Source organism: Micromonospora sp. NPDC047740 (genome assembly GCF_043204735.1).
Lineage (GTDB): Bacteria > Actinomycetota > Actinomycetes > Mycobacteriales > Micromonosporaceae > Micromonospora.
The window spans coordinates 1-114914 of the sequence record NZ_JBIDCT010000004.1; the positions used below are offsets into that span (position 1 = coordinate 1).

Genomic DNA, 114914 nt, shown 5'->3' on the forward strand with positions numbered 1-114914 from the left:
ACCGGCCCTCACCGCCAACCCACGCCACCGGCATCCTCCCCGAGCCAACCCAAACGTGATGCGCCACAGGGTGAACACCGAAACGCTTCCCGGCCCTGGAAAGCCGAAAACGTTCCACACAGGCCAACCTATGATCACTGATCATCGATATCAAAACGGTTAGCCTGTGAGGCCGGCCACGGCCGGGACCCTCCACTACCGGAGCCCTTGTGCGGGGGCCCCGTCCTGCCTCACAGCCGGACCAGCATCTTGCCCAGGTTCTCGCCGCGCAGCATGCCGAGGAACGCCGCCGGGGCGTGCTCGATGCCGTCGACCACCGTCTCGTCGTACGCGATCTTCCCGGCGCGCAGCCAGCCGGCCGTCTCCTGGACGAACTGCTCGCGCAGGTGACCGTGGTCGCCGACCAGGAAGCCGCGCAGGGTGAGCCGCTTGCCGATCAACAGCGCCAGGTTGCGCGGCGCGGCGGGCGGCTCGGTGGCGTTGTACTGGGCGATCATGCCACAGATCGCGGCCCGGCCGTGCAGGTTCATCGCCCCGATCGCGGCCTCCAGGTGCTCGCCGCCGACGTTGTCGAAGTACACGTCGACACCGTCGGGCGCGGCGGCCCGCAGGGCGTCCCGGACCGGGCCGTCGTGGTAGTCGAAGGCGGCGTCGAAGCCGAGCGACCTGAGCCGCTCGACCTTGGCTGGCGAGCCGGCGCTGCCGACCACCCGGGCCGCGCCGCGCAGCTTGGCGATCTGGCCGACCATGCTGCCCACCGCACCGGCCGCGCCGGAGACGAAGACGGTCTCGCCGGGCTTCATGGCGGCCACGTCGAGCAGGCCGGCGTACGCGGTCAGCCCGGTCATGCCGAGCACGCCCAGGTAGGCGCTCAGCGGGGCGAGGTTCGGGTCGACCTGGCGGGCGGCCTTCGCGTCGACCAGCGCGTACTCGCGCCAACCGAGGCCGTGCAGCACGGTGTCGCCGGGGGCGAACCCGTCGGCCTCGCTGGCCACCACCTCGCCGACGGCGCCGCCGTCGAGCGGGGCGTCGAGGGCGAACGGCGGCACGTACGACTTGACGTCGTTCATCCGGCCGCGCATGTACGGGTCGACCGAGATGAACCGGTTGCGGACCACCAGCTGCCCAGGGCCCGGGGTGGGCACCTCGGTCTCCACGAGGCGGAAGTTGTCGGCGGTCGGCCAGCCCTGCGGGCGGGAGGCCAGGTGGATCTCGCGGTTGGTGCTCATGAGGAGAGGTACGCCTCCAGCTCCACCTCGACCAGCTGCTCCGGGTCGATCAGCCCGGCCACCACGACCATCGTCGCCACCGGGCGGACCGCCCCGAACACCGCGTTGTGGGCCCGGCCGACCTCGTCGGCGTGGCGTCGGTCGGTCACGTACATCCGGGTCCGGATCACGTCGGCCGGCTCGGCGCCCACCTCGGCGAGTGCGTCCAGGCCGATCCGCAGCGCCTGCGCGGTCTGGGCCGCGGCGTCCCCCACGTGCGCCACCTGCCCGTCGACCGTCGACGTGCAGCCGGCGGTGATGGCCAGGTTCCCGACCCGGACCACCCGCGAATAGCCGAACCGGGCCTCCCACGGCCCACCCGAGCCGAGGCGGGTGACGACCGGGGAGGTCACGCCGCGGCCCGCAGCGTGGTCAGCGCCTCGGCGACGGTGAACGCCCCGGCGTAGAGCGCCTTGCCGGCGATCACGCCCTCCACGCCCACCGGCTCCAGGGCGGCCAGGGCGCGCAGGTCGTCCAGGGTGGAGACGCCGCCGGAGGCGATCACCGGCGCGTCGGTGCGGGAGCAGACCTCGCGCAGTAGGTCCAGGTTCGGCCCGCGCATGGTGCCGTCCTTGGTGATGTCGGTGACCACGTACCGGGAGGCGCCGGCCTTGTCCAGCCGCTCCAGCACCTCCCACAGGTCACCGCCGTCGCGGGTCCAGCCCCGCGCGGAGAGCGTACGGCCGCGCACGTCCAGCCCGATCGCCACCCGGTCGCCGTACTCGCCGCAGATCCGGTCGCACCACTGCGGGTCCTCCAGCGCGGCGGTGCCGATGTTGACCCGGGCCGCCCCGGTGCCCAGCGCCGCCTGCAGCGACTCGTCCTCCCGGATCCCGCCGGAGAGCTCGACCTTCACATCGAGCTGCCGGACCACCTCGGCGAGCAGGTGCGCGTTGGTGCCCCGGCCGAAGGCGGCGTCCAGGTCGACCAGGTGGATCCACTCCGCACCGTCGGACTGCCAGGCGAGGGCCGCCTCCAGCGGGTCGCCGTACGCGGTCTCGCTGCCGGCGGCGCCCTGCACGAGCCGGACGGCCCGACCGTCGGCGACGTCCACAGCGGGCAACAGGGTGAGGCTCACAGCACTTCTCCTCGCATCAGGTACGACGGTCCAGGGCGATCACCACGATCGCCGGCAGCACCAGCAGCAACAACACGACCAACGCCAGCCGCAGCGCCAGGTCGTCCACGAAAGTCCAGATGCCGGCCAGCGCAACCCCGGTGAGCAGCACGATCGCCGCCCGCTCGCCCCGGGTGTGCCGCCTCAGCCGGCCGGTCCGGCCGCGCCGCAGCTGCGGCGTCAACCGGCGTACCAGGGCGCGCCGCCGCTCCCGGCGGGCCACCCGGCGGCGGCGGACGGCACGCTCGGCCTCCAGTTGCGCCTCGCGGGCTTCCCGGCGGCGGGCCCGCTCCTTGCTCACCGGTCCACCGCCGCTCGCGGCCGCGGGGCTCGCAAACCCGGCCCACTCCTCGCGCTCACAGGGTCGTGAGCCAGTTGCGCAGCAGGGTGGCGCCGGTGTCGGCCGACTTCTCCGGGTGGAACTGGGCCGCCGCCAGCGGACCCCGCTCCACAGCCGCGACGAACTCGGTCCCGTGCTCGGCGATGGTCACCGTCGCCCCGGCCGCGGCCAGCCCGGCGGTGTCCGTCACCCCGTACGAGTGGACGAAGTAGAACCGGGCGTCGGCCGGCAGGCCGGCGAAGAGCACCGACCCCGCCGGCGGGCGGACGGTGTTCCAGCCCATGTGCGGCAACCGCTCGGCAGACAGCCGGGTCACCCCGCCGGGCAGCAGCCCGAGCCCCTTGGTCACCACGCCGTGCTCGTCGCCGTGCTCGAAGAGCACCTGCATCCCTACGCAGATGCCCAGCACCGGGCGGCCGGCTGCCACCCGCTCGGCGATGACCGGGCCGGCGCCGAGCGCCTCGATCCCGGCCATACAGGCGGCGTACGCGCCGACACCCGGCACCACCAGGCCGTCCGCCTCGGCGGCGGCGGTCAGGTCGTCGGTCACGGTGACGTCCGCACCGGCCCGCTCCAGGGCGCGCTCGGCCGACCGCAGGTTGCCCGAGCCGTAGTCGAGCACCACGATCCGCTTCGCTCGCTGTCGCTCGCTCATGCGCCGTCCCCGGGTAGCAGCCAGAGCAGCCCGCCGGCGGTGGCGAGGGCGGCGAGCAGCCCGGTGATCACCACGGCGCCGCGCGGCGCGCCCTGACGGTAGAGCGACCACGTCCCGCCGACCAGCACCCCGGCCAGGATCAGCAGCAGCGTCGGCAGCGCCGCCCCCATCAGAGTGCGCCCTTCGTGCTCGGGATCGCCCCGGCGTTGCGCGGGTCGATCGCGGTGGCCTCGCGCAACGCCCGGGACACCGCCTTGAACTGGGCCTCGACCACGTGGTGGGCGTCCGGGTGGCCGCCGGGACGGGCCGCCCGCAGCACGTCCACGTGCAGGGTGATCCGGGCCGCCTGGCCGAACGACTCCCAGATGTGCCGGGTCATGCTGGTCGGGTAGACCGGGCCGATATACGGGGCGAGCGGCGGCTCGTCGTGCACCACGTACGGCCGGCCGGAGAGGTCGACCGCGGCCCGGACCAGGACCTCGTCCATCGGCACGGTGGCCGAGCCGTACCGCCGGATGCCGGCCTTGTCCCCCAACGCCTGGTCGACCGCGGCGCCCAGGGCGAGCGCGGTGTCCTCCATGGTGTGGTGGGCGTCGATCTCCAGGTCGCCGACGGTGTGCACGGTCAGGTCGAAGCCGCCGTGCCGGGCGATCTGGTGGAGCATGTGGTCGTAGAAGCCGACACCCGTCTCGATGTCGGCCTTGCCGGTGCCGTCGAGGTCGATCTCGACGAGGACCTTCGTCTCCTTGGTGATCCGCTCCACCCGGGCGGTGCGCCTCATTGCCTGCCTCTCGGTCGCGACTGCGGGGCTCTTGCGCCGCACTTCCCGCGCGCTCACGAGAGCTTCTCCATCGCGGCGAGGAAGGCGTCGGTCTCGGCGGGGGTGCCGGCGGTGACCCGCAGCCAGCCGGGCAGGCCGACGTCGCGGACCAGCACACCGGCGTCGAGCAGGGTGCGCCAGGCGGCCGCCTGGTCACCGCCCACCTCGAAGAGCACAAAGTTGGCGTCGCTGTCCGCGACCCGGTGGTCGCGGGCCCGCAGCTCGGCGACGATCCGGTCGCGCTGCTCCATGATCGCGGCGACCGTGCCGAGCAGGGCGTCGCGATGCGCCAGGGCCGCGCGGGCGGCGGCCTGGGTGAGCGCGGAGAGGTGGTACGGCAGCCGGACGAGCTGCACCGCCTGCACCACGGCCGGGTCGGCGGCCAGGTAGCCGAGCCGCCCGCCGGCGAACCCGAACGCCTTGCTCATGGTCCGGGTGACCACCAGCCGCGGGTGGTCGGGCAGCACGGCCAGCGCGCTCACCGTGCCGGGCCGGGCGAACTCGGCGTACGCCTCGTCCACGATCACCATGCCGGGCGCCGCGTCGAGCACCGCGGCGACCACGGCCGGGTCCAGCGCGGTGCCGGTCGGGTTGTTCGGCGAGCAGAGGAAGACCACGTCGGGCCGGTGCGCCCGGACCTGGGCGACCGCCTCGTCGGCGGTGAGGCCGAAGTCGACGCCGCGGGCGGCCGGGATCCAACCGGTGCCGGTGCCGAGCGCGAGCAGCGGATGCATCGAGTACGCCGGGGTGAAGCCGAGCGCGCTGCGCCCCGGGCCGCCGAACGCCTGGAGCAGCTGCTGCTGGATCTCGTTGGAGCCGTTGGCCGCCCACACCTGGTCGACGGTGAGCCCGTGGCCCAGGTACGCCGCCAGGTCGGCGCGGACCGCGACCGCGTCCCGATCCGGGTAGCGGTTGAGGTCGCGCAGCTCGGCCGCGAGGGCCTTGGCGATGGCGTCCGCCACCGGCTCGGGCACCGGGTAGGAGTTCTCGTTGGTGTTCAGCCGGACCGGTACGTCGAGCTGCGGCGCGCCGTACGGCCGCAGGCCCCGCAGGTCGTCACGGATCGGCAGATCGTCAAGCCCACTCATGCCGCTGCCTCGCTTCGCTCGGGGCCGGCCGGCGGCCGGTGCGGGCTGAGCTCGCTGCGCTCGCTCACGAGTCGTCCCCCGGGAAGCGCGCGCTGACCGCCTGGCCGTGGGCCGGCAGGTCCTCGACGGTGGCCAGGGTGACCACGTGCGGAGCCACCTCGCGCAGCGCCTCCTGGCTGTATTCCACGAGGTGGATGCCGCGCAGGAAGGACTGCACGGACAGGCCGGACGAGTGCCGGGCGCAGCCACCGGTGGGCAGCACGTGGTTGGAACCGGCGCAGTAGTCGCCGAGCGACACCGGCGACCAGGCGCCGACAAAGATCGCCCCGGCGTTGCGCACCCGCATCGCCCACTCGCGGGCCTGCGCGGTCTGGATCTCCAGGTGCTCGGCCGCGTACGCGTCGACCACCCGCAGCCCTGCCTCGAGGTCGTCGACCAGGACCACCCCGCTCTGCTCCCCGCGCAGCGCGGTGCCGATCCGCTCGGCGTGCTTGGCCGCCGGCACCTGCCGGGCCAGCTCCGCGTCGACCGCGTCGGCGAGCGCCACCGACGGCGTGACCAGCACGCTCGCCGCCAGGGGGTCGTGCTCGGCCTGGCTGATCAGGTCGGCGGCGACGTGCACCGGGTCGGCGGTGTCGTCGGCCAGGATGGCGATCTCGGTCGGGCCGGCCTCGGCGTCGATGCCGACCACGCCGCGCAGCAGCCGCTTCGCGGCGGTGACCCAGATGTTGCCCGGGCCGGTGATCATGTCAACCGGCGCGCAGCGCTCGGCGCCGTCCGGGTCGACGGTCGCGCCGTACGCGAGCATGGCCACCGCCTGGGCGCCACCGACCGCGTAGACCTCGTCGACGCCGAGCAGCGCGCAGGCCGCGAGGACCCGCTGGTCGGGCAGGCCGCCGTTGTCCTTCTGCGGCGGGCTCACCACCACCAGCGAGCGGACCCCGGCCGCCTGGGCGGGGACGACGTTCATCACCACGGTCGACGGATACATGGCCAGGCCGCCCGGGACGTACAGGCCGACCCGGTCGACCGGCACCCAGCGCTCGGTCACCGTGCCGCCCGGCACCACCTGGGTGGTGTGGTCGGCGCGGCGCTGGTCGGCGTGGACCTTGCGGGCCCGGGTGATGGACTCCAGCAGGGCGGCGCGCACCTGGGGGTCGAGTCCGGCCTCCGCCGCGCGGATCGTCTCCACCGGCACCCGCAGGCGCTCCGGGGAGATGCCGTCGAACCGAACGCTCGCCTCCCGGATCGCCGGGTACCCATGCTCCCGGACCGCCTCCACCAGGGGGCGGATCCTCTCGACGGCCACCGAGACGTCGAGCTGGGCACGGGGCAGCAGCCGGCGCGGGTCGCGCACGACGCCACGCAGGTCGATCCGGTTCAGCACCCTTGCGAGTCTAGGCCGCCGCCCCGGAGCCGACCCGCGCCGCCCGCAGGCCGGGACGGTGAGCCGGGACACGCGGGATGGTGCCCGGTCCGACTACCCTCGGACGCGTGACCGCACGGCTGCCGGTGTTCCCGCTCGGGACGGTCCTGTTCCCTGGGCTGGTCCTGCCGCTGCACATCTTCGAGGAGCGCTACCGGGCGCTGGTGCGCCACCTGGTCGGGCTGCCGGAGGGCGCGCCCCGGGAGTTCGGGGTGGTGGCGATCCAGGCCGGCTGGGAGGTCGCCGCCGGGCCGCCGGGCCGGCCGACCCTCGGCGGCGGGCAGGTCACGCTGCACGAGGTGGGCTGCACCGCGGAGCTGCGGCAGGTCACCGAGCTGGCCGACGGCGGATTCGACATCGTCACCGTGGGCCGGCGGCGGTTCCGCATCGCCGGCGTCGAGGCGGGCGCCACGCCGTACCTGACCGCCGAGGTGGAGTGGCTGCCCGAGCCGGCCGGCACCGACGAGGTAGCCGACCTGCTGGCCGCCCGGGTGATCTCGGTCTTCCGGCAGTATCTCGGGCTGATCCGGCCGGACCCGCAGGAGATCTCCGAGCAACTGCCGGAGGATCCCACCGTGCTGTCGCACCTGGTCGCCGCGACCGCCGCGCTGACCGTCGCCGACCGGCAGCGGCTGCTCGCCATCGACGACACCGCCGCCCGGCTCCGGGCCGAGCTTCAACTGCTCCACCGGGAGACGGCGCTGCTGCGCGAGGTCCGGGCGGTGCCGGTGCCGCTCAGCGAGCTGGCGGGTCCCCCGGTGCCGAACTGAGCTCCGGGCCGCCCGGCGGCCAGTCGCCGTCCAGCTCCGGCTCCGGGCGCAGCGACGGCCAGCGCGACCAGCCGGCCAGCAGGGTGTACGTCACGGCCGCGCCGAACGCGGGCAGCAGCAGGTTGCCGTACGGCACGGGCAGCAGCCCGAGCAACCAGTCGATCCCGCCGGCCCGCAGGTCGGCGGGCTTGGTGAAGACCGTCCCGTCCGGCGCGGTGGCCAGCAGCCGGTGGTAGGTGCCGAGCCCGATCCGGCGGCCGACCTGCCAGGCCACCAGTGCGGCGCCGAGGCCGCCGAGGGTCCCGGCGAGCAGGCCGACCGGGCCGCGCCGGCCGCGCAGCAGGAGCCACAGCGCGATCGCGGCGAGCACCCCGAACCCGAGCCCGAGCAGGCTGAACCAGCCGTCGGCGGCGATCGGCTGCTCCGGCTGCGGGGTGGCGTAGATGGCGCCGCCGGCGGTCTTCTGCACCGGGGTGCCGGGCGCCACCCCTGCCCAGAGCAGCCCGAGGGGCGCGCCCAGCACGGCCAGCAGGACCGCGGCGGCGAGGGTGGTCCGGACCACGTTGAGCCGGCCACCGCCGCCGGCGGCCACCGGGGTCTCCCGGGGCTCGGCACCGACCACGCCCGGATGCCCGGCGAGCGGGTCCGCGCCGGGCGCGGTCACGTCGTCGGCCGGCCGGGCCCCGTCGGACGTGTCCGCCGGCTGGTCGGTGGCCGGCTCGGGTCGGGAGGAAGGCTCCGGTCCGCCGGACGGACGTGCGGCGGCGTCGGGCGCGCCGGCATGGTCGGCGGCCCGCTCGGGATCAGGGGTGTCCGGACTCACCCGGTGATCCTCTCAGGCGGCGGGCCGGCGCGGGGCGGCGGTGGCGGTCAGCGGGCGAACGGCTCCAGCATCACCGCGACGGCCTTGAGCCACGCCTGCCGGGTCTCCGTCTGGAGCTGGTGGTAGTCGATCGAGGAGCCGGTCTCCAGCGCCGGGTCGTAGGGCACCACGGTGACCGCCCGGGTCCGGGTGGCGAAGTGCCGTTCCAGGTCGTCCTGGATCGAGGTACGCCGCGGCGTCGGGCAGGAGATCAGGGTCACCGCGTTGTCGGCCAGCTCGCCCATCCCCACCTCGTGCAGCAGGTCGAGCATCCAGTCCGCGCTGAACGCGGCGTCCTCGCGGGGGACGGTGGTCACCACGAGCTGGTCGGCGGCCTGCATGACGGTACGCCAGTTCGGGCTCTCCACGTTGTTGCCGGTGTCCACGCAGACCACCTCGTGGGTACGGCGCAGCAGCTCCAACACCCGCTTGACGGTGAACTGGTCCAGCCGCTGGGCGAACCGGGGGCTCTCCTCCCCGGCCAGCACGTCGTACGAGCCGTCGGAGGCGTGCCGCAGGTAGTCGTCGAGGTGCTCCAGCAGGGTGGCGCCCTCCAGGATCTCGATCTGGGCGAGATCGTGGATCAGGTGTCGGATGGTGCGGGCGTGTCGGGCGCTGCCGGCCCGCAGGCCGAGCGTGCCGCGCAGCTCGTTGTCGTCCCAGGCGAGGACGCCGCGGCCACGGACGCTGCCCACGGTGGCCGCGGCGAGCACGGTCGCGGTGGTCTTGTGCACCCCGCCCTTGGGGTTGGCGAAGGCGAGCACCCGGGGGCGGCCCAGCTCGCGGCGGAGCACACCGACGGCCCGCTCCACCTCGTCCTCCGGCTTCGGGGCCCGCCACTCGACCCGGGCCGGCTCGACCCGGGCCGGGTAGCCCTCGACGGGCGGCTGCGGCGCGGGAACCGGCGGGAGCGGCGCCGGCGGCTGGTGGCTCTCCGGCCGGTAGCGGCCCCGGTCCAGCAACGCGTACCGGGACTCCACCGGCGGCGGGTCGGGCCGGTAGCCGGGCTCCGGCAACCCGTACCGGGGCTCGACGGAGGCGGTGCCCCGGCCGCGCGGCTCCGGGTCTGGGTGGCCCGGCTCCGGCTCGGCGCGGTACGCCGGCTCGGCCCGCCAGGACGGCTCGGGACCGTCCGGGCGGCCCGGCTCCGGCTCGGCGCGGTACGCCGGCTCGGCCCGCCAGGACGGCTCGGGACCGTCCGGGCGGCCCGGCTCCGGCTCGGCGCGGTACGCCGGCTCGGCCCGCCAGGACGGCCCGGGACGGTGGTCGGGCTCGGCGCGGTAGGGCGGCTCGCCGCCGTACCCCGGTTCGACGCGGTGGGCCGGCTCCACCCGGTAGGTCGCCTCCACCCGGTAGGGCGGCTGCTCGGCGCCGTACGGCGGCTCGGCGGGACGACCGACGGCCGGCGCCCGGCCGGTCCAGCCGGCGCCGGCGCTGCGGCGCGGCAGCGGTTCGGCGGCGGGTGGGGGCTCCGCGGGGCGGTGGTCGGCGTCGATCTGCTCCGCGCCACGGCCGCCGTGTCGGGCCCGGTCGAGCAGCGCCCGCCACCGCGGTGCCGGCTCAGCCTGCCGACCCCAGCCGGTTTCGCTGCCGTCCAAGGCTTCGTCCTCCCCAGCCGTCGATCTCCGCCTGACAGGCTACGAACGAAACCCTATTCAAACCACACCCCCGCGCGCACATCCCCCCGGTGGCCCTCCTCACCGTCGTGCCGCGCGACGGCCGCCGGCGATCACGTCTCAGGAGGTGGGAGCGGGGTTCGGGGATCCCGGACCGGCGGCCGGGCCGCCGGAGGACGGTGCGGACCCGCGGACCGTCGGTGCGGCTTCCGACGAATCGCCCACCGCGCCGGCGCCGGGGGTCGGCTCGGCCAGCCCGGTGTCGACCGGCGGCCGGGCCACGTCCCGCTGCTCGGGCAGCGGTGGGGTGAACACCGTGCGGTCCAGCCGGCGCACCTCGGGCGCCGGGTCGACCACCCGTACGCCGGGGCGGGTGGCCAGGGCCCGCAGCGCCGCCGGGGCGTCCCGCACCACCGCGGCGTACACGCAGGCGCAGCCCGACCGGTAGCCGGCCGCCTCCTCGGCCGAGACCGCCGCCCCCGTGTCGTACACCCGACGCAGCTCGGGATCGGCGGAGGCGGCCGGGGCGGCGGCGCGCGCCCGGTAGTCGGCGGCCTCCCGGTCCTTGCGGGCGGCCACCTCGGCCATCCCGGCGACCACGTCGTCCGGTACTCGCAGCGCGGCGATCCGGACGATCTCGGTCTGCCGCCCGGGCAACGGCACCCGGGCGACCACCGCCGAGACCGGCGTCGCGCCGAGCGCGGTGGCCAGCTGCGCCGGCGTCAGGTACGCCGCGAACGAGACCAAGGCGTAGTCGCCCGGCCCGGGGTCGGCCGGCCCGAGCGCGGCCAGTTCGGCGGAGGCGGCGCGCAGATAGGCCGGGATGGCGTCGCCCTCCGCCACCCCGACCCGGGTGACCTCGCCGACCGTGCGGTCGCCCACCGGCTCGCGGCGACGGTCCCAGACGGCGGCGACCAGCACCGCCAGCGCGCAGGCCAGCGCGATCCAGGTGAGCAGGCCGGACCGCGCCGGACCGCGCCGGGGCGGATGCGGCGGCGGTACGTCGGCGGGCGGGCTGCTCGTCGGGCGGTCCATGGCGGCGGGTCAGTCGCGGAGGGTCTCCAGCGCCCGGGCCAGGTCGTCCGGGTAGTCACTGACGAAGGTGACCTCCTCGGCCGTCCGTGGGTGCAGGAAGCTCAGCGAGCGGGCGTGCAGCCACTGCCGGGTCAGCCCGAGGCGGGCCGCCAGGGTGGGGTCGGCGCCGTAGGTGAGGTCGCCCACGCAGGGGTGCCGGAGGGTGGAGAAGTGCACCCGGATCTGGTGGGTGCGCCCGGTCTCCAGCTTGACGTCGAGCAGGCTGGCGGCCGGAAACGCCTCCAGGGTGTCGTAGTGGGTGACGCTCGGCTTGCCGCCGGAGACCACCGCCCAGCGGTAGTCGTGGTGCGGGTGCCGGTCGATCGGGGCGTCGATGGTGCCGCGCAGCGGGTCCGGGTGGCCCTGCACCACGGCGTGGTAGCGCTTCTCCACCTCGCGGTACTTGAAGGCCCGCTTCAACGCGGTGTACGCCGGCTCGCTCTTGGCCACCACCATGACCCCGGTGGTGCCCACGTCGAGCCGGTGCACCACGCCCTGCCGCTCGGCGGCACCGCTGGTGGAGATCCGGTGGCCGATCGCGGCCAGCGCGCCGATGACCGTCGGCCCGGTCCAGCCGGGGCTCGGGTGGGCGGCCACGCCGACCGGCTTGTCCACCACCACGATGTCGTCGTCGGCGTGGACCACGGTCAGGCCCGGCACGGCCTGCGGCACGACGGTGGGCGGGGCGGCCGGCGCGGGCAGGGTCACCTCCAGCCAGGAGCCCGCCTTGACCTTGTGCGAGTTGGGCCGTACGGCGCCGTCGACCAGCGCGTCCCCGGCGTCGACCAGGGCCGCGGCGGCGGTCCGGGAGAGCCCGAACAGCCGGGACACGGCCTGGTCCAGCCGCAGGCCCTCGAGACCGTCCGGGACGGGCAGCGACCGGTGGTCGCCACCGGTGGCGAAGACGGAGGTCACGCCCGCTCCCGCTGCTCGCCGCCGGTGGCCGTCCCGGCGGCGTCCGCCGGCTGCGCCGACCGGGCGCCGGCCCGGCTGCCGTCCCGCTGCCGGCCGGTCAGCTCCAGCAGCACGGCCAGGATCACCCCGCAGACCAGGGAACTGTCGGCCAGGTTGAACACCGGCCAGACCTGCCCGTACGGGTCGAACAGGCTGATCATGTCGACCACGTGGCCGACGAAGTGGCCGGGGGCCCGGAAGATCCGGTCGGTCAGGTTGCCGAGCGCCCCACCGAGCACCAGCCCGAGCGAGACGGCCCAGGGCAGCGAGCGCAGTCGCAGCGCCATCCAGCCGATCCAGGCGATCACGCCGATGGTGATCAGCGGGAAGACCCAGGTGTGGTCGGAGCCGATGCTCCAGGCCGCGCCGCTGTTGCGGGTGAGGGTGAGGTAGACGGCACCGCCGAGCAGGGACACCGGCCCCCGGCCGGTCAGCTCCGAGAGGGCGAGCTGCTTGGTGGCCAGGTCGGCGAGCAGCGCGAACAGGGCGACGCCGAGGAGGATCCCGATCGCCCTGCGGCGGGACACCCCGGCGCGTGACTCAGCGGTGCCGGACCCGGCGGGCGGTGCTGCGGTCATCTGCTCCCCATCGACGCTTTCGACGGTGACCCTCACCGTCTCCGTTCCGCCGGGGAGCGGACCTCAGCGCCGCTCCTCCAGCTGCTTGCAGGTCACGCAGAGGGTGGCCGACGGGAACGCGGCGAGCCGCTCCACCGGGATCGGGTTGCCGCACCGCTCGCACCAGCCGTACCCACCCTCGTCGAGACGCTCCAGGGCGCGCTCGACCTGCGTGATCCGCTCCTTGATGCTGTTGGCGAGGGAGATCTCCTGCTCCCGCTCGAACGTCTTGGTGCCGGTGTCGGCCTGGTCGTCCCCGGCCGAGTCGGTCAGCCGATCGCGCTGCAGCTCGGTGATCTCGCTCAGCGTCTGATCGTACTCGGCGTTGAGCTCGTCCCGCCGCGCCGCCAGCGCGGCCCGGATCTTCTCGGTCTCCGCCGCGCTGCGGGTGGCCTTCGCCACCGGCTTGCGGCCGGCGGTCCTGGTGTCGGCTGGCTTCGCCATCGTCAGCTCCCTTGGCCGCGTGCCGCGGCGGTCGGCGGTGCCTGGGCAGGGGAGACCGGCGTGGGTGTCCCCCATGTGCAAAACGGGCGCACGGCGACGCGCGCTGTGCACTCCGGAGGGTGGCAAGAATACGGAACGTACAGGCGTCCGACAACGTGCCGCACCGTCGCACCGCGATTCAGCCCCGAACAGCCACCAATCGGGGCAAAAGGAACGCTAGCAGATCATCCGTCCCGGTCCTCGCCGTACTCGCCAAACCAGCGGGCCAGTCTCCCGCGACGGCTCACCGCACGCAGCCGTCGCTCCACCTCGTCGCGGACCTCGGCCGTGGCGACGATCAGCAGGCTGTCCCCGACCTTCAGCCGGGTGTCCAGGCCGGGCACGAAGCCCGCCCCGTCGCGCAGCACCAGGGTCACCGAGGCGCCCACCGGCAGCCGCAGCTCGTCCACGTGCACCCCGCCCAGCCGGGACCCCGGGGGCACCTCGACCTGGAGCAGGTCGGCTCGCATCCGTTCCAGCGGCGCGGTCTCCACGCGGATCTCGGCCGCCTCGGCCGGCGCGGTCACCCCGAGCCGGCGGGCCGCCGGGGCGAGGGTCCCGGCCTGGAGCAAGGTGAAGATCACCACCAGCACGAAGACCGCGTCGAAGAGCCTTTCCGCCCCCGGCACCCGGGCCGACAGCGGGATGGTGGCCAGCACGATGGGCACCGCGCCGCGCAGCCCGGCCCAGGACAGGAAGAGCTGCTCGCGCGGGCGGAGCCGGAACGGCAGCGCGGAGACCGCCACCGACAGCGGGCGGGCCAGGAGCAGCAGGGCCAGCCCGGTGACCACGGCCGGCAGCACCGCCGCGTCCAGCCGGCTCGGCGAGACCAGCAGGCCCAGCAGGACGAACAGGCCGATCTGCGCCAGCCAGGCCAGCCCGTCGGCGAAGCCGAGGATGGCCTGCCGGTGCGGCAGCCGGGCGTTGCCGAGCAGCACGCCGGCCACGTAGACGGCGAGGAAACCGGAGGCGTGCAGCACCGCGCCGGCCGCGTAGGCCAGCACCGTGAAGCCGACCACCGCGATCGGGTAGAGGCCGGCCGACGGGAGCGCCGCCCGGCGCAGCGCGTACCGGCCGGCGATCCCGGCGGCCACCCCGACCGCGGCGCCGACGCCCAGCTCGTACCCGACCAGGAGCACCTCGTACCACCACGGGTGGGCGGCCGTCGCCCCCCGGGAGAGCAGCAGCACCACGATCACCACGGGGGCGTCGTTCATGCCCGATTCGGCCTCCAGCGTGGCCACCAGGCGGGGCGGCAGGCGCAACCGGCGCAGGGTGGCGAAGACCGCCGCCGCGTCGGTCGAGGAGAGCACCGCCCCGTAGAGCAGGGCCAGCCGCCAGTCCAGCCCCAGCAGGAGGTGCACCACGAGCCCGACCACCAGGATGCTGACCAGCACGCCGACCGTGGAGAGCGCGGCGGCCATCCCGAGCACCGGACGCAGTGTGCTCCACCGGGCGCTCAACCCGCCCTCGGCGATGATCACGATGAGGGCACTGAACCCGAGCACCCGGGTCAGCTCGACGTCGTGGAACCGGATGCCCAGCCCGGCCTCGCCGATCGCCACGCCCAGCGCGAGGTAGACCAGCAGACTCGGCACGCCGAGCCGGGTGGAGACGCGCACCGCGCCCACGGCCACCAGCAGGACGGCCGCGCCGAGCAGCAGCGCGAGATCGAGCCCGGGGGTCATCCGCGGCCGGCCCGGACGGTCCTCACTCGGCCGATCCGTCGCGCAGCCGACGCAGCACGTCGGGCAGCCCGGCAGCCGGGCGCTCGACCAGGAAGAGCTTGTCCCGGCTGGCCGCGCCGGCGCGCAGGGAGACCGCCGCCGGCCGGACGCCGAGGGCGTCGGCCAGGGCTCGGCGGGCGGCCTCGGTCGCGCGCCCGTCCACGGCGGGGGCGTGCACGGCGATGACCAGGGCCGGCCCGTGCGGGCCGTCGAAGCGTCCGCCGACCCGGGCCCGGGCAGCGCCAGGCTTCACCCGGACGGCGACGGTGAGCGGGGCCTGCATGGTCATCCCGGCCGGGCGTCGGCGAGCAGGACGGTGGCCGGCGTGCAGCGGGCGCACGGGGTGAAGCCGAGCCCGACCGCCTCGGCGACGGGCAGCGGTTCGTCGTCCCGGCCGACCAGATGGGGGCAGCCGGGCAGGTGGAAGCGGGGGTGGGCGTCGACCACCCGAACCTCGGCGTCGAGCCGGGCCAGCCGGGCCACGTCCGCCGCCGGCAGGTCCTGCGCGGGCGGGTCACCGTCGGCGGCCGGCGAGGTGGGCACCGGGGCGTCCGGCACGACACCGGCCTCGTCGGCCGACGGCTCGCGGGGGACGGGCGGGGCGTAGGGGTCGCGCGGCGAGTATGCCGTCGGCGGCACCTCGTCCGGATCGGTCACCGGCGACTCGGGTGGTTGCCGCCACCCGGGTCCACCGGTGCCGACCGTCGACGGGATGTGCTGGACCGGAATCTCCGGCTCCCCGACCCGGGCGCCGAACGGCGGGCCGGTCCGGGTGCGGTTGCGCGGCCCGGCCACCCGGTCCGCCGTGGCCCGGGTGGCGACCGCCTGGCGGGCGCCCGCGACGAGGGCGACGGCGGCCAGCAGGCTGACCGCGATGGAGGTGATCAGCAGCGGGCTGGACCCGTTGGCCAGCCCGGCCACCAGGAGCACGACCGCGACGAGGATGAGCAGGATGCTGGCGACTATCACGGCTCACCCCCGCCGCGTCGTGTCGGTCTGCGCGGCCGGCGGCCGTCGTACGGACGGCCGCCGGCGACGGGATCAGCGGCCGGACTCGATGGAGCCCGCGCGGCTGCCGCCGTAGGAGCCGGCGAGGCCGGCGGCGGCGAGGCCGTTGCTACCCCCGCCGGAGCGGACGCTCTCGGTGCGGTTCATCTCGGCCTCCAGGCCCTGGCCGCGGCCGTCGAGGTCGCGGAGCTGGCTCTCCAGGTACGCCTTGAGGCGGGTGCGGTACTCGCGCTCGAACTGCTTGAGCTCCTCGATGTGCTTCTGCAGCGCGGTGCGCTTGGCGTCCAGGCCGCCCATGGCCTCCTGGTGCCGCTGGCGGGCGTCCCGCTCGAGGGCGTCGGCCTTGGCGCGGGCCTCGCGGGTGACCTCCTCGGCCTTGGTGCGGGCCTCGGTGAGCAGCTGGTCCGCCTCGCGCCGGGCGTCCGAGACGTGGTCGTCGGCGGTCCGCTGGGCCATCATCAGCACCCGCAGCGCCTGCTGCTCGCCGTCACCGCCGGCGGCCGGGCCACCCTGGGCACGGACCTGCTCCAGCTCGGCCTGCATGGCGCGCGCGGCCTGCTCGGCGGCCGCCTTGTCGCGCTGCACCCGGTCGAGCTGTGCCTTGACGTCGTTGAGCTCGGCTGCGAGCCGGGCGTCACCGCCGGGGCCGGCGGGGGCGCCACCGCGACCGCCGCGCTCCACCTGGGCGCGCAGCTCGTTGTTCTCCTCGATCAGACGGGCGAGCTCGCGCTCGACCTCGTCCAGGAAGGCGTCGACCTCCTCCTCGTCATAGCCCCGCTTGCCGATCGGCGGCTTTTTGAAGGCGACGTTATGGACGTCGGCCGGGGTCAGCGGCATCGAAACTCCTCGGGTCAGTTGCGGCCGCGAAAGCGCGCTGGTCAGGCGAAAGACCTGATCAGCGGATCTAACACGAACTCCATCAGCACGAACAGGATAACCAGGAGCACAAGGGAGGCCAGGTCGATGCTCACGGTACCAATTCGCAGCGGAGGGATCACACGCCTCAACGCCCGCAGAGGCGGATCAGTGACGCTCCACACCGATTCGAGTCCCGCCGACGCTCCCCGGCCTGGTTGCCAGCGGCGACCGTACGCCAGAACGGCGCCAAGGACAAATCGGGCCAACAGTACAAGCAGGAACAGAAAAAGGAGCAGATACAGCACCTGGAACAGAATCGACAACACGGCAGGCGACGTCCCTCGGTCGGGCTAGCTCAGGCTGAAAAAGCCGCCCTCAGCGATCTTGGCCTTGTCCTCCGCGGTGACCTGGACATTGGCCGGTGAGAGCAGGAACACCCGGTTGGTCACGCGCTCGATCGTACCCCGGAGCCCGAACGCGAGCCCGGCGGCGAAGTCGACCAGCCGGCGCGCGTCCGCCTCGTCCATCTCGGTGAGGTTGATGATCACCGGCACCCCGTCGCGGAAATGCTCGCCGATGGTCCGCGCCTCACGGTAGGTGGTCGGGTGCAGGGTGGTGATCTGGTAGCGCTGCTCCTCCTCGGCCGCCACCGCCCGCTCGCGGGGCTGCACCTGCGGGGCCAGGGCCAGGTTGTCCCGGGTGTGGTAGGTCAGCGCGCCGGAGCTCTCCCCGGCGCCCGAGCGGGTGATCGACCGGACGCTGGACCGGTCGGTGCGCTCCGGGCGCTCGACGTCGGCCCGGTCGGCGTCGCCGGCCCGGCTCGAGGCGCGCTCGGTCAGCCTCCCGCGGTCGCCCAGCCGGGTACGGGCCGCCGGCGGCTCCTCGGGCTCCTCGTCGTCCTCGTCGGCGAACTCCTCGGAGTACCGGCTCGACCGGTAGCGCGAGTCCCGGTAGCCACCCTTGTCGTAGCCACCGTCCTCGTAGGCCCGGTCATCGTCCTCCTCGACGAGCCCGAGCCAGACCCCCGCCTTGCGCAGTGCACCCATCCCCGCGCCCTTCCGTCTGCCGTGCGGCACGCACCCCCGTGCCGTGTCGCTTGATCACGAGTGGGACACCACAGTGCCCACCGGACCGGATCGGCAATCCCCGGACGAGCGGTTCGCGGTCCGCCCGTCACGGCCCCCGGCTACGGGAACGCCGTTCCTGAACAACACTGATGTAATTTGCTTCTTTCGCGGTCAGGCTACCGCAGCGTGGGGCGCATTCCGAGTAACGCGCTGCCGACGCGGACATGTGTCGCGCCGTACCCGATCGCGGTTTCCAGATCGCCGCTCATGCCCGCCGACAGTGCGGTCGCCTCCGGATGCCGGACGCGGAACCGCTGCGCCACCTCGGCCAGCCGGGCGAACGCCCGGTCCGGCTCCCAGCCCAGCGGGGCCACCGCCATCAGCCCGCTCAGCCGCAGCGCCCCGGCGCCGGCCACCGCCTCGGCCACCGGGCCGAGCCCCCGGTCGGGGTCCGCCGAGTCGGGCAGCGCCCCGCCCCGGGCCGGGTCGCCGTCGATGCTCACCTGCACCAGCACGTCCAGCGGCCGGTCCCGGCCGGCCGCCGCGGCGGCGTCGAGGGCGGCGGCCAGCCGCACGCTGTCGACCGACTGGACGACGTCGGCGTACCGGGCCACCGAACGGCACTTGTTGCGCTGCAGCTGGCCGATGAAGTGCCACCGCGGGGTCACCCCGGCCGCGGCCACCTCGGCGGCCTTCGGGGCCGCCTCCTGGTCGCGGTTCTCCCCCACGTCGGTCACGCCGAGCCCGGCCAGCGCCACCACGTCGCCGGCCGGGTAGGTCTTGGTCACCGCGACCAGGGTGACCTCGCCGCGGTCCCGGCCGGCGGCCGCGCAGGCGTCGGCGATACGGGCCCGGACCCGGGCGAGCCCGGCCGCGAGCTCGGCGCGCCGCTCGGGTCGCACCGTGGCTGGTGTGTCGGTCATCGGCGCCGCTCAGGACCCGTTCTTGAGGAAGTCCGGCACGTCGACGTCGTCGAACAGCACCCGGCGGGGCGACTGCTGCGGGGCCGGCATGGTGGCCGGCGGGGTCACCGGCGCGGTGGGCTGGGTCGGCTGGTTCTGGTTGGTCTTGCGGCCCTGATCGACCGCCTTGTACGCGGGCGCACCGCCGTCGAAGCCCGCCGCGATCACGGTCACCCGCACCTCGTCGCCGAGCGCGTCGTCGATGACCGCACCGAAGATGATGTTGGCGTCCGGGTGGGCCGCGTCGGTGACCAGCTGGGCAGCGTCGTTGATCTCGAACAGGCCCAGGTCGGAACCGCCGGCGATGGAGAGCAGCACGCCCCGCGCGCCGTCCATGCTCTGCTCCAGCAGCGGGCTGGAGATGGCCGCCTCGGCCGCCTCGACCGCGCGGTTCTCGCCGCGGGCGCTGCCGATGCCCATCAACGCGCTGCCGGCGCCGCTCATCACGCTCTTCACGTCGGCGAAGTCCAGGTTGATCAGACCCGGCGTGGTGATCAGGTCGGTGATGCCCTGGACACCGGAGAGCAGCACCTGGTCGGCGGTGCGGAAGGCGTCCATCATGGAAATGTTGCGGTCGCCGAGCGCGAGCAGCCGGTCGTTCGGGATGACGATGAGCGTGTCGCACTGGTTGCGCAGCTCCTCGATGCCGGCCTCGGCCTGCACCTGGCGGCGCTTGCCCTCGAACGAGAACGGCCGGGTCACCACACCGATGGTGAGCGCACCGAGCTTGCGGGCGATGTTCGCCACCACCGGCGCACCGCCGGTGCCCGTGCCACCGCCCTCGCCGCAGGTCACGAAGACCATGTCGGCGCCCTTGAGCACCTCCTCGATCTCGTCGCGGTGGTCCTCGGCGGCGTTCTTGCCGACGTCGGGGTTGGCGCCGGCGCCCAGCCCTCGGGTCAGTTCCCGGCCGACGTCGAGCTTGACGTCGGCGTCGCTCATCAGCAGCGCCTGCGCGTCGGTGTTGATCGCGATGAACTCGACGCCCTTGAGCCCAACCTCGATCATCCGGTTGACGGCGTTGACGCCGCCGCCCCCGATGCCGACGACCTTGATGACCGCCAGGTAGTTGTGCGGAGGTGTCATCTCCGGTCCTTTCCCTTCGAGATTGGCATGGGCCGACCCCACACGGCTTGGCCAGATCAGCGGCGGAGCAATGCCCGGCGCGGCGGAGGGCCGAAACCCTCACCCTCTACTAGAGGCTTAGAGCTATGTCAACCACTGATCTCTTCGGGGCAACGTAAGCGCCGCCGCGCGATGAGCCAAGGACCTTTCCGGCGTGTCGCCACCGGAGCGGGCGGCGACACACTCGCCGACGGGGCGATCAGCGCGCGGCGACCCGTTCGCTGACCGGCGGATCACCGGAAGGTGACCACGTCCGGGGCGCTGACGTCGATCGTGTCGGCCTTCCGACCGAGCAGCGCGGTGGCCACCTTGGACTTGTCCGCGCCGCGGGTCGCGTCCCCCCAGACCACCGTCCGGCCCTCATGCAGCCGCAGGGTGATCCGGGCCAGCCCGGCCACGTCCACCGAGACCAGCTCGGCGCGCAGCCGCGGGCTGAGCGCGGCCAGCACGTCCAGCCCGGCCCGGGTGCCCGGGTCGTCCGCCGCCGGCCGGCCGACCCGGATCACCGGCAGCCCGTCCGGGGCCTGGGGCAGGTCCTGGAACGGCACCCCGGCCCCGTCGATCACCGCGTACCGGTCCCCCTGCGGCACCACCGCCACCGGGGTCCGCTCCACCACCCGGACCACCAGGGTGCCCGGCCAGTCCCGTTCCACCGTGGCGCGCTCCACCGGGGCGAGGGTGCCCACCCGCCGGGCCGCCGCCGCCAGGTCCACCCGGGCCAGCGGCGTGTCGTCCGGGATCGCCACGACGTCGCGCACCTCGACCGGGGTGACCAGCTTCGCGCCGATCACCCGGACCTGCCGGACCCCAAAAAGGCCGGTGCCCAGCACGGCCCAGGCCACCAGCCCGGCGACCGCGAGCACGCCCACGGCGACCGCCCAGGGCAGCGCCGCGCGCATCCGCCGCCGCCGGGCCCGGGCCATGAACCGCCGGGTCGACGGCGGGACGGCGTCGGCACCGGCCCGGACCAACTGCCATCGGCGCACCGGGCTGCGCCGCCCGGCCCCGCCGTCCTGGCCCGGGGTCCGGCCGCGCGCCGGGCCGGGGCTCATCCGGCCGCGGCCGCCGCGCCGTCCGGACCGACGCCGGTGCCGATCGCCGCCGCGTCGCTCGCCACGCCGGTGCGGGCCAGCAGGGCGTCGAGCAGTTGGTCGCCCATCAGCGAGATCGGCGGCGCGCCCATGGTCACCACGACGTCGCCGGGGCGGGCCCGCCGGGCCACCTCGGCCGGCACGTCGTCCCAGGCCTCGACGAAGACCTTCCGGTCGGCCGGCAGCGGCACCGCCGCGAGCAGCGCGACCGAGCCCTCACCCGGCTGGCGCAGTTCGCCCGGGCCGAACACCTCCAGCAGCACCAGCTCGTCGGCGATGCCGAGGGCGGCGGCGATCTCCGCCTGGAGGTCACGCGTGCGGTAGAGCCGGTACGGCTGGAAGACCACGAGCAGTCGGCCCTCGCCGGCCACCTCGCGCAGCGTCTGCAGGGCCAGGGTCATCGATGTCGGGTGGTACGCGTACTCGTCGTAGACCAGCACGTCGTCCGCCACGCCCTTGCGCTCGAAGCGCCGCCGGACGCCGGGGAACGCGCCCAGCGCCGCCTCGGCCGCCTCGATCGGCAGCTCGAGCAGGTAGGCGGCGAGCACCGCCGAGGCGCTGTTCAGCCCCATGTGCCGCCCCGGCACCGGCAGCCGGATCTCGCCCAGCGACCGGCCGTCGATCTCGGCCAGGTAGCGCACCCCCTGAGCGGAGGACGCCATCCCGCTCAGCCGCAGGTCGGCGTCGGGCGACTCGCCGTACGTCCACACCCGACGTCCCTCGGCGCGCAGCGTCTCGGCCAGCCGCCGCCCGCCCGGGTCGTCGGCGCAGGTGATGATGAACCCCGCGGGGTCGGTGAGCCGGGCGAAGTCGGCGAACGTCGCCTCCAGGTTGGCCAGGTCGCCATACGTGTTGAGGTGGTCCGCCTCGATGTTCGTGATGATCGAGACGTACGGGCGGTAGATGAGGAACGAGCGGTCGCTCTCGTCCGCCTCGACCACGAAGTATTCACCCGTGCCGTGGTGCGCGCCGGAGCCCACCTCGGAGATCTCCCCGCCGATCACGAAGGACGGGTCGGTGCCGGCCTGCTGGAGCACCATGGTGACCATCGAGGTGGTGGTGGTCTTGCCGTGGGTGCCGGCGACCGCCACCGTCCGGCGGCCGGTCATCGCGGCCGCGAGGGCCTCGGAGCGGTGCAGCACCCGCAGCCCCCGCCGGCGCGCCTCGACCATCTCCAGGTGGTCCTGCGGGATGGCCGAGGAGTAGACCACGGTGTCCACCCCGTCGAGGTTCGCCGCCTCGTGGCTCATGTGGATGGTGCCGCCGAGCGCCCGCAGGCCGGCCAGGGACGGCCACTCCCGCAGCTCGCTGCCGGAGACCGGCAGGCCCCGGGTGAGGAACAGCCGGGCCAGGCCGCTCATGCCGACCCCGCCGACCCCGATCAGGTGGATCCGGCCCAGGTCCTCCGCGGTCATCGTGCCGGCGGGCGTGAACTGCGCGGTGTTCATGAGAGGTACCTTCCCGTCGCGGGGACGACCGTCACAATGCCGTCGTTGTTCGCGGCTGCGGGGCTCGCAAGCTCACTCCTCGCGCTCACCGAGCCACCGCCTCGTAGACGAAGTTCAGCAGGGCGACGTCGCCGTCGCGCCGGCCGTACGCGGCCGCGGCGGCACCCATCGCGGCGAGCCGCTGCGGGTCCCGGACCAGCGGGATGACCGTCCGCTCCAGCCAGCCCGGGGTCAGCTCGGCGTCGTCGACGAGCAGCCCGCCACCGGCCTCCACCACGGGCAGCGCGTTGCGCTTCTGCTCCTGGTTGCTGTGCGGGTACGGCACGTAGATGGTGGGCAGCCCGATGGCGGCCACCTCGGCACAGGTCATCGCGCCGCCCCGGGCCAGCATCAGGTCGGCGGCGGCGTAGCCCAGCTCCATCTCGGACAGGTAGGGCAGGGTCACGTACGACACCGGCAGGTCGGTCGGGACGGAGACCGGCTCGTTGCGGGCGCCGATCACGTGCAGCACCTGCACGCCGTTGCGGGCCAGCTCCTTGGCCGCGCCGGAGACCGCCAGGTTGATCGAGCGGGCGCCCTGCGAGCCGCCGGCGACGAAGAGCACCGGCAGGTCGGGACGGAGTCCGAAGTGGGCGCGGGCGGCGTTGCGCATGGCGGCCCGGTCCAGGCCGGCGATGCCGCGGCGCAGCGGCACCCCGACCACCCGGGCGTTGCGCAGCGACTCGGCCTGCGCCGGCTGGTGCGGGAAGCCCGCCGCGACGTGCTTGGTGAACTTCATCCCGAGCCGGTTGGCCACACCCGGCGGCACGTTCACCTCGTGGATGACGATCGGCAGTTCCCGGCGCCACGCGGCCAGGTAGCCGGGCACCGAGACGTACCCCCCGAAGCCGACCACGACGTCGGCCCGCACCTCGTCGATCACCTTGCCCGCCGCGCGGGCCGCCTTCCACATCCGGTCCGGGGTGCGGACCAGGCTCATGTTGACCGAGCGGGGCAACTGGTAGGCGGGGATCTGCCGCAGGTCGTAGCCGGCCGGCGGGATCAGCTCGTTCTCCAGTCCCTTGGGTGTGCCGAGGCAGGTGATCCGGACACTGGGGTCGTGTCGGCGCAGGCAGTCGGCGAAGGCGAGCAACGGGTAGATATGCCCGCCGGTGCCTCCTCCGCAGAGCACCACCGAACGCAGCGGACCCATCAGCGTCTCCTCTCGCTCGCCGTCCCGGCGCGCGTCCGGCCCCGCCGGGCGGCGCGGGCTGCGGCCTGGTCGTCCTCCCGCCGCGACCGGGACCGGGGTACGGACCCACGGTCCGCCGATGGCGTCGCCGGGCGGCGGCGCCGGCCGGGAAGCGGCGGCAACGGGGCCCAGAGTAGTCGGACCCACCGGGCCGGCGGACGGGCATGCAGGGCTCGGGCCGCGTCCGGCTCGGCCCGGGCGAAGGACGCGAGCATGCCGACCGCCGCCAGGGTGACCACCAGGGCGCTGCCGCCGTCGGAGATGAACGGCAGCGGCACGCCGGTCAGCGGCAGCAGTCCGGTGACCCCGCCGATGTTGATCACCGCCTGGCCGACCAGCCAGGCGGTGACGCCGGCCGCGGCGAGCCGACGGAACGGGTCCTCCACCCGCCGGGCGATCCGCAGCCCGGTGTACGCCAGCACGGCGAACAGCACCAGCACCACGGTGCAGCCGACCACGCCCAACTCCTCGGCGATGATCGCGAAGATGAAGTCGTTGTGCGCCTCGGGCAGCCAGGCCCACTTGAAGGTGCTCTTGCCCAGCCCGACACCGAACCAGCCGCCGTGGCCGAGCGCGTAGCGGGCCTGGACGAGCTGGTAGCAGCCCTCCAACTGCTCCTCGAAGCAGGTCTTCGGGTCGGGCGGGTCGAGAAACGAGGTGAGCCGGGTCAGCCGGTAGTTGTCGGCATCGCGCGAACCCGAGCCGGCCCCCAGGGACGCGGCGGCGACCAGCAGGCCAACGCCGAGCAGGCCGACCGCGGAGAGGGCGGCGAAGACCCGCCTCCGTACGCCGGCCGCCCAGAGCATGCCGACCACCAGGGCCAACAGGCAGAGCATGCTGCCCAGGTCGTTGTAGCCGACCAGCACGGAGAGCAGCCCGACCACCGGGAACAGCGGGGTGGCCAGCTCCTTCCACCAGCCCAGCGCGGCGCCCTTGCGGGCCAGCACGTGCGCGCCCCAGAGCACCAGCGCGAACTTGGCCACCTCGACCGGTTGCACCGAGACCGGGCCGAACCAGAGCCAGAGCAGGTTGGCCTCGAGCGGGCCGACCGACTTCACCCGGAACAGCGCCTCCAGCGCCACCAGCAGGTTGAGGATCAGCAACAGCACCACGGCCACGCCGAGGAAGGGCCGGGCGATCGCCCGGAAGGTGCGGGCGGGCAGCCGCTGGCAGGCCCAGAACGCCACGATGCCGATCACCGCGAAGACGGTCTGCCGGACCAGCGAGGCCGAGGCGTCGCCGTCCTCGGCGTAGTCCTTCACGCTGGTCGCCGAGAAGACCATGGTGAGGCCGATCAGCAGCAGCAGGCCGGCGCTGGAGAGCAGCAGATAATAGGAGGCCAACGGCCGGGCCAGCAGGCCGCGCAGCGCGGCCAGCCCGCCGGCGGCGTCCAGCCCGAGCGACGGGGCCGGCGGCTCGGCCGGCCGGGTCGCGGCCGGTGCCCGTCTGCTCTGCGTGTCGGTGGTGCCCTCGGTGTCTCGTCCCTCCCCCACCCGCCCATCATCGCGGCTCGACCCGCCCGCCCGTGGCGCAACCGCCCGGTCGGCGTGTCGGGGCGGGAGACGGCCTGCCACCGGACCGGTGGTCACCAGCGGGGACCTGCCGAAGCGGAAAGGGCCCCGGCCGTCGGCCGGGGCCCGGCACGGCTGCGCTCAGCTGACCGCGGCGAGGAACTCGCTGTAGAACAGGCCCAGCGCGATGGCCACGCCGATGCCGGCGATGATCCAGAACCGGACCACGATGTTGACCTCGCTCCAGCCGGCCAGCTCGAAGTGGTGCTGCAGCGGCGACATCCGGAACACCCGCTTGCCGGTGGTCCGGAACGAGATGATCTGGATCACCACGGACATCGTGATGATCACGAAGAGCGCGCCGATGATCGGCAGCAGCAGGATGGTCCGGGTGGACATCGCCATGCCGGCGATCAGGCCGCCCAGGCCGAGCGCCCCGGTGTCGCCCATGAAGATCCGGGCCGGCGAGGTGTTCCACCACAGGAAGCCCACACAGGCGCCGGCCGCCGCCCCGGCGATCAGGGCGATCTCCAGCGGGTCCCGGACGGTGTAGCAGTACGCCTCGGTGTAGTTCGGGTCGGCGCACCAGTGCCGGTACTGCCAGAACGCGATCAGCCCGTACGCGGCGAGCACCATCACCGAGGCGCCGGTGGCCAGGCCGTCGAGGCCGTCGGTGAGGTTCACCCCATTGGTCGCGGCCATCACCACCAGGATGATGACGATCACCGAGGCGATCTTGCCGATCTCCAGCGCCGGGATGTCCCGGATGAAGCTCAGCGTGGTGCTGCCCACCGTCTCGGCGTTGGTCCGGTTGCCGCTGACGTCGTACATGGTGCTCGGGAAGTAGAGCGCGACGACGCCGAAGATCGCCCCGACCAGGATCTGGCCGGCCAGCTTGCCGCGCTTGTTGAGGCCGCCGCTGTGCCGCTTGCGCACCTTCAGGAAGTCGTCGATGAAGCCGACCGCGCCGGAGAACACCATCAGCCCCAGCAGCACCAGCGCGGTGATGGTCGGCTCGACCTGGGCGATCTGGGCGTCCGGCAGGGTGGTCAGGGCGAGGTGGCCGGCGACGTACGCGATCACCGTGGCCAGGATGAAGACCACGCCGCCCATCGTCGGCGTGCCCTTCTTGCCCTGGTGCATTGCCGGGCCCTCGGCCCGGATCGGCTGGCCGGCCTTGAGCCGGGTGAACACCTTGATCGCGATCGGGGTGCAGAACAGCGAGATGAGGAAGGCGACCCCGATGGCGACGATGACCGCCCTCATGAGGCGGCCCCCTCGGTGGCGTCCGCGCGCAGCGCGTCGGCCACCTCCCACGTGCGGTACCGGGAGCCCTTCACCAGGACCACGTCACCCGGACGTAGCTCGCTCCGCAGCACCTCGACGGCCGCCGCCTGATCGGTGAGCAGCACCGACTCTCCTCCCCAGTTGCCTACCGCTGTCGCCCCGTGGTGGATCGGCGCCGCCGGCTCGCCCACCACGAGCAGCCGGTCGACGCCCAACTCGGCCGCGAGCCGGCCGACCTGCTGGTGTCCCTCCCGTTCGAAGTCCCCCAGCTCGGCCATGTAGCCGAGCACCGCGACAGTACGCCCCCGCCCGCCCAGGCTGGCGAGCGCCCGGAGCGCCACGCCCATCGAGGCCGGGTTGGCGTTGTACGAATCGTCGATCACCGTGACCCCGTCGGCGCGTTCGAAGACGTCCATCCGGCGGGTGGAGACCAGGCCCAGCTCACCCAGGGCGGCGGCCAGCTCGGCCAGCGGCATCCCCAGCTCGCGGGCGACCGCCGCGGCGGCCAGCGAGTTGGAGACCTGGTGCCGCCCGGTCAGCCCGAGCCGCACCGGCACGCTCCCCTCCGGGGTCACCAGCGTGTACGACGGCCGGCCCCGCCCGTCCAGCGTCACGTCCACCGCCCGCACGTCGGCCCGCTCCGACTCGCCGTACCGGACCACCCGGGCCTCGGTGCGGGCCGCCATCGCGTCGACCAGCGGGTCGTCGGCGTTCAGCACGGCCAGCCCGTCGGCGGGCAGCGCCTCGACCAGCTCTCCCTTGGCGAGGGCGATGGTCTCCACCGAGCCGAACTCGCCGATGTGCGCGACCCCGACGTTGAGCACCACGGAGATCCGCGGCGGCACCACCTCGCACAGGTAGCGCACGTGCCCCACCCCGCGGGCGCCCTTCTCCATGACCAGGTATCGGGTCTCCGGGCCGGCCTGCAGCGCCGTGTACGGGTGCCCCAGCTCGTTGTTGAACGAGCCGGGCGGCGCCACGGTCGGGCCGAGCCGGACCGCGAGCTGGGCGATCAGGTCCTTGGTGGTGGTCTTGCCGGACGACCCGGTGAGCCCGATCACGGTCAGTCCGGGCAGCCGGTCGACCACTGTGCGGGCCAACCGCCCCATCGCGTCGAGCGCGTCGGCCACCAGCACCATCGGCACGCCCGGCACCTCGCGGGTGCCGAGCACGGCCACCGCCCCGGCGTCGACCGCGGCGGCCGCGTAGTCGTGCCCGTCCACCTGCTCGCCGGGGAAGGCGACGAAGAGGCCGCCCGGGCCGACCTTGCGGGAGTCGAACTCGACCGACCCGGTGACCCGGGCGTCCGGGTCGGCGGCGACCAGCCGCCCGTCGACGGCCGCGGCCACCTCGGCCAGGGTCAGCGGGATCATGGCCGCCCCACCAGGTCGCCGAACCGGACCCGCAGCGCCTCGGCGAGCTCCACCCGGTCGTCGAACGGCAGCACCTCGCCGTTGATCTCCTGGCCGCGTTCCTGCCCCTTGCCGAGCAGGGCCACGATGTCACCCGGTTCGGCCAACCGGACCGCCTCCTCGATCGCGGCCCGCCGGCCGGGCGCCTCGATGATCCGCGCGGCGGTGTTCGCCGCGTACGCCCCGGCCAGCACCTCGGCCCGGATCGCGGCCGGCTCCTCGGTGCGCGGGTTGTCGTCGGTCACCAGCACCACGTCGGCTCCGGTCGCCGCGACCGCCCCCATCACCGGCCGCTTGCCCCGGTCCCGGTCGCCGCCGGCGCCCAGCACGCAGATCAGCCGGCCGGTGGTCAGGTCCCGCAGGGCGGTCAGCACCGCCTCGATGGCGTTGGCCTTGTGCGCGTAGTCGACCACCCCGAGCACCGGGGCGTCGCCGCTGACCAGTTCCAGCCGCCCGGGCACCCCGCCGCAGGCGGCCACCCCGCGGGCCGCCGTGGCCGGGTCGACCCCGGCGGCCACCAGGGTGGCGATGGCGAGCAGGGCGTTGGCCACGTTGTGCCGCCCGGGCAGCGAGACGCCGGTGGGCAGGGTCAGCCCGTCCGGGCCGTGCACGGTGAAGCGCTGGGCGTACCCCTCGCCGTCCACGCCGTCGGCCCACCAGGTGGCGGTCGGGTCGCCGGCCGCCGAGTAGGTCACGGTCGCCGGCTTGAGCAGCGGGCGCAGCGCCGGGTCGTCGTGGTTGAGCACCTCGACCTGGCAGCGCCCGTCGAAGAGCTTCGCCTTGGCGGCGAAGTAGTCCGCCTCGTCGGCGTGGAAGTCCAGGTGGTCGGAGCCGAAGTTGGTGTAGCCGCCGACGGTGAACCGGACCCCGCCGACCCGCCCCATGGCCAGCGCGTGGCTGGACACCTCCATGACCACCGCGTCGACCCCCCGCTCCCGGGCCACGGCGAGCATGGCGTGCAGGTCGGTCGCCTCCGGGGTGGTCCGGACGCTGTCGATCACCAGGTCGCCGAGCCTGGTCTCCACGGTGCCGACCAGGCCCGTGGTGTGCCCGGCGGCGCGCAGCCCGGACTCGATCAGGTAGCTCGTGGAGGTCTTGCCGGCGGTGCCGGTGACGCCGATCACGGTCAGGCCGGCGGTCGGATCGCCGTACACCGTGGCGGCGACCTCGCCGAGCACCGCCCGGGGATCGTCCACCACCAGCGTGGGCAGGCCCGTGTCGGCGGCCAGCGCCACCCCGGCCGGGTTGGTCAGCACGGCCACCGCGCCGGCCTCGGCCGCGGCTGCGGCGAACTCCGCGCCGTGCCGGCGGGCGCCGGGCAGGGCCGCGTACAGGTCGCCGGGGTGGACCTCCTGGCTGGCGTGGGTCACCCCGGTGACGGCCACGTCGGCGGCCTCCGGAGGCAGCTGACCCTGTCGTTCGCTCGCGGCTGCGGGGCTCGGAAGCTCGCTCCGCGCGCTCGCCCGCAACCGGGCGGCGAGGTCGCCGAGCCGGACGGGATGCACGGTACGGGGACGTGGATTGCCGGGCACGGCGTCAGACCCTACCCGGTCGTCCGGTCCCGAGCGCACAGCCGCCCCGGTGGTTCGTCGCCACTCACCGATGATGTCTCCCGGTGCCCGCTCAGCGCGGAAAGACCTCGAACTTGGGGGACTTGTTGGTCGGCGAGGCCGGCACCCGGTAGTGCGCGAGAGTGAAGCCCATCATGTCCCGGAAGGCCGGTGCGGCCACCCCGCCGACCTCCCCGCCCGGGCTCCAGACGAAGACCGCCACCACGTACCGCGGCTTCTCCGCGGGGGCCATCCCGATGAACGAGTGGACCTCGCCCGGCTGCCGTTTTCCGTCGACATACCGCAGGCCGGTGCCGGTCTTGCCGGCCACCCGATAGCCGGGGACCGCGGCGGCCAGGCCGGTGGCCGAGCCCTCCGGGCCGTCGACCGTGGTGACCGCCTCCAGCATGGTGCGCAGCGCGGCGGCGTTCTGCGGGCTGAGCACCGAGCGGGTGACCGGTTTCGGTCCCGGCGTCCGCTTCCCGTCCGGGCCGATCACGTCCTTGATCAGGTGCGGCTGGACGTACGTCCCGTCGTTGGCGATGGCGGCGTACGCGGCGGCCATCTGCAACGGCGTGGCGTCCACGCTGTGCCCGATCGGCACCGACCCGTACGCCGAACCGCTCCACTGGTCGGCGGGGAGCAACCGCCCGGAGGCCTCCCCGGGCATCCCCTCGCCGGTAGGCTGCCCCAGCCCGAACCGCTTCTGGTAGTCGATGAGCCGGTCCCGGCCCAGCTTCTCGGCGATCTCGATGGTCCCGACGTTGGACGAGAACGCCAGCATGCCGGGAATGCTCATCCGCCGCCCGTTCGCCGGGTGGGTGTCCCGGAAGGGCACCCCGCCCTTGGTGATCGTGTTCGCGACGGGAAAGACCGTGTCCTTGGTGATCACGCCCTCCTGGAGGGCGGCGCCGTAGGTGATCGCCTTGTGGATCGAGCCCGGGTCCACCACGAAGCTGGTGGCCGCGTCCGCCCGGTCGCTCGGCGAGTTGACCTTCGTCGGCTCGGTTGCGCTGTAGCCGGGGTAGCTCACCTGGGCCCGCACCTCGCCGGAGGGCACCTCGATGATCACCGCCGCGCCCACGCTGTCCCGGGTCTGGGCCATCCGGGTGGACAGGATCCGCTGGGCCTGGAACTGCAGGTCACGGTCGATCGTGGTCCCCAGCGAGCTGCCGGGCTTCGCCGGCGTGGTCTCGCTGTAGCCGCCGGGGATCGGCGCGGCCAGGGCACCCTGCCCCGCCTCGTACCGTTTCCGGCCGGGCTGTCCCCGCAGCAGGTCGTCGTACTTCGCCTCCAGTCCCTCCAGGCCGTTCATGTCCTGGCTGGTGAAGCCGATCAGGTTGGCGGCCAGATCGCCGCCGGGCACCTCGCGCTTCTCGTCCCGGTGCGTGCCGATGCCGGCCAGGTCGAGTGCCATGATCTGGTTGGCCTTGTCGATGTCGACCCCGCGGGCCAGGTACTCGAACTGGGACTTGATGGTGGTGCCGGGGAGGGTGCGCTCCTTCATCTTGTCGGCCAGTTCGGTGACCCGCATCCCGAGCAGCGGGGAGAGCAGCTTCGCGGTGGCCAACGGGTCCTTGACCTTGGTCGGGTCCACGAAGACGTAGCGCGCCTCGACGCTGTGCGCCAGCGGCTCGCCCTTCCAGTCGTAGATGGCCCCGCGCGGGGCCGGCAGCTCGACCACGGTGAGCCGGTTCGCGAGCCCGCCGTCGGCGTACGCCGGGGTGTCCACGGTCTGCAGGAAGACCAGCCGGATGCCGATGGTGGCGAAGAGCGCGAGGGCGAGCAGCGTGCCGAGCCGCAGCCGGCGGCGCGGGTCGGCCAGCTTCGGCGGCCGGCGCGGTTTGCGAGACGGCCGGCGGGCGGCGGCGGCCGGCCGGGCCGGGCGGCGCGGGGCCGGGCGGCGGCGCGGTGCCGGCGCCTCGTCGTCGTCGAAGGGCTCCCGGGCCGGACGCGCCGACACGGTCCGCACCACGCCGCTCCGGCCGCCCGCGGTGTCCCGGCGGCCGGCGCGGGTCGCCCCGGCCCGGCCGCCGTCGAGCACCTGCAGCGCCGGCCGGAACGGGTCACCGGAGCGGCTGCTGCGCGGGGTACGCCGCTGCTCGGCACCCCCGCCGGTCCGGGCGGCGCCGCCGCCCTCCCGGATGGTCCGCCCTCGGGGCGTGTACGCCCGGGCGTCGGAGATCCCGCCGACGCCCGGTTCCCCGGAGCGCGGGTCGGCGCCCCGGCCATGGGACGAACCGCGCCGGGAGCCTGTGGCGTCCCGGCGCGGTTCCTCCGATCTCGGCGGCACGGCTCAGCCTCCGTTGCCCTGCTGGCTGGTGACGGCGGGCGCACCCTGCGCCGGGTGCGGCACGCCGATCATCTGCCCGTCCGGCAGCCGGATGTACGCCGGATCGCCGGACTCCACCAGGCCGAGCTTGCGGGCGTTGGCGGTCAGGTTGCCCGGTGCCTCCTGCTCCGCGATCTCCTGCTTCAGCCGCTGCTGGTCCACGTCGAGCTTGGCCTGCTCCTGCTGAAGCTTCTCCAGCTTGAACGCGTTCTCGTTGATCTTCGTGTTGATCGCCAGGATGCCCAGCACCCCACCGACCACCAGCACCAGGATCAGCCCGACGAACGGCGCCCGCGGCACGGACACCGGCGGTGGCGGGGCGACCCGCAGCCGCGGCGACGCCGCACCGGTGTTCCGGGTCCGCTCGGCCGGCCGCAGCGCGGCAGTGCCCTCGGTGGCGAACTCGCGCGCCCCCCGGGCGCGAGTCTCCTCCCGGCGGTCGCGTCGGTCGGCCCCCGCCGTCGCGGTTCGCGTGGTGCGCTGCGCCGCGGTCCGGCCCCCCGACCGCGGTGCACGCTGCCCGACGGCGTCCCGGCCGTCGCGCGTGTTGACGTTCATGTCCCCTCCCCCTCGTCGTCCGTCCCGTTCCCGTCCCCCGGGGCCGACGGGTCCGGTACGGACCCCGGTGACCCCGTCCCCGGTTGGTGCATCGCCTTCACCCGGCGGCGGTACCGTTCGCGGTCGGTACGCCCCTGCCGGGCCGCCTCCGGGTCGAGCCGTTCCGCTGCCCGCAGCCGCACCGACGCGGCGCGCGGGTTCGCGGCGACCTCCGCCTCCCCGGGAAGCTCGGCGCCCCGGCTGAGCAGCCGGAACGTCGGGCCCGACCCGGGCAGTTCGACCGGGAGGTCGATCGGGCCCTTGCTGCGGACCCGATCGGCGAGCGCCTGCTTGGTGAGCCGGTCCTCCAGCGAGTGGTAGGACAGGACCACCATGCGGCCGCCCACGGTGAGCTTGTCGAGCGCGGCCGGCAGCGCCGCTTCCAGCGCTGCCAGTTCCCGGTTTACCTCGATCCGTAAAGCCTGAAACGTTCTCTTTGCCGGGTGTCCGCCGGTTCGTCGGGCTGGTGCCGGGATGCTCTCCCGGACCAGCTCGGCCAACCGGGCCGACGAGGTGATCCGGGCGCGCTCGCGCTCCCGGATGATCGCCGAGGCGATCTTGCCGGCGAACTTCTCCTCGCCGTACACCCGCAGCAGCCGGGCCAGCTCGGGGTGCGAGTAGGTGTTGACCACCTCCTCGGCGGTCACCCCCCGGGTCTGGTCCATCCGCATGTCCAGCGGCGCGTCCTGCGCGTACGCGAACCCGCGGTCGGGCGCGTCGAGTTGCAGGGACGAGACGCCGAGATCGAACAGGACCCCGTCGATCGCCGGGTACCCGAGCCGGTCGAGCACCTCGGGCAGCTCGTCGTAGACGGCGTGCTCCAGGTGGATCCGGTCGGCGAACCGGGCCAGTCGGACCCGCGCGTGGGCGAGGGCCTCGGTGTCCCGGTCCAGGCCGATCAGCACCGCGTTCGGGTGCGCCGCCAGCACCGCCTCGGCGTGCCCGGCCAGCCCCAGCGTGGCGTCGACGTGCACGGTCCGGCCCTTCCGGCCCAGCGCCGGGGCGAGCAGCTCGAGACACCGCTCGAGCAGCACCGGCACGTGCGTGCCGCGTAGCTCCCCCATGTCGACCCCCACTGGTTGAAACCTTCCGTCCGTATCGCGTCTGTCGTCGCCACGACGCCTCGTCATACCGCCAGATCCCCATCCGCTCCCGCCCGCCGGAGGCCGCGGCCCTCCGGTTGGATCGTGCGCCTGGCACCGGGGAAGGGGTGCCAGGAACTCGAAAGCGGCTGGAGATCTCGCAGTACGTCGGGCGTCGTCACGCCCTACAGACCGCCCGGCAGCACCCCCTCCTCGATGTCGGCGAAGTCGTCTTCGCTCTCCGTGAGGTAGGCCTCCCAGGCCGCCTTGTCCCAGATCTCCACCCGGGTGCTCGCGCCGATCACGACCAGATCCCGGTCGAGGGCGGCGTAGGACCTCAGGTGTGCGGGGATAGTGACCCGCCCCTGCTTGTCCGGCACCTCGTCGTGCGCACTGGCGAAGAAGACCCGGCTGTAGGCCCGGGCCGTCTTGCTCGTCATCGGCTGCGCGCGCAACTGGTCGGCGATTCGTTGGAACTCGGGCATCGGGAAGACGTAGAGGCAGCGCTCCTGCCCTTTTGTGATCACGACACCCCCCGCCAGTTCGTCCCGGAACTTCGCCGGCAGGATCAACCGGCCTTTGTCGTCCAGGCGCGGGGTGTGGGTGCCGAGGAACATCGGCCCAACCCCCTCGCCCTGAGCGGCGTTCGCGGCGCCGCTGACCCCCCGGGCCGGTGTGGCCCTCCCGGCCTCACCATCGCGCCCCACTCTACTCCACTTCCCTCCACCTGCAACCAGAAACGCCCGCGTGGCGCGTCGCGTTCGCGCGTAAAAGAGCACGTCAAATGGGGTGGGGCGGAGTGGAGGGCGGCGACGGCTCGCGGGGCGGGTCCGCTACCCGACATAGATCGACTCCATCCGGCCGAACGCCCGATGGCCGTCCGCCGGGTGTCCCCGGCCGAACGGATCGCCGTCGGCGGCGATCTGGCGGGCCCCGGGGTCCGGTAACCTCGCTCGGGTGACGGACGCGAAGATGCCCCTACGGGCGAAGGTGGCCAGCTCGGTGTCGCGGACCGCAGCGGCGCTGTCGCGGGCCGCTGGTCGTGGCGACGGCTCGGTGATCGGCGGCTGGATCGGCCTCAAGATCGACCCTGACCTGCTCGCGCACCTGTCGGCGGGTCGCGCCATCGCGCTGGTGTCCGGCACCAACGGCAAGACCACCACCACCCGGCTCACCGCCGCCGCCGTCGGCGTGCTCGGCCGGGTCGCCACCAACTCCTTCGGCGCCAACATGCCCACCGGCCACACCTCGGCACTGGCCAAGGCCGGCAGCACCCCGTACGCGGTGCTCGAGGTCGACGAGCACTACCTCGCCCAGGTGCTGGAGGCCACCGAGCCGCACGTGGTGGCGCTGCTGAACCTCTCCCGCGACCAGCTCGACCGGGCCAAGGAGGTCGCCATGATGGCGCAGCTCTGGCGCGCCGCGCTGGTCCGGCACCCCGACGTCCGGGTGGTCGCCAACGCCGACGACCCGATGGTGGTCTGGGCCGCCACCCCGCCGGCCGACCCGGCCCAGGGTCACATCCCGCCCAAGGTCACCTGGTTCAGCGCCGGCCAGCGCTGGCACGACGACTCGTGGGTCTGCCCCGAGTGCGGCGCCACCATCCAGCGCACAGGTGACCAGTGGTGGTGCACCGGCTGCCCGCTGCGCCGGCCCGCACCGCAGTGGACCGTCGAGGACGACGGTGTGCTCGACCCCACCGGCGCCTGGCACAAGATCCAGCTCCAGCTCCCCGGCCGGGTCAACCTGGGCAACGCGGCCACCGCCCTGGCGGTCGCCGCCGAGTTCGGCGTACGGCCGGTGGACGCGGTCTCCCGACTCGGCACGGTCACCTCGGTCGCCGGCCGCTACGCCCAGGTCGACCGGGACGGGCGCAACATCCGGCTGCTCCTGGCGAAGAACCCGGCGAGCTGGCTGGAGGCGTTCGACATGGCCGACGAGGCGCCGACCCTGCTCTCCATCAACGCGCGCGACCCCGACGGGCTGGACACCTCCTGGCTCTTCGACGTCGACTTCGCCCCGCTGCGCGGCCGGCAGGTGCTGATCACCGGCGACCGGGCGTACGACCTCGCCGTCCGGCTCGACGTCAACGGCGTGCCGTTCCAGCACGTGCGCAGCTTCGACGAGGCGGTCCGGGCGGTGCCGCCGGGCCGCCTGGAGGTCATCGCCAACTACACCGCCTTCCAGGACATCCGAGCGGAGCTGGACCGTGTCAACTGAGAGCCTGCGCATCGTCTGGATCTACCCCGACCTGCTCTCCACCTACGGGGACCGGGGCAACGCGCTGATCCTGGCCCGGCGGGCCCAGCTGCGCGGCATGCCGGTCGAGGTGCTGGAGGTCCGCTCCGACCAGCGGCTGCCCGCCACCGCCGACATCTACCTGATCGGCGGCGGCGAGGACGGCCCGCAGGCGCTGGGCGCGCAGCGGCTGATCGCCGACGGTGGCCTGCACCGGGCGGTGGCGCAGGGCTCGGTGGTGTTCGGCGTCTGCGCCGGCTACCAACTCCTCGGCACCTCTTTCTTCGCCAAGGGCGCCAAGTACGCCGGGCTGGAGCTGTTGGACATCGCCTCCGACCGGGGTCCCACCCGGGCGGTCGGCGAGCTGGCCGGCGAGGTCGACGCACGGCTGGGCATCCCGTACCTGACCGGCTTCGAGAACCACGGCGGGCGTACCCACCTGGGTCCGGGGGTGTCGCCGGTGGCCCGGGTGACCGCCGGCGTCGGCAACGACGGGGCGACCGAGGGCGCCTGGCGGGGCAAGCTGCTCGGCACCTACTCGCACGGCCCGGCCCTGGCCCGCAACCCGGCCCTGGCCGACCTGCTGCTGCGCTGGGCCACCGGCGCCCACCAGCTGCCTGCGCTCGACGACACCTGGGCCGAGCGGCTCCGGTCCGAGCGCCGCGCCGCGGTGGCCGCCGCCCGGGCATGATCCCGGCCGCCCCGGAGCTGCTCCGGCGGTCATCCGCACGGCTCGCGCGGATCCTCCGGCAGCCGTCCGCCCGCCGGTTCGGGCTGCTGCTCCTGCTGCTCGGCGGTTTCGCCGTGGCGCTGCTGGTGCTGCCCCGGCCGGCCCCGGCCGAGCTGCCCCGGCTCGCCCACTCCCTCGGCGGGTACGCCCCGGTGGCGGCGGTCCTCGGCGGCGCGCTGCTGCTGGTGGCACTGGTTCCGCGTACCTTCGTCACGCTCGCCGCGGGCGCGATCTTCGGCCCAGTGGCGGGTGCCGCGTACGCCCTCGGCGCGGCGCTGCTCGCGGCGGCGCTCGGCTTCGCGGTCGGCCGCCTGCTCGGCCGGGAGTTCGTGGCCGAGCGGGTCCGGGGGCGGCTGGCCCGGCTGGACGGCTGGTTCGCCCGGCAGAGCGTGCTCGGGGTGGTCACCGTCCGGCTACTGCCGATCGCCGGCTTCGGGCTGGTCAGCTACGGCTACGGCACCACCGGCGCGCGGGTGCTGCCGTTCCTGGCCGGCAGCGTGATCGCCGCGGTCCCCACCGCCGTCGGGTACGCGGCGATCGGTGCGGCGGTCAGCTCCCCCGGCGAGATCAACTGGTACGCCGCCGCCCCGGCCAGCCTCGGCCTGATCGCCAGCGTGGTCATCGTGCACCGCTGGTGGCGCGCCGAGCGGCGGCGCCGCGCGTCCCGAGCTGAGCCGGCGTGACCACCGACGAGCGGCTGCCGGGCGGCTTCATCGCCGAGGTGAGCCGGGTCGGCGACACCGTACGCCGCACCGCCCCGACGAACCTCGACTACGTGGCGGCCCTGCTGGGGCACCTGGCCACCGCCGCCCCGGGACTGGCGCCCCGGCATCTCGGCCTGGACGAGCGCGGGCGGCAGGTGCTGACCCACCTCGACGGGCGGGTGCCCTGGCGGGAACGCGAGGATCCGGCCTTCTTCTCCGACGTTGTGCTGACCCGCCTCGGCGGGCTGATCCGTACCCTGCACGACGCCTGCGCCGGCACGGAGCTGGCCGGTGGCGCGGAGACCGTCTGCCACCGGGACCTGTCCCCGAAGAACACCGTCTACCGGGACACCCCGGCCGGGTTGCTGCCGGTGGCCCTGCTGGACTGGGACCTGGCCGGGCCGGGCCGCCGGATCGAGGACGTCGCCTTCGCCGGCTGGCACTGGGCCGAGTTGGGCGACGGCGCGGACCCGGCGGAGCTGGGCCGCCGCTGCCGGCTGCTCTGCGACGGCTACCAGGCAGCAGGGCTGACCGTCCCGCTCCCCCGCGACGAACTGCTCGACGTCATGCTCGACCAGATCGAGGGCACCTGGCGCGGCATCGACGCCGGCGCCGACCGCGACGAGCCTGGCATGCGCCGGCTCCGCGCGGCCGGCGCCGTCGACGGGGTACGAAGCTGGCAGGAGTGGCTGCTCCGGCACCGCCCGGCGGTCGAGGCCGCACTCGGCATCCGCTGACGGACCGGCGTCCACCCGGTCGGCTCCACCCCACCCACCAGGTGGACCGGTCCCGGGGTGCCCACCCCGATTCCTCGATCGCCCTCGTTCACGGAAAGAGTGGTCATTCTCCGCGGAATGGCCACTCTTTCCGTGCAACTGCGCGACGCATCGGACGAGCGCGCGAGGCGCGCGGCGGATCAGCGGCGGGTCAGGCGACGACGGAGACCATGCGGCCCTGGACCACGATGACCTTGCGGGGTTCCTTGCCGGCCAGCGTGCCGGCCACCGCCTCCAGCGCGGCCGCCCGGACCGACTCCTCCGACGCGTCGGCGGGAACCTCGATCCGGCCCCGCACCTTGCCGTTGACCTGCACCGGGTAGGTCACCGTCGCGGCGACCAGCAGCGCCGGGTCGGCGGTCGGGAAGTCCGCGTACGCCAGGGAGGTGTCGTGGCCCAGCCGCTGCCACAGCTCCTCGGCGACGTGCGGGGCGAACGGCGCCAGCATCAGCACCAGCGGCTCGGCCACCTCGCGCGGCGTGGCGGACAGCCGGGTCAGCCCGTTGGTCAGCTCGATCAGCTTGGCGATCGCGGTGTTGAACCGCATCCCCTCCATGTCGCCGCGGACGCCGTCGACGATCCGGTGCAGCAGCCGGCGGGTCTCCTCGTCGGCCGGTGCGTCGACGACCCGCGCCGCGCCGGTCTGCTCGTCGACGATCGCCCGCCAGACCCGCTGCAGGAACCGGTACGAGCCGACCACCGCCCGGGTCTCCCAGGGCCGGGACACCTCCAGCGGGCCCATCGACATCTCGTAGACCCGGAAGGTGTCCGCGCCGTACGCGGCACACATCTCGTCCGGAGTGACCACGTTCCTCAGCGACTTGCCCATCTTGCCGTACTCGCGGTTGACCTGGACGTCGCCCAGGAAGAAGCCGCCGTCGCTCTCCACCACGTCGGCGGCGGAAACGTAGGCGCCGCGGGCGTCGGTGTAGGCGTACGCCTGGATGTAGCCCTGGTTGAACAGCTTCCGGAACGGCTCGAAGCTGGAGACGTGGCCCAGGTCGTACAGGACCTTGTGCCAGAACCGGGCGTACAGCAGGTGCAGCACGGCGTGCTCGGCGCCGCCCACGTACAGGTCGGTTCCCCCGCAGTCGCCGGCGCCGCGCGGTCCCATCCAGTACCGCTCGTTCTCCGCGTCGACGAACCGCTCGCCGTTCGTCGGGTCCAGGTAGCGCAGCTCGTACCAGCAGGAGCCGGCCCACTGCGGCATCACGTTGGTCTCCCGGGTGTAGCGCTTCGGCCCGTCGCCCAGGTCCAGCTCCACCTCCACCCAGTCGCGGCGGCGGGACAGCGGCGTCTCCGGGTTCGAGTCGGCGTCGTCCGGGTCGAACGTCTTCGGCGAGAAGTCATCCACCTCGGGCAGTTCGACCGGCAGCATCGACTCGGGCAGCGCGATCGGCGCGCCGCTGGAGTCGTACACGATCGGGAACGGCTCGCCCCAGTAGCGCTGCCGGCTGAACAGCCAGTCCCGCAGCCGCCAGGTCACCGCGCCGGTGCCGTGCCCGTTCGCCTCCAGCCAGTCGATGATCCGGGCCTTGGCGTCGGCCACCCCCAGGCCGTTCAGGTCCACGCCGCGGTCGGGCGCGGCGCTGTTGATCGCCGGGCCGTCCCCGGTGTACGCCTTGCCGGCGAAGCCCTCCGGCGGCTGCACGGTACGCACGATCGGCAGGTCGAACACCTCGGCGAAGTCCCAGTCCCGCTCGTCCTGGGCGGGCACCGCCATGATCGCGCCGGTGCCGTAGCCGGCCAGCACGTAGTCGGCGATGAAGATCGGGATGCGCCCGCCGGTCACCGGGTTGGTCGCGTACCCGCCGACGAAGACGCCGGTCTTCTCCCGGGTCTCCGCCTGCCGCTCCACGTCCGTCTTGGCCGCGGCGGCCTTCCGGTACGCCTCGACGGCCGCCCGGGGGCTGGCGTGCCCACCGGTCCAGGACTCCTTCGTCCCCTCCGGCCAGGCCGCCGGCACCAGCCCGTCGACCAGCTCGTGCTCGGGGGCCAGCACCAGGTAGGTGGCCCCGAAGACGGTGTCCGGCCGGGTCGTGAACACCCGGATGGACTCCCGGTCGGCGGGGAAGTCGATGTGCGCGCCCTGCGAGCGGCCGATCCAGTTGCGCTGCATCAGCTTGATCGGCTCCGGCCAGTCCAGCTGGTCCAGGTCGTCCAGCAGCCGGTCGCCGTACGCGGTGATCCGCATCATCCACTGCTTCAGGTTCCGCTTGAAGACGGGGAAGTTGCCCCGCTCGGAGCGGCCGTCGGCGGTGACCTCCTCGTTGGCCAGCACGGTGCCCAGCCCCGGGCACCAGTTCACCGGCGCCTCCGAGACGTACGCCAGCCGGTGGTCGTCGACGGCCTTGCGCCGCTCGGCCACGGTCAGCTCGGCCCACGGCCGGCCGTCCGGAGTGGGCCGGTTGCCCCCCTCGTACTCGGCGATCAGCTCGGCGATAGGGCGGGCCTTCCGCGCCTGGTGGTCGTACCAGGAGTTGAAGATCTGCAGGAAGATCCACTGGGTCCAGCGGTAGAAGTCGGTGTCGATGGTGGCCACCGAGCGTCGCTCGTCGTGGGCCAGCCCCAGCCGGCGCAGCTGCGCCTTGTACCGCTCGATGTTCGCCTCGGTGGTCGTCCGCGGGTGGGTGCCGGTCTGCACCGCGTACTGCTCGGCGGGCAGGCCGAACGCGTCGAAGCCCATGGCGTGCAGCACGTTGCGCCCGGCCATCCGCTGGTAGCGGGCGAAGCAGTCGGTGCCGATGTAGCCCAGCGGGTGGCCGACGTGCAGGCCGGCGCCCGACGGGTACGGGAACATGTCCAGCACGTACAGCTTCTCCGCACCCGCCCGCGGGTGGCCGGGGTCGGCCAGCGGGCCGGTCGGGTTCGGCGCGTGGAAGGTGCCGTCCCGCTCCCAGGTGTCCTGCCAGCGGTGCTCGATCTCGTCGGCCAGGGCCGCGGTGTAGCGGAACGGGGGGATGTCGGTCGCCGGTGCGGCTGCCTCACTCATGGCGTCTCCTCGGCGCGGGTCAAGTCGGGTAGTGGGAGATCTCCTGCGGGCACAAAAAAGCCCCTCGCGCAGGAGGGGCCGCCGTGCTGTCGCGCGTTCAGCGCATCAGCACGGCTGGGTAAGAAGCAGGAAGACTCCGGCCATGTCCGGCAGTGTACCCCGCCTGCCCAGCGACTATCTCGCCCGATCCACGGGGCGGGACTCGTCCCCCGGTCCGGCGAATATTTCGGGCGTAACCGACCGACCGGCTGCGGGGGTCGGCGACAACGACAAACATGGTTAGCCTGAGAGGCCAGTGAGATTTCTGCGGCAGACGTGGCTCGACGTCGCGAACCAAACGGCGGGTCCAGGTGCTCTATTCAGCGCTGCCGTTCAGGCGACGAGGAGGAGGCCCGTGACACAACAGACCTGGGACGAGGTGGGCGGTCTGCTGCCGCACGACGAGTTCCGCGCCGCCAGCGAGGCCATCGTGGCCAACATCGAGCAGGTGATCGAGGGCAAGACCGCCACGGTCCGGCTCGCCCTGGCCGTGCTGCTCGCCGAGGGTCACCTGCTGATCGAGGACGTGCCCGGCGTCGGCAAGACCAAGCTCGCCAAGGCCCTGGCCCGCTCGATCGACTGCTCGGTGCGGCGGATCCAGTTCACCCCCGACCTGCTGCCCAGCGACGTCACCGGGGTCAGCGTCTACAACCAGGAGACGCACGACTTCGAGTTCCGGCCGGGCGCGGTCTTCGCCAACCTGGTCGTCGGCGACGAGATCAACCGGGCCTCGCCGAAGACCCAGTCCGCCCTGCTGGAGTGCATGGAGGAGCGGCAGGTCACCGTCGACGGGGTCACCTATCAGCTGCAGACCCCGTTTATGGTGATCGCGACGCAGAACCCGATCGAGATGGAGGGCACGTACCCGCTGCCGGAGGCGCAGCGCGACCGGTTCACCGCCCGGATCGCGATGGGCTACCCGGACGCCGGCGCCGAACTGGCCATGCTGGACGGCCACGGGGCCACCGACCCGCTGACCGAGCTGCGCCCGGTCTCCGACGCGGCGACCGTCCGCCAGCTGATCGGCCACGTCCGGCAGGTGCACGTCGCCGACGCGGTCAAGCAGTACGCGATCGACCTGGTCACCGCCACCCGCGAGGCGCCCGACCTGCGGCTCGGCGCGTCCCCGCGGGCCACCCTGCAGCTGCTGCGCACCGCCCGCGCGGTGGCCGCCCTAGAGGGCCGGGACTACGTCCTCCCCGACGACCTGCAGGCCCTCGCGGTGCCGGTGCTGGCGCACCGGATCATCCCGACCGCGGACGCGCAGCTCGCCCGGCGCACCACCGACGCGATCGTCGCCGAGCTGGTGCACCGGCTGCCGCTGCCGAACGACCGCAAGCGCTCCCCGTACGACACCCGGCCCGGCGGCACCGGTCGCGGGCCGTACGAGCCACGGAGGCCGTGAGGTGCGCGACGGGCTGCGAGGACTGACCACCCGCGGCCGCTCGTTCCTGGCAGCCGCGGTCGCCGCCGCGATCTCCGCCGGCATCCTGGGCGAGAAGGACCTGCTCCGGGTGGCCGTCCTGCTCGCCGTCCTGCCGCTGCTCGCGGCGGCGTACGTGGGGCGCAGCCGGTACAAGCTCGCCTGCAGCCGGTCCCTCGAACCGCACCGGGTGCCGGTCGGGGCCAGCTCAAGGGTGGTGCTGCGGCTGCAGAACCTGTCCCGCCTGCCGACCGGCACCCTGCTGCTGGAGGATCGGCTGCCGTACGCGCTGGGCAGCCGGCCCCGGGTGGTGCTGGAGCGGCTCGGCGCGCACCAGGCCAGCTCGGTGGCGTACACCGTCCGGGCCGACGTGCGCGGCCGGTACGAGGTGGGCCCGCTGGTGGTCCGGCTGACCGACCCGTTCGGGCTCTGCGAGCTCAGCCGGGCCTTCCCCAGCATCGACCACCTCACCGTGATCCCGCAGGTCACTCCGCTGCCCGCGGTCCGCCTCCCCGGCGAGTACGCCGGCAGCGGCGACAGCCGGGCCCGGTCGGTCGCGGTGCACGGCGAGGACGACGCGGCCACCCGGGAGTACCGGGTGGGCGACGACCTGCGCCGGGTGCACTGGAAGTCCACCGCGCGCACCGGCGAGCTGATGGTGCGCCGGGAGGAGCAGCCCTGGGAGAGCAGGGCCACGGTGGTCCTGGACACCCGCGCCGCCGGCCACCGGGGCGACGGCCCGACGGCGAGCTTCGAGTGGACGGTCTCCGCCGCCGCCAGCATCGCCGTACACCTGCGCCAGGCCGGCTACAAGCTGCGCCTGGTCACCGGCTCCGGTGCGGACGTGGGCGCCACCGAGGCGGCCGGCGACGGCCTGCTCCTCGACCACCTCGCCGAGGTACGCCTCGACAGGCGCGGTGAGCTCACCACGCTGGTGCAGCAGGTCCGGCAGCGGGCCGACGGTGGCCTGATCATCGCGCTGTTCGGCACCCTGAGCACCGCCGAGGCGGAGCTGCTGGCCGGGCTGCGCGGCAACGGCGCGACCTGCGTCGGCTTCCTGCTAGACAGCACCACCTGGCTCAACCTGCCGGCGAAGGCCCGCAGCGAGGCGGAGCACGCGCACGGCACCGCCGCGCTCGCCCTGTTGCAGAGCGGGTGGCGGGTGATCGGCGTGGAGCACGGCAACCGGCTGCCCGTGCTCTGGCCGCAGGCGGCCCGCGGCTCGCAGGGCTTCGCGCTGCGGGCGGCGCTGGCCGAGACGGTGGCCGGAGGCGTGCGATGACCGGAAGGGTGGTCCCGTGAGGGAGCGGAGCGAGCGAACCATTTGGCTCAGCACCGGGGCGCGTCGCGCCGCCGGCGAGCGGAGCGAGGCGGTGGCGTGACCGCGCACCGCAACCTGGGCTTCGTCGCCGCCGCGGCGACGCTGCTGGCGGCCGCCCCGCTGTCGACGATCTTCCTGCGCTGGACGTGGCTGATCGAGGCGGCCATCGTGGTCGCCGTGGTGGCCGGCGCGGCCGCGCTGAGCCGGCTGGCCCGGGCACCCCTGTGGGGTCAGCTCATCGCCATGCTCGCCGGCCTCACGCTGGGCCTGACCTGGGTCTTCCCGGGCGGCACCGAGCTGCTGGCGTTCCTGCCCACCCCGGGCACCTTCGCCCACTTCGGCGACCTGCTCGGCGCGTCGATGCAGGACATGCGCACCTACAGCGTGCAGGTCGACGACGTCGACTCGCTGCTCTTCCTCGCCGTGCTCGGCGTCGGCGGCGTCGCAGTGCTGGTGGACGTGCTCTCCGTGGGGCTGCGCCGGCCGGCGCTGGCCGGGCTGCCGATGCTGGCCATCTACTCGGTGCCGGTGGCGGTCTACGTGGACGACGTGCCCGCCACCCCGTTCGTGGTGGGTGCCTGTGGCTTCCTGTGGCTGCTGGTCACCGACAACGTCGACCGGGTACGCCGGTTCGGCCGCCGGTTCACCGGGGAGGGCCGGGACGTCGACGTCTGGGAGGCCTCGCCGCTGGCCGCGGCGGGTCGCCGGCTGGCCGTGGTCGGGGTCGCCCTGGCGGTGGCGCTGCCGTTGGCCGTGCCCGGGATGACCAGCGGCCTGCTGAACGCCGCCGGCAGCGGCACGGGCGACGGCAACGGGCGCCCGGGCCAGGGCGGCAACTCCGGCCGCATCGACCTGTTCGCCGCGCTCAGCGGTCAGCTCAAACAGAGCAAGGTGACCGAGCTGGTCAAGGTCACCACCAACGAGCCCACCCCGTTCTACCTGCGCTTCGGCGTGGCCGACGACCTGCGTCCGAACGGCTTCCGGGATCGCACTCCCACCGGCCGGGGGGTGAACCAGGGCCTGACCGACCCGGCGGAGCGGGCCGGCGTCGAGCGGCAGCGCTACCGGGCCACGGTCGAGGTGTCGAAGACCCTCAACATGCCGCTGCTGCCGGTCTACGCCGAGCCGGTCAAGACCGAGGACCTCGGCCGCGGCTGGCGCTACGACCCGAACCTCCAGGTCATCTTCTCCGACCGGGAGAACTCGCGGGGCAAGCAGTACTCGTTCGACTACGTCCGCTCGACCTACAGCCCGTCGGCGCTGCGCGCGGCGCGCTCCCTGTCGACCGACGACCCGTTGCGGCGCCAGCAGACCACCACGCCGGGGGCGCCCGCGGTCGACCAGTTGGTCAGGCAGCTCGTCAAGGGCAAGCAGAACGACTACGACAAGGTCCGGGCGATCTACGACTACTTCTCGGTGGAGAACGGGTTCACCTACTCGCTCTCCACCCGGGACGGCACCAGCGGGGAGGACATCACCGACTTCCTGTCCACCAAGGCGGGCTTCTGCCAGCAGTACGCCGGCGCGATGGCGTGGCTGGTCCGGGCCGCCGGCATCCCGGCCCGGGTGGCGTTCGGCTTCACCAACGGCACCAGGTCCAGCGGCGGCACGTACGTGCTGACCAACCAGAACCTGCACGCCTGGACCGAGGTCTTCTTCGCCGGTATCGGCTGGGTGCCGTTCGACGCCACCCCGGCGGCGAGCGTCCCCGGGTCGGTCCGGTCGGCCTGGGCCCCGAACATCGAGGCACCCGAGGAGGCCACCCCGTCGACCGGGGGCGCCGCCGCCCCGGACGGGGTCGACGCCTCGGCCGGCCCGAACAGTCCCGACCGGCTTGACAAGGACGCCGACCAGGGCCTCTCGGTCGGCGACGGCGGCCCCACCCAGCAGTCGCCGGTCTGGCCGTGGTGGGTCGCCGGGGCGCTCGCCCTGCTGGCGCTGCTCGCGGTGCCGGCGCTGCGCCGCTCCGCGCTGCGTCGGCGCCGGCGGGTCCGGGCTGCGGCGCCGGCGGCCACCACGCTCGCCACCATCCCCGGCCAGCGCGGCGAGGTACGCGACATCGTGGTCGGGGTGGACGCCGACCGGGCCCGCGCGGACGCCCACGCCGCCTGGGACGAACTGCTCGACACCCTGGTGGACTTCCAGGTCCGGGTCGACCGGACGGAGACTCCCCGGGCGACCGCCGAGCGGCTGGTCCAGGAGACCCTCACCGAGGACGCCGGAGCGGTGACCGGGGTGCGACTGCTCGGCCGGGCCGAGGAGCGGGCCCGCTACGCCCGCGACCCGCTGACAGGCGAGGAGCTGCACCCGGCCCTGCGGTCGGTACGCGGGGCACTGGCCGCCCGGGCCGGCCGGCGTACCCGGATCATGGCGGCCCTGCTGCCGCCGTCGGTGCTGCTGCGCTGGCGGACCACGGTGTCGGAGCGGTCCGCCCGGCTGGTCACCGCCGGCGGGGAGGTGCGGCAGCGGCTGCTCCGGTGGAGCCCGCGCCGGCTGCTGGCGGGCCGTCCGGCCCGGTGAACCGGCACGGCGGCACGACCGCGCTGCGTCCTGGAAGTGGTGGTGTCCGGATCCACCGGATGCCACCACTTCCGCGATGCAGCGTGAGATGCTCGCCGGTGTACGGGCCCACGGCGACACGCCGTCGCGGTGGGCCCGCCGTCAGCGGTCCGAGCCGGTCAGCGGTGCCCCTCCGGGCGCTGCCGCCAGCGGTCCTCCATCCGGTCGAGGAACGAACCCCGCCGGCCGGTCCGGCCACGGGTACGCCGGCTCGTCGTGCCGCCCACCACGTGCAGGTCGGGCGACTGGGAGCGCCGGTGCGACTGCACCGCGTAGCCCAGTGAGGCCAGCATGACGACGAAGCCCGCCACGGCCAGCGGGGGCGTCTTGATCACGGCACCGTAGATCAACAGGGCCAGACCAGCGATTACCACGCCGGCAGCGACGAGCAGGCGACGCCGCGCGTGGAAACGCGGGTCGCTGGCGCGCACGGCCGAGGCGAACTTGGGGTCCTCGGCAAGCGACCGCTCGATCTGCTCGAACAGCCGCTGCTCGTGCTCCGAGAGCGGCACGGCACTCCTCCCCGGTCACGTTGGTCGGCCCGGTCGGGCCAACAGACCGTGGCAGCCAACCGGCTGCTTACCCGCAAGTCTACGAGGGGGCTCGCGCGTCGGAAAGCGGGACGACCTACGGCCGGGTCGGTTTTTCGACTCGTCGCGGATCACGCGTCCCGAGAAGACTGGCCGGACCTATGACGGACCGCCCGAATCGGGCAGCCGCCGCGTCGGCGGCCACCTCCGCCTCCCGCCAGCCGCGCTCCGGCGCGCCGAGGGTGAGCTGCTGCGGGGTCTCCGCCGCGGTGGCGAGCCCCTCCATGCGTACGCCGACCAGGCGGACCGGCTCGCCGGCGGCCAGGGCGGTCCAGAGGGCCCAGGCCGTGTCGAACATCTCCCGGGCGGTGTCGGTGGGCACGGTGAGGGTGCGGGACCGGGTGACCGTGCGGAAGTCGGCCAGCCGGACCTTGAGCGACACCGTCCGACCCACCTGGCCGGCGGCGCGCAGCCGGGCCCCGACCTTCTCGGCGAGGGCCAGCAGGGCGCGGCGGATCTCCACCGGGTCGGTGACGTCGACGTCGAAGGTGACCTCCGCGCCGATCGACTTCTCTACCTGCTCCGGGGAGACCCGGCGCGGGTCCCGACCCCAGGCCAGCTCGTGCAGGTGGGTCGCGGCCGCCTCACCGACCGCCCGCCGGAGCAGGCCGAGCGGCGCCTCGGCCAGGTCGCCCACGGTGTTCAGGCCGAGCCGGCGCAGCGTCTCGGCGGACCGTTCCCCCACTCCCCACAGCGCCCCCACCGGCAGCGGGTGCAGGAAGTCGAGCACCCGGGCGGCGGGCACCACGAGCAGCCCGTCCGGCTTGGCCCGGGTGGAGCCCAGCTTCGCCACGAACTTGCTCGGCGCCACCCCGACCGAGCAGGTCAGCCCCTGCTCCTCGGCGACCCGGCGGCGGATCAGCCGGGCGATCCCGGCCGGGGAGCCGAAGAGCCGACGGGCGCCGGCCACGTCGAGGAACGCCTCGTCCAGGGAGAGCGGCTCGACCAGCGGGGTGACGTCCCGGAAGATCTGCATCACCGCCCGGGAGGCCGGCGAGTATTGCGTGAAGTCGGGCGGCAGGTAGACCGCGTCCGGGCAGAGCGCCCGGGCCCGCGCGGTCGGCATGGCGCTGCGGACGCCGTATCGTCGGGCCTCGTAGCTGGCCGAGCTGACCACCCCGCGCGGCCCAATCCCGCCCACCACGACCGGCCGGCCGCGCAGCTCGGGCCGGCGGCGCACCTCGACGGAGGCGAAGAACGCGTCCATGTCGACGTGCAGGACGGTGCAGCCGGTGTCGTCGGCGTCCGGCCCGAAGCGCGGATCACCGCCCCGGGGCAACGACTGGCTGCGGCCCATTCCCGCACGCTAACCGCCCGGTCCGACAACCCGCCCGCCGCCCCGCCCGAGACGCGCCGCCCCGGCGGCGACGCCAGGCCCCGGCCGACCGTGCAGCTGCGCGGAGCTTGCGGGCGCAGGGGCGGTCGGGTCAGCCGCGGATGGTGAGCAGTGGGATGGTCATCTCGGCGGCGGTGTCGGCGCCGTGGTACGCCACCAGCCGCGACTCCATCGGCTTCTCCGAGCGGGTGGCGACCACGGCGTACGTGTCCCGGCAGACCACCACCACGTCGCCGATCCGCTGCAGGTGCTCCTCGGCCACCGGCCCGAACCAGCCGGTGGTCACCGCCTCGTCCCGGGTCGTCACCCACGCGGCGCCGTCCAGCACCGCCGACCAGGCGGCCACCACGTCCGCGGTGGCGCCCGGCTCGACGTGCAGGTAGCGGACCCGGGGCTCGCCGGCGACCACCCGGACCCCGGCCCGCAGCCGGGGATCGGTGTCCAGGTCGATCCGGTGGCCCGCCGGCACGTTGAGCTGCCCGTGGTCGGCGGTGACCAGCAGCGCGGCGTCCGGCGGCAGCCCGTCGACCAGCCGGACGAGCAGCCGGTCCACCTCGGCGGCGGCCAGCCGCCACGGCACGGAGTCGACGCCGCTCAGGTGTCCGTGCCGGTCCAGGTCCGGGTGGTATCCGGAGACCAGGGTCGGCCCGGTGCCGGCCGCGAGGGCGGCGAGCATCTGCCCGGCGAGCGCGTCGACGCCGGACGCCCCCCGGTAGTCGCCGCCCCGGTTCGCGGCCAGGGTCAGGCCGCTGCCGCCGTACTCGGGGCGGCTGACCACGGTCACCGCGACCCCGGCGGCGCGGGCCCGCTCGTACTGGGTGGGGACGGGCTGCCAGCGCAGCGGCTCCGGGTCGCCGGCCCACTCGATGTGGCTGAGCACCCGGTCGGTGTCCGGGACCCGGACCTTGAAGCCGAGCACCCCGTGCGCGCCGGCGGCCACGCCGGTGCCGAGGGTGACCAGGCTGGTCGGGGTGGTGGAGGGAAATCCGGAGGTGAGCGGGGTGCCGACGGTGGCGGCCAGCCCGGCCAGGGTCGGGGCGTACGGGGTGGCGGCGGGGATCTGGTACCAGCCGAGCCCGTCGACCAGCAGGACCGCGATCCGGCGTACCCCGGCCAACCGGGGCGCCAGACCGAGCAGGTCGGCCGTGCCGGGCACGCCGAGCACCGCGAGCGCGCTGGGTAGGACGTCGGCGAGGCTGCCGCCACCGTAGCGGGGCGCGACCGGGGCGAGCGGATCCACCGCCGGGCCGGTCATACCGGGCGGCGGGCGAACAGGTGCAGCTGGGCGGCGATGTCCCGGTACGGCGGCCGGGCCGCCAGGGCCCGTTCCAGCTCGACCAGGGCGGCCGGCTGACCGTCCGCCACGGCGGCGGGCAGCAGGTCGGCCAGGACGCGTACGCCGTGGATCTCCTCGACGGTGAGCCCGGCGGCGCTGAGCAGGGCGGCGGCGCCCTCGGCGTCGTACCGCCGGCGCAGGGTGTCCCGCGGGCCGGCGCTGCCGTCCGGGTCGGCGGCGAGCGCGGCGGCCACGTCGAGGTGGCCGTTCATCGCGCGGGTGAGTACGGCGGCGGCCCGCCCGGCGACCAGGACGCTGGCCGCGCCCCCGTGGCGCAGCGCGCCGACCAGGGCCGAGACCACCGACGCGGGGTCGTCGACGACCTCCAGGACGGCGTGGCAGAGCACCAGGTCCATGCTGGCCGGCTCGACCAGCCCCGCGAGCGCGTCACCGTCGCCCTGCACGGCGCGTACCCGGTCGGCGACCCCGGCCTCGGCGGCGCGGCGGGTCAGCGCGGCGAGCGCGTCGGGACTGGCATCGACCACGGTGACGTGGTGGCCCGCCTCGGCGAGCGGGACGGCGAAGCCGCCGGTCCCGCCGCCGACGTCGAGCACCGTGAGCCGCTCGCCCACGCGGCGCTGCAGCTCGGCGCGGAGCACCGCCCAGATCACGGCGGTACGGGGGGTCAGGGTTCGGGTCTGCTCCACCCCGCCGAGCCTAGTCACCCGCGCCAGCGGGGTCAGGACTCGCCGCCTCCGGCCGGGTCCTCCTCGGCGCGGGAGCGGTGGGCGTTGGCGACCGGCCCGTCCGTCACCGGGTATTCGTGCACCTCGGTGTCGTGCGCCGGGACCCAGTCCGCACCGAGCCGGGTCCGTCGGGCGTTGGCGACGCCGCGGTGGGTGTTGCTCCCCGTCATCGTTTTCCACCTTTCCCGCGTGGGCCGCTCTGCCCACGCCGGCGGACCGTATCTCCGGCCCGCCGATCCAGGAAACGGAAATGTGGCCCACGACATGCCCGCTGCCGGGCCGGTGTGGCGAAGGTCTCCACGACGTGGGCCTGGTGCCGGCCCGCCGTCGACGCCAGCTCCGGGCTCGCCCCGGCCGGCTGAGGCGAGGTCAGCGGAAGTCGCGGGAGGCCGGCGTGACCGGCGGGTCGATCGCGTCCAGCCGGTCCGCGGTGAGGCTGGTGACGCCCTCGTGCCGCTGCAACCGGCCCCGCACCACCAGCGCCCCGCTGGTGCGGGCGACCCGCCGGTAGCGCTGCCAGAGCCCCGGCGAGCAGGTGACGTTGAGCATCCCGGTCTCGTCCTCGAGGTTGAGGAAGGTGACCCCGCCCGCGGTCGCCGGCCGCTGCCGGTGGGTGACGATCCCGCCGACCCGGATCCGCTGGCCGGGCTCCACCCGGCCGAGCCGGGCGATCGGCACCGCGCCCAGGGCGTCCAGCCGGTCCCGGATGAACCGGGCCGGGTGGCTCTCCGGGGACAGGCCGGTGGCCCAGACGTCGGCGACCAGCCGGTCCACCGCCTCCATCCCGGGCAGGGTGGGCGGCGTCGCGCCGGTCACCGTGCCGGGCAGCCGGCCCGGCCGGTCCTGGGCCGCCGCGCCGGCGGCCCAGAGGGCCTGCCGCCGGGTCAGCCCGAAGCAGGCGAAGGCGTCCGCGGTGGCCAGCGCCTCCAGCTGGGCGGCGGTGAGCCCGACCCGCCGGGCCAGGTCCGGCATGTCCCGGTACGGCCCGTGGGCCGTCCGCTCCGCCTCGATCCGCTCGGCCACGTCGTCGCCGAGGGTGCGTACGCTGCTCAACCCGAGCCGGACCGCCGGGCCGCCCAGCCCCCAGGTGTGCGGCGGCTCCCCCGGCTGGCTCCCCCACCGGGTCTCCGGCGTGGACTCCAGCACCGCCTTGGCGCTGCTGGCGTTGATGTCCGGCCGGCGTACCTCGACGCCGTGCCGGCGGGCGTCGTCGACCAGGGTCTGCGGCGAGTAGAAGCCCATCGGCTGGGCGTTGAGCAGGGCGGCCAGGAACGGGCCGGGGTGGTAGCGCTTGAGCCAGGAACTGGCGTACACCAGGTAGGCGAAGCTCATCGCGTGGCTCTCCGGGAAGCCGTAGCTGGCGAAGGCGGTGAGCTTGCGGTAGACGTCGTCGGCCAGTTCGCCGGTGATGCCCCGCTCGGCCATCCCGGCGTAGAGCCGGTCGGCGATCTGCGCCATCCGCTCCACCGAGCGCTTCGCCCCCATCGCCCGGCGCAGCTGGTCGGCCCCGGCCGCGTCGAAGCCGGCCAGGTCGATGGCGAGCTGCATGAGCTGCTCCTGGAACAGTGGCACGCCGAGGGTCTTCTCCAGCGCGTTGCGCATCAGCGGGTGCGGGAACGTCACCGGCTCCTGGCCGTTCTTGCGCCGGATGTACGGGTGCACCGAGCCGCCCTGGATCGGGCCGGGCCGGATCAGCGCCACCTCCACCACCAGGTCGTAGAAGACGCGGGGCCTGAGCCGGGGCAGGGTGGCCATCTGGGCGCGGCTCTCCACCTGGAACACCCCGACCGAGTCGGCCCGGCAGAGCATGTCGTAGACCTCGGGGTCGTCCAGGGTCATGTCGCCCAGGTCCAGGCTCATCCCGATCATGTCGTAGCCGTAGTGCAGCGCGGAGAGCATGCCGAGGCCGAGCAGGTCGAACTTGACCAGCCCGACGGCGGCGCAGTCGTCCTTGTCCCACTGCAGGACGCTGCGGCCGGGCATCCGCCCCCACTCGACCGGGCAGACCTCGATCACCGGCCGGTCGCAGATCACCATGCCGCCGGAGTGGATGCCCAGGTGCCGGGGGAACCTCTGCAGCTCGTTGGCGTACGCCACCACCTGCTCGGGGATGTCCGCCACGTCCACCGTCGCCACCGAGCCCCACCGGTCGATCTGCTTGCTCCAGGCGTCCTGCTGCCCGGGCGAGAAGCCGAACGCCTTGGCCACGTCCCGCACCGCCGACCGGGGCCGGTACGAGATGACGTTGGCGACCTGAGCGGTGTACTCCCGGCCGTACCGGGCGTAGACGTGCTGGATCACCTCCTCCCGGCGGTCGGACTCGATGTCCACGTCGATGTCGGGCGGGCCGTCGCGTTCCGGGGCGAGGAAACGCTCGAAGAGCAGCCGGTGCCGCACCGCGTCCACGTTGGTGATCCGCAGCGCGTAGCAGACCGCCGAGTTGGCCGCCGAGCCCCGGCCCTGGCAGTAGATGTCCTGCTCGCGGCAGAACGTGACGATGTCGTAGACCACCAGGAAGTAGCCGGGGAAGCCGAGGTCGGAGATCATCCGCAGCTCGTGCTCCAGCTGCGCGTACGCCTCCGGGTGCGCCTCGGGCGGGCCGTAGCGTTCCCGGGCGCCGTCCATGGTCAGCCGGCGCAGCCAGCTCATCTCGGTGTGCCCGGGCGGCACCGGGTACGCCGGCAGCTTCGGCGCGACCAGTTGCAGGTCGAAGGCGAGTTCCGCGCCGAACTCGGCGGCCCGGGCCACCGCGCCCGGGTACGCGGCGAACCGCGCCGCCATCTCCGCGCCGCTGCGCAGGTGGGCGGTGCCGGCGGCGGGCAGCCAGCCGTCGATCTCGTCCAGGCTGCGCCGGGCACGCACCGCCGCCACGGTGGTGGCCAGTCGACGCCGGCCCGGGGTGGCGTAGTGCACGTTGTTCGTGGCGACCGTGGGCAGCCCCGCCGCGTCGGCCAGCTCGACCAGGGCGTCGTTGCGGTCGGCGTCGATCGGATGGCCGTGGTCGGTCAGCTCCACCGCCACCGTCTCGGCGCCGAAGAGCGCGGTGAGCCGGTCCAGCTCCCGGGCGGCGGCGTCGACGCCCTCGGTGAGCAGGGCGCCGGGCACGTGCCCCTTGCGGCAGCCGGTGAGCACCAGCACGTGGTCGTGCAGCTCCGCCGCGACCTCCTCCAGCTCGCCGTAGACCGGGCGGCCCTTCTCGCCGCCGCGGAGCTGGGCGCGGGAGATGGTGGCGGCCAGCCGGGCGTACCCCTCGTGGCCGTGGGCGAGCACCAGCAGGTGCGACCCGTGCGGGTCGGGCTCGCCGTTCTGCGGGCCGGGCAGCCCGAGGGAGAGCTCCGCGCCGAAGACCGTCGGCAGGTGCAGCGCGCGGGCCGCCTCGGCGAACCGCACCACGCCGTAGAAGCCGTCGTGGTCGGTGACGGCGAGCGCGGTGAGCCCCAGCCGGGCGGCCTCCTCGGCCAGCTCCTCGGGGTGGCTCGCGCCGTCGAGGAAGCTGAAGTTGGTGTGCGCGTGCAGCTCCGCGTAGGGCACCGGGTCGTCCGGGCGGGGCAGCTCGGGCGGCTCGTACTGCTGCCGCTTGCGGCTCCACGCCGGGGAGTCGCCGCCGTCGGCGTCGACCGCGAGCGGGTCCACCACGTGCAGGTGCCGCTCGTCCCGGGACCGCCCCTTGCCGGACCGCCCACCGCGGGGCCGGCCGGAGAGCACCTGTTCCAGCTCCGACCAGGACAGATTCGGGTTGTGGAAGCTCACCGCCCCGCCCCGGCCGCTCGACGCTCAGTCATAGATCGCCTCCACCAGCCACTGGCCGCTCTCGACCGCGAGCAGCAGGGCGGCGCCGTCGGCCAGGCAGACCTGGAACCGGGCCCGGCGCCGGGCCTCGGCCGGTGCCCACCAGCGCTCGTCCACCGGCCACGGGCCGGCCCAGCCGACGATCTCGGCCGGGCGGCCGGTGCCGACGGCCAGCCGCGCGGGCGCGGCGCTCACCGCCAGCCGGGCGCTGACCACGACCGGCTCACCGGCGGCGTCGTGCACGGTGGCCAGCAGCGGAGCCGGCAGCACCACGGCCGGCGCGGGTGGCGGCAGCCGCCCCGGCCACGGCGGGACAGGTGCCTTCCCACCCGACCGCGCGACACCACCGGCCCGCGCCGCGCCACCTGATCGCGCTGCGCGGGTCGGCTCGCCAGGAAGCCCCGGCCCGCCCGGAAACGCCGGCTCGCTCGCTGGTACGGCCGGCAGGGGCGGCTCGCCGGGGCGGGCGGGCAGTCGTTCGTCGCCCCACGGGACCAGGCGTACCTGGTCGACCGGGGAGCGTCCGCCGCCGAGCACCGGGGTGACCACCGCCTCGGGGCCGAGGATGCCCTGCACCCGGCTCAGCGCGCGGTGCGCCCGCTCCCGCTCCTCGCCGGTCTCCCCCCACAGCCCGGGTTGCAGGCCGGCCTGGGCGAGCACCCCGTCCGGCACCAGCCGCAGCCGGATGATGCCGGCGGTGGGGCGGGCCGGGCGGGCCCCGCCCCGGCCGTTGCTGCCGGAGAGCCAGCCGTCCAACTGCCAGCGCACCCGGTCGGCGATGGCCGCGGCGGTGAGCAGGCCGTCGTGCCGCCAGACCCGGTGCAGCTCCTGGCCGTGCGCGGTGACCGCCTCGATGCCGAGCCGGGTGCAGGCCAGCCCGTACGCGGCGAGCCGCTCGTGCAGCTGCTCGGCCAGCGTCCGGGCGGCGAACGCCGCGGCGTCGACCCGGTCGATCGGCTCGTCGTACTCGGCGGTGACGGTCAGGTCGGCCGGCGGCTGCCGGACCGCGAGCGGCCGGTGGTCCCGGCCGGCGGCGAGCCGGTGGGCCAGCGCCCCGTCGAAGCCGAACCGGGCCAGCACGTCACCGGCGGGCAGCGCGGCGAAGTCCCCGAGGGTACGCACCCCCAGCCGGCGCAGCAGGTCGGTCAGGGCCGGCCGGCCGAGCGCCTCGACGGGCAGGACGGCCAGGAACTCCGCGGTCCCGCCGGGCGGCACGATGCGCCCGTCCCGGGCGGCCAGCCCGGCGGCGAAGACCCCGTCGGCGACACCCACCTGGCTCTCCACCGCACAGGTCTGGGCGACGTGCTCGACGATCCGCTCGGCCGCCGCCTCCTCCCCGCCGAGGTAGCGGCTCGGCCCCCGGGCGGCCAGCGCGCAGGCGCCGGGGCGGATCACCTCGACCCCGGCGGCCACCTCCTCGACGGCGGCCACCACCGGCTCGAACGCCCGGGCGTCCCGGCCGGGATCGTGGTCGACGACGGTGAGCTGCGGGCAGCGCCCCTGCGCCTCCCGCTTGCGCAGCCCCCGGCGTACGCCCTCGGCGCGGGCCCGCTCGGAGCAGGCGACCACCCGGTTGGCGTGCAGCACCGCGACCGGGTCGGTGGCGGGCACCCCGTCGACGATCTCGGCGGCGAGGACCGGCCAGTCCGGGCACCAGAGCAGCAGGGTCCGCACTGGCGCCCCGGTCATGCGGCCACCTCGCTCCGCTCGGCGGCCGCATGAGGCTCCACTGGACTGTGCCTGATGATTCGCTCGCTGCGCTCGCTCATGCCGACCCGACCGCGGTGCGGGGCCGGGCAGCCGGGGCGGGCAACGCCACCACCCGGAGCCGGGGCGAGGTGGTGCGGGCGGCGGCACCGGCCGCCCGGGGGATGACCCGGGTCAGCTCGTCGCCGGGCAGCCAGACCTTGATCTCCTTGGGGCGGGCGGCCGCGCCCCGCCCCCGGGCCGAGACGGTCACCTCCCGGCGGCGCAGCCGCCCCCGGCCCGGGCCGAGCCCCTCCCAGACCCCGCGGACCACCTGGAGCGTGACGTCCGCGCCGTCCCACCGGCCGTAGGGGACGAGCACGCTGCCGCGTTGCCGGGCCCGGGCGGCCAGCCGGTTGGCGACGGAGGCGGAGACCGTGGCCGGCACGGCGGTGACCACCACGTCGACCCCGTCGATGAGCGCGGCGACCACGGTGGGCCACTCGGGCCCGGGGTGCGGCACCAGGGCGAGCCGATCCAGGGCGATCCCGGCCTCGGCCGCCGCGCCGGCCCCGAAGGTGGGCACGCCGACCACGGCGCACCAGGAGCCGGCCCGGGACGCCTCGGCGAGCAGGGCGAGGATCAGCGACGTCCCGCCGCTACGCCGGGGCTGCCCGACGCCGACCGCGATGGTGCTACCGCGCCGCAGCCCGCGGTTGGGCAGCAGCCCGGTCAGCTCGGGCCGGACGGGCAGCACCCGATGGCCGCTCGCCGGGTCGGGCGCGCTCGCCGGGCGCACCAACTCGGCCAGCGCGGCGGAACCGACCACCATGCGGCCCGCCATCGGACCTACCCCCTGCCGTGTGTCGCCCACGGGTACGTCCCGTGGTGGTGCTGCTGGATCTCCATGTGCGGCGGACGTCGCCGGACCGGGCACGACGACGTCCGGCCACCCGCCTCCCCGCCGGGTGGCCGGACGTCGCCGGGTCAGGCGGCGGCTGCTCCGGGTCGCGGCGTGGCGTCGGACCCGCCGAGCCGGAGCGGCCGGTGCAGACCGTCGAGCGCCGGTTGCCGGCCGAGCGCGGCCTCCACCACGGCCACGAACTCCTCGGCGGCGCGGAGCAGGTCGTCGGCCTCCCGGGCGCTGACCACCCGGGGGATGCCGGCCTCGGCGGCGGCCCGCTTGCTCGCCCCGGCGGCGAAGTAGCCGGCCCACTCGTCGAGCTCGGGGGCGACGGTGGAGAGCAGGACCCAGACGCTGGTGATCCGGTTGCGCCGGCCGGGCGCGGGGCGGGCGCGGGCGGCGAGCAGCGCGGCGGCGGCGCGCAGCGCCGCGAGGTGGGCGGCGGCGTACCGGAGGCCGTCGGGGCGGGTCCGGGCGGCCTCGGCCAGCCCGTGGCGGGCCACCGCGAGCAACTGGGCGGGGGTGCGGTGCGGCAGCACGTGCGCGGGCACCGTCGGGGCCTGGGCCGGACTGGTCGGCATGGGTCTCTCCTCCGCGTGGGCCGGGGCGGGGCGGCCGCGGGACGGATCGGATCCGCCGGCGGGACGCCCGGAGCGGGCGGTGCGGAGGAAGACGCACCAGGTGGGGGGCCGGCCGGGTGTGGACGCTTCCCCACACCACACCCGGCCGGCGTACCGGCGGGTCCGTCGCCCGCCGCCCGGGGGTCGTGGGCGGCGGGCGACGATCCTGCCTGACGGGTCCGGACTCGCGACTGTCCGGAGCCCGGTGCGGTCCGCGGAACCGCACCTCCCCGGGAGCCGGCGCCGCGAAACACCCCTCCCGGGCGTTGGAACGAGCGTACGACCGAATCGAACACTCGTTCTAACTGCCCTGACAGTACACCTCCCCTCCGACGAAAATGCAACGTGTGACGCGCCCGGGCGTGCCGATCACCCGGACCCGGCGCGTCGCCCGGGACACGCGAGAGGCGAGCCGGATTCTCAGCCGGCCCACAGCTTCGGCAAAGGGCGCGTCGAGTTCCCCGGCCCAGAGTGGGCTTCATGAACGTGAGCCGAACCGAAGAAACCCGCCGGTGACCGCCGCCGTCGCCGACCGGCGGACCGGGCGGCGTACCCTGCCGGCGGTCCCCGCCTGGTGGGCCGACGTCGCCGGCACGGCCGCGGTGCTCAGCCTGCTGGTCGTCACCGCCCTCTGGACCGCCGACCGCGGGGTGCAGGAGCTGCTGGGGGGCCTCGCCACCGGCCTCACCTCGCTCGGCCGGCTCGCCGGTCTGGTCAGCGCCGACCTGATGCTCGTCCAGGTGGTGCTGATGGCCCGGGTGCCGCTGATCGAGCGGCGCTTCGGCCAGGACCGGATCGCCCGCTGGCACCGGCTCGCCGGCTTCACCTCGTTCCACCTGCTGCTCGCCCACGTGGCGCTGACCATCCTCGGGTACGCCGGCACCGCCCGGCAGGGCGTGCTGGCCGAGACCTGGGACCTGGTCGTCACGTACCCCGGGATGCTGCTGGCCACCGCGGCGCTGGCCCTGCTGGTGCTGGTGGTGGTGACCTCGGTCCGCGCGGCCCGGCGCCGGCTGCGCTACGAGTCCTGGCACCTGCTGCACCTGTACGCGTACCTCGGCGTCGCGCTGGCGCTGCCGCACCAGCTCTGGACCGGCGCCGACTTCGTCGGCTCGGCGGCGGCCCGCGCCTACTGGTGGACGGTCTACCTGCTGGCGCTGGCCAGCGTGCTGGTCTACCGGCTCGGGCTGCCCGCCTGGCGGTCGCTGCGGCACCGGATCGAGGTGGCCGCGGTGGTGCCCGAGGCACCCGGGGTCACCTCGGTCTGGCTGCGCGGGCGCGACCTGCACCGGCTGCCCGCCCGGGCCGGGCAGTTCCTCCTCTGGCGGTTCCTGGACGGCCCCGGCTGGTCCCGGGCGCACCCGTACTCGCTGTCGGCACCGCCGAACGGGGACCTGATGCGGATCACCGTCAAGGACCTCGGCGACGACAGCGCCCGGGTGGCCGCCCTGCGCCCCGGCACGAAGGTGCTGGTCGAGGGGCCGTACGGGCGGCTGACCGGGGAGCACTGGCGCGGCGGCGGGATCACCATGCTCGGCTGCGGGGTCGGGATCACCCCGCTGCTGGCACTGCTCTGGGAGCTGCCGTACGCCCCCGGCGAGGCGGTGCTGCTCTACCGCGCGCGCACCCCGGCGGACCTGGCCTTCCGGGCCGAGCTGGACCAGCTCGCCACCGAGCGGGGGCTGGTGGTGCACCACCTGGTCGGCCCGCGGGCGGCCCGCCCGGCGTGGCTGCCCGCGTACGCCGAGGGGCTGTCCGACGCGGAGGCGCTGCGCCGGCTCTCCCCCGGCATCTCCGGTCACGACGTCTTCCTCTGCGGGCCGGACGGCTGGGTCGACGCCGCCCGCGCCGCGACCCGCGCGGCGGGGGTTCCCGACGCGCACACCCATCACGAACGGTTCGCCTGGTGACAGGCACGAAAGGAGGATCCGTGCGACGGGTCACCCTCTGGCTGCTCTCCACCGTGGCGGCCCTGGTGCTGCTGTTCAGCTACCGGACCAGCACGATGGGTCCGGGCGGGGCGAGCAGCGCGGTCGCCGGCGGCGGATCCGACGGGGTGGTGACGAACCCCGGGACCGCGACCGACGGCGCGGACGGCTCGACCGGCGCCGGCTCGTCGGGAGGCGCCTCTTCCGGCGGCACGGTCACCGGGTCGGTGGCGCAGACCCGGTGGGGGCCGGTGCAGGTCCGGATCACCGTCTCCGGCGGGAAGATCACCGACGTCACGACGGTGCAGGTGCCGGACGGCAACCGCCGGGACCAGGAGATCAACGACTACGCGGTGCCGGTCCTGCGGCAGGAGGCCCTGGCCGCGCAGAGCGCCCGGATCGACACCGTCTCCGGGGCCACCGTCACCAGCGACGGCTACCGCGAGTCCCTGCAGTCCGCGATCGACGCGGCGCACCTGAAGTGAACGGGGTGGCGACGATGAACCTGACGATGGAACTGGACCGGCGGGCCTGGGTGGTGCAGGTGATGGGGCTGCCGGTGAGCGTGCACCTGCGCGGGCCGGAGGTGCACACCGACGCGGTGGCGGCCCGGGTGGAGCGGGTCTTCGCCGAGCTGGGCGAGGTGGACGCGGTGTTCAGCACGTACCGGCCGGAGAGCGTGCTGGGCCGGCTCGGCGGCGCGCTGCCCGACCCGGCCACCGCCGAGCCGGTGGTGCGCGAGGTGGTGGAGTTCTGCGAGCTGGCCCGCGCCCGCACCGGCGGCTGGTTCGACGCCCGGCTCCTGCCGCTGCCCGGCGGCGGCACCGGCTTCGACCCGTCCGGGCTGGTCAAGGGATGGGCGGTGGAGCGCGCCGCCCGGCACCTCGCCGACCTGCCCGAGCACGACCTCTGCCTCAACGCCGGCGGGGACGTGCTGCTGCGTACCGCGCCGGGCCGGCCGGCCTGGCGGGTCGGGGTGGAGGACCCCGACCACCCCGAGCGGATGCTCGACGTGATCGAGCCGGCGGGCGGCGCCGTCGCCACTTCGGGCACCGCACGGCGCGGCGCGCACATCCTGGACCCGCGCGCCGGCCGGCCGGCCGCGGCCGTCCGGTCGGTCACCGTGGTCGGCCCCGAGCTGCTCTGGGCCGACGTGTACGCCACCGCGGCCGCCGCCCGGGGCACGGACGCACTCGACTGGCTGGCCACCCTGGACGGCTACGAGGCCCTGCTGGTGGAGGCCGCCGGTCGGGTCCGGGCCACCCCGAACTGGCCCGGCTCTCGACCGGCGGCTCCGGCCCGCGCCGGGTAGTCGGGCAGGCCGGCCTTCCCCTCCCGGCTGAACTGCGTCCGTCGGACACAGCGTACCCTAGACACAGTTTTGGGTCCGCGACAAGACCGGCCCGGAGGAGGATCATGGACCGGATGAACAGCGGGGCCGTCGACAACCGAAAGCTCTACGAACTGCTGTGGGGCCCGCGGACCCCGCCGCGCCGCGGCCCCCGCCCCACCCTCACCCTCACCGTGATCGCCCAGGCCGGCATCGCCATCGCCGATGCCGAGGGGTTGGACGGACTCACCATGCATCGGGTGGCCGAGGCGTTGGGCGTCACCAAGATGGCGCTCTACCGGTACGTGCCCGGCAAGGCCGAGCTGGTCGCCCTGATGCTGGAGGCGGCGGTGGGTGAGCCACCCCTGCCGCCCGAGGGCGCCGACTGGCGCGGCCGGCTCGACGACTGGACCCGGCAGATGCTCTGCCGGTTCCGCCGCCACCCGTGGGCCCCTGCGGCCACCTGCGGCCCCCGGCTGCACGGCCCGAACGAGCTGGCCTGGCTGGAACGCGCCGTCGCCGCCCTCACCGGCACCGGGCTGACCGGCGACGAGCAGCTCGACGTCGTGGTGCTCCTGGCCGGGTACGCCGGCAACCTGGCCCAGCACGCGTCGACCACCACCGACACGCCAAGCCAGCACAGCGAGGCCGGACTCGTCGCGCTGCTGCGCGGCCGTGCGGACCGCTTCCCGTCGCTCGACGCCGCCGTGCGCTCCGCCACCCACCAGGCCGACGGCGACCAGGCCCTCGACTTCGGGCTCGCCCGCATCCTCGACGGCATCGAGGCGCTGATCACCGCCCGCGCCGCCGGACGGATCCCACCGCGGTCATGACCCGGCCGTCCGGTTCGTCGGGACGGCGATCTCCGTGATCACCGGCGCCGGTCACGGACGTGGCGTGGCCGGGTGAACCGGGCGGCAACCGAACCGGGAGAATGAACGGCATGCAGCCACACCCGAACGTGCAGGCGGTGCAGCGGACGCTCGACGACGCGGACGCCCGCGACGGCTCCGGCGGGCCGAGCCGGGTCCGCCTGCTGCCCGAGGCGGTGCACACCGCCGCGGCGGCCGCCGAGGCGCTCGGCGTCGGCGTCGGCGCCATCGCCAACTCGCTCGTCTTCGACGCGGACGACGCGCCGCTGCTGGTGCTCACCTCGGGCGCGCACCGGGTGGACACCGCCGGGCTGGCCGCGTCCCTCGGGGTAACCCGGCTGCGCCGGGCCAGCCCGGAGTTCGTCAAGCGGCACACCGGTCAGGTGATCGGCGGGGTCGCCCCGGTCGGCCACCCCCGGCCGCTGCGCACCGTGGTCGACACCGCCCTGCGGGCGTACGACGAGGTGTGGGCGGCCGGCGGCGTGCCGCAGGCGGTCTTCCCCACCACGTACGCGGAGCTGCTGCGGATCACCTCCGGCGCCCCCGCCGAAGTGGCGTGAGCGAGCGAACCATCAAGCTCAGCAGCGAGGCGGTTCGCGCCGCCGCGGGGCGAAGCGGGGCGGTGGCGTGAGCCCGCCGGGACTCGTCACGCTGCACGTGTGGCGGATCCACCCGGCCGCGGTGCCCGGTGCGCTGCTCCGGATGGCCGTCCACCCGCCGCGACTGCGCCGGGCCCCCGGCGTCCGGTTCGCCAAGCTGCTCGGCACCGGGACCGGCACCGGCTTCGGCCCCGGCGACGCCGACCCGACCCGGTGGGCCGCGCTGGTGGCCTGGAACTCCCCGGCCGCCGCGGCCGGCTTCGACGCCTCCCCGGTGGGCCGGTCCTGGGCCCGGATCGCCCGCTCCTCGGCCCGCCTGGAGCTGCGCCCGTTGACCAGCCGGGGCGCGTGGTCCGGCCGCCGGCCGTTCGGCGAGCCGTCCGGCGGCCCGGTCACCGGGCCGGTGCTGGCGCTGACCCGGGCCCGGCTGCGGGCCCGCCGCGCGGTCACCTTCTGGCGGGCGGTCCCGCCGGTGGCCGCCGCCCTGCACGCCGCGCCCGGGCTGCTCGCCCGGTTCGGCGTCGGCGAGGCCCCGCTGGGCTGGCAGGGCACCGTGAGTGTGTGGCGCGCCCCGGCGGACCTCGTCGCGTTCGCGTACCGTCAGCCCGAGCATCGCGCCGCGATCACGCGTACCCCCGCCGAGGGCTGGTACGCGGAGGAGCTGTTCGCCCGATTCGCGGTCGACGACGTGGTCGGCGACCGGGCGGTGCTGGGGTGGGTCGCCGAGGGCGATCCGGAAACGGCGAGAGGACACGCATGAGGTTGGTGCGCTGGACGCCGGACGATCTGGTCCGGCGGCTGGACGACGTGGTGGCCGTCTACGGCGAGGCGATGGGCTACCGCGCCGACCTGCTCGAGGCCCGGCGCGGCTACATCGCCACCCACGTCCGCCGCCCTGGCTTCCGCGCCGTCGCCAGCCTCACCAGCGAGGGGCACCTGGCCGGCTTCGGGTACGGCTACCTCGGCGCCGCCGGCCAGTGGTGGCACGACCAGGTGCACCGGGCGCTGGACACCGAGGCGCGGCAGCGCTGGCTGCTCCACTGCTTCGAGGTGGTCGAGCTGCACGTCCGCCCGCCCGCGCAGGGGCACGGCCTCGGCGCCGGCCAGCTGCGCGCCCTGCTCACCATGGCGGAGGGGACGACCACCCTGCTGTCCACGCCGGAGGCCGACGAGCAGAAGTCCCGGGCCTGGCGGCTGTACCGGCGGTTCGGCTTCGTCGACATCCTGCGCAACTTCCACTTCCCGGGGGACGAGCGACCGTTCGGCGTGCTCGGCCGGGACCTGCCGCTGCCCCCGCCCGGCCCCGGCGGCGCCCCCGCCCCGGCCGGGCCGTGATCCGGGGCCGGCTGCCCTGGGCGCTGCTGGCCGGCCTGGTCCTCGCCCAGATCGGCTACCCGCTCACCGCCGGCGCCACCCGGGCCGGGCTGACCGTGGCCACCGTCGTGCTCGGATACCTGCTCTCCGTCGGGCACGCGCTGCTCACCCGCGGTACGCGTACCGCGGTCGCGCTGGTCGCGGTGGCCACCGGCGGCGGGTTCGCCGTGGAGGCGCTCGGGGTGGCCACCGGCTTCCCGTTCGGCAGCTACGACTACTCCGGCGAGCTGGGCCCGAAGCTGGCCGGGGTACCGCTGATCATCCCGCTGGCCTGGACCTGGATGGCCTGGCCGGCCTGGCTCACCGCGGTCCGGCTGACCCGGCCGGCCACCGCGGGCGGGGCGCGTTTCCGCCGCGCCGGCCGGATCACGCTCGCCGCGGTCGGGCTGGCCGCCTGGGACCTCTTCCTCGACCCGCAGATGGTGGCCGAGGGCTACTGGGTCTGGCGGGACGTCGGCCCCGCCCTGCCCGGCCTGCCCGGCGTCCCGGCCAGCAACTACCTCGGCTGGCTGCTCTTCGCGCTGCTGCTGGCGGCGACGCTGCGGCCGCTCGCCGGGCCGGCCGTCGACCGCACCGACGGGCGGGACGCGCCGATGTTCGCGCTCTACCTGTGGACGTACGCCGCCAGCGTGCTGGCGCACGCGGTCTTCCTCCGCCTGCCGGCCTCAGCGGCGTGGGGCGCGGCCGGCATGGCGGTGGCCGCCGTACCGCTGGCGGTGACGCTGCTGCGGGCCCGCCGTCGCGTCCCCGAGCGCCGGGAGGTGGACGTGGCGGCCCGCCCCGGCGCCGGCACGCCGGCATGAGCGAGCGAAGGGAGCGAATCGGCCAGCTCGCCGTGTCTCCTGGCGTCGCCGACCGTAGGGAGGGGACGGCATGACCGCCGTCGTCGCCCTGGCCGTCGCGGTCGCCGCGCTCACCGCGCACACCTGGGTCAACGCCACCCGCTGGCTGCGCCGCCCCGCCGCCGACCCGGTCGAGGTGACCGAGGCGGTGGCGGTGCTGCTGCCGCTGCGCGACGAGGCCGACCGGGTGGCGCCGTGCCTGCGCGCGCTGCTCGCCCAGCGCGGGGTGCCCCACCTGCGCATCGTGGTGCTCGACGACAACTCAGGCGACGGCACCGCCGACGTGGTCCGCGCGGTGGCCGGCGACGACCCGCGGCTCACCCTGCTCAGCGGGGCCGCCCCGCCGCCGGGCTGGCTGGGCAAGCCGCACGCCTGCTGGCAGCTCGCCACCCGGACCGGACCGGCCCCGGCCGTGCTGGCCTTCGTCGACGCCGACGTGGTGCTCACCCCGTACGCGGTCGCGGCGGCGGTGACCGAGCTGCGCGCGGCGGGCGCGACGCTGCTGTCGGCGTACCCCCGGATCGTGGTGCGGACGGCGGCCGACCGGCTGGTGCAGCCGCTGCTGCAGTGGTTGTGGCTGACCTTTCTGCCGCTGCGCGCGATGGAACGCTCGCCGCGGCCGTCGCTGGCCGCGGCGGGCGGCCAGTTCCTGGTGGTGGACCGGGCCGGCTACCTGCGGGCCGGCGGGCACGCGGCGGTCGCCGACCGGGTCCTGGAGGACATCGAGCTGGCCCGGGCGGTGAAGCGCGCGGGCGGGCGGATCGCCCTGGCCGACGGCTCCCGGCTGGCCGCCTGCCGGATGTACGAGAACTGGCCGCAGTTGCGCGACGGCTACACCAAGTCGCTCTGGGCCTCCTTCGGGCACCCCGGTGCCGCCGTGCTGGTGGTGGCGCTGCTGCTCCTGCTCTGGACCGCGCCCCCGCTGATCGCGGTGGGCACGCTGGCGGCCGGCGCGCCGGCGGTCGCCGCGCTCGCGTTCCTGGCCTACCTGCTGGGCGTCGCCGGGCGGGTGGTCACGGCCCGGGCCACCGGCGGGCGGGCCTGGCCCGACGCGCTGACACACCCCGTGTCGGTCGTGGTCCTCGGTTGGCTGACCCTACGGTCGTACCATCTGCGGAAGCGACGCCGGCTCACCTGGCGGGGTCGCCCGGTCGGCTAGGGGGGCGCGGCATGGCGCGGATCGTGGTCATCGGCGCCGGGGTCGGCGGGCTGGCCGCCGCCGCTCGGCTGGCGGTCACCGGGCACGAGGTCACCGTCTTCGAGCGCGCCGACACGGTCGGCGGCAAGCTCGGCCGGTATGTCCACGACGCCCCCGAGGGGTCGTACCGCTTCGACACCGGGCCGAGCCTGGTCACCCTGCCGCAGATCTTCCACGACCTGTTCGAGGCGACCGGCGCGAAGCTCGACGAGTACCTGGACCTGGTGCCGCTGGACCCGATCGTCCGGCACGTCTTCCCCGGCGGCGGTCCCACGCTGGACTCGTGCGCCGACCCGGCCGAGTTCGCCGCCCGGATCGGCGCGGCGTTCGGGGACCGGGCCGCCGCGGACTGGCAGCGGCTCTGGCGGCGGGCCACCCGGGTCTGGACGGCGTCGCACCGGGATGTCCTGCGCCGCACCGTCGACTCCCCCCGGGACCTGGCCGCGCTGGCCTGGCGGCTCGGCGACCTGGCCGCGATCAGCCCCGGCCGCTCCCTGCGCGGCGTCGGCCGCCGCCACCTGTCCGACCCGCGGCTGCGGATGCTGCTCGACCGCTACGCCACCTACACCGGCGCCGACCCGCGCCGCGCCCCGGCCGCGCTGGTCGCCGTCCCCTACGCCGAGCTGGCGTACGGCGGCTGGTACCTGCGCGGTGGGCTGGGCAGCCTCGCCGACGCGCTGCTGTCGCGCTGCCTGGACCTCGGGGTGGTGGTGCGGACCGGGACCGCGGTCACCCGGATCGACGCGGCCGGTGGCCGGGTGCACGGGGTACGCCTCGCCGGCGGCACCGCCGGAGTCCCCGCCGACGTGGTGGTGGCCAACGTGGACGCGCTCACCCTCTACCGGGACCTGCTGCCCACCCCGCGCCGGCTGGCCGGGCTCACCGACCGCAGCCTGGCCGGCTTCGTCCTGCTGCTCGGCGTCCGCGGCGACTCCGGGCTGGCGCACCACACCGTCTTCTTCCCCCACGACACTGACGCCGAGTTCGACGCGGTCTTCGGCGCCCCGGGGCGGGGGGTGCGGGCCCGGCCGGCCCTCGACCCGACGGTCTTCGTCACCGTGGCCGACGATCCCACCGTCCGCCCGGCCGGGCACGAGGCGTGGTTCGTGCTGGTCAACGCCGCGCGCCACGGCACCGCCGCGGGCGCGGTCGACTGGCGGCGACCGGGGCTGGCCGAGGCGTACGCCGACCGGATCCTCGACGTGCTCGCCGAGCGGGGCGTGGACGTCCGGGACCGGCTGGTGTTCCGCGAGATCCGTACGCCGGCCGACCTGGACGCGGCCACCGGCGCACCGGGCGGGGCGATCTACGGCACGGCGGGTGGCCTGCTGCGCCCGGCCAACCGGGGCCCGGCGCACGGGCTCTGGCTGGTCGGCGGCTCCAGCCACCCCGGGGGCGGGCTCCCGATGGTCACCCTGTCGGCCCAGATCGTCGCCGACGAGATCGGCCCGGCCTGGGCGTGAGGACCCCGGTCAACGGCCCGGGGTTCGGGTGGGCTGCTCGGCGGGTCGGTCGGCGTCGATCAGCGCGCGACGGACGGCGGCGAGGAGCTGCCCGAGGCCGTAGCCGGCCAGCAGCACCCAGACCGTGGTGACCATGGTGCTGGTGCCGGCGGTCACGTCGGTGTCGAGCAACCCGGTGAGCCCGGCGACCACCAGCCCGACCAGGGCCACGCACACCCGGGTGGGGCGCTCCCCCACGGTCACCACGCCGACCTCCCGCATCCCGGCGGCGATCGCCCGGGCCCGGACGTACTCGTGCAGCCAGGACAGGCCGCCGGCTGCGGCGACCAGCGCGCCCGGCGCACCGAGCAGCCAGAACGCGGTCAGCCAGGCGGCCTCACCGAGCCGGTCGGCGACCGAGTCGTAGACGTAGCCGAGCCGGGTGGTGCGGTTGGTGACCACCGCGACCGCGCCGTCGACGCTGTCCGCCACCGCGGCGAGCAGCACGAGCAGTGCGCCGAGGAACGGCCCGTCGCCCGGCCGCCCGACCAGCAGCGGCACGCCGACGCAGAGCAGCACCCCGACCACGGTCACCGGGGTCGGGCCGACCCGCAGCCGGCCCAGGATGTAACCCACGTGGTAGGAGAACCGCAGCCAGGCGCGGACCACCGGCGCGGCGGCGCGGGGGTCGAACCCGCCGTGCAGCCGCGCCCACGCGGCCGCGTACTGGTCCCAGTTCAGCTGTGTGCCCACCACGGAATCAACCGTAGAAGGGCGGTGCGGGTGGCGTGGGCCCGCTGGTCACACCCGCGCGGCGGTCTGGAGATGCTGCCAGACCTCGCGGGTGGCGGTGGACCGGTTGAGGGTGATGAAGTGGATCCCCGGCACGCCCTCGTCCAGCAGCCTCGCGCACATCTCGCTGGCCTGCTCGATGCCGAGCCGGCGGACCGCCTCCGGGTCGTCGGCCACCCGCGCGAACCGCTCCGCCAGGGCCGGCGGGAACGGCGCGCCGGAGAGCTGGACGGACCGCTCGATGGTGCCCAGCTGGGTCACCGGCATCACGCCCGCCAGGATCGGGGTGTCGCAGCCGGCGGCCGCCACCCGGTCCCGCAGCCGCAGGTAGTCGTCGGCGTCGAAGAACATCTGGGTGATGGCGAACTCGGCCCCCGCCTGGCACTTGCGGACGAAGTACCTCGTGTCGCTGGCCACGTCGGGTGAGCGCGGGTGCTTGTACGGGAAGGCGGCCACCCCGACGCTGAAGTCACCGGCGTCGCGGACCAGCCGGACCAGCTCCTCGGCGTACCGCACGCCCTCCGGGTGCCGGACCCACTCGCCGCCCGGGTTGCCCGGCGGGTCGCCCCGCACGGCCAGCACGTTGCGTACGCCGACGGAGGCCAGCCGGCCGATGACGTGCCGCAGCTCGGCGACCGAGTGGTTCACTGCGGTCAGGTGCGCCATCGGCAGCAGGGTGGTGTCGGTGGCGATCCGCTCGGTCACCGCGACCGTGGTGTCCCGGGTCGAGCCGCCCGCGCCGTAGGTGATCGAGACGAACGAGGGGCGCAGCGACTCCAGCTCACGGATGGCCTGCCAGAGCAGGCGCTCCCCCTGCGGGGTCTTGGGCGGGAAGAACTCGAACGAGAAGGTCGGCTGGCCGTCGCGGATCAGCTCCCCGATGGCCGGCTGAGGGTTCGGGAGGACCGAGGGAAGACCGAGCGCCACGTCCCGACTGTAACCGGCCCGTCCCGTCGTACCCAGGGTCTTCCCAGCCCGCGAGCGGAGCCGGGCAAAGCGTCGCACCCCGGGAGTAAAAAGGGGCAGCGCGGAGGGAGCCGGCCGGTAGCCGGTCCCCCGGGGCCCGCGCGGGGGTCAGCACGACCGGCGGCGCGCCGGGCCGGCACTGCCGGGCGTCCGCGTCGCACCGCGCCGATGCCCTCGGAGGACCGATGATCCCCATCCCGCCACCCGGCCCGCGCCTGTTCGGGCCGCTCCTGGCCGAGCTGCGGTCAGCACGCGGCTGGAGCCAGCAGCGGGTCGCCGCCGAGCTCTGCGCCGCGTCCGGCGTGCCGACCCTGACGAGACACGAGGTCTCCCGGTGGGAACGGCAGCGCCGGCTGCCCGGCGACTTCTGGCTGGGCTGGCTCGCCGTGGTCCTCGGGGTGCCGGGCGAGCTGCTCGCCGAGGCCGCTGCGCACAGCCGACGGCTCGGCGCCGTGCCGGCGGCGGTCGACCGGGCCGGTTCCCGGGCGCGGTTGGCTCTGCTCACCCTGGCGCACCACTGGGCGGCCGACCCGACCGGGGCGGCGCTGAGCGGTCCGCTCGCCGGCCACGCCCTGACCGGGCCGGCCGGCGGGGGGTCGCACCCCGACCGGGAGCCCGCCGGAGCTGCTCCGGACCTGGTGGCGGGCGAGCCGCCCCTGGCCGGGGTGACGGGCGCCGCCGGCCGGCCCGGTGCCGGGCCGGCCGGCGGCGCCCGCCGACCAGACCGGCGGGCCCGCGCCGGGCCGGGAACCGCCGTGGCTGTACTGGCTCGACGAGGCCGAGCTGGCCGCGCTGACCGGCCGCACCCTGGTCGCGCTGGGCCGTCCGGGGGCCGCCGTGCCGCTGCTCGGGCCGGCGGCGCGCGGGCGGGACCGGCCGCGCCGCGCCGCGGTCTACGGCGGCTGGCTGGCCCGGGGCTACCTCCAGCTCGGCGAGGTGGCGGGGGCGTGCGCGGTGGCCGGCGAGGCGCTGCTCGACGCCGTCCGGTCCGGTTCGCCCCGGGCGGTCGGCCAGCTCACCGAGGTACGCCGGCGGCTGGTCGCGCACCGCGACGAGCCGGCGGCCCGACGGTACGCGGGCCTGCTCGCGGCGGCCCGCCCGTACCTGCCGGTCGGTGCGGCGGGCGGGCCCGGGGCGGCGGGATCCCGTCGACCCCCGTCGAACCCCCGCCATGGCGGCACGACGCGATCGGCGGGGACCGGCTAGCGTTCACGCGTGACCCACGCTGCTCCCGTATCCCCCGTCGACCGCGCCGGCCTGCGCCAGCGGATCGACAAGGCCCTCACCGAGTTCCTCGCCGGCCAGCGCGGCTGGCTGACCGCGGTCGACGACGGCCTGGTGCCGGTCGCCGAGGCGATCGAGGCGTTCGTGCTGAGAGGCGGGAAGCGGCTGCGTCCGGCCTTCGCGTACTGGGGCTACCGGGGGGCCGGCGGGCTCGACTCCGACCAGGTGGTGGCGGCCCTGGCCGCGCTGGAGTTCGTGCAGGCCAGCGCCCTGATCCACGACGACCTGATGGACCGCTCGGACACCCGGCGCGGTGAGCCGGCCGTGCACCGGCGGTTCGCGGCCCGGCACCGGGCGGCCGGCTGGAGCGGCGACCCGGACGGCTTCGGTGACGCGGCCGCGATCCTCCTGGGCGACCTCTGCCTGGTCTGGTCGGACGAGCTGCTGCACGCCGCCGGCCTCGACCCGCGTACGGTCGCCCGGGCCCGGCCGGTCTTCGACGAGATGCGCACCGAGGTGACCGTCGGGCAGTACCTCGACGTGCTGACCCAGGCCACCGGGGACACCTCGCGGGAGCGGGCCGGCAAGGTGGCCCGCTACAAGTCGGCGAAGTACACGGTCGAGCGGCCGCTGCTGCTGGGCGCCGCGCTGGCCGACGCCCCGGCCGAGGTGCACGCGGCGTACTCGCAGTACGGGCTGCCGCTGGGCGAGGCGTTCCAGCTGCGCGACGACGTGCTGGGGGTCTTCGGGGATCCGGGGCGCACCGGCAAGCCGGCCGGCGACGACCTGCGCGAGGGCAAGCGGACGTATCTGGTGGCGGCGGCCCTGGAGGCGGTCGACGACGCGGGCCGGGAGCAGCTGCTCGGCGGGCTCGGCGATCCGGGGCTGGACGCCGCCGGGGTGACCCGGCTGCGCGAGCTGATCACGGCGAGCGGGGCGCTGGAGCGTACCGAGCGGCGGATCGCCGCGCTGACCGAGAGCGCGCTGGCCGCCCTCACCACGGTCGACCTGGACACCGAGGCCCGGCAGGCCCTGGTCGACCTGGCCATCGCCGCCACCCGCCGCACCGACTGACCCCACCCCCACCCCACCTCCGCTGATGATCATGAGGTTGGCGGCTGAGTTGATCGCAGAAACTGCCGTCAACCTCATGATCAACGGGCGGACCCGGGGGGTGGGGTGGGTGGGGTTAGAAGCCGAGGGCTTGGGCGCGGCGTTTGACCTCGCGGGCCTGGTCGCCGCCGAGGGCGGCGGCCGGCGTGCCGGGGAGGGTGGGGTCCTCCTCGTAGAGCCAGCGCAACGCCGCCTCGTCGTCGTACCCCGCGTCGGCGAGCAGGTTGAGCACGCCGGGCAGGTGCTTGAGCACGGTGCGGTTGGCCACCAGGTCGGCCGGGACGCGGCGGACGCCGTCGCGGCGGACCGCGATCAACTCCCGGTCGCGGATCAGCTGGTGCACCTTGCTGATCGACAGGTCGAGGCGCTCGGCCACGTCCGGCAGGGTCAGCCAGCCGGCCGGGTCGGTCGGTCCGGGCAGGTCGGCGCCGGCGGCGGCGGGTACGGATTCGGTCACCCGACCACCCTGCCACGTGCCGGGGCGGCCCGAGCGGCGGCACCCCCGTCCGGCGCTTCCGGACGCGGCGCGACCAGGCCGGACACGCGCGGCGGGACCATCGTCGACCCTCGGCTGTAGCATCCTGTTCAACCTTCACCCCCCTGACACATAGACTGCCTGCCGATGGACACACAGGTCGCCGACACGTTGCTGGGCTCGCTGATAGACGGGCGCTACCGCATTCGCGGTCGCGTGGCCCGTGGCGGCATGGCTACCGTGTACACCGCCACCGACGAGCGCCTGGAGCGCACCGTGGCGGTCAAGATCATTCACCCGACCCAGGCCCCCGAGGCCCGGGCCCGGATGGCCGGCTTCGTGGAGCGGTTCACCGACGAGGCGAAGACCATCGCCCGGCTCACTCACCCGAACGTGGTCGCGGTCTACGACCAGGGCACCCACGCCGGCCTCCCCTACCTGGTGATGGAGTACGTCCGGGGCCGCACCCTGCGCGACGTCCTCGCCGAGCGGCGCCGGCTCAACCCGGACGAGGCCCTGGCGATCGCCGAGCAGATGCTCGCCGCGATCGCCGCCGCGCACCGTGCCGGCCTGGTGCACCGCGACGTCAAGCCGGAGAACGTGCTGGTCGCCGAGGCGCCCACCGGCGGCACCGGCAACCTGGTGGACAGCGTGGTCAAGGTGGCCGACTTCGGGCTGGCCCGCGCGGTTGAGGCGAGCGCCGAGGAGAACGGCAACCAGCTCATGGCCACCGTGGCGTACGTGGCCCCGGAGCTGGTCACCGAGGGCCACGCAGACCCACGCACCGACGTCTACTCCGCCGGCATCGTGCTGTTCGAGATGCTCACCGGCCGGGTGCCGTACGACGGCGACCGCCCGGTGGACGTCGCCTGGCAGCACGTCGACCGGGACGTACCGCCGCCGTCGACGCTGGTCCCGAGCCTGCCGAAGGTCCTCGACGACCTGGTCGGCCGGGCCACCCGGCGCGACCCGGGCGCCCGCCCCACCGACGCCGGCGCGCTGCTGGCCGAGGTGCAGGTGGCCCGGGACGGCCTGGGCAACGCCCACACCGCGGTGCTGCGGCAGGTGAGCGACGAGAACCCGATGGCGCAGCCGACCATGGTGGTGGCGGCGGTCCGCCCGGCCGAGCGTCCCGCCTGGGCCCGACTGCCGGAGGGGGGCGGGCAGCGCCCGCACCGCCACTGGTCCGCCGACAACGACCCGGGCTCCGGGCTGGCTGGGCTGCGTACCCGGATCATGGGCTCGCCCCGGGGCCGGCTGGCGGTCGCCGCGGCGGCCGTGGTGCTCGGCCTGGTGGCCGCTCTCGGCGGCTGGTGGTTCGGGGTGGGGCGCTACACGGTCGCCCCGCAGCTGGTGAGCCTCACCAAGGCCGAGGCGGAGGCGCGGGCCGCCCGGGGCGGCTTCACCCTCGATTACGCCGACCCCCGCTACGACGAGAAGGTGCCGAAGGACAGCGTGCTGGGGCAGAACCCGGGCTCCGCGGCCCGGATCCTCAAGGGCGGCAAGATCACGCTGACTCTGTCGCTCGGTCCGGAGCAGTTGCCGGTGCCGGACGTGGTGGGCAAGGACTTCGAGCTGGCCCAGGCCGAGCTGACCGACGCCAAGCTGGTGGTGGTCAAGGGCTCCGCCCGGTACGACGACGAACTGCCCGCCGGGGTGGTGATGGCCACCGATCCGAAGGTGGGCACGGTGGTCAAGCCGGGCACGAAGGTGACGGTGGTGCTGAGCAAGGGCCGCGCCCCAGTCACCGTGCCGAACCTGGTGGGCAAGAACCTCAACGACGCCCGGGGCATCCTCGCCCAGCTCGGGCTGACCCCGGTGGAGTCGTACAAGGACTCGGACAAGCCGAAGGACGAGATCCTCGGCCAGAGTCCGGCCGACGGCACCGGGGTGGAGAAGGGCGCCCAGGTCAAGCTGGAGATCAGCAAGGGGCCGCCGCAGGTGATCGTGCCCCGGGTGATCGACCTGCCCTGCGATCAGGCCAAGCAGGTGCTGGAGAGCCAGGGCTTCCCGGCCAACATCCAGGTCAACCCCGCAGGGGTGGCCCGCTTCCAGAACCCGGGCGAGAACACGCCGGTGCCGCCGGGCACCCCGGTCACGGTGACCTGCCTGTGAGCGCGAGGAGTGAGCCGGGTTTGCGAGCCCCGCAGCCGCGAACGAAAGACGGTTCGGTGAGCGCGAGGAGTGAGCCGGGTTTGCGAGCCCCGCAGCCGCGAACGAAAGACGGTCCGGTGAGCGAGCGGAGCGAGTCGGTTTCGCGCGCCCCGCAGTCGCGGAGCGCGCGGCGGCGGGTCGGCTCGCACACCCCCACCTCCGGCGGCCTGGCGAAGGCGGCGCTGCCGTACGTCGACGCGGCCGGCGCCGAGGTGGTGCAGGTCTACGTCTCCAACTCGCGGGGCTGGGCCCTGCCGGCGGGCGACCCGGCGCAGGACGCGCTGTTCCGGGACGGTTGCGGCGAGCGGGGGGTGCCGGTCTTCATCCACGCGTCGCTCCTGGTCAACCTGGGCTCCCCCACCCCGGCCACCGTCGAACGGTCGGCCCAGACCCTGGCTCACGCGCTGCGCCGGGGCCGGGCGATCGGTGCCGAGGGCGTGGTGTTCCACGCCGGCAGCGCGGTGGACGCGGGGTACGCCGAGGCGGCGATGCGCCAGGTACGCGAGGCGCTGCTGCCGCTGCTCGACGAGGCGGCGGCAAGCGGCGGGCCGATGCTGCTGGTCGAGCCGAGCGCCGGGGGCGGCCGGTCGCTGGCCTCCCGGGTGGAGCACCTGGGCCCCTACCTGGACGCGGTGGACCGCCACCCGATGATGGGGGTCTGCTTCGACACCTGCCACGCCTGGGCCGCGGGGCACGACCTGGCCGTCGAGGGCGGGATGACCGCCACGCTGGACGCCCTGGTCGCCGCCGTGGGGGCGGATCGGCTGAAGCTGGTGCACGCGAACGACTCGAAGGATCTGTGCGGCTCGACCCGGGACCGGCACGAGAACATCGGCAAGGGCACCATCGGTGAGCCGGCGTTCGCCGAGCTGATGCGCCACCCGGCCACCGCCGGCATCCCAGTCGTGGTGGAGACTCCGACGGAGAAGCACGTCGGCCACGCCGCCGACATCGCCACCCTCACCCGCCTCCACCCCTAAACCACCCCCACTCCCTCCCCCGCGCCCCCGCTCAACCCGCGTTGATCAAGGAGTTGTGTCGGAATCCGCGCCGCCGGCGACGCAAACTCCTTGATCAACACGCTGAGGCGGGGGGTGGGGTTAGGCGCGGAGGATTTGGGTTAGGGCCTCGGCGGCGCGGTCGACGGCGGCGTCGGTGACGTCCAGGTGGGTGACCAGGCGGGCGGTACGCGGGCCGAGCACCGAGACCAGCACACCCGCCGCCCGGGCGGCGGCCGCGAGGGCCTTCGCGTCGAGCGGGTGCTTGGTCAGGTCGAGCGGGACGATGTTGGTCCGCACCGGCATGGCGAGCACGCCGTACGGGGCGACGGCCTCGGCCAGCCGGGCGGCCTTGGCGTGGTCCTCGGCGAGCCGCCCGACGTGGTAGGCCAGCGCGTACCGGCCGGCGGCGGCGAGGATGCCGACCTGCCGCATGCCGCCGCCCATCCGCTTGCGGATCCACCGGGCCCGTTCGATCTTCTCGGCGCTGCCCAGCACCAGCGAGCCGACCGGCGCGCCGAGGCCCTTGGAGAGGCAGACGGACAGGGTGTCGAAGAGGGCGCCGTACTCCGCCAGCGGCACCTCGTCGGCGACGTGCGCGTGCCAGATCCGGGCGCCGTCACAGTGCAGCGCCAGCCCGTGGTCGTCGGCCACCCGGCGCAGCTCACGCAGGGTGGCGAGGGGGATCACCCCGCCGCCGCCCCGGTTATGGGTCTGCTCGACGGCGATCGCCCGGGTCGGCACCGCGAAGTAGCCGTCGGGCCGGACCATCCCGGCCACCACGTCCGGGTCGATCTCCGCGCCGACCGCCGGCCAGGTCCGCGACGAGATTCCGCCGTACGCGGCTGCCGCGCCGATCTCGTACGTGACCACGTGCGCGTCTGCGTCGCAGAGCAGCTCCTCACCGGGCGGCACGACGAGCTGGAGCGCGATCTGGTTGGCCATCGAGCCGCTCGGGGCGAACAGTGCGGCCTCGTGCCCGAAACGGGCGGCCACCTCGGCCTCGAGCGCGGCGACGGTGGGGTCCTCGCCGTACACGTCGTCGCCGACCTCGGCGGTGGCCATCGCCTCCCGCATCCCGGCGGTGGGCCGGGTCACCGTGTCGGATCGTAGATCAACAAGCTCAGCCACAGTCATCCTTTCGGCTGCCGACCGCGGGGCTCGCAAGCCCACTCCGCGCGTCAGCCACGAAGCATCTCCGCCACCAGGAAGGCCAGCTCCAGCGACTGCTGGGTGTTCAGTCGCGGGTCGCAGGCGGTCTCGTACCGATCGGGCAGGTCGAGGTCCTCGATGCCCTGGGCGCCGCCCAGGCACTCGGTGACGTCCTCGCCGGTCAGCTCGACGTGCAGGCCGCCCGGGTGGGTTTCCAGGCTGCGGTGCACCTCGAAGTAGCCGAGCACCTCGTCGACGATCCGGTCGAAGTGCCGGGTCTTGTAGCCGTTCGAGGACTCGTGGGTGTTGCCGTGCATCGGGTCGCACTGCCAGACGACCTTGGCCCCGGCCGCGGTGACCTTGGCGACGATCGGCGGCAGGGTGTCCCGGACCCGGTGGTTGCCCATCCGGCTGATCAGGGTGAGCCGGCCGGGGATGTTGTCCGGGTTGAGCTTCTCGCAGAGCTCGATGGCCTCGTCCGGGGTGGTGGTCGGGCCCAGCTTCACGCCGATCGGGTTGGCGATCCGGGAGATGAAGTCGAGGTGCGCCCCGTCGATCTGCCGGGTCCGCTCGCCGATCCACAGGAAGTGCCCGGACAGGCCGTACGCCCGGTTGCCGGAGATCCGGGTGAGCGCCCGGTCGTACTCCAGCGCCAGGGCCTCGTGGGAGCAGTAGAGGGTGACCGTACGCAGCGCCTCGTCGTCGGTCATCCCGCAGGCCCGGATGAAGGCCAGCGCCCGGTCGATCTCCCGGGCGATCGCCTCGTAGCGCTCGCCGGCCGGCGACTGCTTGACGAAGTCCTTGTTCCAGTCGTGCACCGCGTGCAGGTCGGCGAGCCCGCCGGCCAGGTACGCCCGGAGCATGTTCATCGCGGCCGCCGAGTTGGCGTATGCCCGGATCATGCGCTGCGGGTCGGCGACCCGGGCCTCCGGCGTGGCCTCCAGCGAGTTGATCATGTCCCCGCGGTACGCCGGCAGGCCACGCGCGTCGGTCGGCAGCGACCGGGGCTTGGTGTACTGCCCGGCGACCCGGGCCACCTTGACCACCGGGAGCGACGCGCCGTATGTCAGCACGATCGCCATCTGGAGCAGGGTGCGGGCGTTGGCCAGCAGGTGGCTCTCGGTGTTGTCGGCGAAGGTCTCGGCGCAGTCACCGCCCTGGAGCAGGAACGCCTTGCCCTCGCAGACCAGCGCGAGGCGCTGCCGGAGTTGGTCGACCTCGTACGGCGCGACCACCGAGGGCACCGTGTCGAGGACCTTGCAGACCTCGGCGACCTGGGCCGGGTCCGGCCACGGCGGAGTCTGGGCCCGCGGCAGCTCCCGCCAGCGGTCCAGGCCGAGGGCCGCGTCCTCGGCGGAGTCGGCGGTCGGGCGGCTGGTCTGGAGTCCCGGGCTGCCCACCGCCGGGTGGGTCAGCTGATGCCACTCATGGCGCATGAGAGAAAGCGTACGGCGACCGCCGGGGTGACCCGCCGCCGAGGGGGACGGTTCCGGCAGTTGGGAGATCACCGCCACACTCCGGCGGGCCGCAGGTCAGCCAGGCGGGCGGGTCAGGGGGTGATCGACGGTTCCGGGGTGTGGCCGCCCGGGGCCTCGCCGGAGATGCACCAGTCCGCGCCGCTGCGGGTGACCGTGAACAGCAGCGCCCGGGTGGCCTTGCGGGAGCCGACGGCGACGGTGACGGAGGTGCTGACCTCCTGGCCGTTCGGCCCGGACCGGACGTCGGTGATGGTGGCCTGCGGCACGGTGAAGTGGTCGGCGAAGTCGCCGTTGGGACCCGTCGCGGCGGCGTCGAAGGCGGCCTGCACGGGGGCGCAGAACTGGCTGCGGCCGGCGTCGACGTCCTTGCCCGCCATCGCGTCGAGGTACGCCTGCACCCGCTCGCGGCTCTTGGCCGCCGCCTCCTCGGCCGGTGCCCGCTGCGGGCCGCCGTCGGAGGCGGCCCCGGGCCCGTCGTCCCCGCCGAGGCCGCAGCCGGTCAGGGCCAGCGGCAGGAGCGCGAGCAGCACCACCCCGGTCGCCACCCTCGGGTGCGTCAGGCCCATCGGTCCCTCCCATCGGCGCGGGCATCGGAAGATGCCGAGCGGCGAGTGTGCCACATCGACCTTCCCGCCTGTCGAACCGTCGTACGGAATGTCGGTCACGTCCCTGGCGACGCGGCGCGCGGCCGTTCCATCTTGCCTCGACCACCCCGGTCAGCCGGTCCGGCGCGCGGGCGGCTCGGCGGGGCTGGACAGCCGGGCGGGGAGGGGCCGGTAGGGCCCCTCCCCGCCGGGTGGGTGATGCGTCGGCCCTCGGCTCAGCCGAGGCCGCCCTTGATGGCGCCGATCAGCTCGCCGTTGCTGGTGTCACCGGAGAGCTCCCAGAAGAACGCGCCACCGAGGCCCTGGTTCTTCGCGTAGGTCATCTTGCCGCCGATGGTGGACGGGGTGTCGTAGCTCCACCAGTTGCTGCCGCACTTGGCGTACGCCGTGCCGCCCACGGTGCCGGTCGCCGGGCAGCTGTTCTTGAGCACCTTGTAGTCCTCGATGCCCTGCTCATAGGTGCCGGGCGCCGGGCCGGTGGCGGTGCCGCCCGGGGCGGACTGGGTCACCCCGGTCCAGCCCCGGCCGTAGAAGCCGACGCCGAGCAGCAGCTTGTCGGACGGGACCCCCTTGCCCTTGAGCTTCTGGATCGCCGCGTCCGCCCAGAAGCCCTGCTGCGGGATGCCGGCGTACGAGTAGAGCGGGGAGTGCGGGGCGGTGGGCCCCTGGGCGTTGAACGCGCCGAAGTAGTCGTAGGTCATCGGCATCAGCCAGTTGAGCTGCGGCGCGGCGCCGGCGTAGTCGGCCGCGTCGATCTTGCCGCCGCTGCTGCCGTCGGCGGTGATCGCCGCGGTGACCAGGAAGTTGGCGCCGAACTTGCTGCGCAGCGCGCTGACCACGTTCTTGAAGGCGTTCGGGCCGCTGCTGTCGCACTGCAGGCCGCAGGCGTTCGGGTACTCCCAGTCGACGTCGATGCCGTCGAAGACGTCCGCCCAGCGCGGGTCCTTGACCAGGGCGTAGCACGAGTCGGCGAACGCGGCCGGGTTCTGCGCGGCCTGGGTGAAGCCGGCCGACCAGGTCCAGCCGCCAAAGGACCAGAGCACCTTGAGGTTCGGGTACATCCGCTTCAGCTTGCGGAGCTGGTTGAAGCTGCCGCGCAGCGGCTGGTCCCAGGTGTCGGCCACGCCGTCCACGCTGTCCGCCGCGGTGTACGCCTTGTCGTAGTCGGCGTAGCTGTCGCCGATGCTGCACCGACCGCCGCTGGTGTTGCCGAACGCGTACAGGATGTGGGTCAGCTTGGCCGCCGACCCGCTGGTGTGGATGTTCTTGACGTGGTAGTTGCGGGCGTAGACGCCCCACTCGGCGAAGTAGCCGACGACCTTCTTGCCCCCGGTCGGCGGCGGGGTCGTGGGCGGCGGGGTGGTCGGTGGCGGAGTGGTCGGCGGAGCCGTGGTGGGCGGGGTGGTCGTCGGCGGGGTCGTGGTGGGCGGCGGGGTGCCGCCGGCGCAGGAGGCGCCGTTGACGGTGCAGTTGAGCGGCGCCTTGTACGCCCCGGTGCCGTTGTAGCCCCAGCTGAAGCTGGCCCCGGGTGCGAGCGGGCCGGCCCAGCTCTTCTTCACCGCGACATAGTGGTTGCCGCTGCTGGTGACGTCGGCATCCCAGAAGGTGCTGATGGTGGTGCCCGCGGGCAGGTCGAACTCGATGCGCCAGGTGTCCACGCTGGCGCTGGTGCCGTTGGTGACGGTCACCTTCGTCTCGTGACCGGTCCCCCAGTCCTGCACCTTGGCGAAGGTGGCGGTCACGCTGCCCGCGGCGGACGCGGTCGCCATCGGTACCGCCGCGACCGCCAGCGCGACCACGGCACCGGTGGCCCAGAGGGCCCGGCGGAGCGATCTCTCCATACGGCGTCTCCCTAAACAGTTAGGAAACTTTCCAGATTGATGCTGAGACGCTACTCACGCGTCATCACTTCGTCAAGATGTAGATGCATCGATTTCCTGTGCCCGCGCCAACCGGTCCCCGCGGGCGCGTAGCCTCGCCACATGACCGTTTTCGACGTGCAGATCGACGCCCTCACCGGCGGCCCCGCCGACCTCGCGCGGTATCGCGGCCGCGCGCTGCTGGTGGTCAACGTGGCCTCGCGGTGCGGCCTCACCCCGCAGTACGCCGGCCTCCAGGCCCTGGCTGACGAGTACGCCGACCGGGGCCTGACCGTGCTCGGGGTGCCCTGCAACCAGTTCGCCGGACAGGAGCCCGGCACGGCCGCGGAGATCGAGGAATTCTGCCAGGTCAACTACGGCGTGACCTTCCCGCTGACGGAGAAGGTCGACGTCAACGGGCCGGGGCGGCACCCGCTCTACGCCGAGCTGGTGTCCACGCCGGACGCCGAGGGACACACCGGCGACGTGCGGTGGAATTTCGAGAAGTTCCTGGTCGCCCCGGACGGCACGGTGGCCGGCCGGTTCGCGCCGCAGATCACCCCGGACGCCGCCGAGCTGCGGGCCGCGATCGAGAAGGTGCTGCCCGCCTGACCGCGCTCAAGATCCGCCCTGATCCCCGGAAAGAGTGGCTGTTCAACACGAAATAGCCGCTCTTCCGGGAAAGTGCAGCCAGCGAGCCCGTCCGCGATGGTTCGGACGGGCGGATCGGGTCGGCTCAGCGGCAGCGCAGCGGGCCGCGCCGACTCCACCACGGGAATCGGCGCGGCCCCGGAGGCGGTCAGCCCGCGACGGAGCGGAAGACCGGGTAGTAGCCGCCGGACTGCCCGGCAGCCGTCGGGTGGTACGAGACGGTCAGGTTGAGGTAGTTCAACGCGTGCAGCCACTTCTCGCCGTAGCTGCAGAGCTGGTGGCCGACGAAGATCGACCGGACGTCGGCGAACTTGAAGCCGGCCGAGGTGGCCGCCGTCCTGGTGATGTCGTCGAGCAGGTTGATGCCCTCGTTGATCTTCGCTCGGGAGGTCGCGCTGAGCCCGACGCAGATCGTGCCGAGCTGGTAGAAGACCGGGTAGCCGACGACCACCACCCGGGCCGAGGGCGCCCGGCTCTTGATGCCGTTGTAGACGTTGGCGAGCTTGCCGGGCAGCTCGGTCCGGGCCTTGTCCTCGGCGGCCTGCACGGCCGCCACGCACTGGCTCTCACCCTGCAGGACGCAGGTGGTCATGATGTTGGCGAAGCCGACGTCGTTGCCGCCGACGGTGACGCTGACCAGGGTGGTGGTCGAGGACAGCGCCGAGAGCTGACTGTTGATGACGTCCGTCGTGGTCGCGCCCGAGCAGGCCACCGAGCGGTACGAGGCCGGCCTGATGTTGGTGTTGTAGAGCGCGGGATAGGCGTTGGTGCTGCGCAGGCAGGACCCGCTCTCGGAGGTGTAGCTGTCGGCGCCGACGCCGGAGGCGTACGAGTCGCCGAGCGCGACGTACCGGTCGGCGGGGGCGGCCTGGGCGGGGGCGGCCAGGGCCAGGGTAAACCCGAGCGAGGACGCCAGGGCCAGGGCGAGGGTGGCAAGACGGGATCTCCGCACGTCGCACTCCTGGGGGTGGGAAGTGGTGGTGGGAGATAGATATCAATGAATCAGGTCCGGACGGAAGATCAACAATTCGCAGGGTTCGTCGATAGACCCTTATTGATACAAATCATTACCAATGCGATTCCGGTCGCTGAAGGTTTTCGCCAGGCCGAGGCGAACGCCCCCGACCGGATGCCGGGCCGCCGAATAACCGACCACCTTGGTCGGGAATGCCGGCCGCCGTCATGCGGTTGGCACCGGACATGACAACTGTGGGACTGATCGGCAGCGGCAACATCGGCGGCACGGTGGCCCGGCTGGCGGTGGCCGCCGGTCACGACGTGGTACTCAGCAACTCCCGTGGCCCGGAGACGCTCAAGGAACTGGTGGACGAGCTGGGCCCCCGGGCCCGCGCCGCCACCCCGGCCGAGGCGGCGGCGGCCGGCGACCTCGTGGTGGTCACCATCCCGCTGCGGGCCTACCGGGCGGTGCCGGCCGAGCCGCTCGCCGGCAAGATCGTCATCGACACCAACAACTACTACCCGGAGCGGGACGGGCGGTTCCCGGAGCTGGACGACGAGTCGACCACCACCAGCGAGCTGCTCCAGCGGCACCTGCCCCAGGCGCGGGTGGTCACGGGCTTCAACAACATCTACTTCAAGCACCTGCTCGCCCTGGCCCGGCCGGCCGGCGCGGCGGACCGTACCGCCCTGCCGATCGCCGGCGACGACGCGGCCGCCAAGGGCACCGTCTCGAGGTTCCTCGACTCCCTCGGCTACGACGCGGTCGACGTGGGCCCGCTCGCCGAGGGCTGGCGGTTCCAGCGCGACACCACCGCGTACGCCGCCCTCTACTCGGCCGACCCGGCCAACGACTGGGAGCGGCCGGCACCGGTCGACGCGGAGCAGCTGCGCGCCGCCCTCGCCGCCGCCCGCCGCTACGCCGACAGCTGACCGTCCCGTCCGGAGGGTGGGGAAGCCGCCCGCCCTCCGGACGCGCCGGTTGCGCCGTAGTGCCCGGGCGGTCAGACCGCCTGCGGCGGGAGCGCGAGCCGCATGGCCGGATCGCGGGTCTCCCGGAAGCCGAGCGAGCGGTAGAGCGGCCGTCCCGCCGCGGAGGCCCGCAGGTCGATCCGCCGCACGCCCCGCTCGTGGAACCAGCCCAGCAGCGCCGTCAGGCAGGCCCGGGAGTGGCCGCGCCGGCGGTGGACGGGATCGGTGCTGACGTTAAAGACGTACCCGGTCAGGCCGTTCGGGTTGTCCGGGCCGCCGAGCCGGCGCTCGATCGTGCCGACCGCGCAGGCGGCCAGCGTTCCGTCCGGCGCGTCGACCACGAAGGCCGCCATCGACGGCTCCGGCTCGGCCAGCCACTCCCGTAGCTGCGCCCGGGCGACGTCCTGCCACGGGCCCGGCGGCGGCTCCGCACCCTTCACCGCCGCGAGCATCAGGCCACGCAACCGGACCAGCTCGGCGGCGTCATCCGGCGTCGCCGGGCGTGCGTCGACCATGCACGGCACCGTACCCGGCCAGCGACGGCACGCTCCGTCCGGTCCGGGCGCGTGGCTGGCCACACCGGCCGCCCCGGCTTGGACGCGCGGTGGAACCGTCGGGACGGGCCGGTGCGGGTGGGCCGTGGAACGGGTGCCGGAGGGCGGTCAGATCGGGCGGCGGCCGGCGAAGCCGCACTCCACCCGGTGGTACCAGCGCACCTCGTCGTCCCCCTCCAGCCAGCACCAGAGCACCGCCCGGCCGCCCCGCTCGCCGGGGAAGTCCAGCAGCACCGGGGCGATCCCCTTGACCTGGATGTCGTGCTGGTGGATCTCCTCGAGGACGGCGTGCAGCCGGGCTTCGAGGGCCTTCACCTCGGCCAACCCGCCGAGCGCGCTGACCCCGTGCTCGGCCAGGTCGACCCGCAGCTCGGCGAGGTCGGCGCGGAGCCGGATCAGCTCGTCGATGCGCGGCCGCAGCGTGGCCACCAGGTGTCGCGCCTGGGCGAGAGTGAACACGGCGCCAGTATGCGGCACGAACACACCAGGGGCACCGTCAGCGACGGTTGGGGCGATCTCGCGCCGTGGCTCGTACCTGCCGCCTCAGTCGGCCTGGGCCGCCAGTTCCCGGGCGCGGTCGCGGGCCGCCTCCAGCGCCGCCAGCATGGCTGCGCGTACGCCGTGGTTCTCCAGCTCCCGGATGGCGGAGATGGTGGTGCCGGCCGGCGAGGTGACCGCCTCGCGGAGCTTGACCGGGTGCTCGCCGGAGTCGCGGAGCATCACCGCCGAGCCGATGGCGGTCTGCACGATCAGCTCGTGCGCCACCTGCCGGGGCAGGCCGAGCAGGATGCCGGCGTCGATCATGGCCTCGACCAGCAGATAGAAGTAGGCGGGACCCGAGCCTGAGAGGGCGGTCACCGCGTCCTGCTGCGACTCGGGCACCCGGATGGTCGCGCCGAGCGGCTTGAACATCTCCTCGGCGAGGGCCAGGTGCGCGCCGGTGGCGTGCGCGCCGGCGGAGATGGCGCTCATCGCCTCGTCCACCAGCGCCGGCGTGTTGGTCATCACCCGGATCACCGGGGTGCCCTCCGGCAGCCGGCGGCTGAAGAAGGTGGTGGGCAGGCCGGCGCAGAGCGAGATGACCAGCTTGTCGGCCGGCACCTTCGGGCCGATCTCGTCGAGCAGCGCCGCCGCGTCCTGCGGCTTGACCGAGATGGCGAGCACCTCCGCCTCGTCCACCGCGACGAGGTTGTCCACCACCCGTACGCCGTACCGGGCGGTCAGCTCCTCGGCGCGGCTGGGTCGCCGGGCGGTGGCGAGCAGCCGCTCGACCGGCCAGCCGGAGCGGAGCAGGCCGGAGAGCATCAGCTCGCCGATCTTGCCGGCGCCGATCACGGCGACGGTGTGCACCTCGGGTGCCATGGGCCGTACCTCTCTCGGTCGAGGCGGGGCGCGGCGGACCCCGGCCGGGTCCGCCGCGCCGCCAGCGTCGATCAGCTGCCGAAGAAGACCTCGGCCTCGGCGTACCGCTCCAACGGCACGGTCTTCAGCTCCCGGGTGGCCTCGGCCAGCGGAACGCGGACGATGTCCGTGCTCTGCATCGCGACCATCTTGCCCCAGTCGCCCTCGTGCGCCGCGTCGATCGCGTGCAGGCCGAGCCGGGTGGCGAGTACCCGGTCGAAGGCGGTCGGGGTGCCGCCGCGCTGGATGTGGCCGAGCACCACGGTGCGGGCCTCCTTGCCGGTCTTCGCCTCCAGCTGCTCGGCGAGCCACTGGCCGATGCCGCCGAGCCGGACGTGGCCGAACGAGTCCAGCTCCTGGTTGTGCAGCACCATCTGGCCCTCCAGCGGGTGCGCGCCCTCGGCGACCACGACGATCGGGGCGTACTGGTGCTGGAAGCGCTTCTCGACGTACCCGGCGACCTGGTCGACGTCGAACTGCCGCTCGGGCAGCAGGATCACGTTGGCGCCGCCGGCGAGGCCGGCGTGCAGGGCGATCCAGCCGGCGTGCCGGCCCATCACCTCGACCACCAGCGTGCGGTGGTGGCTCTCCGCGGTGGTGTGCAGCCGGTCGATCGCCTCCATGGCGATGTTGACCGCGGTGTCGAAGCCGAAGGTGTAGTCGGTGGCACCCAGGTCGTTGTCGATGGTCTTCGGCACGCCGACGACCTTGACGCCCAGCTCGTGCAGCTTGGTGGCGACGCCGAGGGTGTCCTCGCCGCCGATGGCGATCAGCGCGTCCACGCCCTGGGCGGCGAGGTTGTCCTTGATCCGCTCGACGCCGTTCTCGATCTTGAACGGGTTTGTCCGGGACGAGCCGAGGATGGTGCCGCCGCGGGGCAGGATGCCGCGGACCTCCGCGATGCCCAGCGGCCTGGACAGGCCCTCCAGCGGGCCCTTCCAGCCATCCCGGAAGCCCACGAACTCGTGACCGTAGGTGGCGACGCCCTTGCGGACCACCGCCCGAATCACCGCGTTGAGACCAGGGCAGTCGCCGCCGCCGGTGAGCACGCCGATACGCATGATCTGCTCATCCTCCTGGAGCATCAGGTGAAGCCCGGATAAGCCCCAGGATAGGTGTCAGATCAGACCATCGGCGCCGTTGCCGGCCCGGGGCGGGCCGTCAGTGCGCACTGTAGTCGGCGCGGGGGTACGGCGACACCGCGCCCCGGCCCCCTTCCGCCCGCCGGATCGGCTACCCGTCAGTAGCTGACCTGGCGCTTCTCTCCCGCGCGGCGCGGCCGTCCGGGCTGCCGATCACCGCTCGGTCATCGCCCGCCAGCGCGCCAGGTTGTGCCGGGCGTCGACCAGGGCGTCGTGCCGGTCCGCGTCGGCGTCCGGCAGCTTCGGCCGGCCCCGGTCGTCCCAGAGCTGGCGCAGTTCCTTGGTGAACCGCGGGATCTCTCGCGGCAGCGCCGGCATCGCGCCCCACAGCTGGGCCAGGACCACGTGGTCGTACGCCGCGTACCAGGCCCAGAGCTCCAGCTGCTCGCCCGGGCGGTCCCGGACCGGCGCCATCAGGAACTCGTAGAGGTCGTCCCGGATCCGCTCCCGGGACCGCCACGCGCGGTCGGCGGGCGAGGGGAGCTTGTCCAGCACGTTGCGGCGCACCCAGGGCACCGCCCGGGAGTCGTCGAACTCGGTGGAGACCGCGTAGAACTCGCGGCCGTACTCATCGACGACGCCGATCGACACCAGGTCGACGATGCGGCCGTCCTCGATGAACTCGCAGTCGTAGAAGTAGCGGTAGACCATCCCCGCCATCCTCGCCCACCGCCCCCGCCCGCCCGTCGCCGGGGCGTCCGCCGAGGTCGGCACGGTTCGGACAGACGGTTCGGGAGGGTCACGGAACTGTCTCCAGGGGTGTACAGCACGCGACCGGAGCGTCATGATCTGATGTGTACCGCTACCGGACGCCGAACCGGTTCAGATGCCTCGTACCGGGATGTCAGGGCCACCCCGGTGAGCGAGTTGTGGTCCTTGACCGGGGAGGGGTTGGGCCGTGGAGGTTCGCCTGCCGGAGCCGGGTGACGCGCTCACGGGCGTGGAGATGTTCGCCGGGCTCGAGCCGGAGGTGCGGCAGCGGGTCATCGCCGCTGCGGTGCCGCGCACCTACCGCAAGGGTCAGTTGCTCTTCGTGGAGAACGACCCGGGCGAGTCGCTGATCGTGCTGCGCCGGGGGGCGGTGGCGGTGTTCCGCACGGCACCGACGGGCGAGCGCGCGGTGCTGTCGGTGATCCGTCCGCCGGACGTGCTGGGCGAGGTCTCCCTGCTGGACGCGTCCACCCGGTCCGCGTCGGCCGAGGCGATCGAGGACTGCGCCGCGCTGGCGCTGTCCCGGCCGGCCTTCATGGAACTGGTGCACTCGAACCCGCGCATCCTCGACGCGGTGATGCGCTCGCTCGGCGGGCTGATCCGCCGGCTCACCGAGCAGAACGCCGACCACGTCTTCCTCGACCTGCCCGGCCGGGTGGCCAAGACGCTGGTCCGGCTCGCCGGCGAGAGCCAGGCGCCGATGATCACCATCGAGCTCAACCAGAGCCAGCTCGCCGAGATGGCCGGCGGCTCCCGGCAGAGCGTCAACCAGGCGATCGGCTCGTTCGCCAGCCGGGGCTGGCTGCGCACCGAGGGGCGCCGGATCGTGGTGACGGACGTGGCCGCGCTGCGCCGCCGCGCCGGGATGAACGACCGCTGACGGATACGCGCAGGGCCGGGGCGTTCTCGCCCCGGCCCTGCGGTCGTGCCGCCCGGCTCAGACGCCGGCGCTGCCCGGCCCGGCCCACTCGTTGGGCCGGCCCGGCCCGGCCCAGTCGCTGTTGTCATCGCCGCCGGAGCCCTCGATGACGATGCCCTCGGCCTGGAGGGTGGCGAGGGTGGCGGCGTCCACGTCGACGGAGTCCCCCGCCGCGTGGGCGACCCCGTCGGCGTCGGTCCAGTCGCTCTCCAGCTTCACGTACACCATGGTGTGGCCCCCTTGATCGCGGTCGTCGTCCGAGGCATGAATCTAGTCCGCGAACCGCGCCGACGGCTGTCCGGACGAGTGTCCACAAGCCAACAGCCCGGTACCTGACACCGCTACCAGCGGCGATACTCGCGATGGACGCCGCGGGGGGCGGCGCCCGGCCGGGACCGGCCGGAGGATCCACCAGTGGAGGGCGTCATCTCCGCCCAGTGTGACCGTTGTGGACGTACCGCCGCCGAAGGCGACCGCTTCTGCGGTGGCTGCGGCGCGGAGCTGGGGGCGGTCTGCCCACACTGCCTGCGCCCGCTCGCCGCCGACGTGGCCTTCTGCACCTCGTGCGGGGCAGCCCGGTCCGGCGCCAAGCAGCCCGTCGCCACGCCGCAGGAGGACCGCCGGCGGGTCAGCGTCCTGTTCGTCGACCTGATCGACTTCACCCCGTACGTCGAACGCGCCGACCCGGAACAGGTCCGCGGCATGCAGACCGGCTTCTTCTCGGCCGCGAAACGGGTGGTCGGGCAGTACGGCGGGGTGGTCGAGAAGTACATCGGGGATGCCGTGATGGCGCTCTTCGGCGCCCCAGTGGCCACCGAGACCGACGCGCTGCGCTGCGTCCGGGCCGGGCTGGAGCTGCAGCGGGTGCTCACCCGGTTCGCCCCGTCCGGCCGCGACGAGCTGCGCTTCCGGGTCGGCGTGGCGACCGGCGAGGCGCTCGTGGACGTGGCCGCCGCCCGCGACGGCGGGCAGGCGATCGTGGCCGGCGACGTGGTCAACACGGCGTCCCGGATGCAGTCGGTGGCGCCGCCCGGCGGGGTGCTGGTCTGCGGCGCGACCCACGCCCTCACCAAGGACGCCATCAGCTACGAGGAGCAGCCGCCGGTCACCCTGCGCGGCCGGTCCACCCCCACCGAGGTCTGGCTCGCCCTCGCCCCGGTACGCCGCCAGCCCACCGACCAGGAGCCGGACACCACGCCCCTGATCGACCGGGAGCACGAGCTGGGTCTGCTGGTCAACGCCCTGCACCGGTCGCTGCGGGACCGGCTCCCGCAGGTGGTGACCGTCTTCGGCCGGGCCGGCATCGGCAAGAGCCGACTGGTCCGCGAGCTCTACCGGCACGCCGGTCGGCTGGTCGACGAGCCGCTGACCTGGCGGACCGGCCGGTGCCCGCCCTTCGGGGAGAACGTCACCTTCGCCGCGCTGGCCGACGTGGTGAAGACCGAGGCCGGCATCCTCGACACCGACCCGGCGTCGACCGCGGCGCAGCGGCTCACGTCCGCGGTGACCGAGCTGGTCGGGCCGGCCGAGCGGGACCGGATCGTCGACGCGCTGCGCCCGCTGGTCGGGCTGACCGGCACCACGCTGCCCGCCGAGGAGGCCGAGTCGGCGTGGCGGCGGTTCCTGCTGGCCCTGGCCGCCCGCCGCCCCACCGTGCTGGTCTTCGAGGACCTGCACTGGGCCGACGACGCCATGCTGCGCTTCGTCGAGTTGCTCGGCGCCGCCGCCCGGGACGTGCCGCTGCTGCTGCTCTGCACCGCCCGGCCGGAGCTGGTCGACCGGGACCCGAGCTGGGCGGGGACGATCACCGGCTCGGTCACCATCACCCTGCCCCCGCTGCGGGACACCGGCATCGCCTCGCTCTACGCGCACATGTTCGGCCAGGCCGCGTTCCCCGCCGAGATGCTCACCCCGCTGGTGGAGGTCGCCGGCGGCAACCCGCTCTACGCCCACGAGTACGTGCGGATGCTCATCGAGCAGGGCGCGCTGCGCCAGTCCGGGCGCGGCTGGTCGCTGGACAAGCACCTCGACCTGCCCATGCCGGAGAGCGTCCACGCGGTCATCGCCAACCGGATCGACCTGCTCGACGCCAAGGACCGGGCGGTGCTGCTGGCCGCCTCGGTGGTGGGTGTGCAGTTCTGGCCCGGCGCGGTGGCCGCCGCGCTCGGCCAGCCGGTCGAGTCGGTGGAGCGCGCGCTGCGCCGGCTGGAGCAGCGCGACTTCGTGCACGAGCAGGGGGCGTCCACGATGGCCGGGCAGCCGGAGTTCCGGTTCCGGCACGTCCTGGTCCGGGACGTCTGCTACCAGCGGCTGCCGCGTACCGAGCGGGTGGCCCGGCACGAGCGCACCGCGGACTGGCTGGACACGCTGTCGCAGAGCCGGGACACCGACCTGGCCGAGGTGCTCGCCCACCACCGCTGGGCGGCCCACGAGATCGCCCGCACGCTCGGCATGGACACCCACCGCTACGCCGGCCCGGCGCGCGCCGCGCTGCACCGGGCCGCCCGCCGGGCGTACGCCCTGCACGGGCTGGACGCGGCGGCGGCGCACGCCGGCCGGGCGCTGGGCCTGGCCGACGACAGCGACCCGATCGGCCGGCTGCAGCTGGAGCTGCTGAGCACCGAGATCTCGTTCTACCGGGACGGCAACGCGTTCCTCTCCGGCGGCGGGCCGGAGCAGCTGCACGCGCTCGCCGACCGGCTGCTCGCGCACGGCGACCACCCCTGCGCCGCCCGGGCCTGGACCCTGCTCGGCCAGGCCGCCTGGCTGCGCGCCGACCGGACCGCCGCGGTGGCCTGCCTCAACCGCGCCGTGTCCCTGTTCGAGCCGCTGCCGGACAGCGGCCAGAAGGCGGACGCGTACGCGGAGCTGGGCCGGCTGCACATGCTCAACTACGAGCGGGACCCGGCGGTGGCCGCCGCCGAGACCGCGGCGGAGATCGGCGCGCGGCTGGGGCTGTCGGAGACCCGGACCAACGCGCGGATCACCGCGGCCACCGCCCGGTACCAGTCGGGTGACCGGTCGGGCCTGGACGAGCTGCACGTGCTCGTCGAGTACGGCCGGGCGCAGCAGCTGCTGGCGCTGCACCGGGCGGTGCAGAACCTGGCGTACGCGGTCCGCGAGGAGGGCGACTGGCTGCGCTCGGACGCGCTGCTGTCCGCCGCGCCGGCGCGTACGGCCAGCGGGCAGACGCTGACCACCAGCTACTCCGGGGAGGCGATGCGGGCGTACTTCGACGGGGACTTCGACCGGCTGCTCGCCGCCGCGGACGCCTTCGTGGACACCCCCACCGGCGGCTGGGACATGCAGGTCCGCGGCCTGCGCTCGTGCCTGCTGGTGCTGCGCGGCCGGCCGGTGCCGCCGGCGCCCCGACCGGCACCGGGCCAGCGGAACGGCGGCCCGGAGGAGCCCCTGCCCCGGCACCCGGACGACGTGGCCGCCGCGTTGGACAGCGCCCGCCGCAGCGGCTTCCACCGGCCGCGCTGGACCATGCTCGGCATGGCCGCGCTCTGCCGCGCCCTGCAGGGGCGGGCCGACGAGGCGGCGGAGCTGGTCGACGAGCTGGCCGACTCGTGGTCGGCGGTGCCCGCGCTGGCCAGCGGCGAGTGGATCGCCGCGGCGGCGTACGCGGCCACCCTGGCCGGTCGGGACGCGGCGGTGCGCGTGCGGGCGATGCTGGACCGGCTCGAACACCGGACGCCCTGGTCGGAGGCGGCGCTGCGGACGGTGACCGCGGCCCTCGCCGCGGCCGACGGCGACCACCGGCGCGCCGGCGAGCTGCACCTGGCGGGCGCGGAGATCTACGCCCGGATCCCCGACGTGACGGACCGGATGCTGGCCCTCGCCCTGGCCGTCGGCGAGCTGGACCGGGCGGGGGATCGGGCGGCGGTCACCGTGCCGCTGGCCGAGGTGAGCGCCTTCGCCCAGCGCAACGAGGCGCCGGGCCTGCTGGCGCTGGCCCGCCGCCCGGTGCCCGACGCCGGCCCGGCCGTCGCCTGCTGATCCCAGGGGCCGACTGGGGCGTCAGGCGGGGACCGGCTGGGTCTTGGCCTTCTGGGCGTAGATGTCGACGTACTCGCGGCCGGAGAGTTCCATCACCTCGTACATGATCTCGTCGGTGACCGCCCGCTCGACGAACCGGTCGCCGGACAGGCCGGCGTAGCGGGAGAAGTCCAGCGGGGCGCCGAAGCGGATCCGCACCCGCTTGATCGTGGGGATGAGCTGGCCGGGCGGCTGGATCTCGTCGGCGTTGAGCATCGCCATCGGGACCACCGGGGCACCGCTCTCCAGGGCGAGCCGGGCCACGCCGGTCTTGCCGCGGTAGAGCCGGCCGTCCGGCGAGCGGGTCCCCTCGGGATAGATGCCGGCGATCCCGCCCGCCCGTAGCACCTTGAGCTGGGTGTCCAGGGCGGCCCGGGCGGCCTGGCCGCCGGACCGGTCGACCGGGATGGTGCCGGAGCCGACGAAGAACATCTTGGTCAGCCAGCCCTTGATCCCCTTACCGGTGAAGTACTCCGCTTTGGCGATGAATGTGACTTTTCGCTTGACGATGAGCGGCGTGAAGATCGAGTCCGAGAAGGAGAGGTGGTTGCTGGCCAGGATGACCGGACCGGTCTCCGGGACGTGCTCGAGCCCCTCCACCTGCGGGCGGAAGATCAGCCTCAGCAGCGGGCCGAGGATGATGTACTTCAACAGCCAGTACAGCACCGGGGTCCTTCCAGGTGGGGGCGGCGACGCCCGACGACGGCTCCAACTCGGCTGGCGGCCACCATTCGGCCTCGGCGACGCCAGGCGGCGCACCGGAGGCGGATGACGGCCGGCCCGACGCCGCGCGGCGACCTGGAGCCGTCGAGGCCGGGGAGCCCGGAACGGGCCGCCGGGACGCGCCCGGACCGCGCCCGGGGCGCCGTCGGCGAGCGGGACTGTCCGGGAAGAGCCTACGAACCGGGAGCGGCACGCCACAACGCACTCCCGGAACAGGGTCCGGACGTGTCACGATTCAGGGCACGGCGTACGGGGCGCCGGGTCGGGACGCACCGACAGGCGGCGAGGAGGGGTGTCCGGTGTCAGCGGGTGGGCCCCGCCGGGGACGGCGGGACAACGGGCTCGACGCGGCCGAGTACGCGGTCGCGGGCGACGTCGATCCGCGCATCGGCGAACATCTGCTCGACGTGCTCGCCGCCGGCGGGATCGCCGCTTACCTGCAGCCCTCCGCCGACCTGAACCCGATCACCCGCACCACGACGGTCCCGTCCCGCCCAGTCGACCGGCTCTACGTCGACCGCTCGCACCTGACCACCGCCCGGGACTACCTCACCCAGCTCACCGACGAGGGGGACCGCGAGTCGACCCGGGACGACGAGCCGGACATCGAGGCGGAGTGGGCCAAGATCGTCGCCGGCTTCCACTCCGCCCCCACCTCCGGCAGCCACCCGTGGCCCGCCGCCGAGGACGTGGACGACGACTCCGTCGACCCGCCCGAGCCGACCGGGAGCGCCGGCGGCCGGGCGGAGGAGACCGGCGGCCCGACCGCCACCGACGTCCGGCGCCTGCCGTACGCGGCGGACGTCTCCGGGATCTCGGTGAGCCGGGGCCGGTCCGACGAGCCGTCACTGCTGGACGGCCTGGACACCTTCGGCGCCGACCTGCCCGACGACGAGGACGAGCACTACACCCCGCCACCGCCGCCCCCGCTGCCGCGCTTCTCGAAGTACGCCGTGGTCGGCGTGCTCTGCATCGTGGCCGGCTTCGTGTTCTTCCTCTCCCCCACCCTGCTCCCGGTCACCGACCCGTCCGTGGTGACGCTGCTCGGCTTCACCGGCATCCTGGCCGGCTTCGTGATGCTGATCTGGCGGCTGCGCCCCGGCGACTCCGACGAGCAGGACCCGGACGACGGCGCGGTCGTCTGATCCGCTCCGCCCCGGCCGCCGCCCGGATACCGGGACGGCCGCCGCCCCGGCGCCAGGCGCGTAACAGGGGTGTAACTTACGGTCAGTAGGAATACCCGTACGTCACTTCCCGCACCGGCTGTCCGGTTTGTTCCTCGCTCCGGTGGCCGGACCCCTGCTGAGCGGATTGCCCGAGATGCGACAGAGCCCCCTCGTGGTGGTGGCCAACCGCCTCCCCGTCGACGACAGTGTGGCGCCGGACGGCGCCTGCGAGTGGCGCCGCAGCCCCGGCGGCCTGGTGAGCGCCCTGCACCCCCTGCTCCGGCACACCCCGGCGACCTGGCTCGGCTGGGCCGGCGGCACCGGCCCGGCACCGCACCTGCCCGAGGTGGACGGCGTCCGGATGCACACCGTCCCGCTGACCGCCGACGATCTCCGCGACCACTACGAGGGCTTCGCCAACGCGACCCTCTGGCCGCTCTACCACGACGCCGTCGAGCAGCCCGAGTACCACCGCCGCTGGTGGGAGGCGTACCAGCGGGTCAACCAGCGGTTCGCCGAGGCCGCGGCCGAGGTGGCCGAGCCGGGCGGCCTGGTCTGGGTGCAGGACTACCACCTCCAGCTCGTCCCGGGGCTGCTCCGGCGGCTCCGCCCCGACCTGCGAATCGGCTTCTTCCTGCACGTGCCGTTCCCGCCGCCGGAGCTGTTCATGCAGCTCCCCCGCCGGGCCGAACTGCTGCGCGGCATGCTCGGCGCCGACCTGATCGGCTTCCAGCGGGCGCAGGCCGCGCACAACTTCGCCCAACTGGTGGCCAAGGTGCTCGAACTGCCCGCCACCGACCGGCGGGTCGACGTCGGCGACCGGACGGTCCAGGTCGGCGCCTTCCCCGTCTCCATCGACACCGCCGAGATGGCCGCGCTCGCCGCCCGGCCCGAGGTCGCCGACCGGGCCCACCGGCTGCGCACGGACCTCGGCGACCCCGAGCACGTCATCCTCAGCGTGGACCGGATGGACTACACCAAGGGCATCGAGCAGCGGCTCAAGGCGTACCGGGAGCTGCTGGCCAGCGGGGACGTCAAGGTCCGGGACACGGTGCTGGTCCAGGTCGCTGTGCCCAGCCGGGAACGCGTCGCCCAGTACCAGATCCTCCGGGACCGGGTGGAGCACCAGGTCGGCCGGATCAACGGCGAGTTCGGCCGGGTCGGCGAGCCGGCGATCCACTACCTCAGCCAGCCCTTCGACCGGACCGAACTGGTCGCCCTCTACCGGATCGCCGACGTGATGGCGGTGACCCCGCTGCGGGACGGGATGAACCTGGTCGCCAAGGAGTACGTCGCCGCCCGGGTGGACGACACCGGCGCGCTGCTGCTCAGCGAGTTCGCCGGCGCCGCCGCCGAGCTGGACCAGGCGTACCTGGTCAACCCGCACGACCTGGACGGGCTGAAGCAGGCCCTGCTCACCGCGCTGCGGGCCGGCCCGGAGGACGTCTCGGCCCGGATGCGGGCGATGCGGACGCACCTGCGGCGCAACGACATCCACGCCTGGGCGCGGTCGTACCTGAGCGCCCTGAGCGAGAGCGGCTCACTGCTGCGCCGGCTCGCCGCGGCCGACTGACCGGCGCCCGCGCTCACCCGGCGGCGGGCGCCGGGTCCTTCTCCAGCCAGTCAAGGATCGCGTCGATCGGCTCCCGCCAGCGGGCGTCCAGCATCAGATCGTGGCCCATGCCGGGAAAGAGCAGCGGGGCCGAGGCGTACCGGCGCGCGGCCCGGGTCAGCGCCGCCGCGGGCACCACCCGGTCGTCCGGGCTGCCCAGCACCAGCACCGGCGGGCGGCCCACCGCCGGCTCCGGCTGGTCGCCGGTGAGCAACTGCCACTGCGCCCGCCGGCCGGCCCGACCCAGCCGCGCGACGTACCGGCGGGCCTCGCCGTCCGGCAGCTCCCGGCTGAACAGCTGCCGGCGGCTCAGCCGCAGGCGGCCGCCGAAGACCGCCGGCAGGGTGCCCACCGGGTTACGCCGCAGCGCGGTGCCGAACGTCCCCCAGCTGCCCAGCACCGGCGCCACCAGCACCGCCGCCCGGGCCGGGTAGCGGGCCAGGGCGTGCGCCACCACCCGGGCGCCGGCCCCGTGCCCCACCAGCACCGCCTGCCGCGGCAGGCTCGCCGCCGCCTGGACCACGTCATGGGTGTACGACCGCAGCGTCGCCGCCGGCGCCGGCTCGCTGCCGCCGTGCCCGCGCAGGCTCAGCGCGTACGCCGGGAAGCCGCGGGACGCGGCGTGCGACAGCCAGTGCTCGGCGAACGCCCACGCCCCGTGCCCGAACCCGGGTACGAAGAGCAGGGGCGGCTTCCCCTCCTCCAGCTCCGGCACCACGGCCAGCACCTCACGTCGGGCCGGGCGCTCCGGGCGGGCCCACTCCCACGACCGGACGATCCGCACCCGCTCCACGCTCACGCCGCCGCCTCGCTTCGCTCCCCGGCGGCGCGAGGCGCCACGCTGCTGAACTGAATGGTTCGCTCGCTCCGCTCGCTCACGCCACCGCCTCGCTTCGCTCGCTCACTTGCCCTCCAGCTCGTCAAGGGCGCGCTGGAGCGCCCGCAGGTAGTCGGCGTGCCCGACCTCGAACCAGTGCCGGCTGCTGTCCTTGACCTTCCCCGAGTACCGCTCACCGAGGCCGGCGGCGACCTTCCGGCCGAACGCGGCGGCCCGGTCCGGCCGGGCGGTTCGCGCGGCGAGCAGCCGGGCGAAGAGCACGCTCTGCCAGTGCGCGATGGGGAACACGCCGGAATCCGGCTGCACCAGGCCGACCACGGCCAGCGTGGGGTGGCCGGCGGCGAAGGCGTTGAGCCAGAGCCGCGGCCGGCCCGACCCGTCGGCGTCGCCGAGCACCGCGCCGTCGAGGAACTCGAAGCGCGGCAGGTAGCCGGTGGCGAAGATGACCAGCTCCGGGTCGATCTCCCGCTCGTCGCTCAGCGCCACCGTGCGGTCGTGGAACCGGGTCACGTCCGGCACCGGGGTGATCGCACCGTGGCCGACGTGGTAGACCAGCTGGCTGTTGGCGATCGGGTGGGTCTCGTAGACCCGGTGGTCCGGTCTGGGCAGGCCGAACCGGGTCAGGTCACCGACGGTCAGCCGCAGCGTCCGGTGATAGAGCCACTGGCGTACCCGCAGCGGCACCCGCAGCGCGAGCAGGGTGTCGTTGACCTGATCGGCGGGGCGGCCGAAGACGTACTTCGGGGCGTACCAGTAGCCGCGGCGGGTGGAGTGCCAGCAGTGGGACGCCTGCTGGGCCGCCTCGACCGCGATGTCGCAGCCGGTGTTGCCGCCGCCCACCACCAGCACCCGCTTGCCGCGCAGCTGCGCCGGGTCCTTGTAGGACGAGGCGTGCATGACCTCGCCCCGGAACTGCTCCAGGCCCTCGTAGCGGGGCAGCTTCGGCGACCAGTTGTGCCCGTTGGCCAGCACCACGCCCGCATACCGGGAGGTGCGCTCCGGGCCGTACCCGCCGGTGCTGCGGGTGGTGACGTCCCAACGGTCCCCCTCGACCGGCTCCACCCGGACCACCTCGGTGCCGAACCAGACGTGCTGGCGCAGGTCGAAGTGGTCGGCGTAGCGCTCGAAGTAGGACAGCAGCTGGGTGTGGTGCGGGTAGTCCGGCCAGTCGTCCGGCATCGGGAAGTCGGGGAACTGGGTGAACGGCCGGGACGAGATGAGGTGGGTGCTGGCGTACACCGGGCTGCGGTCGTGCCGCCAGTTCCACGCCCCGCCGATACCGGTCTCCCGCTCATAGCAGTCGACGCCGAAGCCGTGCTCGCGGAGGTTCTTCACGGCGGTGAGGCCGCTGGCCCCGGCGCCGATGACGCAGACGGTGTCGCCCCGGTCGGAGACCGGGCGGCCGTCCTGGGTCAGGGCGACCGTCGGGTCCGGATCGGGACGGCCGAGGTCGGTGGAGGAGGGCACCGGGACAATCTCCTTTGTGCGGCACGAGGGCCGGGTCGGTGCGAAATCCTGCCGAGAATGCCCGCGCTTGTCCAGCCTGCCGGATCATCTCGGCGGGTCGCCGGCTCAGCCGGCGGGCAGCAGCAGGTCGACCAGCACCGGGAAGTGGTCGCTGGCCCGGCGGGTGCGCGGGGTGTCCACCACGTCGTAGTCCACCACGGTGATCTGCGGGTCCACGAAGAGGGCGTCGATCCGCCGCTGCGGGTTGGCACAGGGGAAGGTGTGCCGGTCCGCCCGGTCTGCGGCCAGCGCGGTGTCGGTCAGCCCCTGCGCCACCGTCCGCCACGCCGGCCCGTCCGGCTCCTCGTTGAGGTCGGCGCCGGCCACCACCGGCAGCGTCGTGGCGGCCAGCTCCCGCTTGAACGCGGCCGCCTGCGCCGGCCGCTCGGCCGGGTCGATCGAGAGGTGGGAGCCGGCCAGCAGGAACCGGCTCCCGGCCACCAGGCACTCGGCGTACGCGGCGCCGCGCAGATGCCGCCCGGGGGTCAGCGGGTAGCGCTGGCAGCGGGTGGCCACTACCCGCACCCGCAGGCTGGTCAGCAGCAGGTTGCCCAGCGACGGCAGGCCGCCGGCGGCCACGACCAGGCCGAACGAGTCGGCCAGCGAGGCGCACTTCTGCCGCCACCGGAACCGCCGCGGCCCCTCCTGGACGATCACCACGTCCGGCGCGGCCTCCCGGACCACCTCGGCCAGCGCGGCGGTGTCGTCCCGCTGGCTGTGCACGTTGTACGACACCACCCGCAGCGGTACGCCCGGGCCGGGCACCTCACAGCCGCCGGGCGAGGTCGGCGGCGCCGATGACGCCGGCGGTGTTGCCCAGCTCGGCCGGGCGGATCTCGGCCACCGGCAGCCGGCTGCGCTGGGCGAGGGCCTGGGTGTACGACCGCCGGGTCGGGCCCATCAGCAGGTCACCGGCCTCCACCACGCCGCCCCCGACGACCAGCACCTGCGGGTCGAGGATCTGCGCCATGTCGGCGAGGCTGGTGCCCAGCCAGCGGCCGACCTGGGCGAACGCCTCGGCGGACACCGGGTCGCCCCCCTGCGCGGCGGCGGTCACCATCGGCCCGGTGATCCCCTCGGCCTCGCCGCCGGCCAGCTCCAGCAGGGCGGTGGCCCGGTGCGGTTCCTGGCGGGCGGCGGCGCGGGCGAAGCGGACCAGGGCGCTGCCGCTGGCGTACTGCTCGATGCAGCCCAGCCGGCCGCAGCCGCACTGGTGGCCGTCCGGCACGGTGAGCATGTGCCCCAGCTCGGCCGCGATGCCGTTGGCGCCGCGGAGCAGCTCACCGCCGAGCACGATGCCGCCGCCGACGCCGGTGCCGATGGTGAACATGACCATCGAGTCGTCGGCGGCCCGGGCCGCGCCGTAGCGGAACTCCGCCCAGGCGGCCACGTTCCCGTCGTTCTCCACGACCACCGGCACCCCGATGGCGTTGCTGACGTACTCGCGCAGCGGCTCGTCCCGCCAGGCCAGGTTGGGGGCGAAGAGCACGGTGGACCGGGAGGCGTCGATCCAGCCGGCCGCGCCGATGCCGACCGCCTCGACCGGGTGGCCGGTGGCCAGCTCGGTGACCACCTCGATGATGGTGTCCCGGGTCTTGGCCACGTCTTCGGCGGGGGTGTCTCGTCGGGCCTGCACGAGCACCTTGCCGGTGTCGTCCACGACACCGCCGGCCACCTTCGTGCCACCGACGTCGACTCCGATGGTCAGCGTCACCGCTGCCACTCCCCTCTGCTGTGCTCCCTGACCTCGTCCGGCACGGCCGGGCAGGGTCGGGATGTCCGGTGGTCAGGCCCCGTCGCCTGGTGCCTCCTCGGCCACCTCGCCGGACGCCCGGGCGACGGGCACCACGGGACGGCCGGCCGGCGGCCGGCTCGACACCGGCACGTCCGGCCCGGCGGCGTCGGCGGGCGGCACGCTGGCACCCGGGTCGGCCAGGCCCTCCCCCCGGGTCGCGGCGGACCAGACGTCCTGCTCGGGTGCCGGCTGAGAATCATGCCCGGTACGGGTGGCCTCGCGCCAGACGTGATCTCCGGCCTGGGCACCGGCGGCCGGCTCGTCGGCCCCCGCCGGCTCGGCCGGGGCGAACGCGCGCAGCAGGCTGGCCACGCCGGCCGCCAGGTCCCCGGCGCCGGTGGCGAGGCGCTCGGCGAACTCCGGACTGGGGTCCCGCAACGCCGCGATACCCCGACAGATCGGGCAGACGCAGCATTCGGGCGACCCGGTGGCGAAACCCGCCGAGGCCGTCGGCTCGCCGGAGCCGGCACCGCCCGGGGTGTGACCGAGGACACCGGACAGAATCCCGCCGAGCGGGCCCCAGGGGCCGGCCCCCGTGGCGGCGGCCAGCCGGGCGGAGGCCAGCAGCATGGCGACGAGGCGTTCCGCCTCCTCCCGGGCCGAACCCGGATCAGTGGTGGCCATGGGTCGGCTCCTCTACCGTGACGACCGGACGCCGGTCGGGTCAGTGGGCCGCACCGAGTGCTTCTACCCGGCGCTTGAGCTGCTTCAACGCCGCATCCATGATCATTTTCTCGGCCTTGCGGCGAAACATGCCGAGCATGGCCACGGAGAGCTCCACCTCGAGGGTGTAGGTGACCGTGGTGGTCCCGTCGGGACTGCCGGTGAGGTCGTACGACCCCCGCTGGGCCTTCTGCATCTTCGAGGGCGCCACCAGGTGCCACTCGATCCGGGCGAGGTCCTCGGCGTACTCGTAGGCCAGCACGTACTCGTCGGCCATGACGCCGGCGTCGATGGTGAACCGGACCTGGCTGGCGTAACCGTCCTCGTACTCCTCGATCACCTCCGCCCGCCGGATCGCCTCGGCCCACTCCGGGTAGCTGGGGAAGTCGCAGATGACCGTCGCCACCCGGTCCGGTGGCGCGCCGATGATGATCGACTGGGTGGAGGAGTCCGCCATGGGGGGAGGCTACCCGGCGGCGGGCCCGGGCGCGGCGCTCCACCCCCGAGCCGCGGTCGCGGTCGGGCCGGGCCGGGTGTGTCCCGTCAGCCGGGCGGGCAACCTCCCCACCTCACCTTCGCGAACGGGCGGGTAGGTTTCGACAGAGCCGACACGGCCGGCCCGGGCCGTGTGAGCACGAGGGAGTGCCTGTGCGCGAGTTCTCCGTACCGCCGATCGTCACCGTCGGCGACGCGGCCAACCTGACCGACCCGGTCTGGGAAAACGCCGAGGTCGCCCCCGAGACGGTGCAGTTCGTCCGGCGTGGCGGCGGCGACGGCCGTGCCTGGACGGACGTGACCTGCCGGCAGTTCCGCGACGAGGTCGTGGCGGTGGCCCGGGGCCTGCTCGCCGCCGGCATCTCCCCCGGCGACCGGGTCGCGCTGATGAGCCGCACCCGCTATGAGTGGACCCTGCTCGACTACGCCATCTGGGCTGCCGGCGCGGTCACCGTGCCGATCTACGAGACGTCCAGCGCCGAGCAGGCGGCCTGGATCCTCGCCGACTCCGGCGCGGTCGCCGCGCTGGTGGAGACCGCCGCGCACGCCGGGCTGGTCGCCGAGATCCGCGACCGGCTGCCCGAGCTGCGCCAGATCTGGCAGATCGAGAGCGGCGCGGTGGACGAGCTGGTCGCCGCCGGCGCCTCTGTCGACCCGGCCGACGTCGAGGTACGCCGCTCGACCGTCAAGGCCGACGACATCGCCACCATCATCTACACCAGCGGCACCACCGGCCGCCCCAAGGGTTGCGTGCTGACCCACCGCAACATGTACGCCGACATCACCAACGCGGTGCCGGTGCTGCCGAACCTCTTCCGTCAGGGCGCCTCCACCCTGCTCTTCCTGCCGCTCGCGCACGCCTTCGCCCGGCTCATCCAGATCGGCGTGGTGCAGGCCCGGGCCACCATGGCGCACTGTGCGGACACCAAGAACCTGGTCGCCGAGCTCCAGGAGGTCAAGCCGACCTTCGTGCTCTCCGTGCCCCGGGTGTTCGAGAAGGTCTACAACGGCGCCCGGCAGAAGGCCGAGGCCGACGGCAAGGGGAAGATCTTCGACCGGGCCGAGAAGGTCGCCATCGCGTACAGCGAGGCGCTGGACGCCCCGGACGGGCCGGGCCTGGCGCTGCGCGCCCAGCACGTGCTCTTCGACAAGCTGGTCTACGGCAAGCTGCGGGCGGCGCTGGGCGGCCGGTGCCGGGACGCGATCTCCGGCGGCGCTCCGCTCGGCACCCGGCTCGCGCACTTCTTCCGCGGCATCGGGGTGAACATCTCCGAGGGCTACGGCCTCACCGAGACCGCCCCCGCCGCCGCCGCGAATCTGCCCAGCGCCACCCGGATCGGCACGGTGGGCCGCCCGCTGCCCGGCGTGACGATCCGGATCGAGGACGACGGCGAGATCCTGATCTCCGGCGACCTGGTCTTCCAGGGGTACTGGCACAACGAGGCGGCCACCGCCGAGGCGCTCACTTCGGACGGCTGGTTCCGCACCGGCGACCTGGGCCGGCTCGACGAGGACGGCTACCTGAGCATCACCGGCCGCAAGAAGGAGATCATCGTGACCGCCGGCGGCAAGAACGTCGCCCCGGCGGCGCTGGAGGACCAGGTCCGGGCCCACCCGCTGGTGAGCCAGTGCGTGGTGGTCGGCGACCGGCAGCCGTTCATCGGGGCGCTGGTCACCATCGACGAGGAGGCGCTGCCGAAGTGGCTGGCCGCGCGCGGCCGGCCGGAGACGACCCGCGCCGCCGACCTGCGCGACGACGAGGCGCTGCGGGCCGAGGTGCAGGGCGCGATCGACCAGGCCAACCGGTCGGTCTCCAAGGCCGAGGCGATCAAGGTGTTCCGGATCCTGCCGCACGACTTCACCGAGGACACCGGCGAGCTGACCCCCTCGCTCAAGGTGAAGCGGCAGGTCGTGCACAAGACGTACGCGGCGGAGATCGCGGATATCTACCGACGCTGACTACGATCCGTCACGTGCCCGCCTCGACACCCAGCCAGCCACCGACGCAACCCCTCGCCGCGTTCGCGCGGGCGGTCCTCCTCGCGTTGGTCGCCGGCCTGACCCTGTTCGCCACCCGGGACGTCACGCAGCTCTGGTGGATCGCCCTGCTGGGCCTGGCCGGGCTGCCCGCCGTGCTGGCCCCGCAGCATCGGCTGCTCGGACCGCTCAGCCGGTTCGCCGAGGTGGTGGTCCTCGGCCTGGCCGCCAGCAAGATCGCCGCGGACACCCACCTGGCCGGGGTGACCGGCGGGCTGGGCGCCTCGGCGGTGCTGCCGTACCTCGCCGTGCCGGTTACCGTGACGGCGCTGCGCCGCCGGTTCCGCGAGGGCGCGGCGCTGCTCGCCGTGGCGGCCGCCACCCTGCTGGTCAGCGCGGCCTTCACCGTGGTCGGCGGCGGGCGGCAGCTCGGCCAGCTCGGCTATCTCGCGGTCTGCGCGCAGTGGCTGATCCTGGCCGCGCTCGGCCTCTACACGGCCGGCACGCTCCAGCGGGTGATGCGGGTGCGCGGCGAAGGCAAGCCCCAGCCGTACGCGGAGGCGACCCGGCTGCTGACCCAGCTGCGTACGGTCGCCCGCCAGCTGCCGGGCGCCACGCTCGACCCGGGCGGCATCTCCGAGCACCTGCTGGAGGAGCTGCGGGTGGTGGCGAAGACCGACCGGGGCGCGGTGCTGTCCGCCAGCGGCGGCGGCCGGCTCGTGGTGCTCGCCCAGGTCGGCGCGGACCGGGTGGACTGGGAGACCACGCTCGACGCGGACTCGGCGATCGCCGACGCCTGGGCGAGCCAGCAGCCGCAGACCGCGGCCCGCTCGCAGGCCCGCTCGCAGCAGACCGGCGAGGTGTCGGCCCTGATCGTGCCGCTGGTCGCCGGGGTACGCACGGTCGGCCTGGTGGTCATCGAGGCGGATACCGCGCACGCGTACCCGGCGCCGGTGGTGTCCCGGGTGACCGCGCTGACCGGTCCGGCGGCGCTGCGGCTGGAGGCCGCGCTGCTCTTCGACGAGGTGCGGTCGCTGGCCACCAACGAGGAGCGGCAGCGGCTGGCCCGGGAGATCCACGACGGGGTCGCCCAGGAGCTGGTGATGGTCGGGTACGGCATCGACAACGCCCTGGCCACCGTGCACGACGACGCCGAGGAGACCGCCGACTCGCTGCGCACTCTGCGGCAGGAGGTCACCCGGGTGATCACCGAGCTGCGGCTGAGCCTGTTCGAGCTGCGCAGCGAGGTGGACCGGCACGGCGGCCTGGCCGCCGCGATCGCCGAGTACGCCCGCACCGTGGGCGCCTCCGGAGGGCTGCGGGTGCACCTGTCCCTGGACGAGTCCACCGCCCGGCTGCCCGCCGCGACCGAGGCCGAGTTGCTACGCATCGCGCAGGAGGCGGTCACCAACGCGCGCAAGCACGCCGGGGCGTCGAACCTGTGGGTCACCTGCGCGGTGGACCCCCCGTACGCCCAGATCGAAGTGTCGGATGACGGTCACGGCATCGTTGACCAGCGCCCTGACGGGCACTACGGGCTTGCGATCATGGCCGAGAGGGCGGAACGTATCCGGGGCCGGCTGGAGATCAGACCGCGGCAACCAAGCGGCACGACCGTGGCGGTGGTGATCGGCTCCTCGCCCCGGCGCGATAAGGTGCGCGGCAGCGCAGCAGCAGAAGGGGAGTAACCCGAGGATGACCACTAGCCCGACACCGGCCACCCGTACCAAGGTTCTCCTTGTCGACGATCACGACCTGATCCGCAAGGGTCTGCGGCACGCCTTCGAGCGGGACCGGCAGTTCGAGGTCGTGGGCGAGGCCGCCACGGCAGCCGAAGGGGTTCGCCAGGCCGGCGCGCTCCAGCCGGACGTGGTGATCATGGACCTGCGACTCCCCGACGGCAGCGGCCTGGAGGCCACCCGCGCCCTCCGCAAGTCCAGCGCGTCGATGGGCATCGTCGTGCTGACCATGTACGCCGGCGACGACCAACTGTTCGGCGCCCTGGAGGCGGGGGCCAGCGCCTTCGTGCCGAAGACCGCCCCGGCCGACGAGGTGGTCGCCGCCGCCCGGCACGCCGCCTCCTCGCCCAGCGCCTTCACCGCCGCCGACCTGGCCGAGGCGATGAAGCGCCGACTGGCTCCCTCCGGCCCACAGCTCTCCCCGCGGGAGGGCCAGGTGCTGCGGCTGCTGGCCGACGGCATGAGCGTGGCCGGCATCGCCAAGCAGCTGTTCGTCAGCGAGTCGACCGCCAAGACGCACATCTCGAAGCTCTACGAGAAGCTGGGCGCGGCCAATCGGGCCCAGGCGCTGATGACCGCGCTGCGGCTCGGCCTGCTGGAGGCCCCGGACGCCCCCAAGTTCTGAGGCGTCCCGACCACCTGCCGAGAGGCCCGCGTCCGTGCTCCGGACGCGGGCCTCTCGGGCATTCCGGGCAGCCGACGAACGCGTACGGTGAGGGACCGACCGCGCAGCGACGATGGTCTTTGCACCGCGTCAGTGGAGGGGCAGAATACGCGAGTGGTCCGCGCGGGGACGAGCCGCGCGTTGTTGATGCAAAAGGGGCAGGGGCATGCAGCGGCCGGACTGGGCACCCGACACGATCGACATCGAGCGCCCCAGTGTGGCCCGCATGTACGACTACTACCTCGGCGGCTCGCACAACTTCGCGGCCGACCGGGCGGCCGCCCGGGCCATGGTGGACGCGGTGCCCGAGGCCCCGCTGATGGCCCAGGCCAACCGGGCCTTCCTCCGCCGGGCGGTGCAGTTCCTGGCCGATTCCGGGATACGCCAGTTCCTCGACCTCGGTTCCGGCATCCCGACCGTGGGCAACGTGCACGAGATCGCCCAGCGGGCCGACCCGGCGTGCCGGGTGGTCTACGTCGACGTCGACCCGGTCGCGGTGGCGCACAGCCGGGAGATCCTGGCCGGCAACGACCGGGCCACGGTGATCCAGGAGGACCTGCGCCGGCCGGCCGCGATCCTCGGCCACCCCGAGGTCAACCGGCTGCTGGACTTCTCCCAGCCGGTCGCTGTGCTGGTCGTGGCGGTGCTGCACTTCATCCCGCCGGCGGACCGACCGGAGGAGATCCTGCGGACGCTGCGCACGGCGCTCGCGCCCGGCAGCCACCTGGTGCTGTCGCAGGCCAGCGACGACGGCCGTAGCGAGACGGGCGAGCGGGCCGAGGCCGAGCAGGTCTACCGCCGCACCGACAACCAGCTCTGGATCCGTAGCCGGGCCGAGCTGGTCACGCTCTTCGACGGATTCGAGCTGGTCGACCCGGGCGTGGTCTGGGTACCGCAGTGGCGTCCGGAGTCGCCGGAGCATGCGGAGGACGCCGAGCGATCAGTCTTCATCGGCGGCGTCGGGCGGCTCGGTGGGTGACGGAGCCACCGCCACGACCCGCTCCCGCCCCGGCACCTTCGCCCGGGCGTGGGCCAAGGCGGTCTCCGGCACCAGCTACCTGCCGATGACCCAGGCGCAGTTGGAGGCGCTGCTGCAACGGCTCGCCGAGCGGCTGGCCGTGGCGATCCGGTCCGAGCCGTTCGACCTGCGCATCGGTCAGCAGGTCGGCGCGGAGCTGGTGCAGGCGCACATTGCCTCCGCCGAAGGGCTGGGCCGTACCGTCGAGGTGATCCAGCTCCGCCTGGTACGCGACCTGGGTCTGGTCATCGACGACGTCGAGGACCGAATGGCGCGGCTGCTGGCCATGGTCGCCACCGGGTACGCCCGCGCCCTGCGCGACCGCACCCTGGACGAGCAGGAGTCGATCCGGCGGGCCGCGATGATGGCCCGCGCGGAGGCCGAGCGGGCGCTGCGGGAGAGCGAGGCGCGGTTCCGCTACCAGGCCACCCACGACCCGCTGACCGACCTGCCCAACCGGATCCTGTTCACCGAGCGGCTCACCGCCGCGATCGAGGCGCCCGGGCGGGGCGCCGACCGGATCGGGGTCTGCTTCCTCGACCTGGACCGCTTCAAGGTGGTCAACGACTCGCTCGGCCATCAGGTCGGCGACGCGCTGCTGTTGTCGGTGGCACAGCGGCTGCGCCGGGCGCTCGGCGAGCATCTGGTGGCCCGGCTCGGCGGCGACGAGTTCGTCATCCTGGTCGAGCGCACCGCCTGCATCGAGGACGTGGTCAAGGTGGCCGAGGCGGCCCTCGCGGCGGTGAGCGAGCCGGCCCTCGTGGAGGGGCACGAGCTGACCGTGTCGGCCAGCATCGGAATCGTGGAGCGACAGGTGGCTGGCACCACGCCGATGGAGCTGATGCGGGAAGCGGACAGCACCCTGCACTGGGCCAAGGCGGCCGGCGGCGCCCGCTGGTCGGTCTTCGACGCCGACCGCAACCGTCGGGAGCTGGCCCGGTACGCCCTCTCGGCGGCGATCCCCACCGCCCTGGACCGGGGCGAGTTCTACCTCGACTACCAGCCGCTGACCTCGCTGTGCGACGGCCGGGTGCTCGGCATGGAGGCGCTGGTCCGCTGGCGGCACCCCGAGCTGGGCGTGCTCCAGCCGGACAGCTTCATCGGGCTGGCCGAGGAGACCGGGCTGATCGTCCGGCTCGGCAGCTGGGTGCTCGCCGAGGCCTGCCGGGAGGCGGGGAGCTGGTCGGCGGGGCGGCCCGACGCGCCGTTCGTCAGCGTCAACCTGGCCGTCCGTCAGCTGCACCGACCCGGCCTGGTGCAGGAGGTGGAGGGGGTGCTCCAGCGGACCGGGCTGCCCCCGGAACGGCTTCAGCTGGAGGTCACCGAGAGCACCATGATGAGCACGGTGGCCGAGCCGGTCCGCGCCCTGCGGGTGCTCAAGGAGCTCGGGGTCCGGATCGCCATCGACGACTTCGGCACCGGCTACTGCAACCTGGCGTACCTGCGGGACCTGCCGGTCACCGAGCTGAAGGTGGCGGGCGAGTTCGTGGCCGGGCTGCGCGCGCCGGCCGACGACCCAAGCAGCCGCACGGATGAGCGGATCCTCGCTTCGCTGGTGTCGCTCGCGCACGCCCTCGGGCTGACCGTCACCGCCGAGGGCGTGGAGACCGCCGGACAGGCGGACCGGCTCCGGGCAATCGGCTGCGACGCCGGGCAGGGCTGGCACTTCGGCCGCCCCGCCCCGGCCAGCCAGGCCCTCACCCACCCGGCCTGAGCCCGCGCCCCGCGCCCCGCGCCCCGCGCCCCGCGCCCCGCGCCCCGCGCCCCGACGGACGGTAACCGCGGTCCGCCTTTGGACCTGACATCACCAACGACTCACGACGGCGGCGTTCACGACACCAACCGTGGCAGCCACCTGAGTCGTTCGTGCTATCAACTCCAAAGCGTCCGCAGGAACTGCCACCGCCAGCGACGGCGAGTACACCTAGCCCCACCTACGAACTTGATGACGCAGACGATTCAGCGCCGGACGCCGGACCGAACGACCCCCCACCCAGGCCTGAGTCGTTCACGTCATCAAGTTCGTAGCGTCCGAATGAGACATTCGGCCGCCGGGCCGCGAAGTCCGACGGGAAGGAAGGCCCAGCCGGTGGGCAGGCCCGGCCAGTGGGAAGCGCACCCGATTGAGGCACCTCCGCCGTCGGCGTACGGCCGGGCGTCGGCCTGCGCCGGTCAGCCGGCGAGGAGGGCGGTCATCCGTTCCGCCTGGGTCTCCCAGCGCCACTCCTTCTCCACCCACGCGCGGCCGGCCCCGCCGAGCTGACGGGCCAGATCCCGGTCCGCGAGCAGCGTCGCCACCCGGTCGGCAAGCTGGGCCACGTCCCGGCCGCGGACCACGTACCCGGTCTCGCCCTCCCGGACGGCGTCCGGCGCGCCGCCGGAGTCGCCGGCCACCACCGGCAGCCCGGTCGCGCTGGCCTCCAGGTAGACGATCCCCAGCCCCTCGACGTCCAGGCCGCGGTTGCGGGTCCGGCAGGGCATGGCGTACACGTCGCCGGCGGCGTAGTGGGCGGGCAACTCCGCCGACGGCACCGAGCCGGTGAAGACCACGTCGCGTTCCACCCCGGTCTGCCGGGCCAGCTTCTCCAGCGTGGCCCGGTAGGGCCCGCCACCCACGATCAGCAGCGCCGCGTCCGGCACCCGCCGACGGATCTCCGGCATCGCCCGGATGAGCATGTCCTGCCCCTTGCGCGGCACCAGCCGCGAGACACACACCACCACCGGACGGTCGGCCAGGCCCAACCGCAGCCGCACCCGTTCCCCGTCGACGGACGGGTGGTACGTCTCCACGTCGACGCCCGGCGCAAGCCGGCGCAGCTCGGTCACCCCGTCAAGCACCCGGGCCAGCCGAACCCGGGTGTATTCCCCCAGGTAGGTGGTGACGTCCACGCCCCGCCCGATCCGGCGCAGCGCGGACCGGGCGCCGGGCAGCGCGGCCCAGCCGGCCTCGTGGCCATGGGTCAGCGCCACCGCCCGCCGGATCCCGGCCCGCCGGCGCAGCCCCGCCGCGAGCAGCCCCAGCGGGGCCGCCGCGCCGAACCACACCGTGTCGCAGTCGTACGCCCGGGCCAGCCGCGCGGCGCGGCGGGCGATCAGCGGGGTGGGCAGCAGCACCTTGGTGCGTTCCCGGATCACCTCGAACGGCTGGTCGGCGTCGAACTTGGCGGCGCCCCGCCAGCTCGACGCGTAGACCACCACGGAGCCCGGGGGCTGGCGGATGGCGAGGTTGTGCACGAAGGACTGGATGCCGCCGGGCCGCGGCGGGAAGTCGTTGGTGATCAGCAAGGTCCGGCTCATCTGCCGATCTCCCTGGCGTAGGCGCGGGCGGCGGCCATCCGCTCGACCGTGGACGGGTGGGACGCCGACCAGAGGTACTCCCAGCGGGGCGGGTCGGGGTCGGCCAGGTTCACCCCGGCCAGCCGGCGCTGCATCGCCTCGAAGGTGACCGGGTCGCCGGTCAGCGCGAGCGCGTGCGCGTCGGCCCGGGCCTCCACCCGCCGCGACACCAGCGCCTGCCCCGGGGTGGCCGCCAGCCCGGCCAGCGTGATCAGCGCGATCAGCAGCGGGAACGCCCGGGGTTGGGCGACCGAGTCGACCCCGGCCAGCCGCAGCAGCGGTGGCCAGGAGCCGATCAGGTAGAGGGCCACCACCGCGGCGGCGGCGCCGAGCGCCCCGATCAGGGTGCCGACCCACACGTCCCGGTCCCGGACGTGCCCCAGCTCGTGCGCGACCACGCTGGTCACCTCCGCCGGGGTCGCCTCGCGCAGCAGGGTGTCGTAGACCACCACCCGCCGGGTCGGCCCGAGCCCCGAGACGTACGCGTTGACCGCTCGGGTCCGCCGGGAGGCGTCGGCGACCAGCACGTCGCGGACCGGCACCCCGTCCCGGGCGGCCAGGCTCATCAGCTCGGTGCGCAGCGGCCCCGGCTCCATCGGGGTGAACCGGTTGAACACCGGCTCCACCAGCACCGGCAGCACGAACGACAGCAGCACCACCAGCGCGGCGGCGCCGGCCGCGCCGAACGCCCACCACCAGCGCGGGGCGAGCCGGACGACCGTGTAGAAGCCGAGCAGGGCGAGCGCGCCGATGACCGCGCTGACCGCGTACGACTTGAGCAGGTCCACCGCCCAGCCGCCCCAGCCCTGGGTGCTCAGCCCGTAGCGGGTGAGCACGGTGTGTCGCCAGGCGGCGAAGGGCAGCGTGAGCAGGTCGGCGAGGAGCATCACGGCGAGCCCGCCGAGCACCGCCTGGGCGATCCAGTGCCCGCCAAACGGCCGGCCGGCGAGCTCCACCAGGCGACCGCCGATCGGGGTGAGCCCGAGCACCAGGGCCACCACCAGGCCGACCACGAGCGCCGACCACCCGGCGGGGCGCAGCGCGCCGTGGAACGCCCGGCCCCGGGCCACCTGCTCGACCGGCAGCGACCGCAACGCGGCCAACTGGTCGGCGCGGGGCGCCGGGGGCCGGTGCCAGGGGATCAGCAGCGCCGCGGTGACGGCCAGCACGACGGCCAGCCCGGCGAGGGTGAGAAGCGCCCAGGCGCGCGGCGTCACCGCCACACCCCGCCGTCGCGCCGTACCCGGATCATGCCGCTCCTCCCGCCGTGAGCGCTCATCCTATTGCCCGGTACGGCCGCGCCGGACCCGGCTCGATGATCCACACGAGTTCGCGGGATACGGCAGCGGGACGCACCGGGCCGGGCCGCACCGGGCGCCCGGCCATCGGGGCGGTACGCCCTGGGGATCAGGCGATCCGGCGGCGGCCCGGCCGCCGGGCGGAGCCGGCGATCTCGGCCGACAGCACCTCGATGTCGAAGCCGGCCCGGGCGAACACCTCGATCGCCCGGTGCTCGGCCGGGCCGAGGTCGGCCGCCGGCGAGCCGGTGTCGAGCAGCGCGGTCACCAGGCAGCCGGAACAGCTGGCGCCGCGGATCCCGCAGGTGTCGCAGTCGATGAGCATCAACGCCTCCAGACGCCTCGCCGGTGACGGGCGGGAGACGGGACCGTCGCCGCCCGACCACCGTCGGTCACCACGACGCTAGGCCAGGGGTATGACAGAACCGGACAACGAGGCAGCAGCCACCCCGAATCCGATCATCAGGCACCGGGGGGCGAGCCGTACCTCAGGAGCGGGCGAGCCGCCGCAGCAGCGAGTCGGCACCCAGCGGGTACGCCCCGTGTCGGCGTACCCCGTCGGCGACCTCGCGGTCGGAGGAGACCACCACCACCGGCCGGCCCGGCGGCTCGGCGCGGACCAGCCGGCGGATCAGCTCGTCCGCTGTCTCCCCCTTGCGGGAGAAGAGCACCCGCACCCCGCGCGGCGCCGGCGGCAGCCCGTGGATCCGCTCCGCGCCGTCGAAGACCACGGTGACCTCGTCGCCGGTCTGCGCGGCGATCCCGCCCAGCCCGCTGATCAACCGTTTGCGCTGCTGCTCCAGCGACATCTCGCCGAAGCCTCGCTTGGTGACGTTGTAGCCGTCCACCACGAGGTGCGCCTTGGGCAGGGCGAGCAGCTGGTCCAGCCGGGCCGGGTCGTCGGTGTCCCGGGCGCGGGCGGCCGCGCCGGCCGGGGTGACCGCCGCCTGGTCGGCGAAGGCGTCCGCGACGAAGTCGGCGGGCAGCCTGTCCACCGGGTCGAGGGCCAGCTCGCGACGCAGCCCGACGGCCGCCTGGCCGATCGTCTCCAGCAGCAGCCACAGCTTCGCGTCGTCGACCGAGCGGGCCTCCTTGGCGGTGGCCCGGGCCACCCCGGCCGCGGCCTCCGCCTCGGCCAGCCGGGCACGGGCGCGGCGCAGCTCGGCGTCGGCGTCGGCCGCCGCCCGGGCCGCCCGGCCCCGCTCGGTGGCGAGCATCTCGGTGGCCTTGCGTTCCCGGGCCTGGGTCTCCCGCAGCGCGCGGGCCAGCTGGCGGGCCTCCTCGCGGAGCTGCCCCAGCTCCTCCCGGACCCGGGCGAGCTCGTCGCGGAGCTTCTCCGCCTCCACCCGGGCCACGGCCCGGTCGTGCTCGGCGCGGGTGGCCCGCTGCTCGGCCTCCCGGACCAGCTCGGCCACCACCGCGGTGTCCGCCTCGGCGCGCACGGCGGCGCCGCTCGCCTCGATCAGCTCCCGCCATCCCCGGGGCCGGGCCAGGTAGGCCAGGGCGGCCACCTCGACCGGGTCGGCGGCGGCCGGGGCGGTCCCCTCCACCACGGCCGTGCCGAGGTCGCCGGCATCGGCCAGCACCCGTGCGGCGACCCGCTGCCGGAACAACGGGTCGGCGGTGAGCTGGGCGGCGATGGCCGGGGCACCCAGCCGGGCGCGCCGGTTGGGGGCGAACTTGGCGATCCGCCGCAGCGGGACGGGCACCTCGTCGGCGGGCAGCCCGGGCAGCACGGCGGCGGTGAGCGCCACGATCCGCTGCCGGACCGGCTCGGGCAGGCTGGGCTCCGGCTCGGGCGGGACCGCCGCACCGGCGTCGGTTCCGGCGGCGTCCGCGAGGTCCGCGGGGTCCGGGCCCGGCGCGTCCGGGTCCTCACCGGCGTCGTGCACGGCGGCCATCAGCTCCTCCTCGGAGGAGTGGTCGTCGTACGGCTCGGTGAGGGGCATGTGGCAAGTCTCCCACCGCGGACGGGCCCACCGCCCGGTGAGTGAGCCGATCTCTCATCCTAGCCCCGTGGTAACGCCTGGGACGGGAGGGACGGGAGTGTCGGACCCCGCCGCTAGCGTCCCCGGGGTGACGCGAGCGGAGTACGTCCAGGAGGCGCTCGCCGGCCTGGACCGGGCGGCGGGCTCGGGGGTCGACCCCGCGCTGCCGCTCTACGCGACCACCTTCGTGGTCGTCGACCTGGAGACCACCGGCGGCGCGCCGGACGGCGGAGGGATCACCGAGATCGGCGCGGTGAAGGTCCGTGGCGGCGAGGAGCTGGGGGTGCTCGCCACCCTGGTCAACCCGGGCGTGCCGATCCCGCCGTTCATCACCGTGCTGACCGGCATCACCCAGGCCATGCTGATCCCCGCCCCGCCGATCGAGCAGGTGCTGCCGAGCTTCCTGGAGTTCATCACCGACGCCGTGCTGGTCGCCCACAACGCTCCGTACGACGTCGGCTTCCTCAAGGCCGCCTGCGCGAAGCACGGCTACCGCTGGCCCAACCCGCGGGTGCTGGACACCGCGGCGCTGGCCCGCCGGGTGCTCAGCCGCGACGAGGTGCCCAACCGCAAGCTGGGCACGCTCGCCGCGTACTTCCGCACGGCCACCCAGCCGACGCACCGGGCGCTGGACGACGCCAAGGCCACCGTCGACGTGCTGCACGGGCTGATCGGGCGGCTCGGCGGGCACCGGGTCGACACCGTCGGCGAGGCGATCGAGTTCGCCCGGGCGGTCACCCCCACCCAGCGCCGCAAGCGGCACCTCGCCGACGGGCTGCCGAAGGTGCCCGGGGTCTACATCTTCCGGGCCGCCGACGACCGGCCGCTCTACGTCGGCACCTCCGGCGACATCGCCACCCGGGTCCGCAGCTACTTCACCGCCGCGGAGAAGCGGGCCCGGATCTCCGAGATGCTGGCCGCCGCCGAGCGGGTCCAGGCCGTCGAGTGCGCCCACTCGCTCGAGGCCGAGGTCCGCGAGCTGCGGCTGATCGCCGCCCACGCGCCGCCGTACAACCGGCGCTCCAAGTACCCCGAACGCCAGGTCTGGCTGAAGCTCACCGACGAGGCGTACCCGCGGCTGTCCATCGTGCGCGAGCTCGCCCCCACCGACACCGCCTACCTGGGCCCGTTCCGCTCGAAGCAGGCCGCCGAGCTGGCCGCCGCCGGCTTCCACGACGCCGTGCCGCTGCGCCAGTGCACGCACCGGCTCTCTCGGCGCACCACCATGCCGGCCTGCGCGCTGGCCGAGCTGGGCCGGTGTCCGGCGCCCTGCGAGCACCGGATCACCCCGGAGGAATACGACGACCGCGCCGCCGTCCCGTTCCGTACCGCCACCACCAGCGACCCGCAGGTGGTGGTGGACGCCCTGCTCGCCCGGATCGAGGTGCTCTCCCGCGCCCAGCGCTACGAGGAGGCCGCGGTGGTGCGCGGCCGGCTGGCCGCGGTGCTGCGCGCGGCGGTGCGGATGCAGCGCCTGGCCGGGCTGACCGGCATCGCCGAGCTGGCCGCCGCCCGCCCGGCCGCCCGGGGCGGTTGGGAGCTGGCCCTGGTCCGGTACGGCCGGCTGGCCGGCGCCGGCGTCTCCCCGCCCGGTGTCCATCCGCGACCGACCATCAACGCGATCCGAGCCACCGCCGAGACCGTGCTGCCCGGCCACGGCCCGGTCCCCCGGGCCTCCGCCGAGGAGAGCGAGCGCATCCTGTCCTGGTTGGAGCGACCGGAGACTCGGCTGGTGGAAATCTCGTCCGGCTGGGCGTCCCCGATCGCAGGCGCGGGCCGGTTCCGGGACCTGCTGACCAAGGCGGAGAACGGAGCGTCCCACCAACTCTCAACCGAACGCTCATGACCAACTGTCCGATCGGACTACGTCGACTCCCTTAGGCTGTTAGAGAAGTGCAGTCCTGCCCGTTTCGCGGGCCTGCTCCCGGTCGCCGCTCCCGACGGCCGGGGGCCGGGGTGAGGAGGTGTCCCAGGTGGACGTCGACGCCGGACACGGCGCCGCCCTGGGCGGCGCGCTTCCGACCCAGCCCGGGGAGCTGCCGCTGACCCGCCGGCTGCGCTCCCTGCTCACCTGGCCCACCACCGACCACGACCCGGTCAACGCGCTGGTCCGCGCCCACCGTGGCAGCCACGCCAACGCCGATGCCTCGGTGCTCCGGCGGGCCTACACCATCGCCGAGAACATGCACCGCGGCCAGTTCCGCAAGAGCGGCGAGCCCTACATCACCCATCCGCTGGCGGTCGCCCAGATCTGCGCGAACCTCGGCATGGACACCATCACCCTGGTCGCCGCGCTGCTGCACGACACCGTGGAGGACACCCGCTACACCCTCCAGGCGCTGCAGGAGGACTTCGGCCGCGAGGTGGCCCACCTGGTCGACGGGGTGACCAAGTTCGACAAGGCGTTCTACGGCAAGGCCGCCGAGGCGGAGACGGTCCGCAAGATGATCGTCGCGGCCGGCAAGGACGTCCGGGTGCTGATCATCAAGCTGGCCGACCGGCTGCACAACATGCGCACCCTCGGCGTACGCTCCGCCGCCTCCCGGGAACGTATCGCCCGCAAGACCCAGGAGGTGCTCGTCCCGCTTTGCGACCGGCTGGGCATCCAGACCCTCAAACGCGAGCTGGACGACGTGGTGCTGCTGCATCTCCAGCCGGAGGAGCACGCCCGGATCGCCCGGCACGTGCACGACCGGCCGGGCTGGGACGCGTACCTCGACGACGTGGTGGCGAAGACCCGGGCCGCGTTGCGCCGCAGCCGGGTCGACGCGGAGGTCTCCCCCCGCCCCCGGCACCTCTACTCGATCTGGAAGGACACCGTGGCGGGCGGCCACACCGCCCCCTACGACCTGCCCCGCATCGCCATCGTGGTGGACGGCCCGGCCACCGACTGCTACGCGGCGCTCGGTGCGGTGCACGGGCTCTGGCGGCCGGTGCCGGGCCGTTTCAAGGACTTCATCGCCTCCCCCAAGAACAACCTCTACCGCTCGCTGCACACCAGCGTCTGCGGCCCGCAGGACCGGACGGTGGAGGTGCTGATCCGCACCGAGGAGATGCACCGTTCCGCCGAGTACGGCGTGGCCGCCCACTACCGCTTCCCCCGCGCCGCCGGGCGTGCCGCCGACCGGGCGGCCGAGTTGGCCTGGCTGCGCCGGGTGCTCGACTGGGAGCAGGAGACGGTGGACCCGACGCAGTTCATGGAGTCGCTGCGCTGCGACCTGGCGGAGGCGCAGGTCCAGG

General features: G+C 74.5%; 104 protein-coding genes and 1 pseudogene (1 of these 105 running past the window's edge). 36 read left to right on the top strand and 69 right to left on the bottom strand.

The genetic code is table 11. From position 1 onward, the window contains the following. Positions 1-230: 230 nt before the first annotated feature. The 9 genes from ACGF4F_RS09180 to hisD form a co-directional block, all read right to left on the bottom strand. Positions 231-1229 (bottom strand): NADP-dependent oxidoreductase, encoded by a 999-nt coding sequence (locus ACGF4F_RS09180; RefSeq protein ID WP_357435219.1) that lies wholly within the window; start codon positions 1227-1229, stop codon positions 231-233. Beyond that, positions 1226-1621 (bottom strand): RidA family protein, encoded by a 396-nt coding sequence (locus ACGF4F_RS09185; protein ID WP_387272020.1) that lies wholly within the window; start codon positions 1619-1621, stop codon positions 1226-1228. Before ACGF4F_RS09185 ends, ACGF4F_RS09180 begins: the two co-directional genes overlap by 4 nt. Continuing rightward, positions 1618-2346 (bottom strand): bifunctional 1-(5-phosphoribosyl)-5-((5-phosphoribosylamino)methylideneamino)imidazole-4-carboxamide isomerase/phosphoribosylanthranilate isomerase PriA, encoded by a 729-nt coding sequence (priA, locus tag ACGF4F_RS09190; RefSeq protein WP_393076120.1) that lies wholly within the window; start codon positions 2344-2346, stop codon positions 1618-1620. Before priA ends, ACGF4F_RS09185 begins: the two co-directional genes overlap by 4 nt. A gap of 16 nt (positions 2347-2362) precedes the next feature. Further along, entirely contained in the window at positions 2363-2686 is a 324-nt protein-coding gene (locus tag ACGF4F_RS09195) for a hypothetical protein (RefSeq protein WP_387272023.1), read from the bottom strand. 55 nt (positions 2687-2741) lie between these two features. Then, entirely contained in the window at positions 2742-3380 is a 639-nt protein-coding gene (gene hisH, locus ACGF4F_RS09200; RefSeq protein WP_393076123.1) for an imidazole glycerol phosphate synthase subunit HisH, read from the bottom strand. Beyond that, the gene (locus ACGF4F_RS09205) at positions 3377-3550 is read right to left on the bottom strand and encodes a hypothetical protein (RefSeq protein ID WP_198940227.1); all 174 of its coding nucleotides are present in this window, start codon (positions 3548-3550) and stop codon (positions 3377-3379) included. Before ACGF4F_RS09205 ends, hisH begins: the two co-directional genes overlap by 4 nt. Further along, positions 3550-4161, bottom strand: a complete 612-nt coding sequence (gene hisB, locus ACGF4F_RS09210; protein ID WP_357435210.1) for an imidazoleglycerol-phosphate dehydratase HisB — start codon at positions 4159-4161, stop codon at positions 3550-3552. The genes ACGF4F_RS09205 and hisB overlap by 1 nt, the downstream gene beginning before the upstream one ends. A gap of 53 nt (positions 4162-4214) precedes the next feature. Continuing rightward, positions 4215-5288 (bottom strand): histidinol-phosphate transaminase, encoded by a 1074-nt coding sequence (locus tag ACGF4F_RS09215; protein ID WP_393076127.1) that lies wholly within the window; start codon positions 5286-5288, stop codon positions 4215-4217. 64 nt (positions 5289-5352) lie between these two features. Continuing rightward, complete coding sequence (gene hisD, locus ACGF4F_RS09220) at positions 5353-6675, bottom strand: histidinol dehydrogenase (RefSeq protein WP_393076130.1); 1323 nt, start codon at positions 6673-6675, stop codon at positions 5353-5355. A gap of 107 nt (positions 6676-6782) precedes the next feature. On the opposite strand from hisD, the gene ACGF4F_RS09225 reads away from it, so the two are divergent. Beyond that, on the top strand, positions 6783-7484 hold the full coding sequence (locus ACGF4F_RS09225) for an LON peptidase substrate-binding domain-containing protein (RefSeq protein ID WP_393076133.1): 702 nt from the start codon (positions 6783-6785) through the stop codon (positions 7482-7484). Here ACGF4F_RS09225 and ACGF4F_RS09230 read toward each other — a convergent pair. The 25 genes from ACGF4F_RS09230 to mraZ form a co-directional block, all read right to left on the bottom strand. Next, positions 7450-8307 carry a DUF2567 domain-containing protein gene (locus tag ACGF4F_RS09230; protein WP_393076136.1) on the bottom strand — a complete coding sequence of 286 codons (858 nt, stop codon included), beginning with the start codon at positions 8305-8307 and terminating at the stop codon, positions 7450-7452. The genes ACGF4F_RS09225 and ACGF4F_RS09230 overlap by 35 nt on opposite strands. A gap of 47 nt (positions 8308-8354) precedes the next feature. After that, positions 8355-9944 (bottom strand): ATPase, encoded by a 1590-nt coding sequence (locus tag ACGF4F_RS09235; protein ID WP_393076139.1) that lies wholly within the window; start codon positions 9942-9944, stop codon positions 8355-8357. Positions 9945-10082: 138 nt separating this feature from the next. Next, positions 10083-10997: a hypothetical protein gene (locus tag ACGF4F_RS09240; protein ID WP_357435202.1), complete on the bottom strand. Its 915-nt coding sequence runs from the start codon at positions 10995-10997 to the stop codon at positions 10083-10085. 9 nt (positions 10998-11006) lie between these two features. Further along, positions 11007-11951, bottom strand: a complete 945-nt coding sequence (locus tag ACGF4F_RS09245) for an RluA family pseudouridine synthase (RefSeq protein ID WP_393076142.1) — start codon at positions 11949-11951, stop codon at positions 11007-11009. Beyond that, positions 11948-12568 carry a signal peptidase II gene (lspA, locus tag ACGF4F_RS09250; protein WP_357435200.1) on the bottom strand — a complete coding sequence of 207 codons (621 nt, stop codon included), beginning with the start codon at positions 12566-12568 and terminating at the stop codon, positions 11948-11950. Before lspA ends, ACGF4F_RS09245 begins: the two co-directional genes overlap by 4 nt. Positions 12569-12631: 63 nt before the next feature. Further along, on the bottom strand, positions 12632-13051 hold the full coding sequence (locus tag ACGF4F_RS09255; protein WP_018785248.1) for a TraR/DksA C4-type zinc finger protein: 420 nt from the start codon (positions 13049-13051) through the stop codon (positions 12632-12634). Between the two features lie 224 nt (positions 13052-13275). Beyond that, positions 13276-14778, bottom strand: a complete 1503-nt coding sequence (locus ACGF4F_RS09260; RefSeq protein ID WP_357435199.1) for a potassium/proton antiporter — start codon at positions 14776-14778, stop codon at positions 13276-13278. A gap of 22 nt (positions 14779-14800) precedes the next feature. After that, complete coding sequence (locus tag ACGF4F_RS09265) at positions 14801-15106, bottom strand: DUF167 domain-containing protein (protein ID WP_393076147.1); 306 nt, start codon at positions 15104-15106, stop codon at positions 14801-14803. After that, positions 15103-15786, bottom strand: coding sequence for a hypothetical protein (locus ACGF4F_RS09270; RefSeq protein ID WP_393076150.1), 684 nt, complete (start codon positions 15784-15786; stop codon positions 15103-15105). Before ACGF4F_RS09270 ends, ACGF4F_RS09265 begins: the two co-directional genes overlap by 4 nt. Before the next feature lie 72 nt (positions 15787-15858). Continuing rightward, entirely contained in the window at positions 15859-16662 is an 804-nt protein-coding gene (locus ACGF4F_RS09275; RefSeq protein ID WP_357435193.1) for a DivIVA domain-containing protein, read from the bottom strand. Positions 16663-16703: 41 nt separating this feature from the next. Beyond that, on the bottom strand, positions 16704-17009 hold the full coding sequence (locus tag ACGF4F_RS09280) for a YggT family protein (protein WP_357435191.1): 306 nt from the start codon (positions 17007-17009) through the stop codon (positions 16704-16706). Positions 17010-17033: 24 nt separating this feature from the next. Beyond that, entirely contained in the window at positions 17034-17729 is a 696-nt protein-coding gene (locus ACGF4F_RS09285; RefSeq protein ID WP_357435190.1) for a cell division protein SepF, read from the bottom strand. 197 nt (positions 17730-17926) lie between these two features. After that, the gene (locus tag ACGF4F_RS09290) at positions 17927-18673 is read right to left on the bottom strand and encodes a YggS family pyridoxal phosphate-dependent enzyme (RefSeq protein WP_393076154.1); all 747 of its coding nucleotides are present in this window, start codon (positions 18671-18673) and stop codon (positions 17927-17929) included. 9 nt (positions 18674-18682) lie between these two features. Next, a complete protein-coding gene (gene ftsZ / locus ACGF4F_RS09295; protein WP_357435187.1) occupies positions 18683-19798 on the bottom strand; it encodes a cell division protein FtsZ in 1116 nt (371 codons plus the stop codon). 272 nt (positions 19799-20070) lie between these two features. Beyond that, complete coding sequence (locus tag ACGF4F_RS09300; protein WP_393076157.1) at positions 20071-20889, bottom strand: cell division protein FtsQ/DivIB; 819 nt, start codon at positions 20887-20889, stop codon at positions 20071-20073. Continuing rightward, positions 20886-22376 (bottom strand): UDP-N-acetylmuramate--L-alanine ligase, encoded by a 1491-nt coding sequence (gene murC / locus ACGF4F_RS09305; RefSeq protein ID WP_393076160.1) that lies wholly within the window; start codon positions 22374-22376, stop codon positions 20886-20888. The genes ACGF4F_RS09300 and murC overlap by 4 nt, the downstream gene beginning before the upstream one ends. Before the next feature lie 85 nt (positions 22377-22461). Then, positions 22462-23568 carry an undecaprenyldiphospho-muramoylpentapeptide beta-N-acetylglucosaminyltransferase gene (gene murG / locus ACGF4F_RS09310; protein ID WP_393076163.1) on the bottom strand — a complete coding sequence of 369 codons (1107 nt, stop codon included), beginning with the start codon at positions 23566-23568 and terminating at the stop codon, positions 22462-22464. After that, positions 23568-24983 carry an FtsW/RodA/SpoVE family cell cycle protein gene (locus ACGF4F_RS09315; RefSeq protein ID WP_393076815.1) on the bottom strand — a complete coding sequence of 472 codons (1416 nt, stop codon included), beginning with the start codon at positions 24981-24983 and terminating at the stop codon, positions 23568-23570. Before ACGF4F_RS09315 ends, murG begins: the two co-directional genes overlap by 1 nt. A gap of 276 nt (positions 24984-25259) precedes the next feature. After that, positions 25260-26384: a phospho-N-acetylmuramoyl-pentapeptide-transferase gene (gene mraY, locus ACGF4F_RS09320; protein ID WP_357435180.1), complete on the bottom strand. Its 1125-nt coding sequence runs from the start codon at positions 26382-26384 to the stop codon at positions 25260-25262. Further along, a complete protein-coding gene (gene murF / locus ACGF4F_RS09325; protein WP_357435178.1) occupies positions 26381-27778 on the bottom strand; it encodes a UDP-N-acetylmuramoyl-tripeptide--D-alanyl-D-alanine ligase in 1398 nt (465 codons plus the stop codon). The genes mraY and murF overlap by 4 nt, the downstream gene beginning before the upstream one ends. After that, complete coding sequence (locus tag ACGF4F_RS09330) at positions 27775-29388, bottom strand: UDP-N-acetylmuramoyl-L-alanyl-D-glutamate--2,6-diaminopimelate ligase (RefSeq protein ID WP_393076167.1); 1614 nt, start codon at positions 29386-29388, stop codon at positions 27775-27777. Before ACGF4F_RS09330 ends, murF begins: the two co-directional genes overlap by 4 nt. Before the next feature lie 52 nt (positions 29389-29440). Next, positions 29441-31660, bottom strand: a complete 2220-nt coding sequence (locus ACGF4F_RS09335; RefSeq protein ID WP_393076170.1) for a peptidoglycan D,D-transpeptidase FtsI family protein — start codon at positions 31658-31660, stop codon at positions 29441-29443. Positions 31661-31663: 3 nt separating this feature from the next. Beyond that, a complete protein-coding gene (locus ACGF4F_RS09340; protein WP_073833907.1) occupies positions 31664-32257 on the bottom strand; it encodes a hypothetical protein in 594 nt (197 codons plus the stop codon). After that, positions 32254-33360 carry a 16S rRNA (cytosine(1402)-N(4))-methyltransferase RsmH gene (gene rsmH, locus ACGF4F_RS09345; RefSeq protein ID WP_393076818.1) on the bottom strand — a complete coding sequence of 369 codons (1107 nt, stop codon included), beginning with the start codon at positions 33358-33360 and terminating at the stop codon, positions 32254-32256. The genes ACGF4F_RS09340 and rsmH overlap by 4 nt, the downstream gene beginning before the upstream one ends. A gap of 203 nt (positions 33361-33563) precedes the next feature. Further along, positions 33564-33995, bottom strand: a complete 432-nt coding sequence (gene mraZ / locus ACGF4F_RS09350) for a division/cell wall cluster transcriptional repressor MraZ (RefSeq protein ID WP_357435173.1) — start codon at positions 33993-33995, stop codon at positions 33564-33566. A 355-nt stretch (positions 33996-34350) separates the two neighbouring features. Between mraZ and ACGF4F_RS09355 the strand changes: the two genes are divergently transcribed. From ACGF4F_RS09355 to ACGF4F_RS09370, 4 genes are read left to right on the top strand one after another with little or no spacing between them, the layout of a single operon-like run. Beyond that, positions 34351-35598 carry a MurT ligase domain-containing protein gene (locus ACGF4F_RS09355; protein ID WP_357435322.1) on the top strand — a complete coding sequence of 416 codons (1248 nt, stop codon included), beginning with the start codon at positions 34351-34353 and terminating at the stop codon, positions 35596-35598. Further along, positions 35588-36307, top strand: coding sequence for a glutamine amidotransferase (locus ACGF4F_RS09360; protein WP_357435170.1), 720 nt, complete (start codon positions 35588-35590; stop codon positions 36305-36307). Before ACGF4F_RS09355 ends, ACGF4F_RS09360 begins: the two co-directional genes overlap by 11 nt. After that, on the top strand, positions 36304-37029 hold the full coding sequence (locus tag ACGF4F_RS09365; RefSeq protein ID WP_393076174.1) for a TVP38/TMEM64 family protein: 726 nt from the start codon (positions 36304-36306) through the stop codon (positions 37027-37029). The genes ACGF4F_RS09360 and ACGF4F_RS09365 overlap by 4 nt, the downstream gene beginning before the upstream one ends. After that, a complete protein-coding gene (locus tag ACGF4F_RS09370; RefSeq protein ID WP_393076177.1) occupies positions 37026-37787 on the top strand; it encodes a phosphotransferase in 762 nt (253 codons plus the stop codon). Before ACGF4F_RS09365 ends, ACGF4F_RS09370 begins: the two co-directional genes overlap by 4 nt. A 190-nt stretch (positions 37788-37977) precedes the next feature. Here ACGF4F_RS09370 and leuS read toward each other — a convergent pair whose 3' ends face one another. After that, complete coding sequence (leuS, locus tag ACGF4F_RS09375; protein ID WP_393076180.1) at positions 37978-40818, bottom strand: leucine--tRNA ligase; 2841 nt, start codon at positions 40816-40818, stop codon at positions 37978-37980. 394 nt (positions 40819-41212) lie between these two features. On the opposite strand from leuS, the gene ACGF4F_RS09380 reads away from it, so the two are divergent. The 3 genes from ACGF4F_RS09380 (at position 41213) to ACGF4F_RS09390 (ending at position 46121) form a co-directional block, all read left to right on the top strand. After that, on the top strand, positions 41213-42262 hold the full coding sequence (locus ACGF4F_RS09380; RefSeq protein WP_073833913.1) for a MoxR family ATPase: 1050 nt from the start codon (positions 41213-41215) through the stop codon (positions 42260-42262). Between the two features lies 1 nt (position 42263). After that, positions 42264-43562: a DUF58 domain-containing protein gene (locus tag ACGF4F_RS09385; RefSeq protein WP_357435162.1), complete on the top strand. Its 1299-nt coding sequence runs from the start codon at positions 42264-42266 to the stop codon at positions 43560-43562. 96 nt (positions 43563-43658) lie between these two features. After that, complete coding sequence (locus tag ACGF4F_RS09390) at positions 43659-46121, top strand: transglutaminaseTgpA domain-containing protein (protein WP_393076184.1); 2463 nt, start codon at positions 43659-43661, stop codon at positions 46119-46121. Positions 46122-46279: 158 nt separating this feature from the next. On the opposite strand, the gene ACGF4F_RS09395 is transcribed toward ACGF4F_RS09390, so the two are convergent. The 9 genes from ACGF4F_RS09395 to ACGF4F_RS09435 form a co-directional block, all read right to left on the bottom strand. Continuing rightward, a complete protein-coding gene (locus ACGF4F_RS09395) occupies positions 46280-46672 on the bottom strand; it encodes a DUF3040 domain-containing protein (RefSeq protein WP_357435159.1) in 393 nt (130 codons plus the stop codon). A gap of 115 nt (positions 46673-46787) precedes the next feature. Then, entirely contained in the window at positions 46788-48047 is a 1260-nt protein-coding gene (locus ACGF4F_RS09400; RefSeq protein ID WP_393076187.1) for a DNA polymerase IV, read from the bottom strand. Between the two features lie 130 nt (positions 48048-48177). Then, a complete protein-coding gene (locus ACGF4F_RS09405; protein ID WP_393076190.1) occupies positions 48178-49341 on the bottom strand; it encodes an alkaline phosphatase family protein in 1164 nt (387 codons plus the stop codon). Next, complete coding sequence (locus ACGF4F_RS09410) at positions 49338-50087, bottom strand: methyltransferase domain-containing protein (protein ID WP_198940229.1); 750 nt, start codon at positions 50085-50087, stop codon at positions 49338-49340. The genes ACGF4F_RS09405 and ACGF4F_RS09410 overlap by 4 nt, the downstream gene beginning before the upstream one ends. Positions 50088-50101: 14 nt before the next feature. Then, positions 50102-50278: a hypothetical protein gene (locus tag ACGF4F_RS09415; RefSeq protein ID WP_198940230.1), complete on the bottom strand. Its 177-nt coding sequence runs from the start codon at positions 50276-50278 to the stop codon at positions 50102-50104. A 199-nt stretch (positions 50279-50477) separates the two neighbouring features. Next, on the bottom strand, positions 50478-53858 hold the full coding sequence (locus ACGF4F_RS09420; protein ID WP_393076194.1) for an error-prone DNA polymerase: 3381 nt from the start codon (positions 53856-53858) through the stop codon (positions 50478-50480). A 24-nt stretch (positions 53859-53882) separates the two neighbouring features. Then, the gene (locus tag ACGF4F_RS09425; RefSeq protein WP_393076197.1) at positions 53883-55586 is read right to left on the bottom strand and encodes a DNA polymerase Y family protein; all 1704 of its coding nucleotides are present in this window, start codon (positions 55584-55586) and stop codon (positions 53883-53885) included. Positions 55587-55662: 76 nt separating this feature from the next. Next, positions 55663-56427, bottom strand: coding sequence for a hypothetical protein (locus tag ACGF4F_RS09430; protein ID WP_393076200.1), 765 nt, complete (start codon positions 56425-56427; stop codon positions 55663-55665). A gap of 143 nt (positions 56428-56570) precedes the next feature. Further along, the gene (locus ACGF4F_RS09435; protein WP_393076203.1) at positions 56571-57068 is read right to left on the bottom strand and encodes an SAV_6107 family HEPN domain-containing protein; all 498 of its coding nucleotides are present in this window, start codon (positions 57066-57068) and stop codon (positions 56571-56573) included. Between the two features lie 551 nt (positions 57069-57619). On the opposite strand from ACGF4F_RS09435, the gene ACGF4F_RS09440 reads away from it, so the two are divergent. From ACGF4F_RS09440 to ACGF4F_RS09485, 10 genes are all read left to right on the top strand, one after another. Continuing rightward, a complete protein-coding gene (locus ACGF4F_RS09440; protein WP_393076206.1) occupies positions 57620-59017 on the top strand; it encodes a ferric reductase-like transmembrane domain-containing protein in 1398 nt (465 codons plus the stop codon). Positions 59018-59037: 20 nt separating this feature from the next. Continuing rightward, the gene (locus ACGF4F_RS09445) at positions 59038-59520 is read left to right on the top strand and encodes an FMN-binding protein (protein WP_393076209.1); all 483 of its coding nucleotides are present in this window, start codon (positions 59038-59040) and stop codon (positions 59518-59520) included. Positions 59521-59534: 14 nt separating this feature from the next. Further along, complete coding sequence (locus tag ACGF4F_RS09450) at positions 59535-60347, top strand: FAD:protein FMN transferase (RefSeq protein ID WP_393076212.1); 813 nt, start codon at positions 59535-59537, stop codon at positions 60345-60347. Between the two features lie 104 nt (positions 60348-60451). Then, positions 60452-61198, top strand: coding sequence for a TetR/AcrR family transcriptional regulator (locus tag ACGF4F_RS09455; protein WP_393076215.1), 747 nt, complete (start codon positions 60452-60454; stop codon positions 61196-61198). A 110-nt stretch (positions 61199-61308) separates the two neighbouring features. Continuing rightward, positions 61309-61797 carry a YbaK/EbsC family protein gene (locus ACGF4F_RS09460; protein WP_393076218.1) on the top strand — a complete coding sequence of 163 codons (489 nt, stop codon included), beginning with the start codon at positions 61309-61311 and terminating at the stop codon, positions 61795-61797. A gap of 67 nt (positions 61798-61864) precedes the next feature. Beyond that, positions 61865-62596 (top strand): monooxygenase, encoded by a 732-nt coding sequence (locus ACGF4F_RS09465; protein ID WP_393076221.1) that lies wholly within the window; start codon positions 61865-61867, stop codon positions 62594-62596. Beyond that, complete coding sequence (locus ACGF4F_RS09470) at positions 62593-63171, top strand: GNAT family N-acetyltransferase (RefSeq protein ID WP_393076224.1); 579 nt, start codon at positions 62593-62595, stop codon at positions 63169-63171. Before ACGF4F_RS09465 ends, ACGF4F_RS09470 begins: the two co-directional genes overlap by 4 nt. Further along, positions 63168-64013: a carotenoid biosynthesis protein gene (locus tag ACGF4F_RS09475; RefSeq protein ID WP_393076227.1), complete on the top strand. Its 846-nt coding sequence runs from the start codon at positions 63168-63170 to the stop codon at positions 64011-64013. Before ACGF4F_RS09470 ends, ACGF4F_RS09475 begins: the two co-directional genes overlap by 4 nt. A 70-nt stretch (positions 64014-64083) precedes the next feature. Next, positions 64084-65211: a glycosyltransferase gene (locus ACGF4F_RS09480; RefSeq protein WP_393076230.1), complete on the top strand. Its 1128-nt coding sequence runs from the start codon at positions 64084-64086 to the stop codon at positions 65209-65211. Positions 65212-65222: 11 nt separating this feature from the next. Beyond that, a complete protein-coding gene (locus tag ACGF4F_RS09485) occupies positions 65223-66713 on the top strand; it encodes a phytoene desaturase family protein (RefSeq protein WP_393076233.1) in 1491 nt (496 codons plus the stop codon). Between the two features lie 9 nt (positions 66714-66722). On the opposite strand, the gene ACGF4F_RS09490 is transcribed toward ACGF4F_RS09485, so the two are convergent. Next, on the bottom strand, positions 66723-67448 hold the full coding sequence (locus ACGF4F_RS09490; protein WP_393076236.1) for a CDP-alcohol phosphatidyltransferase family protein: 726 nt from the start codon (positions 67446-67448) through the stop codon (positions 66723-66725). A 45-nt stretch (positions 67449-67493) separates the two neighbouring features. Continuing rightward, positions 67494-68411 carry a methylenetetrahydrofolate reductase [NAD(P)H] gene (gene metF / locus ACGF4F_RS09495; protein WP_357435134.1) on the bottom strand — a complete coding sequence of 306 codons (918 nt, stop codon included), beginning with the start codon at positions 68409-68411 and terminating at the stop codon, positions 67494-67496. A 224-nt stretch (positions 68412-68635) separates the two neighbouring features. Between metF and ACGF4F_RS09500 the strand changes: the two are divergent. The 3 genes and pseudogenes from ACGF4F_RS09500 to ACGF4F_RS09510 form a co-directional block, all read left to right on the top strand. Then, positions 68636-68812: pseudogene (locus tag ACGF4F_RS09500) on the top strand (helix-turn-helix domain-containing protein); the annotation flags it as partial. 328 nt (positions 68813-69140) lie between these two features. Further along, positions 69141-69656, top strand: a complete 516-nt coding sequence (locus tag ACGF4F_RS09505; RefSeq protein ID WP_393076240.1) for a hypothetical protein — start codon at positions 69141-69143, stop codon at positions 69654-69656. Between the two features lie 9 nt (positions 69657-69665). Further along, a complete protein-coding gene (locus ACGF4F_RS09510) occupies positions 69666-70748 on the top strand; it encodes a polyprenyl synthetase family protein (protein WP_393076243.1) in 1083 nt (360 codons plus the stop codon). A gap of 115 nt (positions 70749-70863) precedes the next feature. On the opposite strand, the gene ACGF4F_RS09515 is transcribed toward ACGF4F_RS09510, so the two are convergent. Beyond that, positions 70864-71244 (bottom strand): Rv2175c family DNA-binding protein, encoded by a 381-nt coding sequence (locus ACGF4F_RS09515; protein WP_073838851.1) that lies wholly within the window; start codon positions 71242-71244, stop codon positions 70864-70866. 165 nt (positions 71245-71409) lie between these two features. Between ACGF4F_RS09515 and pknB the strand changes: the two genes are divergently transcribed. Both pknB and ACGF4F_RS09525 read left to right on the top strand, forming a co-directional pair. Then, positions 71410-73377, top strand: a complete 1968-nt coding sequence (gene pknB / locus ACGF4F_RS09520) for a Stk1 family PASTA domain-containing Ser/Thr kinase (RefSeq protein ID WP_357435130.1) — start codon at positions 71410-71412, stop codon at positions 73375-73377. A 116-nt stretch (positions 73378-73493) separates the two neighbouring features. Beyond that, on the top strand, positions 73494-74396 hold the full coding sequence (locus ACGF4F_RS09525; protein ID WP_393076247.1) for a deoxyribonuclease IV: 903 nt from the start codon (positions 73494-73496) through the stop codon (positions 74394-74396). A 120-nt stretch (positions 74397-74516) separates the two neighbouring features. On the opposite strand, the gene ACGF4F_RS09530 is transcribed toward ACGF4F_RS09525, so the two are convergent. The 4 genes from ACGF4F_RS09530 to ACGF4F_RS09545 all read right to left on the bottom strand — a co-directional run bounded on the left by ACGF4F_RS09530 (position 74517) and on the right by ACGF4F_RS09545 (position 79490). Further along, complete coding sequence (locus ACGF4F_RS09530; protein WP_393076249.1) at positions 74517-75551, bottom strand: threonine aldolase family protein; 1035 nt, start codon at positions 75549-75551, stop codon at positions 74517-74519. Positions 75552-75595: 44 nt separating this feature from the next. After that, positions 75596-77002, bottom strand: coding sequence for a class II 3-deoxy-7-phosphoheptulonate synthase (locus ACGF4F_RS09535; protein WP_357435125.1), 1407 nt, complete (start codon positions 77000-77002; stop codon positions 75596-75598). 113 nt (positions 77003-77115) lie between these two features. Next, a complete protein-coding gene (locus ACGF4F_RS09540; RefSeq protein ID WP_357435123.1) occupies positions 77116-77610 on the bottom strand; it encodes a hypothetical protein in 495 nt (164 codons plus the stop codon). Between the two features lie 254 nt (positions 77611-77864). After that, positions 77865-79490: a glycosyl hydrolase family 18 protein gene (locus ACGF4F_RS09545; protein WP_393076253.1), complete on the bottom strand. Its 1626-nt coding sequence runs from the start codon at positions 79488-79490 to the stop codon at positions 77865-77867. Positions 79491-79631: 141 nt separating this feature from the next. Between ACGF4F_RS09545 and ACGF4F_RS09550 the strand changes: the two genes are divergently transcribed. Continuing rightward, positions 79632-80120 (top strand): glutathione peroxidase, encoded by a 489-nt coding sequence (locus ACGF4F_RS09550; protein WP_393076255.1) that lies wholly within the window; start codon positions 79632-79634, stop codon positions 80118-80120. Between the two features lie 187 nt (positions 80121-80307). Here ACGF4F_RS09550 and ACGF4F_RS09555 read toward each other — a convergent pair whose 3' ends face one another. Then, a complete protein-coding gene (locus ACGF4F_RS09555) occupies positions 80308-81111 on the bottom strand; it encodes an SGNH/GDSL hydrolase family protein (RefSeq protein WP_393076258.1) in 804 nt (267 codons plus the stop codon). A gap of 248 nt (positions 81112-81359) precedes the next feature. Here ACGF4F_RS09555 and ACGF4F_RS09560 point away from each other — a divergent pair, with 248 nt between their 5' ends. After that, positions 81360-82049, top strand: a complete 690-nt coding sequence (locus ACGF4F_RS09560) for an NADPH-dependent F420 reductase (protein WP_393076261.1) — start codon at positions 81360-81362, stop codon at positions 82047-82049. Positions 82050-82120: 71 nt separating this feature from the next. Here ACGF4F_RS09560 and ACGF4F_RS09565 read toward each other — a convergent pair whose 3' ends face one another. The 5 genes from ACGF4F_RS09565 to ACGF4F_RS09585 all read right to left on the bottom strand — a co-directional run bounded on the left by ACGF4F_RS09565 (position 82121) and on the right by ACGF4F_RS09585 (position 85836). After that, a complete protein-coding gene (locus ACGF4F_RS09565) occupies positions 82121-82603 on the bottom strand; it encodes a GNAT family N-acetyltransferase (RefSeq protein ID WP_393076264.1) in 483 nt (160 codons plus the stop codon). A 147-nt stretch (positions 82604-82750) separates the two neighbouring features. Beyond that, on the bottom strand, positions 82751-83101 hold the full coding sequence (locus ACGF4F_RS09570) for a DUF2203 domain-containing protein (RefSeq protein WP_357435114.1): 351 nt from the start codon (positions 83099-83101) through the stop codon (positions 82751-82753). An 84-nt stretch (positions 83102-83185) separates the two neighbouring features. Beyond that, positions 83186-84004: a pyrroline-5-carboxylate reductase gene (gene proC / locus ACGF4F_RS09575; protein WP_393076267.1), complete on the bottom strand. Its 819-nt coding sequence runs from the start codon at positions 84002-84004 to the stop codon at positions 83186-83188. Between the two features lie 71 nt (positions 84005-84075). Further along, the gene (locus ACGF4F_RS09580) at positions 84076-85104 is read right to left on the bottom strand and encodes a 6-phosphofructokinase (RefSeq protein WP_393076821.1); all 1029 of its coding nucleotides are present in this window, start codon (positions 85102-85104) and stop codon (positions 84076-84078) included. A 234-nt stretch (positions 85105-85338) separates the two neighbouring features. Then, a complete protein-coding gene (locus tag ACGF4F_RS09585) occupies positions 85339-85836 on the bottom strand; it encodes a polyadenylate-specific 3'-exoribonuclease AS (protein WP_073838865.1) in 498 nt (165 codons plus the stop codon). A 247-nt stretch (positions 85837-86083) separates the two neighbouring features. Here ACGF4F_RS09585 and ACGF4F_RS09590 point away from each other — a divergent pair, with 247 nt between their 5' ends. Continuing rightward, positions 86084-86776 (top strand): Crp/Fnr family transcriptional regulator, encoded by a 693-nt coding sequence (locus ACGF4F_RS09590; protein WP_073838866.1) that lies wholly within the window; start codon positions 86084-86086, stop codon positions 86774-86776. 57 nt (positions 86777-86833) lie between these two features. Here the strand turns inward: ACGF4F_RS09590 and ACGF4F_RS09595 are convergent, their stop codons facing one another. Then, the gene (locus tag ACGF4F_RS09595; RefSeq protein WP_073838867.1) at positions 86834-87043 is read right to left on the bottom strand and encodes a hypothetical protein; all 210 of its coding nucleotides are present in this window, start codon (positions 87041-87043) and stop codon (positions 86834-86836) included. A gap of 186 nt (positions 87044-87229) precedes the next feature. Here ACGF4F_RS09595 and ACGF4F_RS09600 point away from each other — a divergent pair, with 186 nt between their 5' ends. After that, positions 87230-90817, top strand: a complete 3588-nt coding sequence (locus tag ACGF4F_RS09600; RefSeq protein ID WP_393076271.1) for an ATP-binding protein — start codon at positions 87230-87232, stop codon at positions 90815-90817. A gap of 21 nt (positions 90818-90838) precedes the next feature. On the opposite strand, the gene ACGF4F_RS09605 is transcribed toward ACGF4F_RS09600, so the two are convergent. After that, a complete protein-coding gene (locus tag ACGF4F_RS09605; RefSeq protein ID WP_393076274.1) occupies positions 90839-91522 on the bottom strand; it encodes a lysophospholipid acyltransferase family protein in 684 nt (227 codons plus the stop codon). A 356-nt stretch (positions 91523-91878) separates the two neighbouring features. Between ACGF4F_RS09605 and ACGF4F_RS09610 the strand changes: the two genes are divergently transcribed. Together ACGF4F_RS09610 and ACGF4F_RS09615 are read left to right on the top strand one after the other, a co-directional pair. After that, positions 91879-92724: a DUF308 domain-containing protein gene (locus ACGF4F_RS09610; protein WP_393076277.1), complete on the top strand. Its 846-nt coding sequence runs from the start codon at positions 91879-91881 to the stop codon at positions 92722-92724. Between the two features lie 175 nt (positions 92725-92899). Beyond that, positions 92900-94318 (top strand): trehalose-6-phosphate synthase, encoded by a 1419-nt coding sequence (locus ACGF4F_RS09615; RefSeq protein WP_393076280.1) that lies wholly within the window; start codon positions 92900-92902, stop codon positions 94316-94318. Positions 94319-94331: 13 nt separating this feature from the next. On the opposite strand, the gene ACGF4F_RS09620 is transcribed toward ACGF4F_RS09615, so the two are convergent. From ACGF4F_RS09620 to ACGF4F_RS09645, 6 genes are all read right to left on the bottom strand, one after another. Then, a complete protein-coding gene (locus tag ACGF4F_RS09620) occupies positions 94332-95156 on the bottom strand; it encodes an alpha/beta hydrolase (RefSeq protein ID WP_393076283.1) in 825 nt (274 codons plus the stop codon). A gap of 102 nt (positions 95157-95258) precedes the next feature. Then, on the bottom strand, positions 95259-96662 hold the full coding sequence (locus tag ACGF4F_RS09625; protein WP_393076286.1) for a flavin-containing monooxygenase: 1404 nt from the start codon (positions 96660-96662) through the stop codon (positions 95259-95261). A gap of 105 nt (positions 96663-96767) precedes the next feature. After that, on the bottom strand, positions 96768-97466 hold the full coding sequence (locus ACGF4F_RS09630; protein ID WP_393076288.1) for an endonuclease/exonuclease/phosphatase family protein: 699 nt from the start codon (positions 97464-97466) through the stop codon (positions 96768-96770). Position 97467: 1 nt separating this feature from the next. Continuing rightward, complete coding sequence (locus ACGF4F_RS09635) at positions 97468-98424, bottom strand: ROK family glucokinase (RefSeq protein WP_198940576.1); 957 nt, start codon at positions 98422-98424, stop codon at positions 97468-97470. A gap of 63 nt (positions 98425-98487) precedes the next feature. Then, on the bottom strand, positions 98488-99120 hold the full coding sequence (locus tag ACGF4F_RS09640) for a hypothetical protein (protein WP_393076291.1): 633 nt from the start codon (positions 99118-99120) through the stop codon (positions 98488-98490). Between the two features lie 40 nt (positions 99121-99160). Further along, on the bottom strand, positions 99161-99616 hold the full coding sequence (locus ACGF4F_RS09645) for an SRPBCC family protein (protein ID WP_393076294.1): 456 nt from the start codon (positions 99614-99616) through the stop codon (positions 99161-99163). A gap of 191 nt (positions 99617-99807) precedes the next feature. Between ACGF4F_RS09645 and ACGF4F_RS09650 the strand changes: the two genes are divergently transcribed. The 5 genes from ACGF4F_RS09650 to ACGF4F_RS09670 all read left to right on the top strand — a co-directional run bounded on the left by ACGF4F_RS09650 (position 99808) and on the right by ACGF4F_RS09670 (position 106766). Then, positions 99808-101613, top strand: a complete 1806-nt coding sequence (locus tag ACGF4F_RS09650; RefSeq protein ID WP_393076297.1) for an AMP-dependent synthetase/ligase — start codon at positions 99808-99810, stop codon at positions 101611-101613. Between the two features lie 14 nt (positions 101614-101627). Beyond that, on the top strand, positions 101628-103319 hold the full coding sequence (locus ACGF4F_RS09655; RefSeq protein ID WP_393076300.1) for a GAF domain-containing sensor histidine kinase: 1692 nt from the start codon (positions 101628-101630) through the stop codon (positions 103317-103319). A gap of 7 nt (positions 103320-103326) precedes the next feature. Continuing rightward, positions 103327-103995, top strand: a complete 669-nt coding sequence (locus ACGF4F_RS09660; RefSeq protein WP_007072219.1) for a response regulator transcription factor — start codon at positions 103327-103329, stop codon at positions 103993-103995. 205 nt (positions 103996-104200) lie between these two features. After that, positions 104201-105013, top strand: a complete 813-nt coding sequence (locus ACGF4F_RS09665) for an SAM-dependent methyltransferase (protein ID WP_357435092.1) — start codon at positions 104201-104203, stop codon at positions 105011-105013. Beyond that, the gene (locus tag ACGF4F_RS09670; protein ID WP_393076303.1) at positions 104955-106766 is read left to right on the top strand and encodes a putative bifunctional diguanylate cyclase/phosphodiesterase; all 1812 of its coding nucleotides are present in this window, start codon (positions 104955-104957) and stop codon (positions 106764-106766) included. The genes ACGF4F_RS09665 and ACGF4F_RS09670 overlap by 59 nt, the downstream gene beginning before the upstream one ends. Before the next feature lie 458 nt (positions 106767-107224). Here ACGF4F_RS09670 and ACGF4F_RS09675 read toward each other — a convergent pair whose 3' ends face one another. From ACGF4F_RS09675 to ACGF4F_RS09690, 4 genes are all read right to left on the bottom strand, one after another. After that, on the bottom strand, positions 107225-108349 hold the full coding sequence (locus ACGF4F_RS09675; protein WP_357435091.1) for a glycosyltransferase family 4 protein: 1125 nt from the start codon (positions 108347-108349) through the stop codon (positions 107225-107227). Further along, positions 108346-109605 carry a M48 family metallopeptidase gene (locus tag ACGF4F_RS09680; RefSeq protein WP_393076306.1) on the bottom strand — a complete coding sequence of 420 codons (1260 nt, stop codon included), beginning with the start codon at positions 109603-109605 and terminating at the stop codon, positions 108346-108348. Before ACGF4F_RS09680 ends, ACGF4F_RS09675 begins: the two co-directional genes overlap by 4 nt. Before the next feature lie 190 nt (positions 109606-109795). Next, positions 109796-110011: a hypothetical protein gene (locus ACGF4F_RS09685; protein ID WP_393076309.1), complete on the bottom strand. Its 216-nt coding sequence runs from the start codon at positions 110009-110011 to the stop codon at positions 109796-109798. Between the two features lie 163 nt (positions 110012-110174). Further along, positions 110175-111635, bottom strand: a complete 1461-nt coding sequence (locus tag ACGF4F_RS09690; RefSeq protein ID WP_357435088.1) for an NYN domain-containing protein — start codon at positions 111633-111635, stop codon at positions 110175-110177. Between the two features lie 127 nt (positions 111636-111762). Here ACGF4F_RS09690 and ACGF4F_RS09695 point away from each other — a divergent pair, with 127 nt between their 5' ends. After that, complete coding sequence (locus ACGF4F_RS09695; protein ID WP_393076312.1) at positions 111763-113520, top strand: DEDD exonuclease domain-containing protein; 1758 nt, start codon at positions 111763-111765, stop codon at positions 113518-113520. A 127-nt stretch (positions 113521-113647) separates the two neighbouring features. Further along, positions 113648-114914 carry the 5' portion of a RelA/SpoT family protein gene (locus ACGF4F_RS09700; protein ID WP_357435085.1) on the top strand. 524 nt of this gene lie beyond the right edge of the window, so 1267 of the gene's 1791 nt are visible here — the first part of the coding sequence; the start codon lies at positions 113648-113650; its stop codon lies off the right edge, out of view.

Coding starts and splice junctions, on each gene's coding strand:
- pknB (WP_357435130.1), top strand. CDS start 71,410: ATGGACACACAGGTCGCCGACACGTTGCTGGGCTCGCTGATAGACGGG.
- ACGF4F_RS09660 (WP_007072219.1), top strand. CDS start 103,327: ATGACCACTAGCCCGACACCGGCCACCCGTACCAAGGTTCTCCTTGTC.
- ACGF4F_RS09255 (WP_018785248.1), bottom strand. CDS start 13,051: ATGGCGAAGCCAGCCGACACCAGGACCGCCGGCCGCAAGCCGGTGGCG.
- rsmH (WP_393076818.1), bottom strand. CDS start 33,360: ATGGGGGAGCTACGCGGCACGCACGTGCCGGTGCTGCTCGAGCGGTGT.
- ACGF4F_RS09615 (WP_393076280.1), top strand. CDS start 92,900: ATGCGACAGAGCCCCCTCGTGGTGGTGGCCAACCGCCTCCCCGTCGAC.
- ACGF4F_RS09265 (WP_393076147.1), bottom strand. CDS start 15,106: ATGACCATGCAGGCCCCGCTCACCGTCGCCGTCCGGGTGAAGCCTGGC.
- ACGF4F_RS09240 (WP_357435202.1), bottom strand. CDS start 10,997: ATGGACCGCCCGACGAGCAGCCCGCCCGCCGACGTACCGCCGCCGCAT.
- ACGF4F_RS09430 (WP_393076200.1), bottom strand. CDS start 56,427: ATGGCGGGCCGCATGGTGGTCGGTTCCGCCGCGCTGGCCGAGTTGGTG.
- ACGF4F_RS09215 (WP_393076127.1), bottom strand. CDS start 5,288: ATGAGTGGGCTTGACGATCTGCCGATCCGTGACGACCTGCGGGGCCTG.
- murG (WP_393076163.1), bottom strand. CDS start 23,568: ATGGGTCCGCTGCGTTCGGTGGTGCTCTGCGGAGGAGGCACCGGCGGG.
- ACGF4F_RS09640 (WP_393076291.1), bottom strand. CDS start 99,120: ATGGCCACCACTGATCCGGGTTCGGCCCGGGAGGAGGCGGAACGCCTC.
- ACGF4F_RS09550 (WP_393076255.1), top strand. CDS start 79,632: ATGACCGTTTTCGACGTGCAGATCGACGCCCTCACCGGCGGCCCCGCC.
- ACGF4F_RS09285 (WP_357435190.1), bottom strand. CDS start 17,729: ATGGGTGCACTGCGCAAGGCGGGGGTCTGGCTCGGGCTCGTCGAGGAG.
- hisB (WP_357435210.1), bottom strand. CDS start 4,161: ATGAGGCGCACCGCCCGGGTGGAGCGGATCACCAAGGAGACGAAGGTC.
- ACGF4F_RS09180 (WP_357435219.1), bottom strand. CDS start 1,229: ATGAGCACCAACCGCGAGATCCACCTGGCCTCCCGCCCGCAGGGCTGG.
- ACGF4F_RS09205 (WP_198940227.1), bottom strand. CDS start 3,550: ATGGGGGCGGCGCTGCCGACGCTGCTGCTGATCCTGGCCGGGGTGCTG.
- ACGF4F_RS09355 (WP_357435322.1), top strand. CDS start 34,351: ATGCCCCTACGGGCGAAGGTGGCCAGCTCGGTGTCGCGGACCGCAGCG.
- ACGF4F_RS09460 (WP_393076218.1), top strand. CDS start 61,309: ATGCAGCCACACCCGAACGTGCAGGCGGTGCAGCGGACGCTCGACGAC.
- ACGF4F_RS09535 (WP_357435125.1), bottom strand. CDS start 77,002: ATGCGCCATGAGTGGCATCAGCTGACCCACCCGGCGGTGGGCAGCCCG.
- ACGF4F_RS09540 (WP_357435123.1), bottom strand. CDS start 77,610: ATGGGCCTGACGCACCCGAGGGTGGCGACCGGGGTGGTGCTGCTCGCG.
- ACGF4F_RS09530 (WP_393076249.1), bottom strand. CDS start 75,551: ATGACTGTGGCTGAGCTTGTTGATCTACGATCCGACACGGTGACCCGG.
- ACGF4F_RS09595 (WP_073838867.1), bottom strand. CDS start 87,043: ATGGTGTACGTGAAGCTGGAGAGCGACTGGACCGACGCCGACGGGGTC.
- ACGF4F_RS09560 (WP_393076261.1), top strand. CDS start 81,360: ATGACAACTGTGGGACTGATCGGCAGCGGCAACATCGGCGGCACGGTG.
- ACGF4F_RS09565 (WP_393076264.1), bottom strand. CDS start 82,603: ATGGTCGACGCACGCCCGGCGACGCCGGATGACGCCGCCGAGCTGGTC.
- ACGF4F_RS09400 (WP_393076187.1), bottom strand. CDS start 48,047: ATGGGCCGCAGCCAGTCGTTGCCCCGGGGCGGTGATCCGCGCTTCGGG.
- ACGF4F_RS09485 (WP_393076233.1), top strand. CDS start 65,223: ATGGCGCGGATCGTGGTCATCGGCGCCGGGGTCGGCGGGCTGGCCGCC.
- ACGF4F_RS09425 (WP_393076197.1), bottom strand. CDS start 55,586: ATGACCGGGGCGCCAGTGCGGACCCTGCTGCTCTGGTGCCCGGACTGG.
- ftsZ (WP_357435187.1), bottom strand. CDS start 19,798: ATGACACCTCCGCACAACTACCTGGCGGTCATCAAGGTCGTCGGCATC.
- ACGF4F_RS09580 (WP_393076821.1), bottom strand. CDS start 85,104: ATGCGTATCGGCGTGCTCACCGGCGGCGGCGACTGCCCTGGTCTCAAC.
- ACGF4F_RS09260 (WP_357435199.1), bottom strand. CDS start 14,778: ATGACCCCCGGGCTCGATCTCGCGCTGCTGCTCGGCGCGGCCGTCCTG.
- proC (WP_393076267.1), bottom strand. CDS start 84,004: ATGGCACCCGAGGTGCACACCGTCGCCGTGATCGGCGCCGGCAAGATC.
- ACGF4F_RS09585 (WP_073838865.1), bottom strand. CDS start 85,836: ATGGTCTACCGCTACTTCTACGACTGCGAGTTCATCGAGGACGGCCGC.
- ACGF4F_RS09415 (WP_198940230.1), bottom strand. CDS start 50,278: ATGACGGGGAGCAACACCCACCGCGGCGTCGCCAACGCCCGACGGACC.
- ACGF4F_RS09665 (WP_357435092.1), top strand. CDS start 104,201: ATGCAGCGGCCGGACTGGGCACCCGACACGATCGACATCGAGCGCCCC.
- ACGF4F_RS09290 (WP_393076154.1), bottom strand. CDS start 18,673: ATGACCGACACACCAGCCACGGTGCGACCCGAGCGGCGCGCCGAGCTC.
- ACGF4F_RS09545 (WP_393076253.1), bottom strand. CDS start 79,490: ATGGAGAGATCGCTCCGCCGGGCCCTCTGGGCCACCGGTGCCGTGGTC.
- ACGF4F_RS09365 (WP_393076174.1), top strand. CDS start 36,304: ATGATCCCGGCCGCCCCGGAGCTGCTCCGGCGGTCATCCGCACGGCTC.
- ACGF4F_RS09670 (WP_393076303.1), top strand. CDS start 104,955: ATGCGGAGGACGCCGAGCGATCAGTCTTCATCGGCGGCGTCGGGCGGC.
- ACGF4F_RS09690 (WP_357435088.1), bottom strand. CDS start 111,635: ATGCCCCTCACCGAGCCGTACGACGACCACTCCTCCGAGGAGGAGCTG.
- ACGF4F_RS09340 (WP_073833907.1), bottom strand. CDS start 32,257: ATGAACGTCAACACGCGCGACGGCCGGGACGCCGTCGGGCAGCGTGCA.
- hisH (WP_393076123.1), bottom strand. CDS start 3,380: ATGAGCGAGCGACAGCGAGCGAAGCGGATCGTGGTGCTCGACTACGGC.
- mraY (WP_357435180.1), bottom strand. CDS start 26,384: ATGAGGGCGGTCATCGTCGCCATCGGGGTCGCCTTCCTCATCTCGCTG.
- ACGF4F_RS09645 (WP_393076294.1), bottom strand. CDS start 99,616: ATGGCGGACTCCTCCACCCAGTCGATCATCATCGGCGCGCCACCGGAC.
- murC (WP_393076160.1), bottom strand. CDS start 22,376: ATGAACACCGCGCAGTTCACGCCCGCCGGCACGATGACCGCGGAGGAC.
- ACGF4F_RS09450 (WP_393076212.1), top strand. CDS start 59,535: ATGAACCTGACGATGGAACTGGACCGGCGGGCCTGGGTGGTGCAGGTG.
- ACGF4F_RS09685 (WP_393076309.1), bottom strand. CDS start 110,011: ATGCTCATCGACTGCGACACCTGCGGGATCCGCGGCGCCAGCTGTTCC.
- ACGF4F_RS09405 (WP_393076190.1), bottom strand. CDS start 49,341: ATGACCGGCCCGGCGGTGGATCCGCTCGCCCCGGTCGCGCCCCGCTAC.
- ACGF4F_RS09470 (WP_393076224.1), top strand. CDS start 62,593: ATGAGGTTGGTGCGCTGGACGCCGGACGATCTGGTCCGGCGGCTGGAC.
- lspA (WP_357435200.1), bottom strand. CDS start 12,568: ATGACCGCAGCACCGCCCGCCGGGTCCGGCACCGCTGAGTCACGCGCC.
- murF (WP_357435178.1), bottom strand. CDS start 27,778: ATGATCCCGCTGACCCTGGCCGAGGTGGCCGCGGCCGTCGACGGGCGG.
- leuS (WP_393076180.1), bottom strand. CDS start 40,818: ATGAGTGAGGCAGCCGCACCGGCGACCGACATCCCCCCGTTCCGCTAC.
- ACGF4F_RS09455 (WP_393076215.1), top strand. CDS start 60,452: ATGGACCGGATGAACAGCGGGGCCGTCGACAACCGAAAGCTCTACGAA.
- ACGF4F_RS09435 (WP_393076203.1), bottom strand. CDS start 57,068: ATGCCGACCAGTCCGGCCCAGGCCCCGACGGTGCCCGCGCACGTGCTG.
- ACGF4F_RS09480 (WP_393076230.1), top strand. CDS start 64,084: ATGACCGCCGTCGTCGCCCTGGCCGTCGCGGTCGCCGCGCTCACCGCG.
- ACGF4F_RS09275 (WP_357435193.1), bottom strand. CDS start 16,662: ATGCCGCTGACCCCGGCCGACGTCCATAACGTCGCCTTCAAAAAGCCG.
- ACGF4F_RS09300 (WP_393076157.1), bottom strand. CDS start 20,889: ATGAGCCCCGGCCCGGCGCGCGGCCGGACCCCGGGCCAGGACGGCGGG.
- mraZ (WP_357435173.1), bottom strand. CDS start 33,995: ATGTTCCTCGGCACCCACACCCCGCGCCTGGACGACAAAGGCCGGTTG.
- ACGF4F_RS09675 (WP_357435091.1), bottom strand. CDS start 108,349: ATGAGCCGGACCTTGCTGATCACCAACGACTTCCCGCCGCGGCCCGGC.